This is a genomic window from Sphingobium sp. LB126 (assembly GCF_002795205.1).
In the GTDB taxonomy this organism is placed as follows: domain Bacteria; phylum Pseudomonadota; class Alphaproteobacteria; order Sphingomonadales; family Sphingomonadaceae; genus Sphingobium; species Sphingobium chungbukense.
Map to the genome: position 1 here is coordinate 2,836,940 of NZ_NETV01000001.1, position 111,040 is coordinate 2,947,979.

A 111,040-nucleotide genomic window follows, 5' to 3' on the forward strand; every position below is an offset into this window, starting at 1 on the left:
GGCAGGGCGATCGCCCGGATGGAGGCTTCGGCCCGCATCCTTGCCCTGATCAAGCTCGCCAATGTCGGGTTGACGCTGATCTGGGGTTTTGCCGTCACCTATGTGTTCGTGCGCGCCCTGCCGCTGCGCGAGTTCCAGTCCTTCCTGCTGCTCGTCGCCTTCGGCAATTTCACCATCTCCGCCGAATTCGGCCTGACCAGCATCATCTATGCGCGGTTACGGCGGCATTGGTTAGGAAATTTGGGGCTCGGGCTGGGTAAGGATGAAACGGGCGGTTTCCGGCTGGAGGAAATGGGCGTGCTGTTCCTGTTCCTCGGCCTGCTGATCGTCGGCGGTTTCGCCATATTGCTGGCCGCGCTGGCGCTGGGCGGGCTGCATAGCGGGATGCCGCTGCTGTTCCTGCTCTTCTTCCTTTCCGCCTGCCTCAACCTGCCCGCGTTGCTGGCGAAAAGGGCGCTGGCGGCGGTGGACGGCAATTTCCTGTGGGAAGCGCTCGATTGCCTGCGCCGGGTGATGACGATCGCGCTGCTGCTGTTCATCCTGCAAGGGCTGGACCCGCGCCTGTCCGTCGCCTTGCAGCTTTGCGTGAGCATCGCCGTGATCGGCTATGCCATCGCGCTGGTGCATCGGCGCCTGGACATGAAGATGCACCACTGGCTGTCCTTCCGTGTCGGGGGAGGCCATGTCCGGGCTCATTATCTGCGCGATATCGGCGCTTCGGCGGCCTTCACCATCTCGGAAATACTGGCCTATAACGCACCTTATTTCACCATCGCGGCGGCCACCCATGATGCGCGGCCGATGCTGATCTTCGATTTCTTCTTCAAGATGTCGCGGTCGCTCTCGATGCTGGTGCGGGCGATGGTGGAGGCGGCATTGCCCCGCATCACGCGGGCCTTCCATGCTGGCGACAGGGCGCGGCTGCGCCAGTTGATGGCACGGGCGCTGGGCGTCGCGCTGGTCTTTGCGCTGGGCGCTTCGGCGGCCTTGCTGCTGCTGGGCGAATGGCTGTTCGACAAGCTGTTCGACGGGCGCGCGGCCATCGATCGCATCGACCTGCTGCTGATCGACGGCGCATTACTGGCGCTCGCGGTGATCTGCGTGTCGGTCTATGTACAGGGCGCGCTGGGCCGCTTCACGCTGCTCCTTGGGCGCTCTCTGCCCTTTCTGGCCGGTTCCCTGCTCAGCGTGCCGCTGGCCCACATCTTCGCGCCGGATCGGTTCGATCTGCTGTTCCTCATCCTCTACACACTGACATTGTTCGTGGCGGCGATCATCCATGGCCTTTCGCTGCGCCGCCTGGTGGGCCGGCGCGCATGAAAGTCGCGATGTGCGATCCCTCGCTCTTCACCGGGCGCTATGACGACAGCCTTTGCGTGGCGATGGCGGCGGAGGGCATGGCGGTGACGCTGCTCGGCCGTCCGATGCGGCCGACCGACGCGATCGTGCCGCACGGCTATCGCTACGATGCGCGCTTCTTCCGCCGCAGCGAGGCGCTGCGCGACCGGATCGGGGAGGGGCGGGCCTTCCGTCTGCTCAAGGCGGCCGAATATGGGCTGAGTTGCACCCTGGGCGACCTCGGCACGCTTGCCGATGCGGACGTCGCCCATATGCAATGGCTCCCCCTCGCGCCCGCCGACCGGATCATGCTGCGGCGATTGAAGGGCCGGACGGCGCTGGTCCACACGGTTCACAATGCCGATGCCTATCATGCCGATGCCGGGGTGCAGGGCAGGGGCTATCGCGACCTGCTCGACCTGTTCGACGCGCTGATCGTCCATGGCGAAACCACCCGCGCCGCGCTGGAGAGCCAGGGCGTCGATCCCGCGCGCATCCATGTGACGCCGCATCCGCCGATGCGCCTCGCGCCCGCCGGGCCGGACGATCTGGCGCAGGTGCCCGATGCCGCCATCCCGCGCCTGCTCTTCTTCGGCACGATCCGCCCCTATAAGGGCGTCGACCTGCTGGTGGAGGCGTGCCTGTCGCTCTGGCGGGCTGGGCATCGCTTCGAACTGGCGCTGGCGGGCAAGCCCTTCATGGACATAGCGCCGATCCTCGAAAGCGTGCGCGCCGCGGGCTTCGGGGATCGGCTCATCACCGATCTCGGCTTCCTCACCGAACAGCGGCTGGACGCGCATATGGCGAAGGCGGATATATTGGTCTTCCCCTATCGCCACATCGATTCGAGCGGTGCTTTCCTCTCGGCGCTCCACCATGGCAAGGCGATGGTGACGTCCGACGCGGGCATGTTCGCGGGCCTGCCGGACGAGGTCGCGGCCAGGACAGCGGCGGGAAATGCACCGGCGCTTGCGCAAGCCCTCTTGCCCCTCGTAGAAAGCGCGGCCATCAGGCAGGCTTTGGGAGCGCACGCGCGCACCTATGGAGATTCAATGGGCAGTTGGAAGGACATGGCGCTGGCCACCATCGCGATCTACCGGAGCGTGACCAGGCAATGAGCCGCCATGTCCGTGAACTGCGCGACCGGGCGCTGGCGGCGCGCCTCGCTCTGGCGGGTCGGGTCCATCAATATCCGGAAATCCAGGCGCTGCGTCGGTTCCTGAGCGCCTTCGCCGTCGATTGCGTGTTCGACGTCGGCGCCAATCGCGGCCAATATGCGACGATGCTGCGCAAGGATGCGGGCTTCAAAGGCACGATCCTCTCCTTCGAGCCCAATCCCGATATTTTCGCGGAACTGGAACGCAAGGCCGCCTCCGACCGCCAATGGCATGTGTTCAACATGGCGCTGTCCGATTTCGACGGCACCGCCAGCTTCAACATCATGGCCGCCGACCAGTTCAGTTCCCTGAAGACACCGTCAGGGGAACAGGACGCGATCTTCGCCGACCGCAACAGGGTGACGCGCACGGTCGACATGCAGTGCGCCCGTCTGGAAACCATGCTGCCCGACCTCCAGCGCGCTTATGGCTTTGCCCGGCCGTTCCTCAAGATGGACACACAGGGCCATGACCTTTCCGTCTGCGAGGGCGCGGGCGCCGCATTGGGTCAGATGGCGGGCGTCCAGACCGAACTCGGCGTCCGTCCCATCTATGAGGGCGGCACCGGCTATCGCGCGATGATCGACTGGCTGGCCGATCGCGCGTTCGTGCCTTCGGCTTTCTTCGCCAACAACAAGGGGCATTTCCCGCTGCTGGTCGAGATGGACGGCATTTTCGTCAATCAGGCACTGCTGCCACGGGACCGCTGATGCAGGCCGGCCCGTCCTCGGTCAGCGCCACCCGCCTGTTCCTGGCGGGCGCGATCGGCCTGACGCTCTGGCTGGGCGCGACCTTCCTGTGGCATGTGACCTATCGGCAGGGCATCAGCCTGGCCGTCATCCTGTTCCTCGATCAGGATTTTCCCGCGCTGCTCGGCGCGCTGCTGCTGCTCACGCTGGCCGCACCCTTTGCGGAGGGGCTGGGCTGGCGTCTACCCTTGCCCAGGGCGCGGGTGATGGTGCCGCTGGTCCTGCTGTTCGGCCTTGTCGCCTGGGCGGGCCATTATTGGCTGTTCCAGGATTATTCCATCTCCCGCGATGAGGAGGTGGCGCGCTTCGCCGCCGCCTATATGCGGGAAGGTTTCCTGGCGCGGCCGATCCCGATGGAATGGGAAGCCTATCGCCGGGCGATCATGCCCGAATTCTTCTCCCCCTTCGGCGCGGCGGATTATTGGACGGCGGCCTATCTGCCGGTGAACAGCGCAATCCAGGCGCTGTTCTGGCAATTGGGCGATCCCAATCTGGCGGGTCCCGCGCTGCTGATGGCCGGGCTGTTCGCTTTGTGGCGGGTGGCGCTGCATCTCTTCCCGGACCGGCCCGACGCGGTGTGGGTGACGATGCTGCTGGCGCTGTCCTCGGCGCAGCTCTGGGTCACGGCGATGACGCCCTATGCCATGACCGGCCATTTCGCGCTCAACATGGTCTGGCTGGCGCTGGTGCTGCGCGGAGGCCTTGTCGGGCATCTCAGCGCAGGCGTCGTCGCGCTGGCGGCGGCGGGACTGCATCAGTGGCATTTCCCGCCGATCTTCATCGCGCCCTTCATCCTCTGGATGCTGTTGGGGCGACGGTGGAAGGTCGCGATCTTCCACATATTGGTGCTGGCGGCGATCGTCATCGTCTGGGCCAAGCTGTGGCCTGCCTTCCTGACCCATGTGCTGGGCCAGCCGACCGATGTGCGCCCGTCGGCCGGGGTAGCGGACAAGGTGGGCAGCCTGTTCGAACGGCTGGGCGATCGCTGGCAGCCGCTGGTCAACCTGAGCCGCTTTGCCGCCTGGAACAATATATTGATGGTGCCGCTGGCGACGCTGGGCGTGTTCGCGATGCGCTGGCGCAAGGCGATCCGGGGGCAGGAGATAGCGCTGCCGCTGGCGCTGGGCTGCTTTGCGGGGAGCGCTCTGGCTTTGGCGCAGGGCTATGGCTGGGGCTATCGTTATGCCCATGGCTTCATCGGGCCGTTCTGCCTGCTCGCGGGGCTGGGCTGGGCGCATTTCCGCAGGGGCGCGATGCGGCCGGTCTTTCTGGGGGTGGCGGTCACGCTGCTCAGCAGCGCCTATCTCGTTTGGCGCACGCACAGCTTCGTCGCGCCCTATGCGGCGAGCCACCGGATGATCGACGCGTCGAAGGCCGATGTCGTGCTGGTCGACCCGCGCGGCGGGCTGTACGTCACCGATCTGGTGCGCGGTCGCAATGGCGTGCCGGGCAAGCCGATGGTGATGAACCTGGGCATGCTGACGCTCGATCAGGTCGACAATCTCTGCAAAAATTATGTGGTCGAACTGTTCGACCGGGCGGAGTTCCGCCCCTTGGGCGTGCCTTTGGCGCGCTGGAACCTGGGGCGGATGGACGCCCTGCGCGCGCATATGAAGGAAGAGGACTGCGACAAGCCGGTCCAGCCGCCGCTGCCCGAGACGGAGGAAGAGGCCTTCAACGCGGCGGGGGATGTATTGTAAGGGGCGCCTTACTGCCCCTTCACATAGACCCGTTTGCCGCCGATCCACGTCTCCAGCACCTGCGTCGCGCGAATATCGTTCGCGCTGGCCGAGGAAATATCCCGGTCGATCAGCAGGAAATCCGCCCGCTGGCCGGGGACCAGGCTGCCGAACCGCTTTTCCGCAAAGCCCGCATAGGCCGCCTGCCGCGTAAAGCCGTCCAATGCCGCCTGGAAGCTCACCCGCTGCTCCGGCATCCACCCGCCCGCGGGCTGACCCGAAGCATCCTCGCGGCTCATCGCGGCGGCGATGCCGGGGAAGGGATTGGGGCTTTCCACCGGCACGTCGGACCCGAAGGCCAGGGGCACGCGATTGTCCAGCATCGCCTTCCACGCATAGGCACCCTTCAGCCGGGCGTCGCCCAGCCGCGCCGTCGCCATGCGCCAGTCCGATGTCTGATGCACCGGCTGCATCGAGGCGACGATGCCCCATTGGCCAAAGCGCGGCAGTTCGGCCGGATCGACGATCTGCGCATGTTCGATGCGCCAGCGCCGGTCGCCCTTGTAGGTTTCGCTCAGTTCCTGAACGGCATCCAGTATTTCGCTGTTGGCCGCGTCGCCGATGGCGTGAACCGCGATCTGGAAATTGTCCATCGCCGCCCGGCTCATGATGTTGCGAAGCTGCGTCGAAGGGATGATCGGCAGCCCGCGCTGCCCCGGCGCGTCGGCATAGTCCGCCTTCAACCAAGCCCCGCGCGATCCCAGCGCGCCGTCGAGGATCAGCTTGATTCCGCCCATGCGCAGATGGTCGTCATAAAGCCAGGGCGTCGGCTCCGGCCCGGCGATCAGCACCATATTGTCCAGGCCATAGGCGTAGGACATGATCCGCACCCGCAACGCGCCGCGATCGGCGGAGCGGCGGAAGGCCTGCCAGTCCTCGATGCTGGTGCCCATGTCGGCAATGCCGGTGATGCCCTGCCGCAACAAGGCCTGCTGCGCCTTTTCCAACGCGATGTCGCGATCCTTGGGCGCGGGCGGCGGCACGGCCCGCGTCACCAGCTCCATCGCCTTGTCGACGAATACCCCCGCAGGCTTGCCCCCCGCCATTTCGATGCGGCCGCCGGCAGGGGCCCTGGTCGCGGCGCCGATGGCCGCGGCCTTGATGGCCAGCGTATTGGCCCAGCCCGCATGGCCGTCCACCCGTTCCAGCCAGACCGGAATGTCGCTCACCGCCGCATCCAGTTCTGCGGCGGTGGGGAAGCGGCCAAGACCCCATATCTCCTGGTTCCAGCCCGACCCGATGATCCATTTCCGCCCCGGACTGGCGGCGGCATAGGCCCTGATCTTCGCCTGCGCCTCCGCCAGCGATTTCGTGTCCGACAGGTCCAGCGTGATCAGCGACAGCCCATATCCCATGACATGACCATGCGCATCGATCAGGCCGGGGATCAGCGTCTTGCCGCCCGCGTCCAGCTTGAAGTCAAGGCGCTTGGCTTGAACCGGCTCCGGCTCGTTCTTCCGGCGCTTTTTGGGGCGCACATATTCCGGTTCCTGATAGCGATCGGGCAGCAGCTTCTCGACCTTGCCCTCATCGTCGATGGTCAGCGCCCTGAACCGCACCAGCCGCCCATCGGCGTCCAGCGCGATGCCGTTCACATTGTCGATCACCCCCGAAGCCAGCGCCACGCCGGGCAGGGCAAGCGCGGCAACCGCCGCCAGCAGCGCGGCCCTCATGCCCGCGTGATCCGCCGCACGAGGGCGCTGGTATCCTGCCGATGGCCGCCCATCGCCTGCACATCGGCGTAGAATTGATCGATCAGCGCCGTCACCGGCAGCGTCGCGCCATTGGCCCGCGCTTCCTCCAGCGCCAGCCCCAGATCCTTGCGCATCCAGTCCACCGCGAAACCGAAATCGAAACTGTCCGCCGCCATCGTCTTCCAATAATTGTCCATCTGCCAGCTTTGCGCCGCCCCGCCGGAAATCGCGTCGAAGGTCTTGTCCAGGTCCAGTTCCGCCGCCTGCGCGAACCGCAACGCCTCGGCAAGGCCCTGCACGATTCCGCCGATGCAGATCTGGTTCACCATCTTGGCGGTTTGGCCCGCGCCCGCGCGCCCGACATGGACGATGCGCGGGGCATAGGCCTGCATCACGATGCTGGCTGCCGCCACCGCCGGTTCGCTGCCCCCGCACATGACGGCCAGCCGACCCTTTTCCGCACCCGCCTGTCCGCCCGTCACCGGCGCGTCGACGCAATGCAGCCCCCGGCTTTCGCCTTCGACGAACAATTGCCGCGCGATCCGCGCCGACACCGTGGTATGGTCGATGAACAGCCCGCCCGGCTTCATCGATCGAAAGGCGCCGTCGCGGCCCAGCGTGATCTGGCTGAGGTCATCGTCGGTGCCGACGCAGCTTATGACGATTTCCGCATCCTCGGCCGCCTTGGCCGGGTTGACGGCGACCGCGCCGCCATAGGTTTCCGCCCAGCGCTTCGCCTTGCCCATGGAGCGGTTGTAGACGGTAAGCTGGTGCCCGGCCTTGGCCAGATGCCCCGCAATCGGGCCGCCCATGACGCCCAGGCCGATAAACGCGATTTTAGCCATATGCCTCGATCAGTTGGATGCGCGCGTCAATGCCATAGGCACAGTTTTCCGTCAGTGCCAGTTCCTTCCGCCGCAATTTTAAGGTAGGGCGCCGCCCATGAACACGTTGAGCAAGATAGAGAGCGCCATGCCGCTGCCCATTTCCGTCGACGACATATTGGCGGCGCGGGTGCGAATTTCGGGCTCCGTCGTGCATACGCCGACGCTGGTCAGCCAGACGCTGTCCAACATGTTCGGCTGCAAGGTGTTCCTGAAGTTCGAGAATCTCCAGTTCACGGCCGCCTATAAGGAACGCGGCGCGCTCAACCGCCTGCTGCAACTGGACGAGAAGGCGAAGAAGAAGGGCATCATCGCCGCCTCGGCCGGCAATCATGCGCAGGGTCTTGCCTATCATGGCAAGCGTCTGGGCGTGCCCGTCACCATCGTCATGCCCACCACCACGCCGACGGTGAAGGTGACGCAGACGCAGGGCCACGGCGCCACGGTCGTCCAATATGGCGAGAAGTTCGACGACGCCTATGCCCATGCCCGCAAGCTGGAGGTGGAGCAGGGCCTGACCTTCGTCCATCCCTTTGACGAGCCGGACATCATGGCTGGGCAGGGCACGGTCGCGCTCGAAATGCTGGAGGACGCGCCGGAAATCGACACGCTGATCGTCCCGATCGGCGGCGGTGGCCTGTTTTCGGGCGTGGCGACGGCGGCCAAGGCGATGAAGCCCGATATCAGGATATATGGCGTGCAGGCGGAGCTCTATCCGTCGATGTACGATTATATCAAGGGCGCGAACCTGCCCTGCGACGGCGACACGCTGGCGGAGGGCATTGCCGTCAAGCAGCCGGGTGAACTCACCCGCCGTTTCGTCGAGCGGCTGGCCGACGATGTGCTGCTGGTCAGCGAACGCCATCTGGAGGAAGCGGTCAGCCTGTTGCTCCAGATCGAGAAGACGGTGGTGGAGGGCGCGGGCGCCGCGGGCCTCGCCGCGCTGCTGACGCATGGACAAGAATTTGCCGGGCGCAATGTCGGCCTGATCCTGACGGGCGGCAATATCGACACGCGCCTGCTGGCGAACGTGCTGCTGCGCGATCTGGCGCGTTCGGGCCGATTGGCGCGGCTGCGCATCATCCTTCAGGACCGGCCGGGCGCGCTGTTCCATGTGGCGCGCATCTTCGACCAGGAAGCCGTCAACATCCTCGAACTGTCGCACCAGCGGATTTTCACCAATCTGCCGGCCAAGGGCCTCAGCCTCGATGTCGAGTGCGAGACGCGCGACGGCGCCCATCTGGAGCGCCTGATCGCGGCGCTTCGCGAGGTCGGTTACGAGGTTGCGCCGATCGAAGTGGCCTGATCGACGCGGCCTCTGCCCCTTAACCACTTTTCGTGGTAAATAAACTTTGCACAGCGGCCTGCGGACGGCATAGTCGTCTCATGAATCAGGGGTCGGGCAGCGCTGTGGGGGAGATGCGGTTGTGAGTGCGCCTTTCCGCTTTCCGCGCTTCTTCGTGACCAATCCCAGCCCATGCCCCTATCTGCCGGGCAAAAGCGAGCGGAAGGTGTTCACGGAGCTCAGCGGCGACAATGCGGCGGAGCTGAACGACGCGCTTGGCCGCATCGGTTTCCGCCGCAGCCAGAATGTCGCCTATCGCCCCAGTTGCGCGGATTGTTCCGCCTGCGTGTCGGTGCGCGTCGTCGCGGGCGAATTCGAACCCAATGCGACCCAGCGCAAATTGCTGCGCAAGAATGAAGACCTCGTCATCACCGCCTGCAAGCCATGGTCGACCGAGGAGCAGTTCGCCCTGCTCCAGCGCTATCTGCGCGCGCGCCATCCGGGCGGCGGCATGACCGAGATGGACGAGATGGACTTTGCCGACATGGTCGAACAGACCCCGGTCGAAAGCCATGTCGTCGAATATCGTGAACCCGGTGAGGACGGCCGCCCCGGCAAGCTGATCGGTGCCTGCCTGACCGACCGGCAGGGCGACGGACTGTCGATGATCTACAGCTTCTTCGATACCGAATTGGAGCATCGCAAGGGCCTGGGCAACTTCATCATCATGGACCATATCCTGCGCGCGGCGAAGGCGGGCCTACCCTATGTCTATCTCGGCTATTGGGTCGAAGGGTCGCAGCGTATGGAATATAAGATCCGCTATCGCCCGCTCGAACGGCTGAGCCGCAACGGCTGGACCCGTTTCGATCCGCAGGAACAGGTGCAGGCCGTTCGAGAAGCGGAAAGCCGCGATGAGCCTGCCCTGCCGCGCGAACTGGCGGCGATTTTCCGCAAATAAGGCATATCGCCCCTAGAGGCTGTCTGGAAATGCGCGGAATGACGCATTTCCGAGGCTTGTGCCGCACTATGTCGAATGTCGTGTGTCCAACCGGCTCCCAGCCGCCGTCGCGGCATATCTGTTCATTACGGATATATTTCCGTCACTTGCATGGGAAAGCTTATTTAACTTTTTCCGCTACTGCATGCTGATGAACTGCGGAAACAGTGAAGGATCAGGGCCGGCCCATGGACCGTTTTGCTGATCGCCGATTTGGAGAATTTGACGCAGAACCCGTCCATGACCGGTTGGACTGGGACATTTTCCATTATCGTAACGAACTGTTGTTCTCACCTCTCTTTCACGCTGTCTCGCCGCCGCTGATTCGCTGGATCGCGGATGATCGCGGTCGCGTGCTTTCCCGGGAAATCTGTTCGGACCTGTTCGCGCGGCATTTCTCTGCCGACATGATGGGCCATGGCTGGCGCGCCTTGCTGGAGCCTCCGGATTGGCGCGCCTTGGCCGATGCGGCGAAAGGATCGGAGCGGCCGCATCCCGTCCAGGTCCGGATGCGCTGTCCCTCGGGGAGGGACGGTGGGGCATCGTCCGCATGGCGCTGGTGACGGAGCCGGGCGAGGCGCCGCTCTGGTATGGCACGATCGAGGATATTGACGATCGCCACGATCACGATCGCCGGGCCCTGGCCGACGCGCTGGCGGAAAGCCGGCAGCACTATCGCTGGTCGGTCCAGCTCAGTCCGCAAGTGCCCTGGACGGCGGCCCCCGACGGCGCGATCGAGGAGGTCGGTCCGCGCTGGCGGGACCTGACCGGAAGCTCGCCCGGTTCGGCGCGGGGGACGGGATGGATCGCTTCGCTGCATCCCGAGGATGCCGGGCGCACGCTCGACCTCTGGGCGGAAAGGCTGCGCACCGGCGATCCGATCGATGTCGATTACCGGTTGCGCCTGTCGGACGGCAGCTACCGCTGGATGCGCGCGCGCGCGTCGGCGCGGCGGGACGAAGAAGGCCGGATCGTGCGGTGGTACGGCACGCTGGAGGATGTTCACGCGCAGAAGCTGGTCCAACGCGAACTGGCCGAAAGCGAGGAGCGTTTCCGCCTCGCCATCCAGTCGGCGCGGCTGGGCATATGGGATTTCGACGGCGTCGCCGGCACCCGGACCTGGTCGCGCGAGTTCCGCGCCATGCTGGGTCTGTCCGACACGGAACCGGCAACCAGCGAACTCGCCTTGCGGCTGGTCCATCCGGAGGATCGGCACCAGCTGGCGCAGATGCTGGAGGCGGTGGCGGCCGACCAGTTGCCACCGCATTTCGAGGCGACGCTGCGCGTCTACCGGGCCGACACCGGCGCCCTGCGCTGGATCAAGAGCATCGGCTGGAGCAGCTTTTCCGAATCCGGCCGCCCGCTGCGGGTCATCGTCACCTTCCAGGACGTGACGGAGGAACGAAACAGCGAGGAGCGCATCCGCTGGGCCGCGACCCATGATCCGATGACGAGCATGCCCAATCGCGCATTGTGGCAGGCGACGCTGGAGGAAATGACCGAGCATGCGCGCCAGTCGGGCGAACGCTTCGGCCTGCTGTTGGTCGACATTGACGACCTCAAGCGCACCAACGACATGCTGGGCCATGATGCGGGCGATGCGCTGCTGTGCGGCTTTGCCCGGCGCTTTGCCGCCTGCGCGCCCGCCGACGCTACGGTCGGGCGGCTGGGCGGCGACGAATTCGGCATGATCGCGCCGTCCCTGGCCGACAGCGATGCGCTGGCGGCGTGGAGTGCGGAGCTGCTCGGCGGGGTGCGGGGCCCCTATGTCCATAATGGGCGTTCCCTCGATTGCAGCATCAGCATCGGCGGCGCGGTTTTCGGCGAACATGGCGATCAAGCCACCGAACTGCTCAAGGCGGCCGACCTTGCCCTTTATGCATCCAAGGCTGCTGGTCGCGGACGGCTTACGCTGTTCCATTCGCAATTGCGGGCGGACGCGCAGCAGCGCAGTTCGATGATCAACATGGCGCGGCAGGCGATCGCCGACGATCTGGTCGTGCCCTATTATCAGCCCAAGGTGGACCTGCGGACCGGCCGCATATTGGGCTATGAGGCGCTGCTGCGCTGGGAACATCCGCGCACCGGCGTCCATGCGCCGGACAGCATCGCGGCGGCGTTCGACAATGCCGACATCGCGGTCCAGCTTACCGAGAAGATGATGGCGGCCGTTGTGCGCGACGTCCGCCGCTGGCTGCGCGCGGGGCATGATCCGGGCCGAGTCGCGATCAACGCTTCGGCGGCGGACTTCATGCAACATGATTTCGCGGGCTATGTACTCGCTCATCTCGCGCGATGCGGCATTCCGCCGCGGCATTTCGAGGTGGAGGTCACTGAAACCGTGTTCCTTGGCCGTGGCACGGACCAGGTCGAACAGGCGCTGCACCGGTTGTCGGCGGCGGGCGTGCGGATCGCGCTCGACGATTTCGGGACGGGCTACGCCTCGCTCAGCCATTTGAAGCAATATCCGGTCGACGTGCTGAAGATCGACAAGAGCTTCATCAGCAATATCGAGCAGGATGCGGGCGACGCGGTCATCGTCGATGCCATCGGCAAGCTGGGAGGCAGCCTGGGCATGGAGGTCGTGGCCGAAGGGGTGGAGCAGCTCGGGCAGATCGACATGTTGCTGGCGCGCGGCTGCCTGGTCGGGCAGGGCTATCTGTTCGGCCGGCCGCAAGCCTGGGCGACCATATGCTCGCAGGCCGCCTGAACAGGCTTATTTCGACCGCATCTGGCGACGGCCTGGCCGCGAAGTCACGGTTTCCGTCACATAGGTCCGCGTGGTCTGCATCGCGGGCTGGATCACCACAGTCGTGGTCGTGACGCCGGGATAATAATAGCCGTTCGCGAACCTGCCCGGTGCCTGCGTCGTGGTGACGACAGGCTGGCCCGGAGCGGAGGGCTGGCCAGGAGAGGGAAGCCGACTTGCCCGCAAGGGGGTGGCCGGGCGCGGTGCGGCGGCATAGGGCGGCGCATCATAATCGACGCCGGGCCCGCCCCGGCGTTCGACGGAGCCCTCCTGTCGCGATATTGGCGGTGGAGGAGGCGACGGAGGGGGCGGGGCGCTGCCCATCGTCACATCGTCATCATAGCCCATGGCGGGCGGCGGCGGATCGCCTGCCTGTGCGTCCCGGTTCACGCCGCTGCTTGCCAGGGCAGGTATCGTCATCCCCCATGCGAGGCCTGCGCCCGCCAGGATGATGTTCCGGATACGCATGCTGGATTCCCCGTTTTCGGCCGATTTGTTAACGGCTTGTTTAGCATGGGAAAGCCCGGCGATCCATGGGCCGGCGCCACCTGCTCCGTCCCGAAACGGAGCAGGTCGGTCGGTTCAGCCTGGTTCAGGCGAGGCGCGATCCGATCCGGTCGATCAGCGTCTCCAGCCCGGCCCGGTCGGCTTCGTCGAACCGGGCGGGCAGGGGGCTGTCGAGATCGAGTACGGCCACGACCTTACCGTCCCGGATCACCGGCACGACGATTTCCGAAGCGCTGGCGGCATCGCAAGCGATATGGCCGGGGAAGGCGTGGACATCCTCGACAAGCTGGGTGTCGCCGCTCGCCGCCGCGGCACCGCAGACGCCCTTGCCCAGCGGGATGCGGATGCAGGCGGTCTTGCCCTGAAACGGGCCAAGCACCAGTTCGCCGCCGACCATCCGGTAGAAGCCGGCCCAGTTGAGATCGGGAAGAAATTGCCAGATCAGGGCCGAGATATTGGCCATATTGGCGACGGTGTCGGTTTCGCCCGCCGTCAGCGCATCGGCCGCCGAGAGCAGATCGTCATAGAGGGTGGTCTTGTCGGCATCCGCCGCGGGCGCAAAATCGAACATGACGGAAATATAGGCGGAGCGATCCGCATCGGCCAGCCTTGAGATCGAAGGATTGGGCCGATTGCGGAACCACATCGTCACCACCCCGGACCTGATCCGGGGCGACGAAGCCGGGAAAGTCCGTTTCCCACCACGAATCCCGCCCTTCCCGAAGGAAAAGGGATCACTTGCCTTCCAGCATCTCGATCATCAGCGAAAAGTCGCGCGCCGCTTCGCCCTGGTTGGCGAGCAGTTGGTAAAGCGATTCCGCCGCATTGCCCATCGGCACGCTTGCGCCGACCGAAGCTGCCGCTTCGCTCGCCAGTTTCAGGTCCTTCAGCATCAGTCCCACGGCGAATCCGCCCTGATAGCCGTTATCCGAAGGACTTTGAGGCCCGATGCCCGGCACCGGGCAGTAGCTGGTCATCGACCAGCTCTGTCCCGATGACACGCTGGAAATATCGTAGAAGGTCTGCGGGTCGAGCCCGAGCTTCTTCGCCATGGCGAAAGTCTCGCAGGTCGCGACCATCGTCGCGCCCAGCAGCATATTGTTGCAGATCTTGGCGGCCTGCCCATTGCCCGCGCCCCCGGCATGGATCACCACCTTGCCCATGGCGGACAATATCGGCCTGGCCCGGCCGAAGGCCTGGTCCGAGCCCCCGACCATGAAGGTCAGCGTCCCGCCATTGGCCGCCGCGATGCCGCCCGACACGGGCGCGTCGACCATCTCGAAACCCTTGGCGGCGGCCGCCTCCTCGACCCGGCGCGTGGTCGCGACATCGATGGTCGAACAATCGAGGAACAACGCATCCGCTTTGGCCGCGCCGAAGACTTCGCTCGTATAGACGCCCTCCACATGCTTGCCCGCCGGGAGCATGGTGACGACCGCGTCGGCGCCAGTCGCGGCTTCCGCGGCGCTCGCGCAACGTACGGCCCCGGCCTCGACCGCCTTGGCCAGCGCCTCCTCCGACAGGTCGAAGGCACGCACGGCAAATCCGTTCTTCAGCAGATTGGCGGCCATGCCACCGCCCATATTGCCCAGGCCGATAAAGGCGATGGTCTGGCTCATTTCAGGCACTCCTCTAGAGCGATTTCAAGTCCGATGGATCATCGGGCGACTCGTAAAATCGCGGAAAACAAAGCATCTTTCAGCCGCGCAATTCGGGCAGCGGCGTCCATTCCTTTTCCGGGGGCAGGGGGACGAACAGGCTGTCCACCAGTTCGTCCGTCACATCCTCGGGCCGCGCCGGATTCCATCGCGGCGCATTGTCCTTGTCGAAGATCACGGCGCGCACGCCCTCGACGAAATCGGGGCGGCGGATGACATGATGGCCGATGCGATATTCGTTGCGCATATTGTCGGCGAAATCGGTGAAGGCCGCGCCCTCCACCATCTGGCGCAGCGCGACCTTGATCGTCTGCGGCGACTTGGTGGCGAGGGTGGCGAGCTGCTCCCGCGCCCAGCCGGACCCCTCCGCCTCCAGCGCCGCCAATATGTCCTCGAATCGATCCGAAGCGAACAGCCGGTCGATCTCGTCCCGATGCGCTTCGACGGCAGAGGGCGGCGGGGCGTCGGCCATCTCGTCCAATATCTCGGCCAGCCCGTCCGGATCGGCGATGATCCGCGCCTTCACCGCTTCCAGCTTGTCCGACGCCATATAATGGGTCGCGATGCCGATCGCCGCGCAATCCGCGCCCTTGATCCGCGCGCCCGTCGTCGCCAGCCAGGCCCCGGTCCGTCCCGGCAAGCGCGGCAGGAACCAGCCGCCGCCCACATCGGGAAACAGGCCGATGCCCGTTTCCGGCATGGCGTAGGTGGTCCGCTCGGTCGCCACGCGATAGCGCGCCGGGTCGGAAATGCCCACGCCTCCGCCCATGACGATGCCGTCGATGAAGGCAATAATCGGCTTTTCATAAACGAACAGCAGATGGTTCATCCGATATTCGGTGAAGAAGAATTGCTCCGCCTCCGAACAGTCGCCCCTGGCGCTGTTGGCGATCATGGCGATGTCGCCGCCCGCGCAAAATCCCCGGCCCTCTGCATGGTCGAGCATCACCGCGACGACGCTCTCATCTGTCCGCCACGCCAGCAGCGCGTCGATGATGGCGCTGCACATTTCGGTGGTCAGCGCATGGATCGCCTTGGGCCGGTTCAACCTGATGCGCCCCACGCCATTGTCGATGGAAATCAGAACCTGATCAGTCATACAATCTCCCGCGCTCGTCTCTCTCGGGCTTAGGGCCGCAGCATGTCGCGGGCGATGATCATGCGCATCACCTGATTGGTGCCTTCCAGGATCGAATGCACGCGCAAATCGCGCCAGAAACGCTCGATCGGATAGTCCATCAGATAACCGTAACCGCCATGCAGTTGCAGCGCCCGGTCGACCACCGACGATCCGGTATCTGTCGCCAGCCGCTTGGCCATGGCGGCGAAGCGCGTCTTGTCCGGCGCATTCTCCGTCACCTTGACCGCCGCCGCATAGAGCAGGGTGCGCGCCGCCTGCAATTCCGTCTCCATGTCCGCCAGCACGAACTGCGTGTTCTGGAAATCGGCGATACTCTGTCCAAACTGCTTGCGGTCCTTGGTATAGGCGACCGCCTCGTCGATGCAGCGCTGCGCGCCCCCCAGCGAGCAGGCGCCGATGTTCAGCCGCCCGCCGTCCAGCCCCATCATCGCGATGCGAAAGCCTTCACCCTCGCCGCCGACCAGATTTTCGGCCGGCACCCGCACGCCGTCGAAATTGACCTGCGCCGTCGGCTGCGAATGCCAGCCGAGCTTGCGTTCCTGCGCGCCGAAGCTGACGCCCGCCATGTCCTTTTCGATGACGAGGCAGCTTATGCCCTTCGGCCCGTCGTCGCCGGTGCGGACCATGACGACATAGATTTCATTCTCGCCGCCGCCGGAGATGAACTGCTTGGACCCGGTGACGACATAATGGTCGCCGTCCCGGACCGCCCGCGTCTTGAGCGCAGCCGCATCCGATCCCGATCCCGCTTCGGTCAGGCAATAGCTGCCGATCCGTTCCATCGGTACCATGGAGGGCAGATATTTGTCCTTCACCGCCTGGCTGCCGAAACGGTCGATCATCCAGGCGGCCATATTGTGGATCGAGATGAACGCGCTGGTCGACGGACAGCCATAGGCCATCGCCTCCATGATCAGCGCCGCCTCCAGCCGCCCGAGGCCGATGCCGCCCGCTTCCTCCGACACATAGATGCCGCCGAAGCCCAGCTCCGCCGCGGCGCGGATGGTGTCGCGGGGGAAGATGTGCTTTTCGTCCCATTCCGCCGCATGGGGGGTGATCGCATCGGCGGTGAACCGGCGCGCCATCTCCTGAATGGCCAACTGGTCCTCGGTGAGATCGAACTGGCTCACAAGCTCTCCTGCGACGTGCACTTTAAACTCCCCTCTAGATATAATGCGGAATTGCCCGCAACAACGCAGTTCTGCATAGCATCGCAGCGATTTTGCAGTCGGGTGGGGGCGGATGTTCGATTGGGACGATCTCAGGGTCTTTCTGGCGGTGGCGCGGGCGCGCAAGATCGCCCCGGCGGCGCGTGCCCTGGGGATCGACGCGACAACGATCGCCCGGCGACTCGCCCGGCTGGAAAAGGCGCTGGGGCCTGAACTGTTCGAGGTGGGAGCGGGGGAGCGCACCCTGACCGCCCATGGCCAGGCCCTGCTCAGCCACGCCGAAAACATAGAGAGCGCCGCGCTCGCCGCGATGGAGGAGGCGACTGGCCGGGAACGCCATCTGAGCGGCCAGGTAAGGCTGTCGGTGGCGGAGGGCTTCGGCACCTGGGTGCTGGCGCCCGGTCTTGCCGATTTCAGCCGCCGCCATCCCGGCATCCGGCTGGACCTCATCACCGCCTCGGGCTTCCTCAACCCCTCGAAGCGCGAAGCGGACATGGCGGTCATGCTGGCGCGGCCGCAGCGGGGGCGGTTGTCGGTCCGGCGCATGGGCGACTATCGGCTGCACCTCTATGCGTCCCCCGCCTATCTGGCGCAGGCGGGGACGCCTCGAAACGCCAGCGACCTGCGCGATCATGTGCTGGTCGGCTATGTGCCCGAATTCATCTTCTCGCCCGAACTCGATTATCTGGACGAGGTGGAGGCGGGTCTGGAGGCCAGCCTGCGCGCCACCAGCATCAACATGCAGCATCGGATGATCGCCGAAGGGGCGGGGATCGGCGTGCTCCCGGACTTCATCGCCGGGCGCGATGCGAGGCTGGTGCCGGTGATGGCCGATCGGGTGGAGATCATGCGCAGTTTCTGGCTCGTCACCCATGGCGACCTCAAGAAACTGCCTCGAATCGCGGCGGTCGCGCTGTGGTTGCAGGAACGTATCGAAACCTTGAAGAGCGGGGCTTCTGTCGGTCGAACGACCTGAAAACCCTCCTAAAGCCAATCGACGGCGCCTGTCCGGCCCGCTAAGGGAGTCGTCATGACAGTGAAATGGTCGCAATTCGCTCATGCAGCATAAGTCCAAGCGCAGCCGGGCGATCGCCCTGTCGAACAGCGATTTGCGCGCGCGCGCGACCGAATATCTCGATTTCCTGGCCGCCTGGGTGAAAAAGCCGCGCCAGACCGCCTCGGTCGTGCCCAGCAGCCGCTATCTCGCGCGGCTGATGGTCGAGCATGTCGATCCCGATGGGGGCCGCGTGATCGAACTGGGCGGCGGCACCGGCGTCTTCACCCGCGCGATACTGGGCACCGGCCTGCCTCCGGAAAATCTGGAGGTGGTCGAGATCAATCCCGCCTTCGCGCGCGGGCTGCGACGTCATTTCCCCCATGTGTCGGTGCTCGAAACCCCGGCGCAGGTCGTTTCCACGGCAGCGGCCGGGGAGGCGGGGGAATATCAGGCGGTGATCAGCGGCCTGCCGTTGCTGGCGATGGACCGCCAGATGCACGCGGATATCCTGTCCGAAAGCTTCCGCATGCTGCGGCCGGGCGGGGCCTTCATCCAGTTCACCTATTCCCTGCGCCCGCCGGTCAACCGCGAGATTCTGGACGCACTGGGCCTGGATGTGGTTCGGGCCGGGCAGACCGTTCGCAACTTTCCACCCGCCACGGTTTTCCGCTTTTTCCGCAAGGGCGAATAGGCCACCCGTTGCCTCAGGCCGGCGGCGCCCTATCTTTGCCGCTCAGCACAAAGGGGGCACTGCCGCGCATGGCGTCCATCATCACCGTTTCCGGCCTGACGAAAAGCTATGCTTCGGGTTTTCAGGCGCTGAAAGGCGTCGACCTGGCAATAGAGGAGGGCGAGATTTTCGCGCTGCTGGGGCCGAACGGCGCCGGCAAGACCACCATGATCTCCATCATCTGCGGCAATGTCCGCCCGACCGGCGGCAGCGTCACCGTCGCCGGGCATGACATCATCCGCGACTATCGCGGATCGCGCTCCGCCATCGGGCTGGTGCCGCAGGAGCTTCATACCGACGCGTTCGAGCGGGTGATCGACACCGTCACCTTCTCCCGCGGCCTGTTCGGCAAGCCGCGCAACGACGCTTATATCGAGAAGATTCTGCGCGACCTGTCGCTCTGGGACAAGCGCAACAACAAGATATTGGAACTGTCCGGCGGCATGAAGCGCCGCGTGATGATTGCAAAAGCGCTGTCTCATGAACCGCGCGTGCTGTTCCTGGACGAGCCGACCGCGGGCGTCGACGTCGAACTGCGCCGCGACATGTGGAAACTGATCGGTGAATTGCGCCAGACCGGCGTCACCATCATCCTCACCACTCATTATATCGAGGAGGCGGAGGAGATGGCCGACCGGGTCGGCGTCATCAACAGGGGCGAACTGGTGCTGGTCGAGGAAAAGACCGCGCTCATGAAGAAACTCGGCAAGAAGACGCTGACCATCGTGCTGGCGGAGGCGATGTCCGCCGTTCCGCCGGACCTGGACGAATGGCAGGTCACGCTGAAGGCGGACGGCCATGAGATGGAATATGTGTTCGATACCCAGGCCGAACGTACCGGCGTGTCGTCGCTGCTGCGCAGGCTGGGCGATCTCGGCATCGGATACAAGGACCTTAATACGCAGCAGAGCAGCCTGGAGGACATCTTCGTCAGCCTGGTCCATCGGGAGAAGGCGGCATGAACGGCTTCAACGCGCGCGCGATCTGGTCGATCTACAAGTTCGAACTGCACCGCTTCCGCCGGACCTGGCTGACCGGGCTGCTGGTTCCGGTCATCACCACATCGCTCTATTTCGTGGTGTTCGGCGGGGCGATCGGTTCGCGCATGACGCAGATCGACGGCATTCCCTATGCCGCCTTCATCGTGCCCGGCCTCATCATGATGTCGATGTTCACGGAAAGCATCTTCAACGCCAGCTTCGGCATCTACATGCCCAAATTCACCGGCACCATCTATGAACTGCTGTCGGCCCCGGTATCGGCCATGGAAACGATCATCGCCTATGTCGGGGCGGCGGCCACCAAATCGCTGATCGTCGGCACGATCATCTTCCTGACCGCGCATCTGTTCGTGGACCTGCCGGTCGCCCATCCTCTGGCGATGGCGGTCTTCATGGTCCTGATCGCGGTCAGTTTCTGCCTGTTCGGCTTCATCCTGGGGATCTGGGCGCAGAGTTTCGAGCAGTTGCAGGTGATCCCGCTGCTGATCATCATGCCGATGACCTTCCTGGGCGGCGCCTTCTATTCGATCCACATGCTGGCGGAGCCGTGGCGGACGATCACTTTGTTCAACCCGATCGTCTATCTGATCTCCGGATTCCGCTGGACCTTCTTCGGGCGCGGCGATGTGGGGATAGAATTCAGCCTGCTGTTCATTGCCGGGATGCTGGCCCTGTGCCTGGCGATCATCGGCTGGATGTTCCGCACCGGCTACCGGCTGAAGAAATAGAGGATGACGCCATGGCGGCCGTCCCGGTCGGACGGCCGCCATTTCCTTTATCTCATCCCTTCAGCAAGCCCAGCAGCATCGCCCATATCCCGCGCTGATCGGCAGCCTTTGTCACGCGCGGCGCGCCATAGCCCCGGCACTCCAGGCAATCGGCCCGCACGCCCGCGCCGCTCACCAGCGCGCGCACGTCGGCAATCGCCTGCAAGGCCCAGTTCCGCTGGATCACAGCCTGCCGTCCCAGCAGGTCGCGTCCCACCGCCCCATCGGTCGTCCCGGCATCGTCCTTATCTTCGCGATCCACGATGGACTGGACGAACTGCGCGAACTTGTCCGGTTCCTTCTCGATGCGATAGGGCTTGGCCTTGGCCGGATCGATCTTGGCCAGTTTCGCGGCCTCGGCGATGGCGTCCTCCAGCCCGCCGAAGCGATCCACCAGCCCGATCTGCCGCGCCGTGCCACCGTCCCACACGCGGCCTTGGGCGATCGCATCGATCTGCTGCGGCGTCTTGCGCCGCGATTGCGCGACGAGGCCCACGAAGCGGCCGTAAATATCCTCGACCCCCATCTGCATGATCCGGTCGAATTCGGGCGTCGTGCCGCCCACCACATCGGGCTGCCCCGACAGCGGCGTCGTCTTCACGCCATCGGTGGTCACGCCGATCTTCGCCAGCGTGCCCTCGAAGCTCGGGATGATCCCGAACACGCCGATCGATCCGGTGATCGTGTCCGGCTCGGCAAAGATCACGTCGCCCGGCGTCGACACCCAATAGCCGCCGCTGGCAGCGACATTGCCCATGGAGACCACCACCGGCAGCCCTTCGGATTTGGCCTCCATGATGGCGCCCCGGATCTTCTCCGACGCCATCACCGATCCGCCCGGCGAATCGACGCGTACCACCAGCGCCTTCAGGTCCTTCTCCGCCAGCGCCTTGCGCAGCAGGGCGGAGATGGTGTCACCCGCGGCCGTTCCCGGACCCGCCTCGCCATCGACGATGTCGCCCGCCACCGTCAGCACGCCGATGTCACCGCCATTGGCGGGCTTGTGCGCCTTCATGTAGTTTTTAAGGTCGATGGCCGCGAAGTCGCCTGCCTTGTCGTCGGGCGCATCGCCCGCGATTTCGGCTACACGCTTCCCGAACGCCGCTTCGTCGCCCAGCTTGTCGATCAGGCCCGCACCCAGCGCCGCCTTCGCCAGATTGCCGCCAGCCGCTTCCGCCAGACCCGCCGGATTACTCACATAGGCCGCCAGCTTCGCCTTGGGCCGTGCCTTGGCCACCTCCTGCTGCCAATCCTCCCACAGCGCATCGGCCAGCGCCTGGTTGGCCTGCTTGGCCTCGGGCGACTGGCCGGTGCGGGTGAAAGGCTCGACGAAGCTCTTGTAGGTGCCGACGCGATAGACATGGGTGTTGACCCCCAGCTTGTCGATCAGCCCCTTGTAATAAAGCCCCGATCCGCCGCGCCCGATGATCGCCACCCCGCCCAGCGGGTCGACCCAGCTTTCGCTCGCATGCGCGGCAAGCTGATAGCCGTCGTCGCCATAGATGGTGGCATAGGCCAGGACCGGCTTCTTCGCCGCGCGCACAGCGTCCAGCGCCTTGCCCACGCGCGCCAGCGCGACCTGGCCGCCGCCGGCAAAGCCGTCCAGGTTCAACACCACGGCCTTGACATGCCGATCGTCCTTCGCAGCGTCCAGCGCGGCGACGATCTCGGCCAGCCCATATTCCTTGCTCTTGTCGCGGGAACCGGTGAGCAGCGCCATCGGATCGACCTCCGCGGGCTGTTCGACGATGCTGCCGTCCAGTTTCAGCAGCAACGCGCCGCTGCTCACGCTTTGGGACGGTTTGGGCGACCAGGACAGAGCCGCATAAAGCAGCCCGAAGAACATCAGCAGGAACAACAGCACCAGCCCGTCCTTGATGGCGACCAATATGCGCCACATCCCCTTCACAAATGCCAAGTCGCCGGTTCCTTCCTACAATGCCTGAATGGGCTATCCCATCGACGGACCGACTGCAATGTGGGGGCGGGCGGGGACCGCGCAAGCTTGCGCCGGATGAATCCGGCGCTATGGGAGGCCGCAACTCATGGCTTTTCGTGCAGGAGACACGCCTCATGCCCACGCTCGTCCTTATCCGCCACGGCCAGTCGGCCTGGAACCTCGAAAACCGCTTCACCGGCTGGTGGGATGTCGACGTGACCGAAAAGGGCGCGGAGGAAGCCCGTGCGGCGGGCAAGCTGATGGCGGAGAAAGGGCTGGATTTCGACCAGTGCTACACTTCGGTCCAGACCCGCGCGATCAAGACGCTGAACCTCGTGTTGGAGGAAATGGGCCGCCTGTGGCTCCCGGTCGAAAAGGACTGGCGCCTCAATGAGCGCCATTATGGCGGTCTCACCGGTCTCAACAAGGCGGAGACGGCGGCCAAGCATGGCGACGATCAGGTGAAGATCTGGCGCCGCAGCTTCGACACGCCGCCGCCGCCGCTGGAGGCGGGCAGCGAGTTCGACCTGTCGAAGGACCGCCGCTATGCCGGCATCCCGATCCCCTCGACGGAATCCTTGAAGGACACGATCGCTCGTGTGCTGCCCTATTGGGAAGAGCGCATCGCTCCCGACCTCAAGGCCGGCAAGCGCGTCGTCATCTCCGCCCATGGCAATTCGCTCCGCGCGCTGGTGAAGCACCTCTCGAACATCCCCGACGACGAGATCACCGAACTGGAAATCCCGACCGGCCAGCCGATCGTCTATGAATTGAACGACGATCTGACCGCCAAGGACCGCTACTATCTGTCCGAACGCTGACAGGGTGCTCCCTGCGGGCAAATCCCGCATTGCCCCTTGGCGGTCCTCCCGCTAAGGGGCTTTGCTTTCCGCATGATCAGGGAAAGTGCGAAGCGAAATGAACGGGGCAGTCGAAGCCGTGCAAGTCGGCATCATCATGGGCAGCCGATCCGACTGGGAAACGATGCGCCATGCCTCCGAGACGCTGGAGGCCCTTGGCGTCGCCCATGAGTGCAAGGTCGTCTCCGCCCACCGCACCCCGCAGCGGCTCTACGACTATGCCACCGGCGCCGTAGCCCGCGGCCTGAAAGTCATCATCGCGGGCGCAGGCGGCGCCGCGCACCTCCCCGGCATGACCGCCTCCATGACCCGCCTGCCGGTCCTTGGCGTCCCCGTCGAATCCAAATCGCTCAAGGGCATGGACAGCCTGCTCTCCATCGTCCAGATGCCCGGCGGCATCCCCGTCGGCACGCTCGCCATCGGCAAGCCCGGCGCGATCAATGCCGCGCTGTTCGCCGCCTCGATCCTCGCCACCACCGACGCGGCCCTTGCCGGGCGCCTCGACGCCTGGCGCGCCAGCCAAACCAACGACGTCGCGGAAACCCCCGAATAAGATGACCATCATCCCGCCCGGCTCCACCATCGGCATACTCGGCGGCGGCCAATTGGGCCGCATGATCGCGATCGCCGCCGCGCAGCTTGGCTATCGCACGCATATCTACGCCCCGGAAACGAGCGGTCCCGCCGCCGACGTCTCCCCGCGCTGGACGCAGGGCGCCTATGAAGACGCCGACGCCCTCGCGGCCTTCGCGGACAGCGTCGATGTGGTCACCTACGAGTTCGAGAATATCGACCCCTCGGCGGTCGAAGTCCTCGCCACCCACGGCCTCGTCCGCCCCGGCGCGCAGGCGCTGCGCATTGCGCAGGACCGCCTCGCGGAAAAGCGCTTCGTCTGCGATCTGGGCGGCCTGACCGCCCCCTTCGCCCCGGTCGAAAGCCTTGACGATCTTGAGGAAGCGCTCGATCAGATCGGCAGCAAGGCGATCCTCAAGACCAACCGCATGGGCTATGACGGCAAGGGGCAGGCGCGCCTGTCCGACCCCGGCGACGCGGTCGGCGCGTGGAACGCCATCGGCCGCCAGAGCGCCATCCTCGAAGGTTTCGTCACCTTCGCGCAGGAGTTCTCCGTCATCCTCGTGCGCGGCGCCCATGGCGAAATCCGCTTCTGGGACAGCGCGGCGAACGTCCACACGGACGGCATTCTCGACATCTCGACCGTCCCCGCAGGCCCCCTCATCGAAGGCCAGCTTCCCGAAGCCCGTGCCCTCGCGTCGAAGGTGGCCGACGCCCTCGACTATGTCGGTGTCCTGACGCTCGAATTCTTCGCCAGCGCCGACGGCCCGGTCTTCAACGAAATGGCCCCGCGCGTCCACAATAGCGGCCACTGGACCATCGAAGGCGCGCTCACCAGCCAGTTCGAAAACCATGTCCGCGCCATTTGCGGCCTGCCGCTGGGCGACACCCGCCTCGCCGCCGCTAGGGTGGAGATGCGCAACCTCATCGGCGAACAGGCCAATGACTGGCAGCGGATCTTGTCCGATCCGGCCAACCACCTGCACCTCTACGGCAAGCATGAAGCCCGCCCTGGCCGCAAGATGGGCCACGTCACGCGCCTGACGCTGTGAACGAACCCCCCGAAATCATGCTCATCCTCGCCCGCGCCGATAATGGCGTGATCGGCAGGGATGGCGACCTGCCCTGGCGTCTGCCCGCCGACCTCAAGCATTTCAAGGCGCTGACCCTGGGGCATCCGATGATCATGGGCCGCAAGACCTTCGACAGCCTGCCCGGCCTGCTGCCCGGCCGCCGCCACATCGTCCTGACCCGCGACGCGTGTTGGACAGGGGAGGGTGCCGAAACCGCCGGCAGCCCGCAGGACGCCATGGCTCAGGCCGGTGCCGCCACGATCGCGGTCATCGGCGGCGCCGAAATCTACCGTCTCTTCCAGCCGCTCGCTCACCGCATAGAACTCACCGAAGTCCACATCGACGCGGAAGGCGACACCCACATTCCCTATCCCGATCCCGCGGACTGGCAGGAAATCGCCCGCGAGGATCATCCGGCTGAAAATGGCCGCCCCGCCTACAGCTTCGTCACTTTCCGTCGTACCGCCGCGCATTGCCAGCGGCCGGACGCGCCCCTATAGCGCGCCTCATGGAGCGGCTGCACAGCAGTGACGCGATGCCTGCCCATCTGCGCGGCAGCATCATGGCGCTGGGGAATTTCGACGGACTTCACGCCGGGCATCAGGCCGTCGCCCGCCGCGCGATAGAACGCGCCCGGGCCGAGGGGCGCCCCGCGATCATCGCCACCTTCGACCCGCATCCGATGCGCCTGTTCCGCCCGGACACGCCCTGGTTTCGCCTGACCACGCTCGACCAGCGCGAACGCCTGTTCGCCAGGGCGGGCGCTGACGCGATGCTGCTGTTCGACTTCACCCGTGAACTGGCCGCGCTCGACCCGCTCTCCTTCGTTCGCATGCTGGCCCAGGATTGGGGCGTTGCCGGAGTCGTCACGGGTCAGGATTTCACGTTCGGCAAGGACCGCGCGGGTTCCATCCAAAGCCTCGCGGAACTGGGCGCCTCCATGGGTCTCATTGCCGAGGCCGTGGCCCCGGTCACGGGGGAGGGCGGAGAGATCATCTCCTCCACCCGCATCCGGCAGGCGCTCAAGTCCGGCGACTGCGCCACCGCCACCCGCCTGCTGACCCGCCCGTACACCATCGAAGGCATGGTCCAGCATGGCGACAAGCTCGGCCGCACCATCGGTTTCCCGACGGCCAATGTCGACATGGGCCATTATCTGCGCCCGGCCTATGGCATCTACGCCGTGCGCGGCTTGCTTCCCGACGGCCGCATCCTCGACGGCGCCGCCAATCTGGGCATCCGCCCCAGCTTCGATCCGCCCAAGGAATTGCTGGAGCCGCATTTCTTCGATTTCGCCGAAAGCCTCTACGATCAGGTGATAGAGGTCCAGCTCATCCACTTCCTCCGCCCCGAAGCAAAATTCGACGGCCTCGATGCGCTGATGGCGGCGATCGCGAAGGACTGCGAGGATGCGCGGCAAATCCTTGCGGGAACGCCCCACCTCGCCTAATGCCGCGCGATCAGATCAAAACGCGCGGACCTTCATGACCGACCAGCCCAGCCAAGAAACCAAAGATTACAAGAGCACCGTTTTTCTTCCCGTCACCGACTTCCCGATGAAGGCGGGCCTCGCGCAGAAGGAACCGGCGATCCTTGGCCAATGGGAGGAAATGGACCTCTACGGCAAGCTGCGCGAGCGGCGGAAGGGCCGGACACGCTTCATCCTCCACGACGGCCCGCCCTATGCCAATGGCGACATCCATATGGGCCATGCGATGAACAAGGTGCTCAAGGACATCATCGTCCGCAGCCAGTCCCTGCTCGGCAAGGACGCGCCCTATGTGCCCGGCTGGGACTGCCACGGCTTGCCCATCGAATGGAAGATCGAAGAAGAATATCGCAAGAAGAAGCAGAATAAGGACGAGGTTCCCGCGCAGGAATTCCGCGCCGAATGCCGCGCCTATGCGGACAAATGGGTCGGCGTGCAGAAGGACCAGTTCAAGCGCCTTGGCATCATGGGCGATTGGGACGACCCCTATCTCACCATGAAGTTCGACGCCGAAGCCACCATCGTTGGCGAGTTGCTGAAATTCGCGGAAAGCGGCCAGCTCTATCGCGGCGCCAAGCCCGTCATGTGGTCGCCTGTCGAAAAGACCGCGCTGGCCGAGGCGGAGGTCGAATATGAGGACATCGTCTCGACCCAGATCGACGTGGCGTTCGAGATTGTCGAAGCGCCGAATGCGCCGGAACTGGTCGGCGCCCATGCGGTGATCTGGACGACGACGCCCTGGACGATCCCGGTCAATCAGGCTTTGGCTTACGGGCCAGAGATTACCTACACCGTCTTTGCAGCTAACGGGTTGCGCTATCTTGTCGCTCAAAATCTCGTAGCAGATTTGCTGCGACGTGCTCCCGAGTTGCTTGGTGGTTTGGAACCAAGCGGGCTCTCCGATCTTGAGACATTCAAGAACATGCCTCAGGTGGTAGGCTCCCAACTCGCCGGAGCCATCGCCCGCCACCCAATGCACAATCTCGGCGGCTTCTTCGCCAAACCGCGCCCGTTCCTCGCGGGCGATTTCGTCACCACCGACGCGGGCACGGGCCTTGTCCACATGGCGCCCGACCATGGCGAGGACGACTTCGCGCTCTGCAAGGCGAACGGCATCAACCCGGTCTTCGCGGTCGAGAATGACGGCAAATATCGCGAGGACTGGCTCTGGCTCGGTGGTCAGGGCTCGGTCATCAACCCCAAATTCGTCGGCAAGGACGGCCCGATCTGCACCGACTTGGCGCAGGCGGGCGGGCTGCTGGCGGCCTCCGACGACTTCAAGCACAGCTACCCGCATAGCTGGCGCTCGAAAGCAAAGATCATCTTCCGCTGCACCCCCCAATGGTTCATCCCCATGGACCAGAATCCCTCTCCTGCGGGAGAGGGAAGGGGCCCGCTCGCGCCAGCGAGTGGGAAGGGTGAGGGCGACAACGGCGCCACCCTGCGCGACCTGGCCCTCAATTCCATCGAACACACAAGATGGGTCCCCGAACGCTCGATCAACCGCATCCGCTCGATGGTGGAGGGCCGCCCCGACTGGGTGATCAGCCGCCAGCGCGCCTGGGGCGTGCCCATCGCTCTCTATGTTCATCGCAAGACCGGCGAATATCTGGTTGATAAATCAGTCAACGCCCGCATCGTCGAAGCGTTCAAGGGCGCTGGCGCCGACGCATGGTTCGGCGCCGATCATCAGGCGCTGCTCGGCCCCGATTACGACCTCGATGACTATGAGGTCGTGAACGACATTCTCGACGTCTGGTTCGACAGCGGCTCCACCCACAGCTTCGTGGTCGAGGGCCGCTATGGCGAAGGCGTCCGCGCCGACCTCTATCTGGAAGGCTCCGACCAGCATCGCGGCTGGTTCCAGTCCTCGCTCCTCGAAAGCAGCGGCACCCGCGGCCGCGCGCCCTATGACGCCGTCCTCACCCACGGCTTCGCGCTGGACGGGCAGGGCCGGAAAATGTCGAAGAGCCTCGGCAATGTGGTCGACCCGCTCAAGGTCATCGCCGAAAGCGGCTCCGACATCCTGCGCGTCTGGGTCGCCAGCACCGACTATTTCGATGACGTCCGCATCGGCAAGGAAGTGCTGGCCGGTTCCTCCGACGCCTATCGCAAACTCCGCAACACTTTCCGTTACTTGCTGGGTGCTCTTTCCGATTTCTCCGAAGAGGAAAAACTGCCCGTAGCCGAAATGCCGGAACTGGAGCGCTACATGCTCCATCTGCTGGCGAAACTGGACGCCGACCTCAAGTCTGTGGTCGACAAGGCGGCAGGCAGCGAAAACTGGCTCGAATTCAGCCGCTACACCCGCGCACTGATGGACTTCGCCAATAGCGACCTGTCGGCCTTCTTCTTCGACATTCGCAAGGACTGCCTCTATTGCGACGCGAAGTCGGACCCCAAGCGCCGCGCCTATCGCACCGTGCTGGACACGCTGTTCCACGCGCTGGTCCGCTACGCCGCGCCGATCATCCCCTTCACCGCTGAGGAAGTGTGGCAAAGCCGTTATCCAAACCATGAGGAAAGCGTGCATTTCCTGGAATGGCCGGAGGTCGACGCCGCCTGGGCAAACCAGAATCTGGACGACAAATGGACCGAACTGCGCAACCAGCGCGACCAGGTCAACGAAGCCATTGAACCGCTCCGCCGCGAAAAGATCGTTCGCTCCAGCCTGGAGGCCGACGTCACCATGGGCGAACTGGTCCCCAGCGACGGTGTGAACTTCGCCGAAATCGCCATCGTCGCCCGCGTCGAAATGGGCAAGGGCGAAGGCATAGAGGTGAAGCCGAGCGAATGGCACAAATGCGGCCGCTGCTGGCGCCTGCTGCCGGAGGTCGAGGAAGACGGCACTCTCTGCAACCGCTGCGACGAGGTGCTTGCCGGTTAAAACTCTTCCTGTCCTACAACTGCGTTCCTCGGCTATAGCGCTGAGCGACGCAGGCTGTAGCAAATGAATAATATGGCAATGGCGCTTATCTGGGGTTCTTTCGTGTCACCTATGTCACCCAACTACTCTCGGACGCAATGCTGATGGCGACCCTCAACCATCGCCCCTTGGGGCTCACCGTCGCGATCGTCACCCTCATGTTCGATCAGCTCGTCAAATATACCGTCACCTATCCGCTCGCGCTGAAAAGCCGGATGGACGACGGCATCGAGATATTGCCGATCTTCCGCCTGCGCTGGCTGGAAAATCGCGGCGTTTCCATGGGCTTCTTCCACGCCGACACCAATATGATGCGCTGGATACTGGTCGGCATGACCATGCTGATCGCCGGCTTCGTGGGCGTGTGGATGTGGCGCGAAAAGGCGCGGCAGGACGTCGCGGCACTTGGCCTCGTCCTTGGCGGCGCGATCGGCAACATCGCCGATCGCGTGCGGCTGGGCTATGTGGTCGATTATGCCGACCTGCATTTCGGCGAATGGCGGCCATTCCTGATTTTCAACCTGGCTGACGCGGCCATCACTTTCGGCGTGCTGATCCTCCTTGCGCGAGCGCTTCTGCTGCGCGAGAAGGGCGCAAAGACGGAGACTCTGAACTGATGCGTAAACTGATCCTCGCCGCTGGCCTGATTTCGATGCTGTCCGCCTGCGGCGGCGGTGGCGGCTTGTTCAACCGCGCCCGCCCCGATGAGTTCGCCGTCTCGCGTCAGGCTCCGCTGGTGATCCCGCCCGACTTCGCGCTGGTCCCGCCTGCGCCTGGTACCCCCGCGGCGGCCCAGGTCGATTCGAGCAAGGCCGCGATGGAGGCCATGTTCGGCGGCCCCGCCGCCCGCAGCGCCGCCGAAACCGGCACGCTGAACGCCGCCGGCCGCGTCAACGCCGCAGCGGGCATCCGCTCATCGGCGGGCGACCCGGGCACGGAAGTCGTGGACAAGGGCGCCACGACCCGCGACATCATCGCTGCCCCGGAAGGCGACGGCCAGGACGCCCGCGCCTCCACGCCGCAGCAATAAGAACCGCTCAGGGCTGGTTCTCGACAAAGTCCCTGAACCGGCCCAAAGTCCCGTCCCACTGGCTGTTCACCTGATCCAGCCAGTTGCGGGCATCGGCCAAGACCTCCGGCTGCAAGGTGAACAACACCTCCCGCCCGCTCCTGGTCCGCCGCACCAGCCCCGCGCCCAGCAGCACGTCGAGATGCTTGGCCACCGCCTGCCGACTGATCGGCAGATTCTCGCCCAGTTGGACGATCGACCGCTCCGATCCATCGGAAAGCCGTCCGATCAAACCCAACCGCGTCGCATCCCCCAATGCCGCGAACAGGCGGGCGGGGGAACCCTCAACCCCCGACATAGTCGCGGATATTCTTCACCTGCTCGGCCCAGCCGCCGTCATTGGACCGCATGACATTGGAACGCCGGGGCTCGGGCACCTTGTCGAATCCACTCTCCGTCACCGTGAGCCGCGTGCCGTTTCCCAGCGGCTCCAGTAGGAACTCCACCAGCGTCCACTCCGGCACCGTCGCGCCGCTGTCCATCAATGCCTTGTCACCCCCGGTTGCCGGCCACTCATAGGCAAAGCGGGTCATCGGTTCGATCGCCACGATCCGCGCTTCCCAGCGGTAATCCTCATAACCGGGATAGGTCATATGCCCGGTCGAGGCCCGGCCCACGGCGAAAGGCTGGTCCAGCGCTACGCGGAACCAAGCTCCAAATTTCTCGTGATCGATCAGCGCGTCCCAGACCTTTTCGACAGGCGCGGCGATCTCGATGGTCTTGATGATGGAATCGGTCATATCAGCAACCTCCTGGTTGCCAATATGGGCACGCTGATCCCTTCATGCAACCATATAGTTGCCAATCAGGCGCGTACTTCCGATCCGATGCCCGCGCTGTTGTGGCGCAGGGCCGTCAGCACCGTATCGACAATCGCCTCCGCATCCAGCCGCGCATCGGCATATTGCTTCTCGGGCTTGTCCTGGTCCTGGAATATGTCGGGCAGGCGCATCGTTCGCAGCTTGAGCCCGTTGTCGATGAGGCCCTGATCGCTCGCCATGGTCAGGACATGCGCGCCCAGGCCGCCGATCGCCCCTTCCTCGATGGTGACGGCGACCTCATGGGTCGTCAGCAGCTTGCGGATCATCGCCTCGTCCAGCGGCTTGGCGAAGCGCAGATCGGCCACGCTGGTCGACAGGCCCCTGGCTTCCAGCGCCTCGGCGGCCTTCATTGCCTCCTCCAACCGGGTGCCAAGCGACAGGATCGCGACCTGCCGTCCTTCGCGGACGATCCGGCCCTTGCCGATCTCCAGCCGCTCCGGCGTTTCGGGCAGGGCGATGCCCACGCCGTTGCCACGCGGGTATCGCACCGCGATCGGCCCATCGTCGTGCAGCGCGCAGGTGTGAACCATGTGCACCAGTTCCGCTTCGTCGGCCGCTGCCATCACCACCATATTGGGCAAGGTCGCGAGATAGGTGATGTCGAAGCTGCCCGCATGGGTCGATCCGTCCGCGCCTACCAGGCCTGCGCGGTCGATGGCGAAGCGCACAGGCAGGTTCTGGATCGCCACGTCATGCACGACCTGATCATAGGCCCGTTGCAGGAAGGTCGAGTAGATCGCGCAGAAGGGCCGCATGCCCTGCGCCGCCAGCCCCGCCGCGAAGGTCACGGCATGCTGCTCCGCAATGCCGACGTCGAAGGTCCGGTCCGGAAAGGCGGCGGCGAATTTGTCCAGACCCGTACCGGATGGCATGGCGGCGGTGATCGCGCACACGGTCGAATCGCGCTCCGCCTCGGCGATCAGCGCCTTGGCGAACACGCCGGTATAGCTGGGCGGTCCGGGAGGCGCCTTGGCCTGGGCGCCGGTGATGACGTCGAACTTCTGCACGCCATGATATTTGTCCGCCGCCGCCTCGGCCGGAGCATAGCCCTTGCCCTTCTGCGTCACGACATGGACGAGGCAGGGGCCCTCCGCCGCATCGCGGACATTTTCAAGCACGGGTATCAACTGGTCGAGATTATGCCCGTCGATCGGCCCGACATAATAGAAGCCCAGTTCCTCGAACAGGGTGCCGCCCATCGCCATGCCGCGCGCGAACTCGTCGGTCTTGCGCGCCGCATTGTGGAGCGGGCGGGGCAACTTGCGCGCCAGCCGCTTGGCAAGGTCGCGCAGGCCAAGGAACTCCCGGCTCGACACCAGCCGCGCCAGATAGGCCGAAAGCCCTCCGACGGGAGGAGCGATCGACATGTCATTATCGTTCAATATGACGATCAGCCGATTGCCGGCCTCCCGCGCATTGTTCATCGCCTCATAGGCCATGCCCGCCGACATGGAGCCGTCCCCGATCACCGCGATCGCCTTGCCGGGCTTGCCCTGCATCTTGTTCGCGACCGCGAAGCCCAGCGCCGCACTGATCGAGGTGGAGCTGTGCGCCGCGCCGAAGGGGTCGAACTCGCTCTCCGCCCGCTTGGTGAAGCCGCTGAGCCCGCCACCCTGGCGCAAGGTACGGATGCGGTCGCGCCGTCCGGTCAGGATCTTGTGCGGATAGCATTGATGCCCGACATCCCAGACCAGCTTGTCGTCCGGCGTTTCGAACACATAATGGATGGCCGTGGTCAGTTCCACCACGCCCAGCCCCGACCCCAGATGGCCTCCCGTCACTCCCACGGCGGAAATCACTTCCTGCCGCAGCTCATCGGCGACCTGCCGAAGTTGGTCGGGTTGCAATTTGCGCAGGTCCGCAGGCCAGACGACCTGGTCGAGCAGCGGGGTGGAAGGACGATCGTTCATGAAAGACTATAGACTCCCGAGCGCAGGAGGTTCCCTGTTTGTCGCGTTTTCCGAGTCAGCGGACGGCATCCGCTTCGAAGACCGCTCTGGGCCGTTCCGGGCCGAAGCGCAACGCCTCCTTCATGCCGCGCACTTGGCGCAGGTGCCCAATATCTCGATGATGGGGCGTTCCGGCTGAAAACCCGCCATCCGGGCCACGGCACGCACCTTGTCCGTGACCTTATCGTCGTCGACATGCGTGGCCTGCTTGCACCGGGAGCATACCAGGAAGATGCAGTCATGGTGACAGCCCGGATGCACATTGGCGATGTAGGCGTTGGCGCTTTCCACCCGCATGGCGATATTGTTGCTCACGAACAGGTCGAGGATGCGGTAGACGCTGTTGGGCGCCACCCGCTTGCCCCGCGCCTTCGACACGGTGTCGGCGATGTCATAGGCCGATGCCGGTCTTTCCTCCGCCGCCAGCGCGTCGAAAATGGCCGCGCGCATCGGCGTCCATTGTTCCTGGCTCGCCTCCAGCGTCGCGCGTGCGGCATCCGCCAGATTGTCGCCTGACGGTTCATGATGGTCGTGGTGGTGGTGATCGGCCATAAGTACAATCTAAGCTTGGGTGATGTCCGGGGCAAGGGCGAGCGGTTCAGCTCCGCCAATAGATCCAGGCGGCCCAGAGCCAGCCGGCGATCATCAGGGTTCCTCCGATCGGGGTAATCGCGCCGAACCATTTCGGCGCTCCCAGAGCCATGGCGTAGAGGGTGAGGGCAAAGACCGCCGCCCCGCTCAACAGCAGCGCCGCCGGTCCCCGCGCCACGCCCATGATGGCGAGCGCGCCGACCGCGTGGACGAGTTGGTACAGGCCGCCGGTGCGCAGCCATTCGGCAGCCTGCGGACTGGACGCGCCGTGCGCGCCAAAGGCTCCCGCCGCGATCGCCAATGCCGCCGATAATGCCGCCAGAACCGCAATCATGCCTCGTCCTCTCCTTCGCCGCGCACCATCAGGTGCATCCGCCTGCCGGGGCGGTACATCAATTCCTTGGCGGCGAGCAAATTGCCATGTTCCATCTGCAACGCCATGCGTTGTTCGTCATTCTGGCGATATTGACGCTCCACCTCTTCCACCTCCTCCTGCGGCACGCCCAGCGCCTGCATGGCCTGCACCCCCATGCAAATGGCGGACTCGAACACTTCGCGCACGACTCCCGCCAGATCGAGGTCCTTGAAATCCAGCAACTGCCTCCGGTCGAAGGCACGCACCACGAGCGCGGCTTGGGGGAAGGCCTCGGCAATCGGCGCCAGCACGCGTCTGTCGAGCGAGGGATCGTCGATGCAGAAGGCGATCAACCGCGCCTCGTCGGCGCCCGACCGCCGCAACAGGTCGATCCGGGTGCCGTCGCCATAATAGACCTTCATGTCGAAGCGGCTGGACACTTCGATCTGGGAGGGTTTCTTGTCGATCAGCACGACGCCGAATCCATGGCCCATCAGCATCTGCGCCACCGTCTGGCCGAAACGGCCATAGCCGACGATGATCGCCGTACCGCGCGGCGCGTCTTCAGGCCGTGGCAGGTCCGATGCCTGCTTCGGCTTGGCGAATTCCAGCCGACGGGCGAACAGCATCAGGAACGGCGTCGTCGCCATGGAGAAGGTGACGATGGCGCTGAACAGGCTCGCGGCCTGGGGGGCGATCAGCAGGGCGTTCTGCGCTTGCGCGAACAGGACGAAGCCGAACTCGCCGCCCTGGCTGAGCAGCAGTCCCGCGCCGATGGCTTGGTTCCGTTCCATGCCGAACAGCCGGGCGAGGCCCATGATCAACGCCGCCTTTGTCGCGACCAGCACCGCCGCCATGCCGATGACGAAAACCGGATTGGCCGCCACCGTCCGCAGGTCGAGCACCATGCCGACCGCCAGGAAGAACAGGCCGAGCAGGATCGAGCGAAAGGGTTCGACGTCCGCCTCTATCTCATGCCGATAGGGGGAGTCGGCCAGCATCACGCCCGCGACGAAAGCGCCCAGCGCCGTCGACAGGTGCAATGCGTGCATCAAGGCGGCGGCAGCCAGCACGGTGAACAACCCGACCGCGACGAACAGCTCGCGCTCGCCCAGCCGCCCCACCAGATGCAGCAACGGCCGCAGGATGAAACGCCCCGCCAGCACCAGCCCGGCGATGGCCGCGACGGTATAGCCCGCCATCATCCATCCGGGCGGCCCGCCTGCATCGGCGGGATTGCGCGAAAGGGCCGCGACGATGGTGATCAGCGGTACGATCGACAGGTCCTGGAACAGCAGGATCGAAAACACCTTCTCGCCAAAGGGCGAGTTGATCCGGCCGCTGCTCTTGAGGCCTGGCAGAACCTGCGCCGTGGAGGAGAGGGCCAGCGGCAAGCCCAGCGCGATCGCAGCCCCCCAGCTAAAGCCAGTGCTGTAGAAGATGATCGCCGTGAGCGCGCATCCGCACAGCACGACCTGCGCGGCGCCCAGCGCGAAAATATCGCGCTTCAATCGCCACAACCGCGCCGGATGCAGTTCCAGCCCGACCAGGAACAGCAGCAGGACGATGCCGATCTCGGCAATGGCGAGCTTCGATTCCGCGCCGCCGACCAGATGCAGTCCCTGCGGCCCGACCAGCGCGCCCGCGACCAGATAGCCCAGCACCGCGCCCAGCCCGAACCGGCGGAACAGCATGACGAACAGCACCGCCGCGCCCAACAGGATAACGCCCTCGGAAAGCAATATGTCGGTGGCGGAAACCGGCGAAGCGCCGATCTGAGCGGCCGGTCCCTGCATCAGGCGTCGGCCATGCGCGCGGCCTCGGCAATGGCTTCGAAGCCCAGCCGGATGGAAGCATGCCGCGCCGGATAGCCCCGCGCCGGCGCCAGCACCGCCAGTCCCGGCCAGAAGTCCAGATCGTCGCTTTCCCCCGCCAGATAGGCGGTCAACCGGTCTCGCGCATCGGCCAGTTCAGCGGCGGTCAGGCCGATCGCCTGCGCGGCCATCAGCGCCGCGGAGGCCTGCCCCAGGGCACAGGCTTTCACGTCAAGCCCCATTTCGGCGAGCCGCCCCGCCTCCATCCTGACGTCGGCCGTCACCCGCGATCCGCAGGTGGGCGAGCGCTTCTCCACGCTCGCCTGCGGATCGGGCAGGCGACCATGGTGGGGAATGTTCGCAGCGAGCCGCAGAATGTCTTTATTGTACAGGGGGGCACTCATTCCCACCCATGTAGGGCAGGACGTGTTCGGGAGAAAGGGCGCGAACCCATGTTTTGTCATAGCCGCGCCAGAGCGGCGACCAGCGTGATGACCAGTGGCGGCGCGGCCATCTCCATTCCTGCCCGCCATCGGACGGAACGGGGCAGGGCAGGCATATCGCCCAGCGCGATCACGGCCGCCATGGCCGCCGCCATCATGGTCCAGAGATAGTAGCGCAACTCCGACGCAACGCTGAACACCGCATAGCCAAGGCCATAGAAAAGGGCCGATCCGGCGAGCATGCCGATGGTCCGCGCCGACGGCATCCGCCGCGCCGCCAGCATCAACCCGAAGGCCAGCGCCATCCAGGCGCAGGGCCAGCCGAGCGGCGTATCGGCGCTCCTGATCGCCGCCGCATCGACGAAATCCAGCGCCGGACCAGCCGTTACGTGGAAATTCCAGTCATTGGGCGCCGATTCCCGCTGCACGGGCCGTTCGATCTCGTCATGGACCCAGAAGCGGGCATTGATGTTCCAGTGGGCGAGGCGATGCTGCGCATAGGCGACCGGATGGCGAAATATCTGTCCGATCCAGTAGGGAAGGGCGCTGATGTGCGAAGCATGAAAGTCCCGCCGGACCTGCTCGAAATTCAGCGGGCAAAGCGGATCGACCCACCAGGAGAAGCTGTCCCATTTCACCGGGGTATAGCAATGATGGACCGCCCCGATCGGCTGTTCGACCTTCATCGCGGGAAAGGCGTCCTGCCCGCCATGTTCCGTGATCCCGGCCAGGTCGAAGATCACCAGCGACAGATTGACGTCGCTCGGCGCCGCGCCCAGCGCCTGGTTGGCCAGCGGCATGGCCAGCAGCAGCAGCACGGACATGACGGCTGCGGCCAGGACCATCCGCAACCGGGAAACCAGCACCGCCGGCCCCAGCGCCAGCAGCAGGATCGGCACGCCCGCCAGAAAGGCGTTGAAGCGCAAGGTCGCGGCAAGGAAGACCAGCGCCGCCGCACCCGCCCGCGGCATGACGGACCGGCTTTCCTGCGACAGCAGCATGAGCGCCACGGCCGCCGTCAGCGCACCTGCCATCAGGCAGTCCTTCAGCACCTCGCCCATCAGCGCGACGGACAAAGGCAGCAGCGCGCAAAGCCCTAACCCCATGGCCACGCCCGGCCGTCCCCGGCGCAGCGCCCAGGCGATCAGCCCTGCCATGCCCGCCGCATACAGGCCAAGCTGCAACAGCAGCATCGGTGCCGGTCCCGGCCAGAGCGGCAGGATCAATCGCCAGAGGCCCTCCATCATCGGCGGATGCCAGTCGTCGAACGCGCCGTTCAACGCCTGGTCATATTGGCGGACCGAATCATAGGTGACGAGGCCTGGCCAGTAGCTGAGCGACAGCGCCACCGCCGCGCCCAGCGGCAGGAAAGCCAGAAGGTGCGACGGCCGCGCCGTTCTCATGTCAGGGGCGTTGCTCGCCGGTCGCCGGATCGGCGGGAACGATGATGCGCGGCGGCGGCGTACCCGGTTGCGGTGCGGGCGCGCCCGGTGGAGGCCCCTGCGGCTGGTCGATCGGCAGGCGAAGCTGTCCGTTGCCGATATTGACCGTCACGCCCTGCGTATCCAGCCCGACGCTCATATTGCCCAGGCCCGCCTCGCTCGCGACATTGGCGATGGCGTTGACCAGATCGCTGTCCTTCGTTTCCTCCGGCGCATCCTCGACCGGCTCGTTGATCGCGCTGCCCATGAAATTGCGCCAGATGCGCGCGGGCACGCCGCCGCCCGCCGCGCCGCCGGGAAGCGGCGTGTTGTCGTCATTGCCGATCCATACCGCCGTCACGAGGCCCCCCGCATAGCCGACGAAGATCGCGTCCCGGCTGTCCTGCGTCGTTCCCGTCTTGCCGAAAGTGCTGGTCCGCAGCGCCGCCGCGCTCCCCGTGCCGCGATTGGCGGCGGAGGACAGCAGGTCGCGGATCATCGCCAACTGGTCGTCGCTGAAATGCTTCTGGCGGCTCATCAACCGGCCGAACCAGCTCTGCTCCTCCGGCGGCAGGCCATGGGCCAGCACTGGATAGGCGCCCGCCGCCACCGCCGCATAGGCTTCGGTCAGCTCCACCAGCGGGATTTCCGACGTGCCCAGCGCCAGGCTCAGATCCTCGGTCAGGGGCGCGGTGACGCCCAGGTCGCGCGCCACCTTGATCACATTGTCGACGCCGACCTTCTGCGTCAGCCGCACCGCCGCCACATTGCTGGACGCGGCGAAAGCCTGCCGCAGGGTTATCCGCCCGCGATATTTGCCGCCATGATTGGCCGGACGGTAGGTGCCGGTGGTGATCGGCGTGTCCTCGATGAAATCGTCGGGCGTCATCCCCGCGCGGAAGGCGGCGAGATAGACGAACAGCTTGAACGTCGACCCCGGCTGGCGCTTGGCCTGCACCGCGCGGTTGAAGGCGCTTTCCCCATAATTCCTGCCCCCGACCATCGCGACCACGCTACCGTCGGGCTTCATCGCCACCAGCGCAGCCTGTGCCTTGCCCAGCGGCGCATGACGGATCGCCGCCTCCGCCAGCCGCTGGATGCGCCAGTCGAGCGTCGTCGCCACATTCTGCGCGCCATAGACCGTGCCTGCCCGGTCGCGCGCCTGCGGCAGCACCCAGTCGGCGAAATAGGTGCCGCTGGTCGGATCGGGCGCCTCCTGCACATTGAGCCGGGCGGGCGGCAGGGCATTGCGCTGCGCCTTCGTGATGTAACCCGCCTCGACCATCGCCTGCGTCACCAGCGCCGCCCGTTCCTGCGCGCCCTTCAGGTTGCTGGTCGGCGCCAGGCGGGAAGGGGCCTTCAGCAGCCCCGCCAGCATCGCCGCCTGCGGGATGGTCAGCCGTTCCGGCTGACGGTTGAAATAATGCAGCGAGGCCGCCCGCAGCCCATAGACATTGTCGCCGAAATAGACGTTGGAGAGATACCTCTCCATGATCTGGTCCTTGGTCAGCCACGCCTCCAGCCAGAAGGCGATCAGCGCCTCGCGCGCCTTGCGGCCGAAGGTCCGGTCTGCGGACAGGAACACGCCCTTGGCGAGCTGCTGCGTGATCGTGCTGCCGCCCTGCGACGATCCGTCCGACCAGAGATTGTGCCAGGCCGCCCGGGCGATGCCGCGCGGATCGACCCCCCAATGGCTGTAGAAGCGCCGGTCCTCGATCGCCATGAAGGCCTGCGGCACATGTTTGGGCAGGGCGGCGACGGTGACGGGCTTGTCGATGATCGCGCCGCGCCGCGCGATCAGGTGGCCGTCCGCCGACATCAGGCTGATGCTGGGCGGGGCGATCGGCTTCAGCGAACGGGACAGCGGCGCCGTCACCGCCAGCCAGGCGATGATGATCATCATCAGCGCCAGCAGCGCGGCCACCACCCATCCGCCGATCTGCACCCGGCGCTTCCACGGGCCGGGCTGTGCGAACGCACTGGGTGGTCCTGCGCCGAATTCACGGGGCGACAGGGCATCGGGCTCGGGAGTCGGCAGGGGATCGTTCATCGCTTCGGTCATGCTGTGTTATTTGTCTGATACGGTCAAGCATGTCCCGTCGCGGGACAGCTCCGGATTAACTATGAATCGTGATGTTCCAAATGGTAAAGAATCTCTTAACCTATGGGTCATGAGAACGAGACCTCTAGTCCTGGCGAGCGAGTCGGCCCGACATCCGTTCCGCCAGCGGCTGCCGCGCCATGTCCTGTGCGTTGCGGAGCCGACCGGCGCAGGCGAACGCGCGCCGGCGTCCGACGACAATGACTGGAAGCTGTTCCTGCTGAGCTTCGGCGCCTTCTTCACGGCCTTCTACAGCTTTATCTTTTGAGGGACTGGTCTATCTTTCGATAGGTTGAAACCCGTCAATCGCAGGCCCTGTTTCAATCGCACGCCCTGTTTCAATCGCAAGCTTTGTGCAGCGTCCAGGCAATGGCCGCGCAGGGCAGGCAAAGCGCCGCCACCAGCAGCAACTGGTTGACCACCGACATGCCGGCCAGGCTGAGGCTGATGGTCAGCAGCGAACCCAGCACCATCGCGCCTGAATTGACGATATTGTTCGCCGCCACCGTCCGCGCCGCCTCGCATTTTTCGACCGTGGTGGTGAGGAAGGCATAGAGCGGCACGACGAACATGCCGCCGAACGTCGCCACCAGCAGCAGGCACACCGACAGCGGGATCGCCAGCGGATGCGACAGGAAAGCCGACAGCGACAGCATCTGTCCGGTCGACTGCGCCATCCAGAGGTCGCACACGACATGGAAGGCGACGATGCTGATCCCCATGCCGATCACCGAAGCCGGAGCATATTTGGCCGAGACATGCCCGCCCAGCAGACGGTTGATCGCGACCGACCCGATGGCGATGCCGACGGAGAAAATGCCCAGGAACAGGCTGGCGACCGACTTGTCGGCGCTCAGCACATTCTTGACCAGAGGCGGGAACTGGATGAACAGCACCGTTCCCACTGCCCAGAAGAAGCTGATCGCTATGATGGCGAGGTATAGCCGCCTGATATGCATCGTCCCGCGCACCAGCGTGATCGAGGATCGGATGATGTGGAAATCGATCGGCTGCCGCTCGAGCAAGGAAGGCGCCGGGGGCACCTGCCGTCCCGTCAGCCAGCCGATGACGGCCGTCAGGACGATGCCCACCGCGGCGACCTGCACCGGGATGACCCCGGCCAGGATGGTGCCCGCCAGAATCGCGATATAGGTGCCGGCCTCGACCAGTCCGGTGCCGCCCAGCACTTCCTCGTCATGCAGATGCTGGGGCAGGATCGCATATTTGATCGGGCCGAAGAAGGTCGAATGCACCCCCATGGCGAACAGCGCCACCAGCAACAGCGGAATGGCCAGCACATGCACGGCAATCCCGCTCCAGATCAGCGCGAGACCCGCCGCACCGACGCCCATGATGACGATTTCGGCGGCCTTGACGATACGGATGATCGTCGCCTTGTCCCTCTGGTCCGCCAATTGCCCGGACAGGGCGGATAGCAGGAAGAAGGGCAGGATGAACACGCCGGTCGCCAGCGCGCTGAACCAGGTTTCGGACTTCTCGTCGTTATACACGGTATAGACGACGAACAGCACCATCGCATTCTTGAACAGATTGTCGTTGAAGGCGCCCAGGAGCTGGGTGATGAAAAGCGGCAGAAAACGTCGCTTGGTAAGGAGCCTGAGAGAGGCTTGCATGGGCGATGGGGTCTTCTTCGCTGTGGATGAGCGGGCCGGGGTCTAGCCTTTGATGTCGGGTCTGTCCAACCCTGCAATGTGTCAATCCTGTAACCTTCGGTCTTGCTGCCGCTTGTGCACGGGCTTCGACTGTGGCAGTCCGCCGCCATGCTGACGCTGCCCAATCTGCTGACGCTTTCGCGGATATTGACCGTCCCCCTGCTCGTCGCCCTGCTTTGGCCGGCGGAGGTGGGAGCACGCTGGACCACCGGCTATATGCTGGCCTTCGGGCTTTATTGCCTGATGGGGATCACGGATTATTTCGACGGCTATCTCGCCCGCGCGCAGGGGGCGGTGTCGAAACTGGGCATCTTCCTCGATCCGATCGCGGACAAGATCATGGTCGGCGCGGTGATCCTGATGCTGGCCGCGACACGCGACATATCGGGTATACATATCGTGGCTGCGATGATTATCCTGCTGCGTGAGATCGCCGTATCGGGCCTTCGCGAATTTCTCGCCGGGTTGCAGGTGTCGGTGCCGGTTTCGCGCCTCGCCAAATGGAAGACGACCTTCCAGCTCATCGCGCTCGGCGCGCTGATCCTGGCCGGCGCGGTGCCGCAATTCCCCTTCGTCCAGATGGTGGGCATCGCCACCCTCTGGGCGGCGGCGATCCTGACGCTGATCACGGGCTGGGACTATCTGCGCGTCGGCATCAAGCATATGGATTGAACGATGGCGGATCTTACCCTCGTCTATTTCGCCTGGGTCCGTGAAGCCATCGGCCGGGATGAGGAGCAGGTGGCGCGCCCGGCACCCGACGTCACGATCGGCGCACTGATCGCCACGCTGGCGGCTCGTGGCGGTGGCCATGGCGAAGCCTTCGCCCGTCCGGAAAAACTGCGCGCGGCGCTGGACCAGCGCTTCGTGCCGCTGGACAGCGCAATCGGGGAGGCGAAGGAACTCGCGATCTTCCCGCCGGTGACGGGCGGATAGGAGCGGGCGGATGAGCCGCGTTTCCATCCAGGCGGAGGATTTCGATCCCGCGGCCGAACTGGCGGCGCTGGAAGCGTCCGGCGGCGGCGGCGTCGCCAGCTTCACAGGCATCGTCCGGGGGGAGGGCGGACTGGTCGCGCTCGAACTCGAACATTATCCCGCGATGACGACCGCGCAGGTCGAACGCATCGTGGGGCAAGCGCTCGACCGCTGGCCCCTGCTCGGCGTGCGGGTGATCCATCGTCATGGACGGTTGGAACCGGGTGAGCGGATCGTCTTCGTCGGCACCGCCTCGCGCCATCGCACGGCCGCGCTGGAGGCATGCGCCTTCCTTATCGACTGGCTGAAATCGGAGGCGCCCTTCTGGAAGAAGGAGCATTTCGCGGACCGGACGCAATGGGTGGAGGCCCGCGCCGAGGACGACGCCAAGGCTGAAAGCTGGAAGCGTTAGGCCGCCGCGCTGACCTCCGGCTGTTCCGCCGCCTCGCGCAGCAGTTCCGCCAGCAACCGGAATTCCTTCTCGCGCGGGCTGTTCTTGCGCCACACCAGCGCAATGTCGCGATGCGACCGTTCGGACCGCAACGGCCGCGCCGTGATCTGGGTATGGTCCAATATCCCCCCGGAAATCGCCATTTCCGGCATGATCGTCATGCCCAGCCCATTGTCGACCATCTGCACCAGCGTATGGAGCGACGTGCCCATCATCATCGCGCTCGCACGGATTTCCGGCCGGTTACAGGCCGCCAGCGCATGGTCCTTCAGGCAATGACCGTCCTCCAGCAGCAGCAGCTTGGTCTCGTCGATCATCTCCGGCGCGATCCATTCGGGCGGATCGCGCGGATCGTCGCGCGGAAAGGCGACGTACAGCCGGTCTTGGAACAGGAATTCGCTGTCCAGTTCCCCGGTCGGGAAGGGCAGGGCCAGCAGCACGCAGTCGACATTGCCGTGGCGCAGCGATTCGATCGCCGCCTGCGTCGTCTCCTCGCGCAGATAGAGCTTCAATTCCGGCCGTTCGGCCCGCAATTTGGGCAGCAGATGGGGCAGCAGGAAGGGCGCGATGGTCGGAATGACGCTCATCCGCAGTTCGCCGGTCAGCGGTTTGCCTGAAGCCTCGGCGATCGCGGCCAGTTCCTCCGCCTCGCGCAAGACCCGGTGCGCCTTTTCGACGATCCGGTCGCCCAGCGCCGTGAAGCGGACCACCCGTCGCGTCCGTTCGACCAGGGTGATGCCGACCAGCGACTCCAATTCGCGAATCCCCGCCGACAGGGTCGACTGGGTGACGAAACAGCTGTCCGCCGCCTTGCCGAAATGGCCATGCTCTTTCAGCGCCACCAGATATTGGAGCTGCTTGAGCGTTGGCATGTAACTCGACATTGATCGGCTTCCTCGATTAGAGGAAGGAATATAAGCGACCTAGCCGATATATCCAAGCCATTTGGCAACGCCGAACAGCGATGTCAGCGTCAGGATCGTTCCCACCGCAATGAACAGGGTCCGGGGCGCCACATGCCGGGCCAGCATCGCGCCGAAGGGCGCGGCGACCACGCCGCCGATCAGCAATCCGATCGTATAGGTGGTGAAGGTCTCCCAACCCAGATGGAGAAGGAAGGTGATGCTGATCGACAGGGTCAGGATGAATTCGACGCTGTTGACCGTACCGATGGTGTGGCGCGGGCTGGACCCCTGGATCAGCAGGTTCGACGTCACCACCGGCCCCCAGCCGCCGCCGCCGGTCGCGTCCATGAAGCCGCCGAACAGGCCCAGCGGCGCGACCCATTTGGGATCGCGCGCCTGCGGCGGAAAATGGAAACCGCGCCAGACCAGATACACGCCGATCGTCGTCAGATAGATTTGCACGAAGGGTTTGATGACCGCGCCGTCGACATGGGACAGTACATAGGCGCCCGTGACGCCCCCGATCACGCCGGGAATGATCAGGCGCGCGAACAGCCGCCAGTCGACATTGCGGTGCGCGATATGGCTGATTGCGGAGACGCCGGTGGTGAAGGTTTCCGCCGCATGGACGCTGGCCGATGCCTTGCTGGGCGGCAGGCCGAGCGCGAGCAGTAACGTGCTGGAGATCACGCCATAGGCCATGCCCAGCGCGCCGTCGATCATCTGCGCTCCGAAACCGATGAGAATGAACGGCAGTATTTCGGCGAAATTGGCGATAAAGCTGTCGGTCATTCACGGGTCCCTGTTATGATTGTCTATCGCCTTGGTAGGTATATCATGGCCCGCCAAGAAACTTTCTGTTTTATCGAGCGAAGCCGAAATAGCCGCCCATCTGGAAAATTCATCCTTTTGCGCTTATGTACCGATTGGTCGGTTTCCAAAGGGGCGCTGCATGTTGCGCAATCTTATTGCTTATCTGGACTCGGTCAAATTACGGGACCCTGCGCCGCGTTCGCGCGCGGAGATCCTGCTTTATCCCGGCGTCTGGTCGCTGGCCTTCCATCGCGTGGCCCATCGGCTCTATCTGGCGCGGCTGTTCTTCCTGGCCCGCGCCGTGAACCATTTCTCGCGATTCCTGACCGGCAACGACATCCACCCGGGCGCCCGCATCGGCAAGCGCTTCTTCATCGACCATGGCTTCACCGTCATCGGCGAGACGGCGGAGATCGGCGATGACGTCACCCTCTATCAGAATGTGACGCTCGGCGGCACGGATCCGGCCAACGGGATCGCGGGCAAGCGCCACCCGACGCTGGAAAATGGCGTGATCGTGGGTTCGGGCGCGCAGGTGCTGGGGCCGGTCCGCGTCGGTGCCCGCGCCCGCGTCGGCGCCAATGCCGTCGTCACCAAGGATGTGAAGGAAGGCGCGACCATGGTCGGCATCCCCGCCAAGCCGATGTTGGTGGACGTGACCGCCTATCGGCGCGAATTCCTGCCCTATGGCACGCCCTGCTCGGACTGCTTCGACCCGGACAAGCAGAAGCTGGAAATGCTCCAGTGCGAGGTCGAGCAATTGCAGAAGCGTCTCGCCGAACTGCTGGCTGAGCGGGGGCGCGCGCCGGACGACGACCTGCCCGATGGGGACAGGCCGCTGTTCAAGGAGCGTGGCCGCGCCTGATGAGCAATGTGACGCCGTTCCCGTTGCCGGCAGCCCAGGGCGCGGGGGCTGCAGCCAGCCAGATCGGTTTCGATCGTCTCGAACTCCAGCGGATCATGGATCTCTACGGCCGCATGGTGGCGGCCGGCCACTGGCGCGACTATGCGCTCGATCTCGGCCGTGAAGCCGCCATCTTCTCCGCTTTCCGGCGCTCCGCGGAGCGTCCCGAATTCCGCATCGAAAAGCGGCCCTCGCTGCGCCACCGGCAAGGCATGTGGGCACTGATCGGGGAAGCCGGCAACGTGCTGAAACGCGGTGCGGAGCTTCAGGGCGTGCTGGCCCCGGTTGAACGGCGGCTGCTCAAGATCATAGGCGAATGATTGTCCGCATTTTCCCGAAGCAGCGGATGATGCTCTCCGCTTCGAAAATGCCCTAAAGGGAGACGCTCGTTCATGAGCTTGCCGAAATTTCTGGAAGGCCGCCTGTCCCTGCCGCTGATCGGATCGCCGATGTTCATCGTCTCGCAGCCCGCGCTCGTGATCGCGCAGTGCCGCGCCGGCATCGTCGGTTCCTTTCCTTCGCTCAACGCCCGCCCGTCCGGCATGTTCGAACAATGGCTCCAGCATCTGAACGAAGCGCTGACGGACAGGGATGCGCCCTTCGCCGTCAACCTGATCGTCCACAGGACCAACAACCGGCTGGAGGAGGATCTCGCGCTCTGCGTCAAATATCGGGTGCCGATCGTCATCACCTCGCTCGGCGCGCGGGAGGATGTGAACGAGGCGGTGCACAGCTATGGTGGCATCGTCCTGCATGACGTCATCAACAATGTCTTCGCGCGCAAGGCGATCGAAAAGGGCGCCGACGGCCTGATCGCCGTGGCGGCGGGGGCGGGCGGCCATGCCGGAACCCTGTCGCCCTTCGCACTGGTGGAGGAGATCAGGGCCTGGTTCGACGGTCCACTCGCGCTATCGGGAGCGATCGCGACGGGCCGATCGATCGCCGCGGCGCGGATGATGGGCGCCGACTTCGCCTATATGGGTTCCTCCTTCATCGCGACGGAGGAGGCCAATGCCGAAGCCGCCTACAAGCGGATGATCGTGGACAGCGGCGCGGGCGACATCGTCTATTCGGACGTCTTCACCGGGGTTCTCGGCAATTATCTGCGCCCCAGCATCACCGCCGCCGGTTTCGATCCCGACAAGCTGCCCAAGGCGTCGGACATGGATTTCGCCGATCTGTCGGGGGGAGAGAAGAAGGCGTGGCGCGATGTCTGGGGCGCGGGGCAGGGGATCGGCGCGATTCGCAAGGTCCAGCCTGCCGCCGCCTTCATCGCCCAGCTCAAGGCGGAATATCAGGCCGCCGTCGCCGCCTTCAATTCATAGGGCTTCAATTCAAAGAAATGCGCGCAGTTCCGCGATGAAGCGGTCGAACTGGTCATGGTGCAGCCAATGGCCGGCCTGCGTGAACTCGACCAGCCGGGCGTCCTTGAAATGCGTGGCGCGTCCGTCCTTCACCGGATTGGACGCCCAGCTATCCAGTCCCAGGCACAACAGCGTCGGGCAAGTGATCCGGCTCCAGAATTGGGGCAGTTCGGTGTCGTCCCCCGCCTGCGGCGCCGCATCATGCAGATAGGGATCGAATTTCCAGCGATAGCTGCCATCCTCGTTGCGGTTGACGCCATGGATGGTGAGATGCATCGCCTGCTCGACCGACAGATGGTCGTTACGCTCGCGCATCCGGGCCACCGCCGCCTCGATGGTCGGGTAATGCCGCCTTGTCCGGCGGGCCAGCGTCCGCCGTTTCGCGATCCAGTCCAGCCATTTGTCGGGCGCGGGTTTCTGCGCATCTTCCGCGATGCGGTTGGGCGACAGGCCGAGGCCCTCGATCGCGACGATCTTCGCGACCTTCTCCGGAAACAGCCCGGCATAGCGCAGCGCGATCGATCCACCCAGCGAATGGCCCACCAGGATCACCGGGTCCCGCCCCAGTTGCTCGACCAGTTGCGCCAGGTCATAGACATAATTGGCCGTCATATACGACCCTTCGGCGGACCAGGCACTGTCGCCATGGCCGCGCAGGTCGGGCGCGATGACATGATAGTCCTTCGCCAGGGTCCGTGCCGTCCAGTCCCAGCTTCGCGCATGGTCGAACCCACCATGTATCAGGATCAGCGTCGGCGCGGTGCTGTTGCCCCAGTCCAGATAATGCAGGCGCATCCGCAACGATGTGTAGAAATGCGACGTCGGCGCGGCTGATATACTCATGCGGTCCTGTGGTGAGGAAGGAATGGTGCGGGCGATATTCATGTCTCTTTGGCGAACTCACCTATGGTTGCAAGAGGTGATAGGCAGGAATTGCCTCGTTTTACGCCAGCTTCTTCAAACTTCGGTAAAGATCGGATGATCAGAGGTCGTCCGAATGGGCGGCAAGGCGCACGATACGCTGGCTGCCCTGCGCCGCGCTGATGACGATCCGGGCCAGTTCGGCCTGCTTGAAGGGTTTGTTCAGCCTCGGCCGGGCCGTCATATGCGGCGGCAGTTCGGCAAAACCGGTGATGATGATCACGGGCAGGCCCGGCAATCTTTCCTCGATCGCCTCCGCCAGTTGGGCGCCGGTCATGCCGGGCATCGCATAATCGGTGATGACCAGGTCGACATTGCCTTCTTCCAGCATCCGCAAGGCGTCCACGCCGGACGCCGCCTGGAACACGGTATGCCCCAGCTCCTCCAGCATCCCGGCGGTGTTGGTCAGCACCAGATCATCGTCGTCGACCGCCAATATGACCAGCGGCTCACCGCTGGGTGTCAGGACGTCGCCCGGTTCGGCCATCTCCTTCGCCGCCGGGTCCTGCGGCGCGACCGGCAGCAACAGGGACACGGCGGTCCCGTGCCCGGGCTCGCTGGCGATGGTCAGCGCTCCGCCGCATTGTTCGGCAAAGCCATGGACCATGGATAGCCCCAGGCCCGTGCCCTTGCCGATGCCCTTGGTGGTGAAGAAGGGCTCGCGTGCCCGCTCCAGCGTCTCCGCATCCATGCCCTCGCCTTCGTCTATGACGGACAGGCGCACATAGCGGCCGCTGGAAAGGTCCGGCCGCTGGTCCTTCAGCAGAGCCATTTCGGCTCCCTCGATGATGATGCGTCCGCCCTCGGGCATGGCATCGCGGGCATTCACCGCCAGGTTGAGCAGCGCCAGCTCCAATTGTGCAGGATCGGCATGGGCGGGCGCAAGAAGCAGGGGAAAACGCGTTTCGATCGTGACGCCGCTGCCCAGCGTGGTCTTGAGCAGGTCGGCCATATCCCGCACCAGCGCCACGCAGTCGACGCTTTGCAGCTTCAGTTCCTGCTTGCGTGCGAAGGCCAGCATCCTTTGGGTGAGCGTCGCGCCGCGTTCCGCCGCGGTCATGGCATTGTCGATATAGCGCGACACGTCCGCCCCCGCCGCCAGCCGCTGCCGCGCGAGATCCAGGCTGCCGACGATCACCGCCAGCAGATTGTTGAAATCATGGGCGACGCCGCCGGTCAGCTTGCCGATCGCGTCCATCTTCTGCGCCTGGAAGAACGCTTCGCGCGCCTCCTCCAGCGCCAGTTGGGTCTCGCGCCTTTCGGTGAGGTCGCGGGTGATCTTGGCAAAGCCGATCAGCTCGCCGCCGGGATCGCGAATCGCATCGATGATGACATGCGCCCAGAAACGCGATCCGTCCTTGCGGATGCGCCATCCTTCGGCCTCGAACCGGCCCTCCCGCGCGGCCGTTTCCAGCGCGCGCGTGGGGACGCCGGCGATCCGGTCCTCCTCCGAATAGAAGCGGGCGAAATTCTGCCCCAATATCTCGTCGGTGGTATAGCCCTTGAACCGTTCGGCGCCGGGATTCCAGCTTGTGATCGTACCCACCGGGTCCAGCATGTAGATGGCGTAGTCGGTCACCCCCTGCACCAGCAGGCGGAAACGTTCCTCGCTGCGCCGCAACGCCTCCTGCGCGGCAAGCTGGTCGGTCAGGTCGCGCGTCACCTTGGCGAACCCGATCAGCGTGCCGCCGGCATCCCGGATGGGATCGATGACGACATTCGCCCAGAACCGGGTCCCGTCCTTGCGAACGCGCCAGCCCTCGGCCTCGACCCGGCCCTGCTGCCCGGCCGCCGCAAGCGTGAGGGCGGGGATGCCCGCCGCCTGATCTTCCGGCGTGTAGAAGAGCGAGAAATGCCGGCCGATGATTTCGTCGGACTCATAGCCTTTGAACCGACGCGCGCCCGCATTCCAGCTCATGACGATACCTTCGGTCGACAGCATGGTGATGGCATAGTCGGTGACGCTCTGGACGAGCAATTCAAAGCGGTTTCCAGACCATTCCGGTTCCACCGCGCTCATGGACGATCCTTATGGGATTTATGGGTTTCCTTCCGACAACGCGCTGCGGCCGCGAACGTTCCGCTTGCGAAAGCGATTATTGCGGGCAATGGCGACATTGACTTCACGAAGCCCTCCGCGCCAAGGAGGCGGTTCGCAAGGGAGATGGAAGGCGTTTATGGGTAAGGCCGCAGGGATCACCGTCATCGGCGAAGCGATGCTGGAACTGAGCCGCGCTTCGGCCGCGAGCGGCCCGGAAGACGGCTGGAACCTGCGCTATGGCGGCGACGTCATCAACACCGCCATCCATCTCGCCCGCTCCGGCGACCCGGTGCGCTTCGCCAGCGCGATCGGCGCCGATCCCATGAGTGCGGATCTGCGCGCGTCCTGGGAGGGGGAGGGGATCGACACCTCGCTGCTGCTCGCGGCCGAGGGCTGCCTGCCCGGCCTCTACGCTATAGAAACCGACGCGCAGGGCGAGCGCAGCTTCCATTATTGGCGCGGGGAGGCGGCTGCCAGGCGCATGTTCGACCTGCCCGGAAGCGCCGCAATGGCGGAACGGGCGGCGGAATCGGCACTGCTCTATTTCTCGCTCATCACCCTGGCCATATTACCCGATGCGGCCCGCGAAAAGCTGCTCGCCCTGTGCGAAGCCGTGCGCGCGAACGGCGGCAAGGTGGCCTTCGACGGCAATTACCGCGCCCGCCTCTGGCCGGACGCCGCGACCGCCCGCCACTGGCGCGACCGCGCCATCGCGGTCAGCGACATGGGCCTGCCGACCCTGGCCGATGAGGTCGAGATGGGTGAAGCCGACGATGCCCTGGACGCCGCGAAGCGCTGGGGCGCTGGCCAGGGGCGGGAGGTCGTCGTGAAACTGGGCGCCGAAGGCTGCCTGGTGAATGGAGAGGTCGTCGCACCGCCCGCCAGGCTCACCGTCGTCGATTCCAGCGGCGCGGGCGATGCGTTCAACGGCGGCTATCTCCACGCCCGCCTCTCCGGCCGGGCTCCTCGCGAAGCCGCTCTTTCGGGCCATCGCCTTGCCGGCTGGAATATCGGCCGCCGCGGCGCCATCCCCGCCCGCGACGCGCAGGCGCCCTATGGCGACCTCTGAAATTCTCCGCAGCCATGTCGTTGACGCCATCGGGATCAACGGCTAAGCCGCGTTCACCCGGGCGGGTGTAGCTCAATGGTAGAGCAGAAGCTTCCCAAGCTTACGACGAGGGTTCGATTCCCTTCACCCGCTCCATTTACCTGAAAATCCGGTTCAACCCACCTGCCGCTTGGCCAGCTTCCGCGCCAGCGTCCGCCGGTGCATGCCCAGCCGCCGCGCCGCTTCGGAAATATTGAAGTCGCTATCCTTCAGCACTTCATGGATATGTTCCCATTCCAGCGTCTTGATCGAGGTCGGGCGCGGCGCCAGCGGGGTGGAGGGGTCGCCCGAAGCGTGCGAGAAGGCCGCCTCGATATCGTCGGTATTGGACGGCTTGGCGAGATAGTTGGACGCGCCCAGCTTGATCGCCTCCACCGCCGTCGCGATGCTGGCAAAGCCGGTCAGCACCACGATCAGCATCGCCGGATCATGGGCATGCAGCGTCTGGACGCAGACCAGCCCGGACTCCGCGCCCAGCTTCAGGTCGACCACCGCATGGGTCGGCCTGTGCCCGGCCAGCAGCGCGACCAGCGCCGCATGATTGTCCGCTGTCAGTACCGTATAGCCGCGCCGTTCGAACGACCGTTTCAGCGTCCTGGCGAAGGCCTCGTCATCCTCCACCAGCACCAGCAGGCGTTCATCGCTCATCCGGGCATCTCCTCTTCCAGCCCCACCGTGCCCAGCGGCAGGCGCAGCAGGATTAGCGCCCCGCCGTCCGCGCCGTTGCTCGCGCTGACGCTGCCGCCCAGCTTGCGTACCACATTGACCACCAGGAACAGGCCCAGCCCATGGCCTTCCTTGCCCTTGCTCGACCGGTATGGCTTGCCGAAATCCTCTAGCATCGCCTCGGAAAAGCCGCCGCCATTGTCGCGCACAGCGATGTTGAGCGACGTGCTGTCGCGTCCCACCAGCAGGTCGATATAGGTCGCGCCCGCCTCCCGCGCATTGTCCAGCAGATTGCCGACCGCCTGCCGGATCACCGGATCGGCGATGATGCGCGGATAGTCGTGCGGCCCGAAATCGCAGCGCAGCGGCATGCCGGGATTGGCCTTGCGCCATTCCATGGCGATGCCGTCGATGAAATCGCGCACATTGGTCACTTCCGGCGCCTCGCCCCGCGCCTCGCCGGAGGACAGGAGGATACCGGTCACGATCTCCTTGCAGCGCCGCACCGCCGCCTGCATCTCGTCCACTTCCTCGACCAGCGCGGGATGATCGGTGATCTCCGGCATATGCTTCCAGTCGCCCAGCACCACCGCAAGCTGGGAGAGGGGCGTGCCCAGTTCATGCGCCGCGCCCGAAGCGAGCAGGCCCATGCGGACGATATGCTCCTCCTCCGCCGCCTGCTGCCGCAGCCGGGCGAGATAGGCGTCCCGCACCTGGAGGTTGCGCGTCACCGGCAGCACGAACAGCACCAGCAGCACCGCGATCATGGTGAGGCAGATCCACGCCCCGACGATATGCAGGTCGAACAAATGCCCTTCCAGCGCGCCATTGAGGTCCAGCGGCCGGTAATGCAGCGCCAGCAGCCCCGCGCACAGCGCCGACACGAACACGATCCCCCAGACGCTCCAGCGATCGAGCAGCACCGCGCCCAGCGCCACCTGCACCAGATAGAGCGAGATGAAGGGATTGGTCGCCCCGCCGGAAAGATAGAGCTGCGCCGTCAGCAGCAGCACGTCGAACAGCAGCGAGAGGAAGAGTTCCGCATGGGACACGTCGGTCCGCTTGCGCAGCGCGTGGAAGCTGAGGCCGTTCATCAGTATCGCCATGCCCGCGACCAGCAACATCGGCGCGATCGGCAGATGAATGCCCATGCCGTAATGCACGGCCAGGATCGTCAGCACCTGCCCGGCGATGGCGATCCACCGCAATTGCACCAGCAGCGCCAGATTCTTGCGACCGGCCGCGTCGGCGGGCCACTGGCTGGGCTGCCAGAGGGTGCTGATCGACAGATTGCCGCTCATCCCCGGCGGTCTTTCCACTCCTGGCGCATGACGAACATGTACGCGCCCACGACCATCGCCGCCAGCACGAACCATGTGATGGCATATTGCAGATGGTTGTTGGGGAATTTGATGACGGTCAGCCCGCCGACGGGCAGGCTGTCGGGACCGCAGGCGGCATCGGCATCGATGAAATAACCGGCGAGGGGCCCCTTGATCCCGCGCGCGGCGGCGATCGCGGCCACGTCGCGCGAATACCATCGGTCCCCGTCCGGATCGTTGGAACGCAGGAAGCCGCCGCCCGGCTCGCTCAGCCGCAGCAGGCCGGCCACATGCACCTCGCCCTGCGGCCGCGCATAATCCCTGCGCCTGTCGGGCGGCACGAAACCGCGATTGACGATCAGGGTGAAGCCCTGGTCGGTGACGAGGGGCGTCAGCACCCAGAAACCGGCACCACGCACGGTCACGGCCTGCACCAGCACAGCCTTGTCGTGAAGAAAATGGCCCGAAATGCGCACCCGGCGATATTCATCGGCCCTTGTGGCGGCGCGCGGGGCGGGGATGGGCAGGGCATGGATCCGCGCATCGACGCGGGCGATCAGGTCGCGCTTCCAGCCCAGGCGCTGGACCTGCCATGCGCCGAGCGCGCAGAATCCGGCGAAAAAGAAAAGGGCGATCAGCGTCAGGCCGATCGTAACCGCCGGGGAGCGCCGGCGGCGCTCCCCGTGCTTTGCGGATGTCACGGCATCTCGCTCATATGCTGCATGGCGGACATGTCCGCATGCGGCATCATGTTGTTGTTGAGGTGGTACATGACCCACAGCGATCCCGACAGGACGATGACGACCAGGACGATGGTCAGCATCATCGCCATGAACGACCATCCGCCTTCGACGCGGGTGTTCATGTGCAGGAAGTAGATCATGTGGACGACCACCTGCACCGCGGCAAAGCCCATGATGACCACGCCGGTCAGTTGCGGATCGTTCAGCACGCCCGACATCACCAGCCAGAAGGGGATGGCCGTCAGGATCACCGACAGGCCGAAACCGATCATGTAGCTGCCGAAGCTGCCGTGCGATCCTTCGTCATGATGGTCTTGCGTGTGATCGTGACCATGAGTGTGGACAGCGTCGCTCACCGCAGGACTCCCATCAGATAGACAAAGGTGAAGACGCCGATCCAGATGACGTCCAGGAAGTGCCAGAACATGGACAGGCACATCAGCCGGCGCCTGTTGGCCGGGATCAGGCCCTTTTTCGCGACCTGCACCATCAGCGTGATCAGCCAGATCGAACCGAAGGTGACGTGCAGCCCGTGGGTGCCGACCAGCGTGAAGAAGGACGACAGGAACGCCGAACGCTGCGGACCCGCGCCCTCATGGATGAGGTGCGAGAATTCGTAGAGTTCGATGAACAGGAACGCCCCGCCGAACAGCAGCGTGACGAACAGCCAGCCCTGGGTGGCGCTGACCCGGTTCTTCTCCATCGCCAGCATGGCGAAGCCGTAGGTGATCGAGGAGAACAGCAGCATCGCGGTGTTGAGCGCGATCAGCGGCAGGTCGAACAGGTCCTTGGGCCCCGGCCCGCCGGCATAGCTGCCGCCCAGCACCGCATAGGTGGCGAAGAGGATGGCGAAGATGAGGCAATCGCTCATCAGGTACATCCAGAAGCCCAGATTGGTGCTGTGGCCTTCGTGGAGGTGCGGTTCCTCGGGCAGATGATAGGCCCGAGGTTCCATCGTTGCAGTTGCGCTGCTCATGCGTGTCAGGCTCCCAACGCCGCGAGGGTGCGCGTGCGCTCTTCCTCGGTGCGCGTGACGACATCCGCGGGGATGTAGAAATCGCGCTTGTAGTTGAAGGTGTGGCCGATGGCGACGGCGACGAGGCCGACGAAGCTCAGGCCCGCGAGCCACCAGATGTACCAGATCAGCGCGAAGCCGCAGAGCGTGGCGAGCGCCGCGAGGATCACGCCCGCGCCGGTGCTGCTCGGCATATGGATCGCCTGATAGCCGGAGAGGGGACGCTGATAGCCGTTCTTCTTCATGTCCGCCCAGGTGTCGGTGTCGTAGACGACCGGCGTGAAGGCGAAATTATACTCCGGCGGGGGCGAACTGGTCGCCCATTCCAGGGTACGGCCGTCCCATGGATCGCCCTCCACCTTCAGCTCGTCGCGCTTCCAGATGGAGACCGCGAACTGGACCAGCATGGCGCCGATGCCCGCCGCGATGATGGCGGCGCCGATCCCGGCGATGATGAACCAGATGTGGAGCGACGGATCGTCGAACACGCGCATGCGGCGGGTGACGCCCATCAGGCCCAGGACATAGAGCGGGCCGAAGGCCAGCCAGAAGCCGATGTTCCAGCACCAGAAGCTGACCTTGCCCCAGAACTGGTTGAGCTTGTAGCCGAACGCCTTGGGCCACCAGTAGTTGATCGCCGCGAACAGGCCGAACAGCACGCCGCCGATGATCACATTATGGAAATGCGCGATCAGGAACAGCGAGTTGTGCAGCACGAAGTCCGCAGGCGGGACGGCGAGCAGCACGCCGGTCATGCCGCCGACCGTGAAGGTCAGCATGAAGGCGACGGTCCACATCATCGGCAGCTCGAACCGGATCTTGCCGCGATACATGGTGAACAGCCAGTTGAAGAGCTTGGCTCCCGTCGGGATCGAGATGATCATCGTCGTGATGCCGAAGAAGCTGTTGACGCTGGCGCCCGACCCCATGGTGAAGAAGTGGTGCAGCCACACGAGGTAGGACAGGACCATGATCGTGCAGGTCGCGTAGACCATCGAGGTGTAGCCGAACAGGCGCTTGCCCGAGAAGGTCGAGGTGACTTCGGAGAAGACGCCGAACAGCGGCAGGATGAGGATGTAGACCTCCGGGTGGCCCCAGATCCAGATGAGGTTGACGTACATCATCGGATTGCCGCCGAAATCATTGGTGAAGAAGGCGGTGCCGAGATAGCGGTCCAGCGACAGCAGGACGAGGGTGGCGGTCAGGATGGGGAAGGACGCGACGATCAGGACGTTCGCGCAGAGCGAGGTCCAGGTGAACACCGGCATCTTCATGAGGGACATGCCCGGCGCGCGCATCTTCACGATGGTCGCGATCAGGTTGATGCCCGACAATGTCGTGCCGACGCCTGCCACCTGTAGCGCCCAGATATAATAGTCGACGCCCGTGGCCGGACTGTAGGCGATCCCCGAAAGCGGCGGATAGGCGAGCCAGCCGGTCTGGGCGAATTCGCCTACGAACAGCGAGATCATGACCAGGATCGCGCCGCCCGTCGTCATCCAGAACGAAAAATTGTTCAGGAAGGGGAAGCTGACGTCGCGCGCGCCGATCTGGAGCGGGACGATATAGTTCATCAGGCCCGTGATGAACGGCATCGCCACGAAGAAGATCATGATGACGCCGTGGGCGGTGAATATCTGGTCGTAGTGATGCGCGTTCAGATAGCCTTCGGACCCGTTGAACGCCCAGGCCTGCTGAAGGCGCATCATGATCGCGTCGGCAAAGCCGCGCAGGAACATGATGAGGCCCAGCACCATGTACATGATGCCGATCTTCTTGTGATCGACGCTGGTGAACCATTCCTTCCAGAGATAGCCCCAGAGCTTGAAATAGGTGAGCGCCGCGACGAGCGCCGCGCCGCCCAGCACGACCCCGATGAAGGTCGCGACGACCACGGGTTCATGCCATGGGAAAGCATCCCATGTCAGACGACCGAAGATCATCTGTGTCGTTGTGAGTGTGCCAGTCATGGGCCTTACCGATGCTGCGCGTGCGCGTCAGCGCCGCTATGAGAGGAGTGATCGGCCGGAACGGCATTTGCCGCGCCCGGCGCGTCGGGGGCGGTTTCCTGCCCCTTATTCTCGTCCGACTGCTCGATCACATGGCTATTGGGGAGGTCGTATTTCAGGCCCCTGGTCTCGCGTGCCGATTCCTTGCCCGCGCCGCCCATCATGTTGATGTGCATCAGCTCGCCCATGCAACGCTGGCCATCCTTTGGGCAGAGGTTGACGACCGCTTCGAACAGCTTGGGATCGACGGCGGAATAATAAGCGACCGGCGCCTTTTCGCTCGGCTTGGCCAGCGTCAGATAGACGTTGCGGTCCAGGTTCGCGCCGCCCGCCTTCACCTTCGCCACCCAGGCGTCGAAACCGGCCGGGTCCAGCGCTTTGTAGCCAAAGCGCATGTTGCTGAAGCCCGCGCCCGAATAGTTGGCGGAGAAGCCCACGCCGGCGACCGGCTTGTTGGCGACCGCATGCAACTGCGTCTTCATGCCCGGCATGGCGTAGATCTGCCCGGCCAGTTCGGGAATGTAGAAGCTGTTCATGACGGTCGAGGCGGTGATGTCGAAACGCACCGGCACATTGGTCGGCAGCGCCAGTTCGTTGACCGTCGCGATACCCAGCTCCGGATAGATGAACAGCCATTTCCAGTCGAGCGCCACGACCTCCACCGTCAGGGGCTTCACCTTGGGGTCGATCGCGGTCTTCGCGTCGATCCGGTCCAGCGGCCGATAGGGATCGAGCTTGTGCGTGCTCACCCAGGTCAGCGCGCCCAGGCAGATGATGATCAGCAGCGGTGCCGACCAGATCAGCAGTTCCAGCTTGGTGGAGTGATCCCAATCCGGATCATAATCCTTTTCCACCGCCTTGTTGGCCGAGCGATAGCGCCAGGCGAAGAAGACGACGAGCGCCATGACGGGGACGACGATCAGGAGCATCAACGCGGTCGAGATCAGGATCAGATCGCGCTGCTGCACCGCAATATCGCCCGACGGGTTCATCACGACCCAGTCGCATGCCGTCAGCGGCAGCGCCAGAATCGGAGCGGACCAGCGGAGAATCCGGGTCCAGTTGGGGGAAAGGGGGTGTGACATGATCGCGCGCCTACGCCTTCCGTCCGGAGCCGAACATTGGACAGTTTGTCCCATTGTGCGCAGATGCAAAAAATGCTTGAGCTGTGGGATACTGCTTAGACTCTGCGGGTTTTCTGTTATGTTGCCTTTCCGTGGCCATCGGCAGAACATAAAAGCGTTCCGGTGGCTTAGCCAAGGAGCGGATGCCAATGAGTTCACAGGCCATGACCTTCACCTCCCGATCGCTGGAGGATGATGCGCGCCTGATCAATGCGCGGGACCACAAGATCGCGCCGGGTGATATTTCCATTGGTGTGATCATTGGTCGCACCTCCGAATTCTTCGATTTCTTCGTCTATGCCATCGCTTCGGTGATCGTTTTCCCGAGCCTGGTCTTCCCCTATGTCGATGCGCTGACGGGAACCCTTTATTCCTTCGCGATCTTCGCCGTGGCATTCATCACGCGGCCGATCGGTTCGCTGATCTTCATGGCCATCGACCGCCACTTCGGGCGCGGAACGAAGCTGACAGCGGCCTTGTTCCTGCTGGGCGGATCGACCGCGTCGATCGCCTTCATGCCTGGATATGCGACCATTGGCCACTATGCTGCGGTCGTACTGGTCATTTTGCGCGCCGCGCAGGGGATCGCGCTCGGCGGAACCTGGGACGGCCTCGCTTCGCTGCTGTCGCTCAACGCGCCCCAGCACCAGCGCGGCTGGTACGCCATGGTGCCGCAGCTTGGCGCGCCGCTGGCGCTGCTGGTGGCGAGCGGCCTGTTCGCCTTCTTCCTGATGACCCTGACGAAGGCGGACTTCCTCGACTGGGGCTGGCGCTATCCCTTCTTCGTCGCCTTCGCGATCAACGTCGTGGCGCTGTTCGCCCGCCTGCGGATCGTGGTGACGCATGAGTTCGAGCGCCTGTTCGAACAGAAGGACCTCCAGCCCTCCGAAGTCCTGCCCACCGTCAAGGCGGAGGGGCGCAACATCATCATCGGCGCCTTCGCCCCGCTGGCCAGCTTCGCGCTGTTCCACATGGTGACGGTCTTCCCGCTGAGCTGGGTCGCGCTCTTCACCGATCAGCCGCTGGAACGCTTCCTCATCATCGAGATGATCGGCGCTTCGGTCGGGCTGCTGGCGATCGTCGTCTCGGGCTTCATCGCGGACCAGATCGGCCGCCGCTCGCTGCTCGCCTGGTCGGCGCTCGGCATCGCGATCTTCAGCGTCATGGCGCCGCTGCTGCTCAACGGCGGCGATCTCGGCGAAGTCGCCTTCATGATCCTGGGCTTCATGCTGCTGGGCCTCGCCTTCGGCCAGTCCTCGGGCGTGGTGGCCTCCAACTTCGCGACCGAGGCACGCTATACCGGCTCGGCGCTCACCTCCGACCTCGCATGGCTGGTCGGCGCCGGCTTCGCCCCGCTGGTGGCGCTGCTGCTGTCGGTGAAGTTCGGCCTCGCCGCCTCGGGCATCTACCTGCTCTCCGGCGCGGTGGCGACGATGGTGGCGCTCTACATCAACAAGGAACTGGCGGCCCGCGACCGCTAGGATGGGGGAGGGGGAGGCGCTATCGCTTCCCCCTTGTCCACGCCTCCCTCATTTTCGCCAAAGCCTTCCGGTCGAACCATCCCGTGGGCAGCGGCCTCGACCGAAAACGCGGCAACCATGCGCCATAAAGCGCGTCCATCCGCCCCGGCAGCCCCGACACTCCCTCGCTGGCCATGATGTCGGAAATGATCCGGTTCTGGAAAAAGCGCACCGAATAATTGGTCATGCGCCGATATTGCATGCGCAGCGTCGACGGCCGCCACAGGCTCACCGGCTCGCAACGAAAGCCCGCCTCCTCGCAGGCCAGCACGCGCTCCCGCTCCCAATCCGCGTCACGCCCCAGATCGGTGTGCGCCCATGCCGCCACCAGCCCGTCGTCCCCGACCAGATCCTCGGGCAGCCTCAATCCGCGCGCCCTGATCGCCGCCACGAACCGCCCCGACAGCGCATAGAGATCGCCGAACAATCCGCGCTCTTCCCTCAGGCTGCGGCGATAATGCTCCACCGACCGCCCATTGACCGGCATCCCCGCCGCCGCATGGGCATCCGGCCGCGCCGCAAGATCCGCCGCCAAGGCATCGATCGACCCGGCGACGATTTCCGCATCCCCGTCCATGAAGACGATCATAGCCTCGCCGCCGTCCAGCAGCTCATGGACGAAATGGTTCCAGGTCCGCGCCTTGCCCCCCTCGGCCAGCTCGTGCACCACCACATTCGTCCGTCCGCCAGCCGCCTCCCGCGCCCGCGCGGCAGTCTTGTCCGTCGACCCGTTCACCAGCACATGAAAGACCGTATCCCCGCGGTCGAGCGGAAGGGAGGCAAGGCAGGCCCCGATCCGCCGCTCCTCCTGATGCGCGAAGATGCCGACAGCGACGCCCATCGCCCTTAACGGAAATCCCAGCCCTGCTGCCCATGCTGCGCCAGGTCGAGCCCCTCGGCTTCCGCCCGCGCGCCGATCCGGGCGGGCACCACCACCGACAGGATCAGCGCGATGATCGCCGATCCGATCATGGCCCAGATCGCCACCCCCGCAATGCCGATGATCTGCGCCACCAGGGCGCCGCCCAGGCTGATCCCCGCCGCAAAACCGACCCCGCCCAGCGCGGGCAGGGCAAAGGGCACCAGCAACAACATGCCCGTCAGCCCGCCAATCCCATGGATCAGGAAAATATCCGCCGCGTCGTCGATCCGCGCCCCTAGCAGCCCCTTGCCGATCCGGCAGAGCAGCGCGGCGATCAGCCCGATCGCCATCGCGCCGCCCGTTCCCACCACGCTGGCCGAAGCGGAAATCGCCACCAGCCCGGCCAGGGCTCCCGACACCGGACTTGTCGCCGTCACCCGGCCGGCGTCGATCCGCTCCACCAGCATCCAGCCAAATGCCCCCGCGCAGGCGGCGAAATGGCCGTTGAGGATCGCCGTCGCCGCCTCGTCGCTCGCGCCGAAGGCCCAGCCGCCGACCATGCCTGCCCAGCCGATCCAGAGCAGCACGCCGCCCGCCAGCCCCAGCACCGGGGCATGTCCCGTTGGAACGGCCTGCCGCTTGCCGACGATCAGCACCAGCGTCAGCGCCGAAAACCCCGCGCACAGATGAACGACCAGCGCCCCTGCAAAGTCCATGACGCCCAGATGCGCCAGCCACCCGCCGCCCCAAACCCAATGTACGACAGGGGCATAGACCAGCAGCAGCCAGAGCAGCGCAAAGGCCACCATCCACCCCATCCGCACCCGTTCCGCCACCGCGCCGGGCAACAGGCAGGCGGCGAAGGTCGCCAGCGCCATCTGAAACAGGACGAAGGCGGATTCCGGCACGGTCGATCCGTCCCGCAACGCCCCCAGATCGGCCAGCAGGATATTCGCCCCGCCGCCCAGCCAGCCGCTGCCCGGCGCATAGGCCAGGCTGTACCCGATCAGACCCCAGAGCAGCGAAACCCCCGCCGCCACCACCAGCCCCTGCACGATCACCGACAGGCCGCTGCGCGCATGCACGAGTCCCGCATGACGCAGCGCCAGTCCAGGCAGCGCCGCCAGCAGCACCAGCACGCCGCACAGGATCATCCACGCCGTATCGCCGCTATCGGCGACGGCAACCTGCGCCATGGCCGCTTGCGGCGACAGCAACGCGGAAAGGAAGGAAAGGGCAAGCAAAGCGCGCATCAGGCAATCCGGCAATCCAGAATTCGGCCCTGCCGTAACGCATCCGGAGTAAAGACTTGCCTAACCCTGGTCGTGGCAGCGAGGATATTCCGGGCCGCAAGCGGGGGGCAGGGGGCGGCGCGAACGAAGCGAGATTCCAGTCTCGCCCCGTCAGCGCCTGCCTCCCTGCTCAATAAGCCTCCCCGCCACAATTGATCCGCCCCGTTCCGCGATTGTCGACGCTGCAAGCCGCCTTGCCCGTCACCGTCACGTCGCCGGAACCCGATGCCGTCACCTTGGCGGCCCCTTCGGCAGTCAGCGCGACCGTACCCGGCCCGTCATTGACGACCGTCGCCTGCCGCGCCCGCAGGGCTTCCGCCGCCACCGCGCCCGGCCCCGTCACCCGAATATTGGCAACCCCGGCCCGTCCGGCCAGCGTCGCGCGCCCGGCCCCGGCCACACTGAGGTTGATCTGTTCCAGGTCGACCGCCGCCACGCGGACGTCGCCATTGCCGCCCAGCACGATCTCGCCGCGCAGCCCCTTCATCCGGCTCGCCGATACCGAACCGCCGCCGGTCAGCACGATCCGCCCCAGATCGCCGGTCGACAGCCGGATCACGGCGCGCCCGCCGCTTTTCTCGCCCGGCTGCGCCTTCGCCATGGTCACGGACAGCAAACGGCCGGACACGTCCAGCTTCAGCCTGTCGAGTGCCGCCTGGTCCCCCTCGGCCCGCGCCGAGGCGCCCGTGCCGGTGGTGATGACGACCTCGACCGGCGCGTCCACCCGGATCGCGTCGAAACTGGTGACGGTAAAGCCCCGCGTCGCTGCCTGGGCCGGGCCGGCCAGCCCCAGCGCGATGCCGGGCACGACCGTCATCAGGGCGCGCAATGCGCTTCGCCCGTTCCCATGCGCTTGATCGTACACTGGGCCTTGCCTTTCACGCTGACGTCGCCGGTTCCCATGATGCTGATAGCGACCGGCCCGTCGGAGGCAAGATCGACATCGCCGGTCCCCATCACATGGACATCCGCCTTGCCCGCCTTCAGCCCCGCGGCCTCCACATTGCCCGCCCCGGTGGTGGAGAATGACGCACTTCCCACCGTCCCGGCCAGTTCCACATCGCCCGATCCGGTCAGTTCCGCCCGCAATTCGTCCAGCTTCACCGCCCCGATCCTCAACGCACCCGTGCCGGTCAGCGACAGGTCGATCGCCTTGCCCTCCGCCCGGTCCAGCGTCATCTCGCCCGTGCCGGTCAGGGCCAGCGCCTCTACCGTCGGCATGGTGACGCGGATGGTCGCGCCCTTGCCGCCGTCCCACAGGCTGGACATGCCCGATTTACGCCCGATCTTCAGCCGCCCGTCCTCGACGCGGATGTCGAGCCTGCCGACGGTCTTGGGGTCGCCCTCGGGCTTGACGGAAAAGCCGTTGCCGATGGTGATGACGACATCGTCCGGCCCGGTCGCCTCGACGGCGTTGAAGTCCCTGAACGCCGCCCGGTCGCCGGCGGTCTGCGCCTGTTCGGGGGTCGGTTCAGGACTGCGGCCGCAGGCACCCGTCATCAGGACGAGGGCAGCCGCCAGCATCTGCGAACGGGGCAGGGGCATGGCTATCTCCCAACTGTATTGCTCATATAGTACACAAGGGGCGTGGCGGTTCCAACCCCCCTTGTTCGTCGCACAGGATCGGGCATGATGAACATCCTGCGGCAAAAGGGGGTAAGCGATTGATGCGCAAGTTGGTTTCCGGGCTTTTCCTCCTCCTGTCCCCATGGGTCGGCAGCGCGGCCGCCATGGCCGCTCCGGACGATCGCGCCGCCCTGTGGTGGAGCCATGTCCAGATCCTCGCCAGCGATGCCTATGAAGGGCGGGGCACCGGCAAGCCGGGCTATGACAAGGCGGCGGACTATGTGATCGGCCAATTGCGCGCGCTCGGCCTCCAGCCTGCCGGAACCGACGGATACAGGCAACCGGTCGCCTTCGTCGAACAGGTGATATTGGCGGACGGCAGCAGCGCCCGGCTGGTCGGGCCGCAGGGCGCGACGCCGCTTTCGGTCCCCGGCGACATCATCTTTTCCGGCAGCGGTGGTCCCGTGCCCGAGGCGCTGGACGCGCCCTTGGTCTTTGCCGGCTATGGCCTGCACCTGCCCGAAGCCGGCCATGACGATTTCGCCGGACTGGACCTTAAGGGCAAGATCGTGGTGGTCCTGTCCGGCGGCCCTTCGTCCATTTCCGGCGCGCTCAAATCCCATGCCCGTTCCGAACGGGCGGGCTGGCTGGCGAAGCGGGGCGCGCTGGGGCTGATCCAGCTCGTCACGCCCAGGCAGGTGGAAATCCCGTGGGGCCGCCGCACGGCGCTATCGAGCCAACCGGCGCTGTTCTTCAAGGACGCGGCCCTGCGCGACGCCGCCACGCCCTTCCTCACCGCCCAGTTCGATCCGGCGAAATCGGCGCTGCTCTTTGCCGGGTCGGGCCATGATTTCGCGCAGATCGCCGCCGCCGCCGACCAGTCCGCGCCCGTGCCGTCCTTCGCGCTTGCCCAGCGCCTCGATGCCAGGGTGGCGACCCGGCGCGCCGAACTTTCCTCGCCCAATATCATTGCCGTCATGCCGGGCACGGACCGGCATCTCAAAAAGGACTATGTCGTCCTCTCCGCCCATCTGGACGGCTATGGCATCGGCACGCCGATCGACGGCGACGCGATCTACAACGGCGCGATCGACAATGCCTCGGGCGTCGCCAGCCTGCTGGAAATCGCCCGTGCCCTGCGGCAGGGCAAGGTGAAGCCCAAACGCTCGATCCTCTTCGCCTTCGTCACGGCGGAGGAAAAGGGGCTGCTGGGTTCCACCTATTTCGCCCGCCGCCCGACCGTGCCGCGCAAGGCGATGGTGGCGGACCTCAATTTCGACATGGCACTGCCGATCTTCCCGCTCACCAGCGTGACGCCGATCGGCTACGACCAGAGCAGCCTCGGCCAGGATGCGGCCGCGGTGAGCGCGCAGATGAACCTGCCGATCACGCCCGATCCCTTCCCAGACCGCAACGTCTTCATCCGCTCGGACCAGTACAGCTTCATTCGGGAGGGCATCCCCGCGCTGTTCTTCAAATATGGCTTCAAGGCGGACACGCCGGAGGCGACGGTGGAGAAGGCCTGGCGTGCCAACATCTACCATTCGCCGAAGGACGATGCGAACCAGCCGGTGATGCCCGCCGAATCTGTGAAGCTCAACGATTATGTCGCCGCCGTGACCCTGCGCGTCGCCAATGCGCCGGACCGGCCGCAATGGAATGCGGACAGCTTCTTCCGCCGCTTCGTGAAATAGGGATCAGGCCTCGTACAGTTCCAGCGGCAACCCATCCGGGTCGGCGAAGAAGGTGAAGCGCCGCCCCGTATGGGGATCGATCCGTATATCCTCGCAGGCGACGCCAGCCGCCTCCAGCCGCGCCACTTCCGCGTCCAGATCGTCGACCGTGAAGGAAAGGTGGCGCAGGCCGCAGGCTTCCGGCCGGGTCGGACGGGGCGGCGGCGCGGGAAAGGAAAACAGCTCGATCTGCGCATTGCCCGCGTCCAGATCGCATTTCCACGATTGCCGCTCGTCGCGCCACACCTCCCGGATCACGGCAAGGCCCAGTATCTCGGCATAAAAGGCCCTGGACCGCGCATAGTCGGAACAGATGACCGCGATATGATGGATGGCGCGCATGTCGGTCGCCCTATCACAGCGGCGGCATCGCCGGAACCTTGATCCCCCCGGCCGGGCGGCCTACACCCCCGGCCATGACTCACGCCTCCTATCCGGCGCTTCGCCTGCGCCGCACCCGCGCCTCGGCCTGGAGCCGGGCGATGCACGCCGAAAACCGGCTTTCGCCCAGCGACTTCATCTGGCCGCTTTTCGTCACCGAAGGGAGCCAGGTGGAAGAACCCATCCAGTCGCTCCCCGGCGTCTCCCGCTGGTCGGTGGACCTGATGGTCGAGCGCGCAAGGGAGGCGCAGGCGGCGGGCATTCCCTGCCTCGCCCTCTTCCCCAACACCCAGCCCGAACGCCGCAGCGACGACGGCGAAGAGGCGCTCAATCCCGACAATCTCATGTGCCGCGCCATCCGCGCGATCAAGGACGCGGTGCCCGACATCGGCATCCTGACCGACGTGGCGCTCGACCCCTATACCGCCCATGGCCAGGACGGCCTGCTCGACGAAGCGGGCTATGTCGTCAACGACGCCACGATCGACGTCCTCATCGGCCAGTCGCTCAACCAGGCGGCGGCGGGCGCTGACATCATCGCCCCCAGCGACATGATGGACGGCCGCGTCGGCGCCATCCGCGAGGCGCTGGAGGAGGAAGGCCATGCCAATGTCCAGATCATGGCCTATTCCGCCAAATATGCGAGCGCCTTCTACGGCCCGTTCCGCGATGCGGTCGGCTCCAGCGGACTCCTCAAGGGCAACAAGAAAACCTATCAGATGGACCCCGCCAACAGCGAGGAGGCCCTGCGCGAAGTCGCCCTCGACATCGCGGAAGGCGCCGACAGCGTGATGGTGAAGCCGGGCCTGCCCTATCTCGACATCATCGCCCGGGTGAAGGACCGGTTCGGCGTGCCCGTCTTCGCCTATCAGGTGTCGGGCGAATATGCGATGCTGGAGGCCGCCGCCGCCGTGGGCGCGGGGGACCGCGACGCGCTGGTGCTGGAAACGCTGCTGGCATTCAAGCGCGCGGGCTGCTCGGGCGTCCTGACCTATCATGCGCTCCATGCGGCGCGACTGCTCGGAGCCTGACATGACCGATCACCCGGAAACCACGATCATTCCCTTCAACGGCAAGGCGCCGAAAATCCACCCCAGCGCGTTCATCGCGCCGGGCTGCCGGATCATCGGCGATGTGGAGATCGGCCCCGACGTCAGCATCTGGTATAATTGCGTGATCCGCGCGGACGTGAACTTCATCCATATCGGCGCGCGCACCAATGTTCAGGACGGCACGGTCATCCATTGCGACAGCCCCGGCGACCGCATCGACGGCCGTCCGGAGGAAGGGTGGCCCTGCATCATCGGAGAGGATGTGCTGATCGGCCATATGGCGATGGTCCATGGCTGCGTTCTGAAGGACCGCGCCTTCGTGGGCCTGGGCGCCATCGTCATGAGCGGCGGCACGATCGAGAGCGACGCCATGCTCGCGGCGGGCGCGCTGCTGTCGCCGGGCAAGACCGTGCTGCACCGCCAGCTCTGGGCAGGCCGCCCCGCCAAATATATGCGCGACCTGTCGGACGAAGCGCTGATCGACATGCGCGAGGGCGTCGACCATTATGTCCACAACGGGAAAGCGCATAAGGGCGCGGTGAGGGCAGCGTTCGCTTCGGACTGAACCAGCCCAGGGATTATATGAATCATGCTCCTGCCTTCGCAGGAGCATGAAATGCTCAGATCAGGGTTGCGCCAACCGTCCCTTGAGCACATCCAGCCGGTCATTCTGCCCATCGACGATCGCCAGTACGGTTCCCCGCGCCGCATCGATCATATCGATGCCGCCGCTGACCTTGCCCTCCGAAACCGCATTGCTGCGTTCGACATAGAGCACGTCCAGGCTCGCCAAAGCCGAAACGCTGTCATTGCGCGCCGACTCCAGCGCGCTCAACGCCGTCTGCGCCGCCACCCAGGCCTCGCTCGACACCGCCGACCCGCTGGCCGCCTTCGCCGCCTTGTCCGCCGCGGGCCAGGCCTTGTCGAAGGCCGCGCCGCCCGCCTGCGCCTGCGCGGTCAGCCGGTCCACATTCTGGATCAGCTCCGGCTCCGGCGCGACCGGGGAGGGCTGCGGCGCGGCCTCCGCGATCGGCGCGCCTTCGATGGCCCGCTTGGCGAGGGAGGGATAGCCCTGAAAGGTGCTCGCGCAACCGGACAGGAACAGGGCCAGAGAGGGAAGGAACCGCCGCGGAATCATGATGTGCATCTAGGATGGCACCCGTCCGGACGCAAGCTCAGCGCGGCAGTGACGCCGCCTCGCGTGCCAACGCCTCGATCTTCACAGGATCGACTGGCCCCTTGGGCACGACCCAGCTCCCGCCCACGCATTTGATGAAGGGTTTCGCCAGCCACCTGGGCGCGCTTTCCGCCGTGATCCCGCCGGTCGGGCAGAAACGCGCCGTGTGCAGTGGCGCCGCCAGAGCCTTCAAGGCAGGCAAGCCACCCGAAGTCTCCGCCGGAAAGAATTTGAAATGCGACAGCCCCATGTCCAGCCCACGCATGATATCGCCTGCCGTCGCCGTGCCGGGCAGGAAGGGAATTCCCGCCGCAATCGCTGCCTTGCCCAGCGGTTCGGTCAGGCCGGGACTGACGATGAACCGCGCGCCCGCCTCCATCGCTGCGTCGAGTTGCGCCGGATTGAGCACCGTTCCCGCACCGACCACCGCGCCCTCGACCTTCGCCATTTCCCGGATCACGTCCAGCGCCGCAGGCGTCCGCAGCGTCACCTCCAGTGCAGGCAGCCCGCCCTTCACCAGCGCCTGCGCAATCGGCAACGCGTCCTCGACCCGTTCGACCACCAGCACCGGGATGACCGGCGCCAGTTCCATCACCTGTTCCACGCTCAAGGACATTATTTCTTCTCCCGAAAGGCTGCGGCGGCGCCGTACAGCCCGATTTCGTCATGCATCGCCAGCCGGATCGGCACGGATTTCATCAGGCTCTCGAACCGCCCCTTGGCGGTGAATCGCTGATGGAAACCGCTCTGCGGCAATAACTCCCGCATCCGCTGGGTCAGCCCGCCCGCCAGCACCACACCATGCGGCCCCTGCGCCAGCGCCAGGTCGCCCGCGACCGAGCCGTAGGACAGACAGAACCGCTCGAACGCCGCCCGCGCGAATTCGTCCGTGCCGTCGATCGCCGCCTGCCACAATTCGGCATCCTCCATCAGCACGACCCGGTCATGGCCGATGGTCGCCATCGCCTTGTAGATATTGTTGAGCCCCGGCCCCGACACGATCCGCTCGGTCGACACACGCAGGAACTTGTCCCGCAGATAGGCGAGGATCTTCTCCTCCAGCGGGTCCAGCGGCGCGAAGTCCAGATGTCCGCCCTCGGTCGCGATGACATGCGGCTCGCCATCGTCGAAGGCGATCATGGCGACGCCCAGCCCCGTGCCCGGCCCCAATATCGTCACCCCGCCGTCACGCGGAAAAGGCCTGTCCTCCCCGAACAGCAACGGCAGATTCTCTTCCGGCAGGCGTGCGACGGCATGGGCCACCGCCTCGAAGTCATTGACCAGCCGCAGATGCTTGAGCCCCAGTTCTTGCGTAAGCGTATCGGGCCGGATCACCCAGGCGCTGTTGGTCAGCTTGATCACCTCGCGCCCGATCGCGGTCGCAAAGGCGATGGAGGCGGAAGCCGGCAGATCGCCGCCCTCATCCGCGACGAATGCCGCCCAGCAGGCCTGAAGGCTGGGATAATCGGCGACCTTATATTTGCGCACCTTGCCCAAAGTCGGGACATTGCGCGCATCCAGTCTGGCGCGGGCGAGGCGGGCATTGGTCCCGCCAATATCGGCTGCAATAATCTCGGTCACAAAGACCTCTCCATTTATATCGTCATCCCGGCGAAAGCTGGGATATCCCGCGTGAGCGCACGGCATCGCCTCACAAGATCCCAGCGTTCGCCGGGATGACCGGGGGTGGGCTTTAAACTTCGGTTTCCATCGCCGCGAGGATCGGCGAGGCGCCGCTCTCCGCCAGATCGCTATGCTGCCGGAACAGCGCGAACAGCTCGCGCCCGGTATCATAGGGGGCAGGGGGCGCCGCCGGAACGTCCCGCGCCTCCCACTCGGCCGCATCCACCAGCGCCGTGATCTCGCCCGTCTCCGCGCAGACCCGGACGACATCGCCGTCGCGCAGCCTGCCGATCGGACCGCCGCCCAAAGCCTCGGGCGAAAGATGAATGGCCGCAGGCACCTTGCCCGAAGCCCCCGACATGCGCCCGTCCGTCACCAGCGCGACGCGGAAACCCCGGTCCTGCAACACGCCCAGCGCCGGGGTCAGCTTGTGCAATTCCGGCATCCCGTTCGCCTTCGGGCCCTGGAAACGCACCACGACCACGACATCGCGCTCCAGTTCGCCCGCCTTGAAGGCGCGCAGCACATCGTCCTGATCGTGGAAGACCGCCGCGGGCGCCTCGATGGTCCAGCGCTCCTTGTCGACCGCGCTCACCTTCATGACGCAACGGCCCAGATTGCCCGACAACAGCTTCATGCCGCCATCCGGGCTGAAGGGATCGGATACCGGCCGTAATATGCTTGTGTCCCGCGATTCCGGCACGTCCTTCCAGACCAGCGCCTCGTTCTCCAGCACCGGCTCCTGCCCATAATCGGCCAGGCCCCGGCGCGCGACGGTCGGAATATCGCCGTGCAGCAGGCCATTTTCGAGCAGTTCGCGGATCACGTAGGAAATCCCGCCCGCCGCGTGGAAATTGTTCACATCGCCCGATCCGTTGGGATAGACCCGTGCCAGCAACGGCACGACATCGGAAATCTCGGCGAAATCGGTCCAGTCGATGATGATGCCCGCCGCCCGCGCCATGGCGGGCAGGTGGATGGCATGGTTGGTCGACCCGCCGGTCGCCATCAGGCCGATGATGGCGTTGACGATCGCCTTTTCATCGACGCAATGCCCCAGCGGCCGATAATCGTCGCCGTCCCAGCCGATCCGCGACAATTGATGCACCGCCGCCCGCGTCAATTCCTGCCGCAATTTGGTGCCCGGATGCACGAAGGAGGCGGCGGGCATGTGCAGGCCCATCATCTCCATCATCATCTGGTTCGAATTGGCCGTGCCATAGAAGGTGCAGGTGCCCGCGCCATGATAGCTGGCGCTTTCCGATTCCAGCAGCTCCTCGCGGCCCACCTTGCCCTCGGCATAAAGCTGGCGGATGCGCACCTTCTCCTTGTTGGCAAGGCCCGACGGCATCGGCCCGGCGGGGACGAATATGGTCGGCAGATGCCCGAAACGCAGCGCGCCGATCAGCAGGCCGGGCACGATCTTGTCGCAAATGCCCAGCATCAGCGCGCCTTCGAACATCGCATGGGAGAGGGCGATTGCCGTCGACAGCGCGATGGTGTCGCGGGAAAAGAGCGACAGGTCCATGCCCGCCTGTCCCTGGGTCACGCCGTCGCACATCGCGGGGACGCCGCCCGCGACCTGCGCGGTGCAGCCGATCTCGCGCGCCGCCAGCTTGATCTGCTCAGGGTAACGGCCATAGGGCTGATGCGCCGAAAGCATGTCGTTATAGGCGGTGACGATGCCGAAGTTCATCGCCGCGCCGGTACGGATGACAGCCTTGTCTTCGCCGCTCGCGGCAAAGCCATGGGCCAGGTTCCCGCACGAAAGCTGGGCGCGGTTTGTCCCCGCATCCCGTCCGCGCTCGATCAGGCTCAGATATTTGAGACGCGAAGCGGCACTGCGCTTCGTGATACGCTCGGTGACCTTGGCGATCACCGGATGAAGATCAGTCATTCCAGCTTGCTCCGTCACGTTCGATAAGGGCAATGGCTGAGGAGGGGCCCCAGTTCCCGGAAGAATAGGGCGAAGGCTTCACGCCGGCCTCTTTCCACCCGTCGATGATCGAATCGATCCAGGTCCATTGCGCCTCCACCTCGTCCCGGCGCACGAACAGCGTGGCGTCCCCGGCCAACAGGTCCAGGATCAGCCGCTCATAGGCGATGCGGCGGCGCTGCCCGGCAAAGGCGGCGGTCAGCGACACGTCCAGCGTCACCTCCTCCAGATGCACGTCGCGCTCCAGCCCCGGCCTTTTGCTCATGATCAGCAGCCGGATATATTCTTCCGGCTGCAACCGGATGATGAGCGTGTTCGGCTCCAGACCGGACCCGCCATTGCGCCCGAAGATGGAATGGCGCACCGGCTTGAACTGGATCAGGATTTCCGATTGGCGCGTCGGCATGCGCTTGCCCGTGCGCAGGTAGAAGGGCACGCCCTGCCAGCGCCAATTATCGATATGGGCCTTCAATGCCACGAAGGTTTCGGTGTCGGACGGCCTGCCTAGTTCGTCGGCATAGCCGGTGACGATCTGCCCGCCGACCGCGCCGGGCGTATATTGGCCGCGAACGCTGTGGGTCTTGACCGTTTCGGCGGTCATCGGCCGCAGCGATCGCAGCGCCTTCACCTTTTCGTCGCGCACGGCGGTCGGGTCCATCCGCGCGGGCGGCTCCATGGCGATGATCGACAGGATTTGCAGCACATGGTTCTGCACCATGTCGCGCAGCGCGCCGACCCCGTCATAATAGGAAACCCGGCCCTCAAGGCCCACCGTCTCGCCCACGGTAATCTGCACATGGTCGATGGCGGTCGCGTTCCACAGCGGCTCGAACATCACATTGCCGAAACGCAGGGCCAGCAGGTTCTGGACCGTTTCCTTGCCCAGATAATGGTCGACGCGGAAAATCTGGTCTTCGGCAAAGAGGGCGCCGATACCGTCATTGACCTCCTTCGAAGAGGCCAGGTCCTTGCCGATCGGCTTTTCCATCGCGATCCGCGTCCGGGGCGTGATCAGCCCCGCCTCGGCCAGTCCCTGCGCGGTCGGCGCGAACAGGGAAGGGGGCGTCGAAAGATAGACCGAAACGCCCTTGTCCAGCCGTCCGTCCAGCCGCTCGCCCAGCGCCTTGAACTGGCCGGCATTGCCCGCCTCGACCGACTGATAGACGATCATGCCGCGCAGCCGCTCCGCAATCTCCGCATCATAGCGGTCGGCGGCCAGGAATTTCCGCAAGGCGGCATCGATATCGGCGCGGAACTGCTCGTCGGTGAATTCGGACCGCCCCGATGCGATGATCAGGAAATCATCGGGCAGCAGGCCGTCGGCCAGCAGATTGTAGAGCGAAGGAAAGATCATCCTGTGCGCCAGATCGCCGGTGGCGCCGAACAACAGGAACGTGGCAGACGGTTCGGTCAAAGGATGCCCCTTTTCCGTTGGAGTTTCTATGTCTGCACGAAGCCGCCCTTATACCCTGCGGCGCTCGTTACGCAAGCAGGCTACAGCGGCTCATATCATCTCGCAACCGCAACATGATTTTTGGCTGGACGCTGGCCGCCGATTTTGCCATTGGCGCTCGACCCCAAGCGTTTTCAAGGAAGATGGAATCATCTTCCGGCTCGGAAAACGCGTTCAATGGGCACGCGGGCGTGGTGAAACTGGTAGACGCGCCGGACTCAAAATCCGGTTCCGAAAGGAGTGTCGGTTCGATTCCGACCGCCCGCACCATCATTTTTATTTTGCCTCAAGCGCCGACGCCGACGCCATCTCGGGCCCCATCGAACAGGTTCGATGGGTGGCGTGTCGGCTTGGCTATCCTCGCATAAGCTCGGCGGCCGTTCGGCCTTGCGAACCCTAAAGGGTTCGTTTTTCATAGATGGAAAAAAAGCCCGACAGCCGAAGCTGCCGGGCTAGGGAAAGCTTTCACGATGTAAAAGCTTCGGGTCGCGTCGCCGCGCTTAATGGTAAATCGTTACGATACCAGAAAAATCTCATGTGCCGCCTCAAAAGATTCTCTTCTTGGACGCTACGGCCTGGGCCTTGAACCAGGGAATCATCCGCGCGATGGCATCCTCCACCCGATCGGTCGAAACGGCGAAGCTGAAGCGGATATGCCGATGCCCATCCACCGGATCGAAATCGATCCCCGGCGCCGTCGCCACCCCCGTGTCGCGCAGCAGCTTCTGGCAGAAGGCCAGACTGTCGTCGGTCAGATGCCCCACATCCGCATAAATGTAGAAGGCCCCGTCCGGCGGCGCGATCTCCCGCAACCCCAGCGCGGGCAGCGCGGCCAGCAGCAATTCCCGGTTCCGCCGATAGGTCGCGACATGCCCCTCCAGCTCATCGATGCAGTCGAACGCCTTCAGTCCCGCATGTTGCGCCAGGGAAGGGGGCGTCAGGAACAGATTCCCCATTCGCGCCCGCGCCGTGTCGATCAGGTCGGGCGGAAACACCACCCAGCCCAGCCGCCATCCGGCCATGGAAAAATATTTGGAAAAGCTGTTCACGATCACCGCGTCCGGCGCGAATTCCAGCATCGACCGCGCGGGATCGCCGTAACTCAGGCCGTGGTAGATTTCGTCCGACACGATCCGGATGCCCCGCGCCCGGCAGGTCTCGGCGATTCGCGCCATCTCGTCCGCCGGAATGATGGTCCCGGTCGGATTGGCCGGGCTGGCGATGATCGCCCCGTCCGGCGCCGGTTCCAGAGCCTCCAGCGCCGCCGCGCCGATCTGATAGCGTTCCGCCGGCCCGCAATCGACCTCCAGCGGTTCCAGATACAGCGCCTTCAACGTGTTGCGATAGGCGACATAGCCCGGCCGCGCCGTCGCCACCCTGGCCCCCGGTGCGAACAGACTGGTCAATGCCAGCACCAGCCCCGGCGAAGCCCCGCAGGTCAGCAAAATCTGCTCCGCATCGACGGTAACGCCGTAACGCTCCCGATAATGCAGCGCGATTCGCTCCTTCAGCGCGGGGCTTTCCCAATAACCCATGGGATCGCTGTCCAGCACCGCATGCGCCTGCGCAATCGCGGCGGACGGCGCCCCGGTCGAAGGCTGGCCGAATTCCATATGCAGGATGGATCGCCCCTCGGCCTCCAGCCTGTGGGCTTCCCGGCTGATGGCGATGGCGTGAAAAGGATCGATGTTGGCAACCATGCGCCGCCTCTTACCCGCCCCGCAACCTTGTCACAATTGCCGCGTTGGACATGCGTGAACGAAACCGTCCTCGACGCCCTGCAATATTATGGCGCCGCCACCGCCACCATTGCAGCCCTTATCGTATCGCTCAATCTCGGTCGCCACATCACCGGATGGGCTTTCATATTGTTCGTGACCTCCTCGGTCGCGCTGATCGCCTGGGGTTTCCTGTCGGAGGACAGCGAAGGCATCGGCCTCCAGAATATCGCGCTGCTCGGCATCAACATGGTCGGCGTCTGGCGCTATCTCTTCTCGAAGCACAAGCCGCGCGACTGACGGCTCATTGCGAGATCCACACCTCCACCGACACCCCATGCTGGCACAGCGCCACCCGGATCGGTAACTCCTCCACAGGCCCGCCAGCCAGAGCCCGGTCATAGACCGCCTTCTTCGCCGCCCCACCGATCTGGAGGAAGATATGCCGGCTGGCGAGGATCGCGCTGGCACTCAGCGACATGCGCTGATGCGGCGCGGCAGGCGGCGTCACCGCCAGCACATGCGCCTGCGTCGACAGTCCCTCCGCCAGTTCGCCCGCCTCTGGGAACAGCGAGGCGGTATGCCCATCCTCGCCCATGCCCAGCAATATGATGTCGAGCGGCCAGGGCAGCGCGGCAAAGGTCGCCTCGCATTCGGCTTGCCCCGCATAGGCATCCGCCGCATCGTTCTTCATCGGCACGAAGCGCGCCGCCGCAGCCTTCCCGCGAAGCAGATTTTCCCGGATCAGCCGCTCATTGCTGTCGGCATGATCGGGCGCGACCCAGCGCTCATCGACCAGAGTGACGATCACCTTGTCCCAATCGAGCGCGACTTGCGACAGCGCCTCCAGCACCGGCTTGGGCGATCGTCCGCCCGACAAGGCGATCGTCGCCACGCCGCGCGCCGCGATGGCATCTGCCAACAGGGCGGCAATCCGCTGCGCCATGTTGGCGGCGGCCAGGGCGCCATCGACGAAAAGATGTTCAGTGGGCATGGCAACTCAATTCTCTTCGGCCAAAATCTCGTCAGGGATCGTGCAAATGTCGACCCAGCGCGCCTCGGTCAGTTCCGCCAGCCGCGCAGGCGTCAGTTCCACCGACGTCGTCCGCGATCCCGCGGCCGGAAAGACGGTGTCGAACGCCTGCAAGGATATATCGCAATAAACCGGCAGGGGAGAGGATAATCCAAAGGGGCAGACCCCGCCGACGGGATGTCCGGTCAGCCCCTCGACCTCCTCCAGCCCCAGCATCCGGGGCTTGGCGCCCAGCACCGCCTTCGCCTTGCCATTATGCAGCCGGGCATCGCCGCGCGCGACCACCAGCGCCACTTCGTCCCCGACGCGCAGCGACAGCGTCTTGGCGATGCGCGCCGGAACCACGCCCAGCGCCTGCGCCGCCTCAACGACCGTGGCGGTGCTTGCGCCCTGGTCGATAATGGCGACGTCCGGCGCATGGGTGGAGAAGAAGGCCCGGACCGACTCCGCGCTCATTCCCCGCGAATATCCGTCAGCTTGCGCTCCCAGGCGAGGGCATGGGTCACGATCTGGTCCAGATCGGCATATTGCGGTTTCCAGGGAAAGGCGTCCATGATCGCATGGTTATCGGAAATCAGCGCATCCGGATCGCCCGCGCGCCGTCCTTCCAGCCGCCGGTCGATCCTGAGGTTCGTCACCCGGTCCACCGCGTCCAGCACCTCCAGCACGGAAAAGCCGCGCCCATAGCCGCAGTTGAGCAGATAATTCTGCTCCGGCTTCGCGATCAGCGCCTCCAGCGCCAGCACATGCGCCGCCGCCAGGTCGGTGACATGGATATAGTCTCGCACCCCGGTCCCGTCCGGCGTGTCGAAATCCGTCCCGAACACCGAAACATGGCTCCGCTTGCCCAGCGCCGCCTCGACCGCCACCTTGATCAGATGCGTGGCCCCCGCCGTCGATTGCCCCGTCCGCCCCGCCGGATCGGCCCCGGCGACGTTGAAATAACGCAGTGCGCAGAAATTCATCGGATGCGCCGCGCTGACATCGCGCAGCATATATTCCGTCATCAGCTTCGACATGCCGTAGGGATTGATCGGCCGCTGCGGCGTCGTCTCCCTGACCGGGCTTTCCTCCGGAATGCCATAGGTCGCCGCCGTCGAGGAGAAGATGAAATGCGGCACGCCGACCGTCACCACGCTCTCGATCAGGTCGCGGGTCTTGGCGCTGTTGTTATGATAATATTTGAGCGGGTTCTCGACCGATTCCGGCACCACGACCGATCCGGCGAAATGCATCACCGCCTTCACGCCATGATCGCGCAGGGTCTGCTGCACCAGCGGCTGGTCCGAAATATCGCCTTGAACGAAGGCCACATCTTCCGGCACCGCCCAGCGGAATCCGGTCACCAGATTGTCGATCACCACGACGCCATAGCCCGCGTCGCGCAGCGCCAGCACCGCATGGCTGCCGATATAGCCGGCCCCGCCCGTGACCAGAACCGTCGGCTTTTCGCTCATAGATATTTTGCCCTGCCTGTCTTAGCCGCAACGTGCTCCTGCGAAGGCAGGAGTCCAGTCCATACGCCGGAACTGGGCTCCTGCCTTCGCAGGAGCACGTTACCCTTTTTCGAAAGGCGCTCCTTATAAAAAAAAGGCCTCCCCGGAGATGTTCGGGAAGGCCTAAACCACTAACGCAACGATTTACACCCCCATCACGCCGCCGCGCGAGATGAAGCGGGGTGATGGAAGGTCGCGCCGCTCGCCGCCATGTCCTGCAACTGGACGGTAGGGGCGAAACGATCCCCATGCCGCTCGGCCAGCCGCTCCAGCACGGCCACGACATGGCCGATGCCGGCCGTGTCCATATGGCTGAACGGCCCGCCGGTATAGGGCGCAAAGCCCCAGCCGAAGATCGCGCCGATATCGCCATCCTCCGGCGTTTCCAGCACGCCTTCCTCGAAACAGCGGGCGCATTCGATGAGCTGGCGATAGAGCAGCCGCTCCTTCACCTCCTCGACATCGGGCTGCACGGCGGCGCGGGGGAACATTTCCTCCAGCCCCGGCCAGAGATGCTTCTTCTGCCCTTCCGGATAATCATACCAGCCCTTGGCGCTCTTGCGCCCCAGACGGCCCAGCTCGACCATCTTCGCCATCACCGCGTCGGACGGCTGCGCGACATAGGCGTCGCCCAGCTCCTTCTGCGCGGCGACGACGATCTTGTGGCCCAGTTCGATGGACACCTCGTCGCCCACGGCCAATGGCCCCACCGGCATGCCAAGCTGCTTTCCGGCATTTTCGATCAATGCCGGGTTGATCCCCTCCGCGACCATCTCCACGCCTTCCTGCACATAGGTGCCGAAGCAGCGCGAGGTGTAGAAGCCGCGCGAGTCATTGACGACGATCGGCGTCTTCTTGATCTGGCTGACGAAATCGAGCGCCTTGGCGATCGCCGCAGGCCCGGTTTCCTTGCCAAGGATGATCTCCACCAGCGGCATCTTCTCGACCGGCGAGAAGAAGTGGACGCCGATGAAATTCTCTTGCCTTGTCCATGCCTTGGCCAGCCTGGTGATCGGCAGGGTAGAGGTGTTGGAGCCGAAGATGGTGTCAGCGCCCAGCACTTCCTCGACCTTCTTCGTGACTTCCGCCTTGATCGCGACATCCTCGAACACCGCCTCGATCACGAAGTCCGCCCCTGCGAGCGCGGCATAGTCTGTGGTCGGCGTCACACGGGCGAGGGTTTCCGCCATCTTCTCCGGCGTCATGCCCTTGCCCAGCCGCTTCTTCAGCACCTCCTCGACATGCGCCTTGCCCTTCTCGGCATAGGCCTGATCGCGGTCGAACAGCACGACCTCCATGCCCGCCTGCGCGGCCACGGTGGCGATGCCTGCTCCCATCATGCCCGCGCCCAGCATGGCGAGCTTCCTCGTCGGCGCCTTGGGCTGGTCCTTGGGCCGCCGAGCACCGCGCTCGGCCGCCTGCTTGTTGACGAACAGGCTGCGGACCATGTTGCTGGCCTGCGGGTCGGCGGCGACCTTGGCGAAATATTTGCTCTCGATCCGGATGGCGCGGTCCATGGGCAGGGTGATGCCCTCATAGACGGCCGACAGCAGGGCGATCGGCGCGTTCATGTTCCGCTGCGTCTGCTTCAGCGTCATGGGCAGCGCGCCCGCCATCGTCTGGACGAAGGCGGGGTTGAATCCGCCCGCGCCGCCCGGCACCTTATAGCCCTTGACGTCCCAGGGCTGGGCATTGGCATTGGGATTGGCCTTGACCCACTCGCGCGCGGCCGCGACCGCCGTGCCCTGCGGTACGACCTGGTCCACGACCTTCAGCATCGCGGCCTCGGCCGGGCGGAACAGCTTGCCCTGCAACATGTACATCAGCGACGCCTGCACGCCCATGATGCGCGGCAGGCGCTGCGACCCGCCGCCGCCGGGGAACAGGCCGATCAGGATTTCCGGCAGGCCCAACTGCGTCTTGGGGCTGTCGCCCACGAAGCGGCGATGGCAGGCCAGCGCCAGTTCGAACCCGCCGCCGACGCAGGTGCCCTCGATGGCGCAGGCGACCGGCTTGCCGCAGGTCTCCAGCTTGCGGAACAACTGGTTCAGCACGAAAAGCTGATCGAAGATCGCGGCGGGGGAGGGGCGCTCGCCCGGAGCGGCGGCCAGCATCGACCCGAAATATTTCAGGTCCATGCCCGCCATGAAGCCGCTGTCCTTGCCCGAGGCAATGACCGCGCCCTTGATCGCCTCCTCGGAGGAAATGCGCGTGATCGCGGCGTCCAGATCGGCCAGGAAATCCGGCCCGATGACGTTCATCGACTGGCCGGGCACGTCGATGGTGAGGGTGGCGATGCCGTCGGCGTCGACGGCGAAGTTGATGGTCTGCATAAAATCCTGCCTTCCACTCTCCGTTCGGGCTGAGCCTGTCGAAGCCCTTCACTTCTCTTGAAGAAAGAACGGCCCTTCGACAGGCTCAGCCCGAACGGGAAATAGGGTTCAAACGCGCTCGATGATGATGCCGGTGCCCATGCCCGCGCCGACGCACAGGTTGATGAGCGCGGTGCCCTTGCCGGACCGTTCCAGCTCGTCCAGCGCCGTGCCCAGCACCATCGCCCCGGTCGCGCCCAGCGGATGGCCCATGGCGATCGCGCCGCCATTGACGTTGATCTGGCCGTGGTCGAGGTCCATCGCCTGCATGTAGCGCAGCACGACGCTGGCAAAGGCCTCGTTCAGTTCCCAAAGGTCGATGTCGGACTTGCTCATGCCCGCGCGGTTGAGCAGCTTGCCCGCGACGAATTCCGGTCCGGTCAGCATGATCAGCGGCTCCGACCCGATGGAGGCCATGGCCCTGATCCGGGCGCGGGGCGTGAGGCCATATTTCTCGCCCATCGCCTTGTTGCCGACCAGCACGGCGGCGGCGCCGTCGACGATGCCGCTGCTGTTCCCGGCATGATGGACGTGATTGACCTTCTCCAGTTCGGGATAGCGCAGCAGGGCGACGGTATCGAAGCCCGGCATCTCCTCGCCCAGCGCCGTGAAACTGGGTTTCAGCGCGGCCAGCGACTGCATCGTCGCGTCGGGCCGCATATGCTCGTCATGGTCGAGGACGACCTGGCCGATCACATCCTTCACCGGCACGATCGACCGGGCGAAGCGCTTCTCGTCCCAGGCCGCCTTGGCGCGGCGCTGGCTCTCGACGGCATAGGCGTCGACATCGTCGCGGCTGATCCCGAATTTGGTGGCGATCACGTCGGCGCCGATACCCTGCGGCGCGAAATAGGTCTTGTAGGCGACCGCCGGGTCCATCGCCCAGGCGCCGCCGTCCGAAGCCATGGGCACCCGGCTCATCGACTCGACGCCGCCGCCGATGGCGAGGCCCGCTTCGCCCGAATAGACCTTCGCGGCGGCCATGTTCACGGCCTCCAGCCCCGACGCGCAGAAACGGTTGACCTGCACGCCCGGCACGGTCTGCGCATAATCCGCGTTCAGCACCGCGACGCGGGCGATGTCCGCGCCCTGTTCGCCGACCGGACTGACGCAGCCCAGGATCACGTCGTCGACATCGGCGGTGTCGATCTCCGTCCGGTCGCGCACCGCCTCCAGCATCTGGGTGGCGAGCTGGATGGGGGTGATTTCGTGGAGCGATCCGTCGGCCTTGCCCCGGCCCCGGGGCGTCCTGACGGCGTCGTAAATATAGGCTTCCATGGCTTTCCCTCTGAGACCCGTCCTCTTTGGCCCGCCGCGTGCGAGCGCCGGATGTCGTTCGTAAATGTATTTACGTTTACGTAAAGTGCAAGTCTTATCGTCAAACCCCACCAACCGTAACGTCATCTAAAAACCGCCGTTCAATTGACGATGACATTCATGCTTTTGCCTTCTTTCTCGATTCGCGGATTTGACCCTCCGACCCAATTCCGCTTCATGGCTTGCGTGGCAGACTCAGAACCCCACCAGGCTCCATCGCCTTTTTCGATCCCGATCTTCCGCGCGATCTGGTGGGCCAGCCTCGCCTCGAACTTCGGCGGGCTGATCCAGTCGGTCGGTGCCCAGTGGATGATGACCTCGCTGTCGGCATCGCCCCAGATGGTCGCGCTGGTCCCGGCGGCGACGACCCTGCCGATCATGCTGCTGTCGCTCTGGGCGGGGGCGGTGGCGGACAATCGCGACCGGCGGCTGGTCATGCTCTATTGCCAGCTTTTCATGCTGATCGTCTCGGCATTGCTGGCCCTGTTCGCCTGGGCGGGATGGGTGACGCCCTGGGCCTTGCTGGCCTTCACCTTCCTCGTCGGTTGCGCGACCGCGATCAACGGCCCCGCCTGGCAGGCGTCGGTCGGCGACATGGTGCCGCGCGCCGCCTTGCCCCATGCCGTGTCGCTCAATTCCATGGGCTTCAACATGGCGCGCAGCATCGGCCCGGCGCTGGGTGGCGTCATCGTCGCGGTGGCGGGCGCGGCGAGCGCCTTCCTGATCAACGCGGTCAGCTATATCGGCCTGGTCGCCGTGCTGGCCCGCTGGCGTCCCGAACGCCCGCCTCAACTCCTCCCGCGCGAACGCATGGGCGTCGCCATGCGGGCAGGGGTTCGCTATGTCGCCATGTCGCCCAACATCCAGCTCGTCCTGCTGCGCAGCGCTGCCTTCGGTATCGGGGCCAGCGCCGTATCGGCGATGATGCCGCTGGTCGCGCGGGACATATTGGGCGGCGCGGCGCTAACCTTCGGTGCACTGAGTGGTGCCTTCGGTATCGGTGCGGTGTTGGGCGCGCTGTCGACGGGCAGGTTGCGCCAACGCTATTCGGTGGAAACCATCGTACGGGGGGCCGCGATGGCGCTGGCCGCCGGCACGGCCCTCATGGCGGTCAGCGACTGGCTGTTCCTGGCCTTGTTCGGGCTGCTGCTGGCGGGGGCGGGATGGGTGATCGCCCTGTCCAGCTTCAACGTCTCTGTCCAGATGTCCGCCCCGCGCTGGGTCGTGGCGCGGGCGGTCGCGCTCTACCAGATGATCGCCTTTGGCGGCATGGCCGTGGGGGCTTGGCTGTTCGGCATGCTGGCGGAGGATCATGGTGTCGTCGTCGCGCTTTATGCCGCCGCCGCCGTCCAGTTCGTCTCGGCCGTGATGGGCTATGCCCGACCGCTGCCGCAGGCAGGCGAGGAGAATCTCGATCTCCAGAATCGCTGGCGGGAACCGGAAACGGTGGTCCCGATCGAACCGCGCAGCGGCCCTGTCGTCGTCACCATCGAATATCGCATTTCCGCCGGATCGGTTGTCCCTTTCCTGGTCGCGATGAGTGAACGCCGACGCATTCGCCGCCGCGACGGTGCGCATGGCTGGTCCCTCCTGCGCGATCTGGGCGATCCGGAATTATGGGTGGAACGCTATCATGTGTCGACCTGGCTCGACTATGTCCGGCATAACAGCCGCCGGACGGTGGCGGACATGGCAAATACCGAAGCCATTCACGCCCTGCATGTCGGTCCCAACCCGCCGGTTGTCCACCGGATGCTGGAACGGCAGACCGGTTCCCTCCCGCTTGCCCGCTCCGCCGATCCGCGCGAGATGGGCGATCCGATGACCGATCCCACGCGTTCCAGCTAATCGCCAGCCGGTCCCAGCAGGTCTTCCGGCGTGTCGATGTCGCGCAGGCAGGCCCCCATCGTCTCGATCTGCACGCCATGGCTCAGCAACACGCGAGCGCCCTGGTCGCCACGCAGGGCCAGCAATTCAGGGAAATGCTTGCGCCCGATGAAGGCCGGAGGAGAGGAGGAGAAGCCGTCCGTGCTGGCGACCACCGACCGGACGTCCTCCGCAGCCAGGCAGATGCGGTTGTAATGAGTCTGCGGCACATCGGGCATATCGGCCAGGCAGATCAATATGCCGCGGCATTTGCGCAGCGGCATCACATGCTCGACGGCCCGGACGATACTGCCGGAAATGCCGTCTTCCGGCCGGTCGTTCTCCAGGATCGTATAGCCGCGCCGTTCCAACCTGCGGTGCAGGAACGGCGCCTGGCCGACGGGCCGTGCCACCGCCACCAGTTCGGCGAATATCATGGAGGCGATGGTTTCCAATGCGTGGACGGCCACGGGTTTGCCCCGCCATTCGGCCATCAGCTTGTCATCCTCGCCGAAACGGGAGGATGTGCCTGCTGCAAGGAGGACGGCGGCGATCTGTTCGGTCCGCATGGTTCCGTATTTATGACTGTGGCGACCCGGTTTGTCCGGCTTGATCAGCATGTGCCACCGGGGCGATCTTGTGTCCAGCGCGGCGAAGGGGCTGGTCTTCCCGCGCATCAGCCGCCATATGCCCCCCAAGCAACAGAGGAGTGGTGCCGTCCATGGAATATGATCCCGATGCCGAAGCCGCAGGCGAGTCGGTCAAGATCCCGGTTCCCCAGGACGTTTCGGAAGCGATTCGGACGTTGATCCGCTGGTCGGGCGATACGCCCGGGCGCGAAGGCCTGCTGGAGACGCCCGAACGCGTGGCGCGGGCATGGAAGGAATATTGCCGGGGCTATGAGGACGATCCGGCCTATCATCTTTCCCGCATCTTCCATGAGGTGGGCGGTTATGACGATATCGTGCTGCTGAAGGACATTCCGTTCCAGTCGCATTGCGAACATCATATGGCGCCGATCGTCGGCGTCGCGCATATAGCCTATCTTCCGGGCGAATATGTCGTGGGCATATCGAAGCTGGCGCGCGTTCTCCATGCCTTTGCCCACCGCTTGCAGGTCCAGGAACGGCTCACCTCCGAAGTCGCCAATTGCATCTGGGAGAATCTGAAGCCCCAGGGCGTGGCCGTCGTGATCGAGGCGACCCATGGCTGCATGACCGGCCGCGGCGTGCGCACGCCCAATGTCGTCATGAAGACGAGCCGCATGCTCGGCGTCTTCCGCGAGGATGAGAAGAGCCGCGAAGAAGTGTTGAAGCTGATCGGCTCGTGAGCGAGGAGGAACTTCCCTCTTATCGACCTTTGGGCGGCGCGAAGAAGCGTGCCGAAACCGGCGCTTTGCCGCTCGCGCAAAAGCGTCTGGCGCTGGTCACCGGCGGGCATCGGCGCCTGGGCGGGATCATCTCGGCTGCCTTTGCGCGGGCGGGCTATTCGCTGGCGATCCATGGCAGCCACGACACACGGCTCGATTCCCCTCTGGCGCTGACGTTGGAAGAGCATGCGACCGAATGGGACGGGTTCACCGTCGATTTCGCCGATCCGGAAGGTGCGGAGGAACTGGTCGCGCTGGTCGCGGAGCGTTTCGGCCGCCCACCCGACGTGTTGGTCAACAGCGCGGCGATCTTCGGGCAGGACCGGCTCGACAGCGTGAATGCCGACGATCTGATGCGGCATTATGCAGTCAATTGTGCCGCCCCCGCCCTGTTGACCAAGGCGTTCGCCACCATTCCGGCGGGGACGGGCGACCGTTGCATCGTCAATATACTCGATCAGCGCATCGACCATCCCCATGCCGACCAACTGGCCTATACGCTTTCGAAAATGGCGCTGGCGGGCCTGACGCGGCTGTCAGCCTCAACCCTGGCGCCGCAGATCCGGGTCAATGCCGTCGCGCCGGGCCTGACCATCGCGACCCCCGATTATGATGACGGCCAGATGGAACGGCTGGCCAAGATGATGCCGCTGGAGGACCTGCCCAAGGCCGAGCAGATCGCGGAAGCGGTATTGTATCTGGCGGGGGCTGAAGCGGTCACGGGGCAGACTCTTTATATCGATGGCGGTGCGCATCTGCGCAGTTACGACCGGGACTTCATGCATCTGTGCCGGTAGCGGCTGCGCGGATGCGGCCTGCCGGGGCTGGTCAAGAACCGTTGCTCTGCATAGAGCGGTCGCAAACGCTCTAATGAACGGAGACGGCAATGGCTTATGAAACGATCCTGGTGGAACAGCGCGATGCAGTGACGCTGGTCACGCTCAACCGTCCGCAGGCGCTGAATGCGCTGAATGCCCAGGTGCTGAAGGATCTGAGCGCCGCCTTTGCCGCCTATGACGCTGATCCGTCACAGCGCTGCCTTGTCCTCACCGGCAGCGAAAAGGCCTTTGCCGCGGGTGCCGACATCAAGGAAATGGTGGACAAGGAAGCGGCGGATTTCTTCCTTGAGGATTTCTTTTCCGGCTGGCAGGGCAATGTTGTCGCCACCCGTAAGCCCTGGCTTGCGGCGGTCGCCGGCTTCGCGTTGGGCGGCGGGTGTGAACTGGCGATGATGGCCGACTTCATACTGGCCGCCGACACGGCGAAATTCGGTCAGCCCGAAATCAAGCTGGGCGTGGCGCCCGGCATGGGCGGATCGCAGCGTCTGACCCGCGCCGTCGGCAAGGCGAAGGCGATGGAGATGTGCCTGACCGGCCGCATGATGGGCGCGCAGGAAGCGGAAAGCGCCGGCCTGGTCGCGCGGGTCCTTCCGGCGGCCGAGTTGCTGGACGATGCGCTCAAGACCGCCGCCACCGTCGCCGGAATGCCGCCGATGGCCGCGATGGTGAACAAGGAGATGGTCAATCTGGCGTTCGAAACCGGGCTGGCCCAGGGCATATTGACCGAACGCCGTCTGTTCCAGATCCTGACCGCGACCGAGGACAAGGTGGAAGGCATGACTGCCTTTGTCGAAAAGCGCCCCGGCGTTTGGAAGGGGCGCTGAACTTCGGCAGTCTTTGTTGTTGCTGGTCCGGGAACGCTCGGGTGATTCAGACCGCCACCGGCTGAATCCCCATGTTCCTAATCGAAGCGCACCTTGCCGCGCCCGGCTTTCACCGTGCTGCGCGCTTTCTTGGCATCGACGCGGCGCGCCTTCGCGGCCTTGCCAGGCTTGGTCGCCTTGCGCGCCTTGGGCACCACCGTTGCCTCGCGGATGAGGTCGACCAATCGCGCCAGCACTTCCTGTCGGTTCATCAGTTGCGAGCGTGATCCTTCGGAACGCAGTATCAGCACGCCTTCCGCTGTCATCCGTCGGCCGGCAATCACCGCCAGCCGGCGTTTCACGGCATCGGGTAGCGAAGGGCTGTTAGCCACGTCGAAGCGCAGTTGTACCGCGCTGTCGGTGGTGTTCACATGCTGTCCCCCTGCGCCCGTCGAGCGCACGAACGTTTCCGATAATTCATCGGCGTCGATCGCGATCGAGCGGGTGATGGGGATGCTCGGCAAACCCTATAGTCCCGCCTGCTCCAGCAGGTCCGGCCCAAATCCGGCTGCCGCGAAGGTTTCCGGCATGGGCGCGGTGGCCTCTGCCGGGGCCTTTTCACCGCGTGGGATGCTGAGGAAACGGCTGTGCAGCAGCATCGGTCCCTGGCCCGATCCATAGACCGGATCGCCGGCAATGCCGAAGCCGAGGCCATGGAGCGCATGGGTGCGGATCTGGTGGGTCCTTCCTGTGCGGGGGGTGAAGACGATCAGCGCGCGGCCATCCTTCTCCGCGATCTTGTGCCATTCGGTGAGCGCGGCCTTGCCTGCCTTGGCCGGGATCATCCGCCAGCCCTGCGCCTGCGTGCTGATCTTCTTGAGCGCGAGGTCGATGGTCCCGCTGTCCTCCACCGGAACGCCGTCCACCACCGCGACATAGCGTTTGGCGACGGTTCCTGCCTCGAACGCAGCGGCGAAGCGCTTGTGCGCCTTGGGATTACGGGCAAGCAGCAGGCAACCGCTGGTATCCCGGTCCAGCCGGTGGACAGGCAGCGGCCAGCGCTGGAAGCCGAAAGTCAGCGAGGAGAGGTGGTTTTCCAGCGCGAGAGATCCGTCACGAGGCGCATCGACCGGCAGGCCGGCGGGCTTGTCGAGGATGATGGCCTCGCCATCGATGAACAACACTCGGTCGTGAAGCAGGGACAAGGGGCGTTTTCCGTAAATAGGGGGAGGCGATTGACGCGCGTGCGGCTTCCTATAGGGCGTCAGGTTGATGGAGAACAGGGGGCATGGAGCGCACCCGCCTGGCGGGGGGCGGCTGGAATGGATCGATGTCGCGCGCGGCATCGGCATCATGGCCGTGGTTGTCGGCCATGTGTGGACGCGTGGCAGCCTGCGCGATGCGATGTACAGCTTCCACATGCCGCTGTTCTTCCTGCTGTCGGGCCTGTTGTCGCGCCCGCAGCCGGTGGCGCGCTTCACCCGGCGGCAACTGGTGTCGCAGATGCGGCCCTATGCGGCTTTTCTGGTCATGCTGATCGTGGCGGACCAGATCATCGAGACGATGAAGGGCGGGCGCCCTATCTTCCATGATTGGCCGAAGGATGTGCTGCCGATCCTGCTGGGCGGTTCCTGGCTCCGTGGGCCGTTCACCATCTTCTGGTTCGTGCCCTGCCTGATGATGGCGCGCATCCTGTTCAACCTGGGGCTGGCGCGATGGCCCGATCCGCTCGACCCGCGCTGGGCGTGGGCGATGCTGCCCTGTCTGCTATTCGCTTATGGAGCGGGGGAGTTCGGCACCCTGTCACCGCTTGGCGTGCTGACGGTTCCCATGGCGCTGGTCCTGCTCTGGATCGGAGCGGCGTGGCAGTGCCTGTCCTGGCGAGGCTGGATGTTCGTGCCGCTCGCCTTGCTGTCGCTGGCGGGGCTAATGGCAATGGTGCCGACGCTCAACATGAAGGCGGCGGATTATGGCTGGCCGCTGCTCACCATGGGATCGGCGATCGCCACCAGTTTTCTGCTGTTCCGCTTCTCGGTGCGGATCGCGCCCTTTGGCGGCTGGATCGCCGCGGTCGGCCGTGCGTCATTGGTCATCATGTATCTGCATGTCGCGGTCATTCACTATCTTTCCCCTTATCTCGGCAAGCCCTGGCTGCTGATGCAGGCACTGATCCTGCCGCTCGCCGCTTATTATCTGATCCGATCCGCGCCTGGAGCGAGCCGTATTTTCCTTTGACCTCAATGCAGATGCCGCAGCTTGTCAGGATTGCGCATCACATAGATGCCGGTGATGCGCCCATTCTCTATATCGAGGGCCGTCGTCTGGAACTCCCCATCCGCCTCGCGGGTGACGAAGCCGGGCAGGCCGTTGATCAGTCCCACGCGCACCAGCCTCGATCCATATTTGCCGAATAGCACCGCCAGCGCCTTGTGCACCTGCATCACCTGCCGCAGGCCCAGCACCGGAACCACCGCGGCAGGTCGCTTGCCCCCGCCATCGCTGTGCATGCTGACATCCTGTGCCAGCATTGCGCCCAATGCCGTCATGTCGCCGCTGCGTGAAGCCGCGAAAAAGGCACTGGCTATCTCCAGCCCCCGCTGCTTCCCAAGCCTGTAGCGAGGCCGGGCTTCGCGCACATGCATCCTCGCCCGTGCGGCCAATTGCCGGCAGGCGGCCGGATCGCGATCGATCGTCCCTGCAATCTCCTCAAAGCCCACGCCGAACACGTCATGCAGGAGAAAGGCTGCGCGCTCCAAAGGGGAGAGGCGCTCCAATGCCAGCATCAGCGGCAGCGTCACATCCTCTTCATCCTCGGCATCCTCGACCACCGGATCCGGCAGCCACGGCCCGACATAGGTTTCGCGGCTGTGACGGGCGGATTTGAGTTGGTCGAGGCACAGCCGTGTCACCGTCCGCCGCAAATAGGCCTCCGGTTCCCGAATGGCCTCCCGGTCGACGTCCATCCAGCGGATGAACGCCTCCTGCACCACATCCTCGGCATCGGCGACCGACCCTAGCATGCGATAGGCGACGCGGATCAGGCGGGGGCGTAGCGGGGCGAAGCTCACCACCGCGTCCCGATGCGTCCCCTGCGCCATCACGCAGCCGCCTTGGCCGGGGTTTCATACCAGAGGCCGAAGCCGACGGCGATGCGGTTCCAGCCATTGATCACGTTGATCATCAAGGTCAGCTTCACCTGCTCCTCCCGCGAGAACTCGGCATCCAGTGCTTCGTAGGTCGCCTCATGGCTGTGTCCTTCGGAGAGACGCGTCAAGGCCTCCGTCCATTCCAGCGCCGCTCGCTCGCGGGACGTGTAGCAGGGCGCCTCGCGCCATGCCGACAGGAGGTAAAGGCGCTGTTCGGTTTCACCCTGTGCGCGTGCGTCGGCCGTATGCATGTTGATGCAGTTGGCGCACTGGTTGATCTGCGATGCGCGGATCTTCACCAACTCGACAAGGCTTGGTTCAAGGCTGGTGTTGACGGCATTGGAGGTGGCGAACCAGCTTTTCATGAGCAGGGGAGCGGCAGCGAAGGGATCGAGTTTGGCAGTCATGGGTCAGCACCTTTCTCTCACATGTTGCGCTGACATGACGAGGCAGGACGGGCGGTTGTGACATGAATGGTAAAAAAATGTGGAGGCGAATAGCGGAGGAGGGCAATTCTTGCCGCCAGTCCGTCATCCCCGCTTTCGCGATATGACGGATGGCGTTGACGTCCTCTGCTGACCAAAGCCCGCCGGATCGGGAATTCCATTCTGACCAGACGGAAAGGGAGCCGGCGCGCAGTCCCATGCGCCGGCTCCCCGGTCGTGTTGATGCCCTGCGACCCAAGGCTCTCAACAACTGCACCGTCCGAAGCGATTTGCCTGCAATCGCTTCAGGCAAAAATCAGACGGCGCAGCAATCCGTTATCCGTGCAGCTTCAGTGCCGTTTCCGCGATCCGGCGACCCTGATAGCGCGCGCCTTCCAATTCTTCCTCGCCCGGCTGACGGCTGCCGTCGCCATCCGCGATGGTTGTTGCGCCATAGGGCGCGCCGCCGCGTACCTTGTCGACGCCCATCTGCGCGGTGAAGCCATAGTCGAGGCCCACGATCATCATGCCGAAATGCAGCAGGTTGGTGATGATGGAAAAAAGCGTGGTTTCCTGCCCGCCATGCTGGCTGGCGGTCGAGGTGAAGGCACCACCCACCTTGCCATTGAGCGCGCCGCGAGCCCACAGACCACCAGCCTGGTCGAGGAAAGCCGCCATCTGGCTGGACATCCGCCCAAAGCGCGTGCCGGTGCCGACAATGATCGCGTCATAGCCGGCCAAATCCGCGACGGTCGCGATCGGCGCTTTCTGATCCAGTTTGAAATGCGCGGCCTGTGCGACCTCCAGCGGCGCCGTTTCGGGCACTCGCTTGATGTCGACCTGGGCGCCGGCAGCGGCGGCGCCTTCCGCCACGGCCTTCGCCATCGTTTCGATGTGGCCGTAAGAGGAATAATAGAGAACCAGAACCTTGGCCATAACTGTCTCCAATCTTGTTAATGCGTTGATCGGTAAAAGGTTTCCAAATTCGGCCGCCCGCCCGGGGGGATGGGCGGGCGGCCATAAGGCTCGGAGGGGATGGGGCCTTATTCGCTGTCCACCAGGACGATTTCGGTGTCCTCGATGGCCTTGATGGTGATGGGCGAGCCGCCGATGATCGCCGCGCCGTCCCGCGCCTCGAAGACCTGGCCGTCAATCTCGATCCGTCCGGTCGCCGGGACCAGATAGATGTGACGCCCTTCCCCGCCGTCATAGGTCACGCTCTCGCCCGCCTTGACGGTGCCGCCCAGCAGGCGGGCGTCGGCGCGGATGCGCAGCGCTTCCTTGTCATCGTCATAACCGCTGGCCAGCACCACCAGCTTGCCGGAGCGGTCGCCCCTGGGAAAAGGCTTCGCACCCCAGCTGGGCTGACCGCCCCGGCTGCGCGGGATGACCCAGATTTGGAAGAGCGTCGTCGTCTCGTCCTCCAGATTATATTCGGCGTGGCGGATGCCGGTGCCGGCGCTCATCACCTGAACGTCGCCCGCTTCGGTGCGGCCCTTGTTCCCCAGGCTGTCCTGATGGGTGATCGCGCCCTTGCGGACATAGGTGATGATTTCCATGTCCGCATGGGGATGCGGCGGAAAGCCGGTGCGCGGGCCGATTTCATCGTCGTTCCACACCCGGATCGCGCCCCAGTGCATGCGGGCGGGATCGTGATAGTCCGCGAAGGAAAAATGATGCCGCGCATTCAGCCAGCCATGGTCGGCATGGCCGAGCGAGGCGAAGGGGCGGCGTTCGATGCGGCTTCCGACTGTCGTGCTCATAACTCAAGCCTTTCGAATAGGATGCCGGCCAACGTCCAAATTGCGCTTCCGGCTTGCTTTCCGACAATCTAGCGATCAGGATTGTTTCTTGAATAAGCAGCATTGAAACGGATTGTTTCCTTATGCGTCTCCCCGATTTCGAGGCCTGGGCCATGTTCGCCGCGGTGGTAGAGCATCGCAGCTTCACTGACGCCGCCAAGGCGCTGAGCGTCTCCAAGGCTACCGTGTCCAAGGCGGTGACCCGGTTGGAGCAGCATCTCGATACCAGCTTGTTCAGCCGCACCAGCCGCCGCCTGGCGTTGACCGAAAGCGGCAAGCGGCTGGCCGATCATGCCGCCCGCATCCTGTCCGAAGGGCAGGCCGCCGAGGAGGCGGCGCGGGATGAAACGAAGGAACTTTCCGGAACGGTACGGCTGGGTGCGCCGATGACCTTCGGCCTGCTCCGCATCGCGCCGCTGATCGCGCAGTTCACCAAGGAAAATCCGCAGGGGGATATCGACCTGCATTTGTCGGATGCCCGCATCGACCTTGTCGAGCTGGGCTTGGACGCGACCATTCGCATCGCCGACATGCCCGACAGTTCCTTGCGGGCCCGCCGGCTCGCCGATGTCAACATGCATGCCGTCGCCTCACCGGCCTATCTGGCGGAGCGTGGGCGTCCGATGCATCCCTCCGACCTCGGCGCGCATGACTGCCTGTGCTATTCCAATGTGACCACGCCCGATGTCTGGCGCTTTTCCGGCCCCGGCCAGCAGAATGTCGTGGTGCAGGTCCGCGCCCGCATAACGGTTAACAGCGGGGAGGCGATGTTGCCTGCCTTGCGCGCAGGCGTGGGTATTGCCCGCCTGCCTGATTTCATCGTCGGCGAAGCGCTGGCGTCAGGGGAACTGGAGGAGATTCTCGTCGACTGGCGCCCCCCGCCTTTCGGCATTCATCTGGTGACGCCACCATCTCGTCTGCGGCCTGCCCGCGTCGATGCGGTGCTTGATTTCCTGACCCGTCATCATGGCTGCTGACAGGCTCGTTTCGAAGACGAATCTATATTGACTCTATCTGAATCATTTCGGCTTCAAAATATCCCAAACTGATTCAAAATCGCGCGACTCGTGGATTTCTGCCGGTTAGCGAAAAATTAACCTTTGTCCTTCAGAAGTTTTTTGGTTAATGAATTGGAGCGGAAGCCGTTCTGTGGGGGTGAACGGACCTGCTACGCAAAGGGGCTCACACATGCGCGTGCTGCTAATCGAAGACGAACCGACGACCGCGAAGGCGATCGAGCTGATGCTCACGACCGAGGGGTTCAACGTCTACACGACCGACCTTGGCGAAGAAGGCCTCGATCTCGGCAAGCTCTATGACTATGATATCATCTGCCTGGACCTGAACCTGCCGGACATGCACGGCTATGACGTGCTCAAGAAGCTCCGCGCGGCGAAGGTGCAAACGCCGGTGCTGATCTTGTCCGGCATTGCGGAGATGGACAGCAAGGTCCGCTCCTTCGGCTTCGGCGCTGACGATTATGTGACCAAGCCGTTCCACCGGGAAGAATTGATTGCCCGCATCCACGCCGTGGTGCGCCGGTCGAAGGGCCATTCGCAGTCGGTTATCCGTACCGGCAAGCTGTCGGTCAACCTTGACGCCAAGACCGTCGAAGTCGACGGCAACCGCGTCCACCTGACCGGCAAGGAATATGCCATGCTGGAGCTGCTTTCGCTCCGCAAGGGCACGACGCTGACCAAGGAAATGTTCCTGAACCATCTTTATGGCGGGATGGACGAGCCGGAGCTCAAGATCATCGACGTCTTCATCTGCAAGCTGCGCAAGAAACTGGCGCTGGCCTGCAATGGCGAGAATTATATCGAGACGGTGTGGGGCCGCGGCTATGTGCTGCGCGACCCGGATGAGGTGGAGGAGTTGGCGACCAAGGTCGCCTGACCCGCTTTACCGATCGTCAGAAAGAGAAGGACCGGATGCCTGGGCGGCAGCCGGTCTTTTTCTTTTGGAAGGCTGGCTTTTGCCGCACGATCTGATAACTGCGTCGGGACCTCCGGCTCCGGCTCGATGCTTTAGAGCGTGCTGCGTTGCCAGCGCCTGCCCGATCGCGCCAGCCATAGTTAAGGCGTCAAGAAACACCCGCCCGTCACTGCGAGGACCGCGCTTGCCCTTGCGCCCTCCCGGAACGAACTCGCGCAGCCGCTCCCACTGATCGTCCCGTAGAACCTCGCCTTCCACACCAGCCTCCAAAAACCAGTGTTGAGCCAGTTTTCTACGCTGCCGTGAATCCCTAAATGTCACTACAGCCCAGAGCGATTTCCAAGCGATCGGGATCGATTGCTGGTTGGGAATCGCGGCAAATAAAAGGCGGCGATCTGATTCAATCAGGTCGAAAACAGCTCTAGGCCGTAGTGACATTTTAGGGATTCACGAGGGTTTGGATTTGTGATTCAAGGCTGGCTTTGGGAGGCTGGCGTGGAAGGCGAAGTGCTGCGGGATGATCAGTGGGAGCGGCTGCGCGAGTTCGTTCCGGGAGGGCGCAAGGGCAAGCGCGGTCCTCGCAGTGACGGGCGGTTGTTTCTTGACGCCTTGCTCTGGCTGGCGCGATCGGGCGGGCGCTGGCGCGATCTACCGGAGAAGTTCGGTCCCTATCAGACCGCCAAGCGGCGTTATTATCGCTGGGTCGAGCAAGGCGTGATCGACCGGATCTTCGAGGCTGTGTCGGATGATCCCGACATCGAATGGCTGGCGATCGATGCGACCGTGATCCGCGCCCAGGCCCAGGCGGCTGGGGCACGGGTAAAAAGGGGGGCGCTCAAGCCCAGGCTCTCGGGCGCTCGCGAGGCGGGTTCGGCACCAAGATCCATGCCGTAGTCGATGCCTTGGGCTTGCCGATCCGCTTCATCCTCGGCCCCGGACAGCAAAACGACATGGCGCCCGCCTGCGATCTGATCCGCGGCATCCCGGCTGGCAAGGTGCTGGCTGATCGGGCCTATGACGCCGACAGTTTGCACGATCTCATCTACGAGCAAGGCGGCGAGCCGGTCATCCCACCTCGCCGCCATCGCAAATATCAGCACCGTTACGATCGCATCGCCTACAAACAGCGATGGGGCATCGAGGGCTTCTTCGCCAAGCTCAAGCAGTGGCGCCGTATCGCAACCCGCTATGACAAGCTCGCCGCAAACTTCCTCGGCTTCGTCAAACTCGCCAGCATCATGCTATGGATCAAATGATTAAATCGTCACTACGGCCTAGCTCCATTCGGTCTTGGTGTCGGCGCCCGGGGAGCGGGCGCGGAAACCCGGCCTCTTCGTTTCCACCGAAGGACGAAAGACGGCAGGCACCTGATAGCCTGGCTCAACGGGTCGCTCTGTGGGAGCAGGGCTCTTCACCGTTTCCGGATTGATCGGCGCATCGAGTTGAACACCGAACGCATGCCCCTTGCGCCAGGCAATGCGTCCTTCGGCGGGTGCGCAGTCCGGCAGGATGATGATGACATTGTCCCCCACCGTCAGGTCCAGTTCGCACCGTCCACCCACGCCGCGTTCGGAAACATCGCGGATCAATATGTCTATCTCGCCATAATGCGGGTGACGCATCCGCGCCTTCAACAGCCGACGCTGACGATCATGGAGCCGCTTCGACAGGAAATCGGGGTCGTTATCGGACATGAATGTCCTGCAAACTCTTCATCTGACGGCGCGGTAAGGCACCTATGGCGACCATGGTTCACAACAACTTACCTTTTTTGCCGGGACAGGGGAAGCCGGATGCGCTTAACCTCGTTTTATCAGGCAATTTATTGAGGAGGAAAGGCCGGCGATCCTCATCGGACCACCGGCCTTTCGGGTCAGGCGGTTGGGGCTGGCTGAAAGCCGGCTGCGGGGGTTAGTCGGCCGCCTGATCCGAAGAGGAAGAACTGCTTGTCCCGGAAGCATGACCGTTGCCCGAAAGCTGGCCATTGAGACCCAGCGAAGCGGCACCCCCGGCCGAATTGGCAAGGCCGCTGGCGGTTCCCGCCGCGCTGCCCGATGCATTGCCCGCTGCAGAGCGCGCCCGGCCTGCGGCATCGGCAGTGCGTTCATGAGTGGCACTGGCCGCTGCACCGGCCCGATCGCGGACATTGCCGGCGGCCGTCGTCGCACGATCCCGCACGGCGCCGGTAGTATCGGTCAGCTGTTCGCGCGCGCCGCCCACGGCATTCCGGACGTCGCCGGTGCCCAGCGTATCGGCGGTGAGGCTACCACCGGCGGAGCCGCTCGCGGAGCCGGAGGCGTTGCCGCCATGGCTCTTGCCGTGCCGACTGACCGAACCGGCCGCCGATCCACTGGCATTGCCATGGCCCGAACCGCCAGCGCCGACATGACCGTTTTCAAGGTCGATGCTGCGATCGAGGCCGACGCCACCCGAACCGCCGAGCGTGCCGCCCAGCGAACCGCCGACCCCACCCAGCGTGCCGCCGAGGCCGCCGCCAAGCATGCCGCCGCCGCCACCGCCCAGCAGTTGTGCGGAGGCAGGAGCAGCCGTCAGAGTGGCGAGAGCGGCAGTGGCAAGAAGGAATTGCATTTTCATCGATCGTCTCCTTGTTCGTTGTCGATCCGATGCTGGGACAACGGGAGAGCCGATCGATTTAATCCCGAGAGACCGGAAAAATATTATAAACTTCTGAAAATCAATCTATATTTCTGCACAAGCCGCAAATGATGCCCTTGCCCAACGCCTTGCCGCCAGGCTTCGCTTCGGCTGCCAGGGCGCCAAGGTCGCCCCTCGCAAAGAGACGGCCGGCGACCAGCGGTGCGGCAAAGCTGGTTCCCCGCACAGGCCCCTTGCCCCCGTCAGCTCGCGCTGCATTCATGTCCGCCCCCGGCGCCGCGAAATCGACGTGCCGTGCCCGCCCGGCTTCCGGCAACAGCCGTCCACGCCCGTCTATGCCTGTCACGGCAATGACGTCCGGATAGGAGGCGGGATAGGAAGGAGGGGCCGCGGGTCCGTCATTGCCGACAGCCGCCACCACCCTCACGCCCTTGTCACGCGCCAAGCGGATCGCGCCTGCCAGCAACGGATTGTCCGGCCCCACCAGGCTCACCGTCACCACGCTCGCGTTGCGCGCGGCCATCCAACCCAGGGCCCGGACAATGGCAAAGGCCCCGCCGCCGGCCGGGTCGTCGCCATAGACATCGGCCGCCAGCAAAGGCACGCCGGGGGCCGCGCCACGCACGATTCCGGTGCCGCTGATGAGGGATGCGACCGCCGTTCCATGCGCGCTGGCCCGTGGGGCGCCGCGGGCGAAGCCTTGCTGCTCGACAGGACCGCTCAGTGCCGGGTGCCTGGCCACCCCGCCGTCGATCAGGCCCGCGCTTCTGCCATGCACCGGGCCATTTTCGGCGAGTGCCGCTGTTGATGTCACGATTGACTGGGCCCATGTCGGGCCGCTTGGAACATAAATATTGTCCGCGCTCGCTTCGGCTTCGGGGGCGATGGATCGCACTTGCTTCAAGGCGCGTGACAGGCTTTGTCCCTTCGGTATCGTGAGCCGCGCGACATTCAGATCCAGTCCTTCGACGGTTGCATTGTCCACGCCATATCCGGCGGCCCGCAATGCCTCCATGCTCCGCGCCTTGGCGCCGGTCAGCAGGATAAGGCCGCGCCGCGCCGGTTCATGGCGGTCGTCCAATTCGATCGAATCCCCATGTTGCCGCAGCAGGTTTCCGATCCGCGCGGCCCGAGCCGCAACCAGCCGGTCGGTCAGCCTTGCCGGAGACAGCCGGTCCAGTCCCGCTTGGTCCAGCGTGCCTTCCACCCTGTCCAATATGCCGGGCACGACGCCGCCAACCTGTCCCAGGGAGGTGCCGGGTGAGGGCAATAACTGTGCCTGCGCGCCTGGCGCGCTCAGCAGCAGACCGGCAACGATCCAGGGGCGTGCGAATCTCATCTCGATCTCTTTACCATCGGCGTCTTTTCCGGTCCTTTCGCGTTCAAAATGATTCATCGTGAGAAAATTTCCGATACAAATCGTCCATCAGGGATGAAACGGTCGACCGCCGTCGTTTCATCCCTGGAACAAGACATGGAGACCGGATGTCGTTCGAAAGCGATCTGTTGGCGATTCTGCCCCGGCTGCGACGCTTTGCCGCCAGCCTGTCGCGGGACCGTGCCGATGGCGACGACCTGTGCCAGGCGGCGTTGGAAAAGGCGCTGCGGGCACGCGATCAATGGCAGCCGGGAACGAGACTGGATAGCTGGATGTATCGGATCATGCGCAATCTCTGGATCGACGAGGGCCGTTCGCGGCAGCGCGCCGCCCGGACCTTTGCGCCGGAGGAAGCCGGCGAGCATGTAGGCCATGCCGGCGATCGCGATGTGGAGGCGCATGTCATGCTCTCCGATGTCGATCGCGCGATGCATGCCCTGCCGGATGAGCAGCGCGAAGCCATCGCGCTCGTGCTGGTAGAGGGGCTGTCGTACAAGGAAGCGGCCGAAGTGCTGGGCGTTCCGATGGGGACGCTGACCTCGCGGTTGGTACGCGGGCGCGGCGCCCTGATCGAATTGCTGGGGGAAGCGGCATGACGGATATCGATGAAGCCTTGCTGATCGCCTTGGTTGATGGCGAACTGGACGAAGTGACGCGTCGGCGCGTCGAGCGCGCTGTTGCGGACGATCCGGCACTGGCCGAGCGGGTGGAGATGCATCGGCGTCTGCGCGAGCGATTGTCTGATCATTACGCGCCGATCGAGATGGAACCGGTGCCTGCCGGAATGCGGGCGTTGCTGAACGAAAGTGGGAAGATCGTCCCGCTTGCCCGGCCGGCGGCGTCGCGCTGGCGTCCTTGGAGCATGGGCGGAGCGATCGCGGCAAGCCTGGTGTTCGGGCTGGTGTCGGGGCTGGGCATCGGTCATTTGTCGAACCGTCCTGACGGACCGGTCGCGATCGAAAACGGGGCGATGATGGCCAAGGGCGCGCTCGCTTCTGCGCTCGATACCCAATTGGCTTCCGCGCAAGCGGACGCACCGATCCGTATCGGTCTTAGCTTCCGGCGCAAGGGCGGTGGCTGGTGCCGCAGCTTCCAGGGGCAGGCGGTTTCCGGCGTGGCCTGCCGGGAAGGAGAAGGCTGGCAGGTGCAGCAGCTGGTGCCGGGGGCGGGGCAGGGAACCGCCTATCGTCAGGCTTCGTCCGGCGATGCACAGGTCATGGCGACGATCGATGCCCTGATTATGGGCGATCCCGCCGACGCAGCGCAGGAAAGTGCGGCCAAGAGCGGAGGGTGGCGCTAAATAAGGAAAGGGCGGCCCCATCGGGCCGCCCTCTTTTCGTCCGGCGATCGTCGAGCCCGATCTTGAGGCCCGATCTTCAGGCCGCTGCGCTCTCCGGCTCGATCGCAAAGAGGGTCACGCCCTTATATTTGGTGTCGCTCTGATCGTAGAGGCCATGCATCGCCTCGAACGTTTCATCGATCAGGCTGATATCGTTGAGGCCCGCCAGCTTGAAGGTGCCGAGTTTCAATTCGCGCGGCGGCCGTCCGTCGCGCTCGATCGTCACGGCGTCGATGAACATCTCGTCATGCCGGGTGTAGAGGATATGCGGAGCCAGCTTCACGACCATCTTGTTATAGGTCGCCATCAGGCATTTCTGGAGCGCGATCGCTTCGAAAAAGGTGGTCGGATTGCTCATAACCTGATTTTCATTACTCATTCGGAGCGTGGGTTCAATTGCTTTGTGCGTCGCACCATGAATGTGTGGTGCAACTTGGCCTGTTTTCGGGACGAAGGGCATCAGATGCCTCGCGGTCGCGATAGCAGATGCAGCCTTTCCCGCCAGGTCCAGCGGATGACCAGAGACAACGCCACGGCTCCCAGCCCGCTCGCCAGTCCCAGCCAGATACCAAGGCCCTGTAATTTCAGTGGAAAGGCCAGGATGACGCCAACGCCGATGCCGATCACCCAATAGCCGACCAGCGCGAAGATCATCGGCACGCGGGTATCCTGAATGCCGCGCAGGACGCCAGCGCCGACCGCCTGCGCGGCATCGACCAGCTGGAACAACGCCGCCACGCCCAGGAATCCCACCGCCAGCGATGCGGTGCGCCCATTGGCCGGGTCATCAAGGTCGAGGAAGGCGGAAATCAGCGTCCTTGGCATGGCGATCAAAATCGATGCCGCCATCAGGGCAAAGCCCGTGCCGATCGCCAGCGCCAACCACCCCGCGCGGCCGATGGCTTCGCGATCCTTCTTCCCATAGGCTAGGCCGACGCGCACTGTGGCTGCCTGGCCTATTCCCATGGGGACCATGAACACCAGCGCCGCGATCTGGATCGCCACCGCATGGGCCGCCAGCGAATCGCGGTCGATCAGCCCCATCAGAAAGGCCGAGGCATTGAACACCGTCGTTTCCAGCCCCAGCGTGATCGCGATCGGCAGGCCCAGCGCCCAGACCGCCCGATGCCGTTCGCGATCCCGCGTCCAGAAGCGTCCCAGCAGCCGGTAGCGGCGAAAATGCCGGTCGATCAGGATGACGCCCAGCAATCCCAGGAACAGGAAGGAGGAGGAGAGGGTGCTGGCGATGCCCGCGCCCAGCAGGCCGAGCGCCGGAAAGCCCAGATGGCCGAATATCAGTGTCCAGCCCGCCAGCACGTTGAACGGAATGGCACAGACCATGACGATCAGTCCCCAGACGGGCCGTTCCAGCGCCGAGATGAAGTTTCGCAGCGTCGTGAAGCCCAGAAAGGGCAGCAGAGCCCATTGCAGCCCGCGCATCAGTTCGCCGGCCTGCCGTGCGAGGTCCGCCTCCTGGCCCATCGCCAGCAATATCGCCTCGCTCTCCCACAGCAGGGCCCAGGCCGGCAGCACGAACAGCGCCGCCGCACGCAGCGTCTGGTGTACGGTCCGCCGGACGTCGCGCACCGAATGGCGACGGCGCCCGCGCTCCGTGGCGATCAGTGGCGCCGCCGCCGTGACCAATCCCATGCCGAAGATCAGGAGCGCGTTGAACAGGTTGATCGCCAGCGCGCCTGAGGCGACCGCATTGGCTCCCAGCCGCCCGAGCAGCAGCAGGTCGGTCGCCGCGATCCCGGCCCAGGCGATATTGCCCGCGATCATCGGCAGGGCAAGCGCGGTCAGCGCTCCCGCTTCAAGGCGCCAGGGCGATGCCATCAATGTTTCTTGAAAAGGTGCAGCACCGCCACGACGATGCCACCGACGACCAGCCCGACCAGCGCTCCGCCAATGGCATTCACCAGCCAGTCGGCAAAGGGACCGACAGCCGGAGCCGCATGGGCCGCACCTTCCGCGACATGATGGATCGTGCCGGGGATCGCATCCCAATGGAACTCGTGCAGGCCATGGACGATCAGCCCGCCGCCGACCCACAGCATCGCCGCGGTGCCGACCGCGCCCAATATCGTCATCAGCACGGGCATCGCCTTCACCATCGCGCGGCCCAGCGCTTTCACGCCTGCCGAATGGCGCTCGGCGAGATGCAGGCCGATATCGTCCATTTTCACGATGAAGCCCACCACGCCATAGACGCCCGCCGTGATCAGGATGGCGACGACCACCAGGATGATCGCCTGTTCCCAGATCGGTTCGCTGGCCACCGTGCCCAGTGCGATCGCCATGATCTCGCCCGACAGGATGAAGTCGGTGCGGATCGCGCCCGATACCTTCTGATCTTCCAGGTCCCGCGAGCTATGCGTGGTCAGCGCATCTTCCGCCACGTCATGGCCGCCCTGCACCGCCTCCAGCAGTTTCTCGACCGCTTCGAAGCAGAGGAAGGCACCGCCCAGCATCAGCAGCGGCGGCAGCAGCCATGGTGCGAAGGCGCTGAGCACCAGCGCCGCGGGCAACAGGAACAGCAGCTTGTTGCGCAGAGATCCCTTGGCGATCTTCCAGATGATCGGCAGTTCGCGGTCGGGCGTCAGGCCCATGACATAGCGCGGCGTGACGGCTGTATCGTCGATCACCACGCCCGCAGCCTTCGTCCCCGCCTTACCTGCGGCGGCGGCGACATCGTCCAGTGAACTGGCGGCAAGCTTTGCAATTCCCGCTACGTCATCCAGTAGCGCGATCAGACCCGAAGGCATTGAATCCGTTCCCCTGTTGGCACCGAAATGGTGCCGGAAGCCGTCTCATAGAGAGGGGGGCGGGGAGGGGCAATGCTCCAGCCCCGATCCATCGGAAGCGCAAAGCCCGGATATGGCTCAATGCAATCCGCGGTAATTGCCCGGCGGATCGCTGGCGGGGAAGCTCTCATCGACTTGCTCGTCGACAAGGTCCCAATCCTTGGCGCTGATATGCTGCTCGGCCGGTCCCGCATCCCGCACCGGACCCGAGGAAAGAACGGGTGCCCAATCCTCTTCCCCGCGCCTGGCCTGCCATTCCTTCCAGCCTTTCCACGCAGCCGCGCCCAATCCCGTCAGGAAGGCGAGTTTCAGTAGCCCCTTCATTTCGGTTTCTCCTCTGATCGATGTAGATGAACCCAATCCGCGTGATTGCCGCCGACGCTGTCGGGCGGCAGGGCGATTTCTCCTTCTTCGTCGGTTCCCGCAGGCGGTTCGCCCGCCTGCGATCCGGGGGCGACCGCCCATCGCTCGCGCAGGACGGCGTCGATCATCGCGTCCCATATGCGCGCGTTGCCGACCTCCCGCATGGTGTCGTCCGGGCTTTTCAGTAGGGCAAGCAGGCTGGCGGCATCTTCGACATGATCCTGCCAGCTATCTGAATCGCCGGCGGCCAGGTGACGGGCCAGCCGTTCGATGAGGGGACGCTGTTCCATGCGCCATTGAACGCTGCTCGGGTCGCTCTGTTCCGCAATTCATAACGCCTGCGCAGCGGTATGAACGCCGCGGCATTCTGGTCGTTGTGGAGACGGAAGAAAGGAGAAGCCATCATGCCCCAAGGCGACAAGAGCAGCTATTCCGCCAAGCAGAAGCGCAAGGCTGAACATGTAGAGGAAGGCTATGAGGATCGCGGCGTTTCGCACAAGGAAGCAGAACGGCGGGCCTGGGCGACCGTCAACAAGGAATCGGGCGGCGGCAACAAATCCGGTTCCGGACGCGGCAAGCCCGACACCCATGTCTCCTCGCACAAGGGCGGGCGAAAGGGCGGCGCGGCTTCAGCCCGCAGACCGGCGGCGGATCGGTCGGCTGCGGCGAAGAAGGGATGGGAAACCCGCCGGAAAAAGGCGCATGGCTGACGGGATCAGTGCACGACCCTGATCTCGAACAGCTTTGCCCAGTTCTTGCCGGTCACGAACAGGCGGTCGGCCTTGGCATCATAGGCGATGCCATTGGCCACCGCCTCGCTGTCGCTCGTGCCGCTGGCCTTGATGAGCTGCGCGATATCAAGCCAGTCGATCACGGCGCCCGTGCGCGGATCGATCCGGGCGATGTGGCTGTCGTACCAGATATTGGCCCATATCTCGCCCTTCACATATTCCAGTTCGTTGAGCCGCTCGACCGGACGGCCATTCCAGGTCACGGTGATGCGCCTCTGCTCGGTGAGCTTTTCGGGATCGAGGAAACGCAATTGCGCGGAACCGTCGCTCATGATGAGGCTGCGGCCATCCTGCGTCAGGCCCCAGCCTTCCCCCTCATAGCGGAAGTCGGAAACGGGTGAGAAATCGTCGAGTTTCCAGACGAAGCCCTGCCGATGCCGCCATGTGAGGCTGATCAACCGGTCCTTCCAGTTGACGATGCCCTCGCCGAAATAGGGACGGGGGATGATGCGTCGCGCGATCGTCCTGCCGGTCTTGAGATCGACCTTGCGGATGTCCGATTGCCCCTCCAGCCCGGTACTCTCATAGAGCGCGCCGTCGTGGAAGAAGAGGCCCTCGGTAAAGGCGCCCGGATCGTGGGGGTAGCTCTTGACCAGCTTCCACCGCGTCTCGGCTTGCGCGGGACCGGCCAGCAGCAACGCGCCCAGAAGCGCGACGGCGAGGCGCTTCATTCGGCGGCCTGCTCCGCGATCGCGCCGGCAAGCCAGCCGGGGAGGGTGGCGGGGGCCATATCCTCGACCCGGCGCAACTCGATGGACAGGCCGAGATCCGGCAATGCGGCCTTCTGGCGCTTTTCATCGGCCTCGGCCAAGGGCACCGCGACCAGTCGCCGGTTCACCTTGTTGCGATAATGCATGCGGGCGGTGTTTTCCTGCCCGATATAGCAGCCCTTGTCATAATCGACGCCGCACAATTCCGCGGCATTGGTTTCCAGCCACAAAATCTGGTCCTGCCCCAATTCGCCCATGCCCTCGAATACGCCCAGCGCCAGCCGGTGTGCGCGGAAAGCCGTCGACGCATCGCCATCGTCGGCTGGCGCGATCCACCGATGGCCGAGGGCGTCGAGGCGCGGATCGAGGGGTTTGTCCTCCGCGTCCAGGGCCCAATGCACGGCCAGACCTTCCTCCTTCACTATGGCGACCTTCCGCCGCAACCGGTAGATCGTCAGCCTTTTGGCCAGGGCCTCGGCCTGCGCGCCCTCGCAATCGATCAATATATCTTCGCCATCGGCCCAGAGGATGAAATCGAACAGCGCCTTGCCCTGCGGCGTCAGCAAGGCCGTCCAGCGGGATTCATCCGCTTTCAACCCCAACACGTCGCGGGTCAGCAAGCCCTGGAGGAAGGGTTTTGCATCGTCGCCGGAAATTCTGAGGATCGCGCGGTCGCTGAGGGTGGTGCCAGTCATCGGCTTTAGGTAGGACACTCCCCAACCATATCCAAGCGGTGAACTGACATGACCTTCGACCTCATCCTCAAGAACGGCACGGTCCACACTCCCGGCGGCGCGGAAAGCGTCGATGTCGGCGTGCGCGGCGGCAGGATCGCCGCCATCGGCACGGTTCTGGGCGATGCGGGGACCGTGATCGACTGCACGGGACTCGACGTGCTGCCGGGCTGTATCGACAGCCAGGTTCATTTCCGCGAACCGGGACTGGAGCATAAGGAAGACCTCGAATCGGGCAGCCGTGCGGCGGTGCTGGGCGGAGTGACGGCGGTGTTCGAAATGCCCAACACCAACCCCAATACCGACACGGCCGAACGCGTTCACGACAAGCTTGCCCGCGCCCATCATCGCATGTGGTGCGACCATGCCTTCTATGTCGGCGCCACCGCCGACAATGCCGAGCAACTCAGGGAGCTGGAACGCATCCCCGGCACATCGGGCGTCAAGATCTTCATGGGTGCCTCGACCGGAAGCCTGCTGGTGGACGATGACGGGGCGCTGTCCCGCGTCCTTGCAAGCGGCACCCGCCGCGTCGCCATCCATGCGGAGGACGAGGTGCGCATGAACGCCCGCAAGGATCTGCGGGTGGAGGGTGATCCATCCTCCCATCCCGTCTGGCGCGACGATGAAAGCGCCATGATCGCGACGAAGCGCATCATCGACCTTGCCCGCAAGGCTCGCCGCCGTATCCACATCCTGCACGTCACCACGCCCGCCGAACTGCAATATATCGGCCAGCACAAGGACATCGCGACCTGCGAGGTGACGCCGCAGCATTTGACCCTCGCAGCCGAGGACGCCTATCCGCGCCTTGGCACCTATGCGCAGATGAACCCGCCGATCCGCTCTCAGGCGCATCGCGACGGCCTGTGGCATTGGCTGAATCAGGGCGTGCCCGATGTGCTGGGCAGCGATCATGCACCGCATACGATCGAGGAAAAGGCGAAGGCCTATCCCGCATCGCCCAGCGGCATGCCCGGCGTCCAGACGCTGGTGCCGCTGTTGCTCAACCATGTGGCGGAAGGGCGCCTGTCGTTGCGCCGTTTCATCGAACTGACCTCTTCCGGGCCGCAGCGCGTGTTCGGGCTGACGGGCAAGGGCCGCATCGCGCTCGGCTATGACGCCGATTTCACCGTGGTCGACCTCAAGAAGCGCTGGACGGTCGGGCGCGACTGGCTCGCCTCCCGCTGCGACTGGTCGCCCTTCGAGGGGATGGACCTCACCGGCAAGGCGGTCGGCACCATCATTCGCGGCCATCGCGTGATGTGGGAAGACACGCTCGCCAATGAAGCGATCGGCGAACCTGTCCGCTTCGAGGCCACCGAGTTCGCTTAAGCCGTCGCCAGCCGATTGCGGCGGGCGGCGTTCAGGCTGTCCGCCGCGAACAGGATCAGGCCCAGCCAGATCAGCCCGAAGCTCATCATCTGCCCCTGCGACAGCTTTTCCCCGAACAGCAGGATGCCCGACAGGAATTGGAGCGTCGGCGCGACATATTGGATCAGCCCCAGCGTCGTCATCGGCAACCGCTGGGCCGCCGTCGCGAAGAGGATCAGCGGCACGGTCGTGACGGCGCCGCTGAGGATCAGCAGGATCGTCGTTCCATCGTCGCTACCTAATGCCGACCCGCCATGGCCCGACAGCCAGAGGAAATAGGCGAGGGCGAACGGCGCCAGCAGCAGCGTTTCCGCGCCCAGGCCCGTCATCGGCGGCACCGGGGTCAGCTTCCGGATCAGACCATATATCGCGAAGGTCAACGCCAATGCCGCGCTGATCCACAAGGTCGTAAGCGCCGATGCCGCCATGATCGTGACCCCTGCGGCGGCGATCGCGATGGCCGCGACCTGTCCGCGCCGCAGCCTTTCCTTGAGGACGATCACGCCCAGCCCGACATTGACCAACGGGTTGAGGAAATAGCCCAGGCTCGCCGCGATGACATGGCCGTTGTTCACCGCCCAGATATAGGTCAGCCAGTTCGCGCCGATCAGCATGGCCGAAGTGCTGAGCGGCAGCATCAGACGGGGATTGCGCAACAGGGCGAACAGCGCGGGCAGCCCGCTCCTCATGCCGAGCAGGCTCAGGATCAGGATCAGCGACCAAAGCACCCGCTGTGCGACGATTTCGACTGGCGCGACATGGTGCAGCAGCCGGAAGAAGATCGGCAACAGTCCCCAAAGGCTATAGGCGCCCAGTGCGGTCAGCAGGCCGGTGCGCATCCAGGCAGCATCCTCGGTCAGAATATCCCTCCTCCCAGGAACAGCCGTAGCGCGCCGAAACCCGCAACGATCAGGCAGAAATTGCGTCCGCCGGTCTTGGCAGAGAAGAGGCCGACAAAGGCCCCAAACAGCGCTACTGGCATCAGCAGCCAGTTCAGCGCGCCCAGCAAGGGGAACACCGCCGGGATCATGCAGATCAGCGTGGCAAGTCCGATCAGGGCCGACAAAATGTTGAACATGCCGCACAAATGGCGTTTTCATGTCGTTGCGGCAAGCGGAGGGGCGATGCCAGTTGACGGAGAATGGCCCCCGCCCCAAAAAAGGCGGGGATTCACCAAAATCCCTAACGGAAAATTAACCTCTGTTCTTCATCCCTTGTTTACGAAGGAGTGAAGCCATGGCGTCCGTTCGATCTTTCTGCATGCTCGCGTTCGCTCTCGCCCTGCCGCTCGGTGGTTGTGGCAAGGGGGAAAAGGACGCCGACCTGAATGCGCTGGACAATGCGCTGACCGGCAATGTGGCGGAAGGGACAGTGATCGGGGAGCCGGAAGCCAGGCTGCCCCTGTTGAAGGGCGATGCGGCAAAGGCGCTGGCGCAATCGGTGAAGCTCGCCGGCGGCAAGCTGCTCGCCACGCCGGCCGCGAAGCAAAGCGAAGCGCCCGAGCCGGCGGACGGCCTGGCCGCCGTCGCCCGTGAGCAGCACAAGCCGGGCGGCAACGCGTTTTGCCGTGAACAATTGGTCTATGGCGCACAATGGGCCAGCCGTCTGCCCGAACCCTTCACCCTCTATCCGGGCGCGCAGCTCACCGAAGCGGCGGGCGCGGAGAAAAACGGCTGCACCCTGCGCGCCGCGACCTTCGTGACGCCGGTGCCGCGCCAGAGCGTGATGGACTTCTACTATACCCAGGCCCGCCGTGCCGGCTTCGATGCCGAGCATAAGGTCATGGGCGCCGACCATGTGCTGGGCGGCACGCGCAAGGATGACGGGAGTGCCTATCTGCTGCTCTTCTCGGACGCACCGGGTGGCAAGACCAGCGTGGATGTGTTCGCCGATAACGGGCGCTGAATTCCCTTTTGTCGCCGAACCGGCGGCATTGGCTGAAGTACCACGTTCCTCCTTAGAGCGCGCTGCGCCAAATCGTACGCGAGCCGCACGCTCTAAGCTTTTGTTGTCGCATCGCTTTAAGCGCAAAACCGGTTCCCACTTTTGCGCACGATGCTCTAGACATGCGCCACGGCATGTCCCGCGCAACAGGCTGCACGGCTGGATTCCACATATTCCGCCTCATGCCACCAGAAATGTTGATGCGCATGGGCGAGGGGAGGCAGTATCGGCGTCATGTCCGCTTGAGGCTTTGCGCTCACGAAGGGCGCCATCAGTTGCTCCGGCGTATGGACGACGCCGTTGGCGATGACCTTCCTCACGTTCGCGACCGCGTTCACATCCTTCAGCGGGTCGCCGTCGACCAGGATCATGTCGGCCAGCATGCCGCGTTCGATCCGCCCGACCGGCTCGCCCAGAAACTCGCCCGACCAGCGCGTCGTCATCATCAGCGCCTCATACGGTGAAATCCCATACCGCACCATGCCCCGCAGGTTGAGATGCAGGCTGATCGCGGTCAGGTCGATAGGCGCGTCAGTGCCCGAAATCGGATGCCAGCCGGCCGCCAGCATCAGTTTGATCTGTTGCACCTGCCGTTCCAGTGAGGCAAGCATCGGCTTGCCACCGTCGCCCGTCATGGCCTTTATCCGCGCCAGCAGCTTTTCATATTCCCAGGCGGGATACAGCGTCCTGATCCGCTCATCCTGCGCGAAACCGCTATCTTCGCCCAGCAAGGCGGTCGCCGCGAACAGCGTCGGTGTCCGTCCGGCCCGGGCCGCCGCGAATAGATCGGCGACGTCATGATAGCCGCCACCCAGCGAGGTGATGGTGCGCGAATAGCCATAGCGGTTGGTGGCGCCGGTATGTTCCATGCAGTCCATGCCGCTATGCAGGGCGGGATAGTGATAATGGGACGAAAGATGCATCCCCATGCGATGGGCCTCGTCCACGACCTGCTTCTGCACGTCATGGCGAAGGCGCACATAGGTCTTCACCATGTCGTAATCGAGCGCGCGTGCCCGTTCCAGTTCCAGCGCCATCTGCCCCGGTTCGGTGACGGGCCGCATGAAATTGTAGAAGATGCGCCCGCCGTCGATCGCCTCTCCAGTGGCATAGTGCCGCGCCGCAATCCGCTTGCCGCTCTGGATCGCTTCCCTGTCCTCGACCATATGATAGGCCGGGCAGCCCGGCGAACGGGTCGCCGTCACGCCCATCGCCAGCCACAGTCGGCCCATGCGGTCGCCATAGCCATAGCCCGCCATCTGGCGGTGTGTGTGCATGTCGATCAGGCCGGGCATGAGCGTCAGGGCGCCATCGTCCACCAGTTTCGCATTGGCGTCCGACGGCGCCCGGCCGTCATGGGGCGTGATCGCGGCAATCTGGTTGCCGTCGATCACCACGTCCACGCCCGTCCGGTAATCGGCGGACATGGCGTCCCAGACTTTGCCAGCCCTGATGATGGTGCGACCCGAAGGCTTGGCATTGGACCAGTGGAGACGGCACGGCACAGTCTGCGCCACACCTCCCGAAATCGATACCAGCCGCAATTTTCCGTTGCTGAGGTAGAGCAGTTTTCGCGAATCCCCGCTCCAACTGGGGGCGTCGGTGACTTCGGTCGTGATCTGGCGCGGCGCTCCGGCAAAGCTGCCGTCTTCCTTCACCGGCACGACCCAGAGCGTGCTGGCGAAGACATAGGCCATCCACTGGCCGTCGGGCGACCAGACCGGCCCGTCATGCCCGCGCACGCCCATCGACTTGCCTTCCGCTACCGCCTGGTAACGTCCGTTGCCCGTCGTCAGATCGACGGTCAGGATCTGGCTCGCGCCCTCGCGGTAGCGGCCCGTCACCGGTTTGAAGGCTGCGTAGGCGATGGTCTTGCCGCCCGGTCCGAAGCTCGGCCGTCCCGGCTCCCACAGAGCGTCGAAGACCTTGCGCACCGTCCCGCTCGCCACGTCGACGCTGTGGAGCGCTCCCTCCTGATCGAGAAAGGCGATCAGCTTTGCGTCCTGCGACCAACTGCCCCAGGCGATCGCCTTGCCCGGGATGTTGGTGAGTTGCCGTTCCCTGCCCGTCGCCAGATCGTGCAGCCACAGGTCCAGCGTCCCGCCCCGGTCGGAAGAATAAGCGATGGTCCTGCCATCGGGCGACCAGGCCGGATCGCATTTATGATAGGGATCGCCGATCAGCTTCTTCGGCGATCCGCCGATGGGCATGACGTAGATATCATTGAGCGCGGCGAAGACGATGCTCTTCCCATCGGGCGACAGCATCGGCGCGGCGATGCCCACGACCGGCCGAGACGCTGTCGAGGTGAAATCGCGCGTCTTCTTCCGGTAATCGGGCGTCGTCACCGGTACGCTGGTCTTGAAGGGCAGGACGGTCGCCTGGCCATCCTTCAGCTTGCGGATCTTGCCGTTCGATCCGTAGAGGATCGCGCCATCGCTGGTGAAAGCGGGACGGAAGGGATAGAGGTCCTCGCCCGTGACGATATCCTGGCCGCCCCGGACCAGCGTCAGCGAACCGGGCAACTGCCGGGTATAGAGGATCGTCCCGTTGGGTGCGAAAGCGGGTGCCATAATCGCGGCGGCGTTGAAACGGTCGGTGGAGAGCGGAACGGAAGCGATTTCCGTTGTCGCCCCGCTTGCCACATCGGCCTTGATCAGCTTCGTGCCGCCAGCGACATAGGCGATCGCCTTGCCGTCAGGCGACCATGTAGGTTCACTGTCGTTGGTGGTGCCTTTCGAAAAAGGCGTTACCTCACCGCTCGCCACATCCAGCAGATAGATGGCGTATCGGCCCCCCGCCCGGTCGCTGGAGAAGGCGATGGTCCTGCCGTCGGGTGACCAGCGCGGCTCCCGGTCGTCGAGCAATCCGTCCGTATGCTGGCGCAGGTCGCCCCCTTCGGCTGCCACCGACCAGATATGGAAATTGCCCGACCGATAGGATTGGAAGGCGATCCGCTTGCCGTCGGGCGACCAGTCGGGCTGGGCGAGGTCGTCGAAGTCGCCGGTCAACCGGGTGAGCGTGCCGCCCTCGACCGGCAGCGTCCACAATATGCCGAGCAGGTCGAAGGCGATGCGGCTGCCGTCGGGCGAGAGGGCCAGGGCGACATTGGTGCAATCCTCGACGGTCACCATCGTCTCCTTGCCCGCCGCCGGAGCGCCATTCGCCTTGCCTTGCGCCAGCGATCCGGCACTGCCGGCCGCAAGCAGTCCGATCCCGCCCGCCGCGAGAGCTTCGCGGCGGTTCACCTTCAATCGACCCGTCATGCGCTTGCGTTCCTTGTCAGAATTCCAGATTGAGCCGGCCGTAATAATAGCCGCCGCTGATGCCGTAGGGCGCATAGGCGTTGTAGAGGCTGCCCACGACACGGTTCACGGGATTGAGCTTGGTCGGATAGATGTTGAACAGATTATTGGCGCCGACCGACAGCTTGACGCCCTGGGTCAGCTTATATCCCATCTCCAGGTCGAAGATGACCTTGGGCTTCACCTCCTCGTCGACATAGCCCAGCGTGCAGCCGGCGCTCCCGGCGGTGCAGGCGGTGTTGGTGGCGTCATGAAGCACCATGCCCGATGCGACCTGCGTGATCTTGCCGTATCGGGTGGCGCGCAGATTGGCGGAGAAGGCGCCCCAGTCCCACAGCAGGTTGCCGATGAACTTGTTGCGCGGCGTTCCCTTGGTGAAGTCGCCCTGCTTGGCGCGGCCCACCAGCACCAGCCCGGATCCCGCCAGCACATTGGGAATGGGGTCGATATGGGTGAAGATGGTCTTGTTGAAATTGGCGGACAGGCTGGCGGTCAGCGACCCCATGTCGCCAAGCCCGGTGCGATAGGTGCTGACGATATCCAACCCGCGCGTCCGCGTATCCGCCGCGTTCACGAAGTAGAAGCCGCCCGCTACCCCCGGGATGCCCGCCGCCGCGAGCACGTTGCGCACCATGGTCCCGCTCAGCGTCTCGCTCAGCATGATGCGGTCGCGAATCTTGATCTGGTAGGCGTCGACCGTGATGTTGAGATTATGCACGGGGGTCAGCACGACGCCCGCCGAGAAGTTGGTCGATTTTTCCGGCTTCAGCGGCACCGCGCCCAGCGCCACCGCTGCTGGGGAACCCACCGGCAGGGCCTGTACCGGCAGCAGCACGTTCACCCCGTTCACCGGCACGCCGATGGTGGAGGAGGAGGCATAATGCTGTTGCTGGAGCGTCGGCGCGCGGAAACCGGTGCTTGCCGTGCCGCGCAGGGCAAAGCC

110 protein-coding genes, 2 tRNA genes and 2 pseudogenes (1 of these 114 only partly in view) are annotated in these 111,040 nt (G+C 64.8%); 47 read left to right on the forward strand and 67 right to left on the reverse strand.

The annotated features are described in order from the left end of the window. Nucleotides 1–18 precede the first annotated feature (18 nt). The 4 genes from CAF53_RS13915 to CAF53_RS13930 are packed head-to-tail and all read left to right on the forward strand — an operon-like array spanning nt 19 to nt 4,944. Nucleotides 19–1,320: a hypothetical protein gene (locus CAF53_RS13915; protein ID WP_100238822.1), complete on the forward strand. Its 1,302-nt coding sequence runs from the start codon at nt 19–21 to the stop codon at nt 1,318–1,320. Further along, on the forward strand, nt 1,317–2,456 hold the full coding sequence (locus CAF53_RS13920; RefSeq protein WP_100238368.1) for a glycosyltransferase family 4 protein: 1,140 nt from the start codon (nt 1,317–1,319) through the stop codon (nt 2,454–2,456). Before CAF53_RS13915 ends, CAF53_RS13920 begins: the two co-directional genes overlap by 4 nt. Further along, entirely contained in the window at nt 2,453–3,205 is a 753-nt protein-coding gene (locus CAF53_RS13925) for an FkbM family methyltransferase (protein ID WP_100238369.1), read from the forward strand. The genes CAF53_RS13920 and CAF53_RS13925 overlap by 4 nt, the downstream gene beginning before the upstream one ends. Continuing rightward, complete coding sequence (locus tag CAF53_RS13930) at nt 3,205–4,944, forward strand: MFS transporter (RefSeq protein WP_100238370.1); 1,740 nt, start codon at nt 3,205–3,207, stop codon at nt 4,942–4,944. The genes CAF53_RS13925 and CAF53_RS13930 overlap by 1 nt, the downstream gene beginning before the upstream one ends. A gap of 8 nt (nt 4,945–4,952) precedes the next feature. On the opposite strand, the gene CAF53_RS13935 is transcribed toward CAF53_RS13930, so the two are convergent. Further along, nucleotides 4,953–6,656 (reverse strand): amidohydrolase, encoded by a 1,704-nt coding sequence (locus tag CAF53_RS13935; protein ID WP_197707418.1) that lies wholly within the window; start codon nt 6,654–6,656, stop codon nt 4,953–4,955. Further along, complete coding sequence (locus tag CAF53_RS13940; protein ID WP_046766022.1) at nt 6,653–7,522, reverse strand: NAD(P)-dependent oxidoreductase; 870 nt, start codon at nt 7,520–7,522, stop codon at nt 6,653–6,655. Before CAF53_RS13940 ends, CAF53_RS13935 begins: the two co-directional genes overlap by 4 nt. 97 nt (nt 7,523–7,619) lie before the next feature. On the opposite strand from CAF53_RS13940, the gene CAF53_RS13945 reads away from it, so the two are divergent. From CAF53_RS13945 to CAF53_RS13955, 3 genes and pseudogenes are all read left to right on the forward strand, one after another. Then, complete coding sequence (locus CAF53_RS13945) at nt 7,620–8,867, forward strand: threonine ammonia-lyase (RefSeq protein ID WP_046766021.1); 1,248 nt, start codon at nt 7,620–7,622, stop codon at nt 8,865–8,867. A 121-nt stretch (nt 8,868–8,988) separates the two neighbouring features. Beyond that, entirely contained in the window at nt 8,989–9,807 is an 819-nt protein-coding gene (locus tag CAF53_RS13950) for an arginyltransferase (protein ID WP_046766020.1), read from the forward strand. A gap of 227 nt (nt 9,808–10,034) precedes the next feature. Continuing rightward, a pseudogene (locus CAF53_RS13955) lies at nt 10,035–12,556 on the forward strand (EAL domain-containing protein). A gap of 6 nt (nt 12,557–12,562) precedes the next feature. On the opposite strand, the gene CAF53_RS13960 reads toward CAF53_RS13955, so the two are convergent. The 5 genes from CAF53_RS13960 to CAF53_RS13980 form a co-directional block, all read right to left on the reverse strand. After that, the gene (locus CAF53_RS13960) at nt 12,563–13,063 is read right to left on the reverse strand and encodes a hypothetical protein (protein ID WP_100238371.1); all 501 of its coding nucleotides are present in this window, start codon (nt 13,061–13,063) and stop codon (nt 12,563–12,565) included. A gap of 124 nt (nt 13,064–13,187) precedes the next feature. Next, nucleotides 13,188–13,673 (reverse strand): GAF domain-containing protein, encoded by a 486-nt coding sequence (locus tag CAF53_RS13965; RefSeq protein ID WP_100238824.1) that lies wholly within the window; start codon nt 13,671–13,673, stop codon nt 13,188–13,190. 163 nt (nt 13,674–13,836) lie between these two features. After that, nucleotides 13,837–14,721, reverse strand: coding sequence for a 3-hydroxyisobutyrate dehydrogenase (gene mmsB, locus CAF53_RS13970; protein WP_100238372.1), 885 nt, complete (start codon nt 14,719–14,721; stop codon nt 13,837–13,839). A gap of 79 nt (nt 14,722–14,800) precedes the next feature. After that, entirely contained in the window at nt 14,801–15,859 is a 1,059-nt protein-coding gene (locus CAF53_RS13975; RefSeq protein WP_100238373.1) for an enoyl-CoA hydratase/isomerase family protein, read from the reverse strand. A 29-nt stretch (nt 15,860–15,888) separates the two neighbouring features. Further along, nucleotides 15,889–17,031 (reverse strand): acyl-CoA dehydrogenase family protein, encoded by a 1,143-nt coding sequence (locus CAF53_RS13980; RefSeq protein ID WP_100238374.1) that lies wholly within the window; start codon nt 17,029–17,031, stop codon nt 15,889–15,891. 112 nt (nt 17,032–17,143) lie between these two features. Between CAF53_RS13980 and CAF53_RS13985 the strand changes: the two genes are divergently transcribed. From CAF53_RS13985 to CAF53_RS14000, 4 genes are all read left to right on the forward strand, one after another. Continuing rightward, a complete protein-coding gene (locus tag CAF53_RS13985; RefSeq protein WP_100238375.1) occupies nt 17,144–18,046 on the forward strand; it encodes a LysR family transcriptional regulator in 903 nt (300 codons plus the stop codon). Between the two features lie 82 nt (nt 18,047–18,128). Further along, nucleotides 18,129–18,758 carry a methyltransferase domain-containing protein gene (locus CAF53_RS13990; RefSeq protein ID WP_046766015.1) on the forward strand — a complete coding sequence of 210 codons (630 nt, stop codon included), beginning with the start codon at nt 18,129–18,131 and terminating at the stop codon, nt 18,756–18,758. A gap of 68 nt (nt 18,759–18,826) precedes the next feature. After that, nucleotides 18,827–19,759: an ABC transporter ATP-binding protein gene (locus CAF53_RS13995; RefSeq protein WP_100238376.1), complete on the forward strand. Its 933-nt coding sequence runs from the start codon at nt 18,827–18,829 to the stop codon at nt 19,757–19,759. Beyond that, nucleotides 19,756–20,526, forward strand: coding sequence for an ABC transporter permease (locus CAF53_RS14000; protein WP_046766013.1), 771 nt, complete (start codon nt 19,756–19,758; stop codon nt 20,524–20,526). Before CAF53_RS13995 ends, CAF53_RS14000 begins: the two co-directional genes overlap by 4 nt. A gap of 52 nt (nt 20,527–20,578) precedes the next feature. Here the strand turns inward: CAF53_RS14000 and sppA are convergent, their stop codons facing one another. Beyond that, nucleotides 20,579–22,483, reverse strand: coding sequence for a signal peptide peptidase SppA (sppA, locus tag CAF53_RS14005; RefSeq protein ID WP_100238377.1), 1,905 nt, complete (start codon nt 22,481–22,483; stop codon nt 20,579–20,581). A gap of 155 nt (nt 22,484–22,638) precedes the next feature. Here sppA and gpmA point away from each other — a divergent pair, with 155 nt between their 5' ends. The 8 genes from gpmA to CAF53_RS14045 all read left to right on the forward strand — a co-directional run bounded on the left by gpmA (nt 22,639) and on the right by CAF53_RS14045 (nt 30,455). Next, nucleotides 22,639–23,325, forward strand: coding sequence for a 2,3-diphosphoglycerate-dependent phosphoglycerate mutase (gpmA, locus tag CAF53_RS14010; protein ID WP_046766060.1), 687 nt, complete (start codon nt 22,639–22,641; stop codon nt 23,323–23,325). A gap of 97 nt (nt 23,326–23,422) precedes the next feature. Beyond that, a complete protein-coding gene (gene purE / locus CAF53_RS14015; RefSeq protein WP_100238378.1) occupies nt 23,423–23,917 on the forward strand; it encodes a 5-(carboxyamino)imidazole ribonucleotide mutase in 495 nt (164 codons plus the stop codon). 1 nt (nt 23,918) lies between these two features. After that, nucleotides 23,919–24,989, forward strand: a complete 1,071-nt coding sequence (locus tag CAF53_RS14020) for a 5-(carboxyamino)imidazole ribonucleotide synthase (RefSeq protein ID WP_100238379.1) — start codon at nt 23,919–23,921, stop codon at nt 24,987–24,989. Continuing rightward, a complete protein-coding gene (locus CAF53_RS14025; RefSeq protein WP_100238380.1) occupies nt 24,986–25,510 on the forward strand; it encodes a dihydrofolate reductase in 525 nt (174 codons plus the stop codon). The genes CAF53_RS14020 and CAF53_RS14025 overlap by 4 nt, the downstream gene beginning before the upstream one ends. Nucleotides 25,511–25,518: 8 nt before the next feature. Next, on the forward strand, nt 25,519–26,460 hold the full coding sequence (locus CAF53_RS14030; RefSeq protein WP_100238381.1) for a bifunctional riboflavin kinase/FAD synthetase: 942 nt from the start codon (nt 25,519–25,521) through the stop codon (nt 26,458–26,460). A 34-nt stretch (nt 26,461–26,494) separates the two neighbouring features. Beyond that, on the forward strand, nt 26,495–29,386 hold the full coding sequence (gene ileS, locus CAF53_RS14035; protein WP_100238825.1) for an isoleucine--tRNA ligase: 2,892 nt from the start codon (nt 26,495–26,497) through the stop codon (nt 29,384–29,386). A 143-nt stretch (nt 29,387–29,529) separates the two neighbouring features. Beyond that, on the forward strand, nt 29,530–30,042 hold the full coding sequence (gene lspA, locus CAF53_RS14040; RefSeq protein WP_197707419.1) for a signal peptidase II: 513 nt from the start codon (nt 29,530–29,532) through the stop codon (nt 30,040–30,042). Next, the gene (locus CAF53_RS14045) at nt 30,042–30,455 is read left to right on the forward strand and encodes a DUF3035 domain-containing protein (RefSeq protein ID WP_100238382.1); all 414 of its coding nucleotides are present in this window, start codon (nt 30,042–30,044) and stop codon (nt 30,453–30,455) included. Before lspA ends, CAF53_RS14045 begins: the two co-directional genes overlap by 1 nt. Before the next feature lie 7 nt (nt 30,456–30,462). Here CAF53_RS14045 and CAF53_RS14050 read toward each other — a convergent pair whose 3' ends face one another. The 9 genes from CAF53_RS14050 to CAF53_RS14090 all read right to left on the reverse strand — a co-directional run bounded on the left by CAF53_RS14050 (nt 30,463) and on the right by CAF53_RS14090 (nt 39,950). Next, a complete protein-coding gene (locus CAF53_RS14050; RefSeq protein ID WP_100238383.1) occupies nt 30,463–30,792 on the reverse strand; it encodes a metalloregulator ArsR/SmtB family transcription factor in 330 nt (109 codons plus the stop codon). Beyond that, nucleotides 30,779–31,234 carry an SRPBCC family protein gene (locus CAF53_RS14055; protein WP_100238384.1) on the reverse strand — a complete coding sequence of 152 codons (456 nt, stop codon included), beginning with the start codon at nt 31,232–31,234 and terminating at the stop codon, nt 30,779–30,781. The genes CAF53_RS14050 and CAF53_RS14055 overlap by 14 nt, the downstream gene beginning before the upstream one ends. Before the next feature lie 65 nt (nt 31,235–31,299). Continuing rightward, on the reverse strand, nt 31,300–33,225 hold the full coding sequence (dxs, locus tag CAF53_RS14060; protein ID WP_100238385.1) for a 1-deoxy-D-xylulose-5-phosphate synthase: 1,926 nt from the start codon (nt 33,223–33,225) through the stop codon (nt 31,300–31,302). A gap of 120 nt (nt 33,226–33,345) precedes the next feature. Then, a complete protein-coding gene (locus CAF53_RS14065) occupies nt 33,346–33,816 on the reverse strand; it encodes a transcriptional repressor (RefSeq protein ID WP_046766001.1) in 471 nt (156 codons plus the stop codon). 46 nt (nt 33,817–33,862) lie between these two features. Next, the gene (locus CAF53_RS14070; protein ID WP_046766000.1) at nt 33,863–34,189 is read right to left on the reverse strand and encodes a DUF423 domain-containing protein; all 327 of its coding nucleotides are present in this window, start codon (nt 34,187–34,189) and stop codon (nt 33,863–33,865) included. Further along, a complete protein-coding gene (locus CAF53_RS14075) occupies nt 34,186–36,006 on the reverse strand; it encodes a cation:proton antiporter (RefSeq protein WP_046765999.1) in 1,821 nt (606 codons plus the stop codon). Before CAF53_RS14075 ends, CAF53_RS14070 begins: the two co-directional genes overlap by 4 nt. Further along, nucleotides 36,006–36,428 carry an iron-sulfur cluster assembly scaffold protein gene (locus tag CAF53_RS14080; protein WP_100238386.1) on the reverse strand — a complete coding sequence of 141 codons (423 nt, stop codon included), beginning with the start codon at nt 36,426–36,428 and terminating at the stop codon, nt 36,006–36,008. The genes CAF53_RS14075 and CAF53_RS14080 overlap by 1 nt, the downstream gene beginning before the upstream one ends. A 56-nt stretch (nt 36,429–36,484) precedes the next feature. Then, a complete protein-coding gene (locus CAF53_RS14085; RefSeq protein WP_100238387.1) occupies nt 36,485–37,870 on the reverse strand; it encodes a hypothetical protein in 1,386 nt (461 codons plus the stop codon). 1 nt (nt 37,871) lies between these two features. After that, complete coding sequence (locus tag CAF53_RS14090; RefSeq protein ID WP_100238388.1) at nt 37,872–39,950, reverse strand: PBP1A family penicillin-binding protein; 2,079 nt, start codon at nt 39,948–39,950, stop codon at nt 37,872–37,874. Between the two features lie 109 nt (nt 39,951–40,059). On the opposite strand from CAF53_RS14090, the gene CAF53_RS14095 reads away from it, so the two are divergent. Next, nucleotides 40,060–40,257 carry a hypothetical protein gene (locus tag CAF53_RS14095; RefSeq protein ID WP_046765995.1) on the forward strand — a complete coding sequence of 66 codons (198 nt, stop codon included), beginning with the start codon at nt 40,060–40,062 and terminating at the stop codon, nt 40,255–40,257. A 70-nt stretch (nt 40,258–40,327) separates the two neighbouring features. Here CAF53_RS14095 and CAF53_RS14100 read toward each other — a convergent pair whose 3' ends face one another. Continuing rightward, entirely contained in the window at nt 40,328–41,623 is a 1,296-nt protein-coding gene (locus CAF53_RS14100; protein ID WP_100238389.1) for an MFS transporter, read from the reverse strand. A 147-nt stretch (nt 41,624–41,770) separates the two neighbouring features. On the opposite strand from CAF53_RS14100, the gene pgsA reads away from it, so the two are divergent. From pgsA to CAF53_RS14115, 3 genes are read left to right on the forward strand one after another with little or no spacing between them, the layout of a single operon-like run. Further along, complete coding sequence (pgsA, locus tag CAF53_RS14105) at nt 41,771–42,334, forward strand: CDP-diacylglycerol--glycerol-3-phosphate 3-phosphatidyltransferase (protein WP_046765993.1); 564 nt, start codon at nt 41,771–41,773, stop codon at nt 42,332–42,334. A 3-nt stretch (nt 42,335–42,337) separates the two neighbouring features. Beyond that, nucleotides 42,338–42,598: a MoaD/ThiS family protein gene (locus CAF53_RS14110; RefSeq protein WP_046765992.1), complete on the forward strand. Its 261-nt coding sequence runs from the start codon at nt 42,338–42,340 to the stop codon at nt 42,596–42,598. Between the two features lie 10 nt (nt 42,599–42,608). Next, nucleotides 42,609–43,049: a molybdenum cofactor biosynthesis protein MoaE gene (locus CAF53_RS14115; protein WP_046765991.1), complete on the forward strand. Its 441-nt coding sequence runs from the start codon at nt 42,609–42,611 to the stop codon at nt 43,047–43,049. Here CAF53_RS14115 and CAF53_RS14120 read toward each other — a convergent pair. Then, nucleotides 43,046–43,972, reverse strand: a complete 927-nt coding sequence (locus CAF53_RS14120) for a hydrogen peroxide-inducible genes activator (RefSeq protein ID WP_046765990.1) — start codon at nt 43,970–43,972, stop codon at nt 43,046–43,048. The genes CAF53_RS14115 and CAF53_RS14120 overlap by 4 nt on opposite strands. Before the next feature lie 39 nt (nt 43,973–44,011). Next, complete coding sequence (locus CAF53_RS14125) at nt 44,012–44,785, reverse strand: sulfite exporter TauE/SafE family protein (protein WP_046765989.1); 774 nt, start codon at nt 44,783–44,785, stop codon at nt 44,012–44,014. Nucleotides 44,786–44,945: 160 nt separating this feature from the next. Here CAF53_RS14125 and epsC point away from each other — a divergent pair, with 160 nt between their 5' ends. The 3 genes from epsC (at nt 44,946) to CAF53_RS14140 (ending at nt 47,035) form a co-directional block, all read left to right on the forward strand. Continuing rightward, complete coding sequence (gene epsC / locus CAF53_RS14130) at nt 44,946–45,671, forward strand: serine O-acetyltransferase EpsC (protein WP_100238390.1); 726 nt, start codon at nt 44,946–44,948, stop codon at nt 45,669–45,671. Continuing rightward, complete coding sequence (locus tag CAF53_RS14135; protein ID WP_046765988.1) at nt 45,671–46,030, forward strand: DUF2794 domain-containing protein; 360 nt, start codon at nt 45,671–45,673, stop codon at nt 46,028–46,030. The genes epsC and CAF53_RS14135 overlap by 1 nt, the downstream gene beginning before the upstream one ends. 72 nt (nt 46,031–46,102) lie before the next feature. Continuing rightward, entirely contained in the window at nt 46,103–47,035 is a 933-nt protein-coding gene (locus CAF53_RS14140) for a nitronate monooxygenase family protein (protein WP_100238391.1), read from the forward strand. Nucleotides 47,036–47,044: 9 nt separating this feature from the next. On the opposite strand, the gene CAF53_RS14145 is transcribed toward CAF53_RS14140, so the two are convergent. Beyond that, nucleotides 47,045–47,917 (reverse strand): alpha/beta hydrolase, encoded by an 873-nt coding sequence (locus CAF53_RS14145; protein WP_100238827.1) that lies wholly within the window; start codon nt 47,915–47,917, stop codon nt 47,045–47,047. A gap of 139 nt (nt 47,918–48,056) precedes the next feature. Beyond that, complete coding sequence (locus tag CAF53_RS14150) at nt 48,057–50,015, reverse strand: PAS domain-containing sensor histidine kinase (RefSeq protein WP_100238392.1); 1,959 nt, start codon at nt 50,013–50,015, stop codon at nt 48,057–48,059. Nucleotides 50,016–50,172: 157 nt separating this feature from the next. On the opposite strand from CAF53_RS14150, the gene CAF53_RS14155 reads away from it, so the two are divergent. Together CAF53_RS14155 and CAF53_RS14160 are read left to right on the forward strand one after the other, a co-directional pair. Further along, on the forward strand, nt 50,173–51,105 hold the full coding sequence (locus tag CAF53_RS14155) for a sugar kinase (protein ID WP_100238393.1): 933 nt from the start codon (nt 50,173–50,175) through the stop codon (nt 51,103–51,105). Nucleotides 51,106–51,166: 61 nt separating this feature from the next. Next, nucleotides 51,167–51,240 (forward strand) — tRNA-Gly (locus tag CAF53_RS14160). Between the two features lie 18 nt (nt 51,241–51,258). Here the strand turns inward: CAF53_RS14160 and CAF53_RS14165 are convergent. From CAF53_RS14165 to cyoA, 7 genes are read right to left on the reverse strand one after another with little or no spacing between them, the layout of a single operon-like run. Then, nucleotides 51,259–51,792 carry a response regulator transcription factor gene (locus CAF53_RS14165; protein WP_046765984.1) on the reverse strand — a complete coding sequence of 178 codons (534 nt, stop codon included), beginning with the start codon at nt 51,790–51,792 and terminating at the stop codon, nt 51,259–51,261. After that, nucleotides 51,789–53,111, reverse strand: a complete 1,323-nt coding sequence (locus tag CAF53_RS14170) for an ATP-binding protein (protein ID WP_046765983.1) — start codon at nt 53,109–53,111, stop codon at nt 51,789–51,791. Before CAF53_RS14170 ends, CAF53_RS14165 begins: the two co-directional genes overlap by 4 nt. Further along, nucleotides 53,108–53,833, reverse strand: coding sequence for an SURF1 family protein (locus CAF53_RS14175; protein WP_100238394.1), 726 nt, complete (start codon nt 53,831–53,833; stop codon nt 53,108–53,110). Before CAF53_RS14175 ends, CAF53_RS14170 begins: the two co-directional genes overlap by 4 nt. Then, nucleotides 53,830–54,231: a cytochrome o ubiquinol oxidase subunit IV gene (cyoD, locus tag CAF53_RS14180; RefSeq protein WP_046765981.1), complete on the reverse strand. Its 402-nt coding sequence runs from the start codon at nt 54,229–54,231 to the stop codon at nt 53,830–53,832. Before cyoD ends, CAF53_RS14175 begins: the two co-directional genes overlap by 4 nt. Beyond that, nucleotides 54,228–54,851, reverse strand: a complete 624-nt coding sequence (gene cyoC / locus CAF53_RS14185; protein WP_046765980.1) for a cytochrome o ubiquinol oxidase subunit III — start codon at nt 54,849–54,851, stop codon at nt 54,228–54,230. The genes cyoD and cyoC overlap by 4 nt, the downstream gene beginning before the upstream one ends. A 5-nt stretch (nt 54,852–54,856) precedes the next feature. After that, the gene (gene cyoB, locus CAF53_RS14190) at nt 54,857–56,860 is read right to left on the reverse strand and encodes a cytochrome o ubiquinol oxidase subunit I (protein ID WP_100238395.1); all 2,004 of its coding nucleotides are present in this window, start codon (nt 56,858–56,860) and stop codon (nt 54,857–54,859) included. Between the two features lie 5 nt (nt 56,861–56,865). After that, nucleotides 56,866–57,984, reverse strand: coding sequence for a ubiquinol oxidase subunit II (gene cyoA, locus CAF53_RS14195; protein WP_100238396.1), 1,119 nt, complete (start codon nt 57,982–57,984; stop codon nt 56,866–56,868). A 188-nt stretch (nt 57,985–58,172) separates the two neighbouring features. Here cyoA and CAF53_RS14200 point away from each other — a divergent pair, with 188 nt between their 5' ends. Then, complete coding sequence (locus tag CAF53_RS14200; RefSeq protein ID WP_046765977.1) at nt 58,173–59,504, forward strand: MFS transporter; 1,332 nt, start codon at nt 58,173–58,175, stop codon at nt 59,502–59,504. A 19-nt stretch (nt 59,505–59,523) separates the two neighbouring features. Here the strand turns inward: CAF53_RS14200 and CAF53_RS14205 are convergent, their stop codons facing one another. The 4 genes from CAF53_RS14205 to CAF53_RS14220 all read right to left on the reverse strand — a co-directional run bounded on the left by CAF53_RS14205 (nt 59,524) and on the right by CAF53_RS14220 (nt 63,242). Further along, a complete protein-coding gene (locus tag CAF53_RS14205; RefSeq protein WP_046765976.1) occupies nt 59,524–60,384 on the reverse strand; it encodes a glycosyltransferase family A protein in 861 nt (286 codons plus the stop codon). A gap of 5 nt (nt 60,385–60,389) precedes the next feature. Beyond that, nucleotides 60,390–61,658, reverse strand: coding sequence for an ammonium transporter (locus tag CAF53_RS14210; protein ID WP_100238397.1), 1,269 nt, complete (start codon nt 61,656–61,658; stop codon nt 60,390–60,392). Between the two features lie 169 nt (nt 61,659–61,827). Beyond that, nucleotides 61,828–62,514 carry a DUF2807 domain-containing protein gene (locus CAF53_RS14215; protein ID WP_100238828.1) on the reverse strand — a complete coding sequence of 229 codons (687 nt, stop codon included), beginning with the start codon at nt 62,512–62,514 and terminating at the stop codon, nt 61,828–61,830. Beyond that, the gene (locus tag CAF53_RS14220) at nt 62,514–63,242 is read right to left on the reverse strand and encodes a head GIN domain-containing protein (protein ID WP_100238398.1); all 729 of its coding nucleotides are present in this window, start codon (nt 63,240–63,242) and stop codon (nt 62,514–62,516) included. Before CAF53_RS14220 ends, CAF53_RS14215 begins: the two co-directional genes overlap by 1 nt. A 122-nt stretch (nt 63,243–63,364) precedes the next feature. On the opposite strand from CAF53_RS14220, the gene CAF53_RS14225 reads away from it, so the two are divergent. Then, nucleotides 63,365–64,957, forward strand: a complete 1,593-nt coding sequence (locus tag CAF53_RS14225) for a M28 family metallopeptidase (RefSeq protein ID WP_100238399.1) — start codon at nt 63,365–63,367, stop codon at nt 64,955–64,957. A 3-nt stretch (nt 64,958–64,960) separates the two neighbouring features. Here the strand turns inward: CAF53_RS14225 and CAF53_RS14230 are convergent, their stop codons facing one another. Further along, a complete protein-coding gene (locus tag CAF53_RS14230) occupies nt 64,961–65,338 on the reverse strand; it encodes a VOC family protein (protein WP_100238400.1) in 378 nt (125 codons plus the stop codon). Nucleotides 65,339–65,412: 74 nt separating this feature from the next. Between CAF53_RS14230 and hemB the strand changes: the two genes are divergently transcribed. Then, nucleotides 65,413–66,408: a porphobilinogen synthase gene (hemB, locus tag CAF53_RS14235; protein ID WP_100238401.1), complete on the forward strand. Its 996-nt coding sequence runs from the start codon at nt 65,413–65,415 to the stop codon at nt 66,406–66,408. A gap of 1 nt (nt 66,409) precedes the next feature. After that, nucleotides 66,410–66,994 carry a gamma carbonic anhydrase family protein gene (locus CAF53_RS14240; RefSeq protein WP_100238402.1) on the forward strand — a complete coding sequence of 195 codons (585 nt, stop codon included), beginning with the start codon at nt 66,410–66,412 and terminating at the stop codon, nt 66,992–66,994. Nucleotides 66,995–67,054: 60 nt separating this feature from the next. Here CAF53_RS14240 and CAF53_RS14245 read toward each other — a convergent pair whose 3' ends face one another. The 5 genes from CAF53_RS14245 to zwf all read right to left on the reverse strand — a co-directional run bounded on the left by CAF53_RS14245 (nt 67,055) and on the right by zwf (nt 72,579). After that, entirely contained in the window at nt 67,055–67,567 is a 513-nt protein-coding gene (locus tag CAF53_RS14245; protein WP_100238829.1) for a hypothetical protein, read from the reverse strand. 37 nt (nt 67,568–67,604) lie between these two features. Beyond that, nucleotides 67,605–68,222 carry a bifunctional 4-hydroxy-2-oxoglutarate aldolase/2-dehydro-3-deoxy-phosphogluconate aldolase gene (gene eda, locus CAF53_RS14250; RefSeq protein ID WP_100238403.1) on the reverse strand — a complete coding sequence of 206 codons (618 nt, stop codon included), beginning with the start codon at nt 68,220–68,222 and terminating at the stop codon, nt 67,605–67,607. Beyond that, on the reverse strand, nt 68,222–69,187 hold the full coding sequence (gene glk, locus CAF53_RS14255; RefSeq protein WP_100238404.1) for a glucokinase: 966 nt from the start codon (nt 69,185–69,187) through the stop codon (nt 68,222–68,224). Before glk ends, eda begins: the two co-directional genes overlap by 1 nt. Nucleotides 69,188–69,299: 112 nt before the next feature. Next, nucleotides 69,300–71,126, reverse strand: a complete 1,827-nt coding sequence (edd, locus tag CAF53_RS14260; RefSeq protein ID WP_100238405.1) for a phosphogluconate dehydratase — start codon at nt 71,124–71,126, stop codon at nt 69,300–69,302. Continuing rightward, the gene (gene zwf, locus CAF53_RS14265) at nt 71,119–72,579 is read right to left on the reverse strand and encodes a glucose-6-phosphate dehydrogenase (protein WP_100238406.1); all 1,461 of its coding nucleotides are present in this window, start codon (nt 72,577–72,579) and stop codon (nt 71,119–71,121) included. The genes edd and zwf overlap by 8 nt, the downstream gene beginning before the upstream one ends. A gap of 224 nt (nt 72,580–72,803) precedes the next feature. Between zwf and CAF53_RS14270 the strand changes: the two genes are divergently transcribed. Next, a tRNA-Leu gene (locus CAF53_RS14270) sits at nt 72,804–72,888 on the forward strand. Nucleotides 72,889–73,163: 275 nt separating this feature from the next. On the opposite strand, the gene CAF53_RS14275 is transcribed toward CAF53_RS14270, so the two are convergent. Continuing rightward, a complete protein-coding gene (locus CAF53_RS14275; RefSeq protein WP_100238407.1) occupies nt 73,164–74,318 on the reverse strand; it encodes an aminotransferase class I/II-fold pyridoxal phosphate-dependent enzyme in 1,155 nt (384 codons plus the stop codon). Nucleotides 74,319–74,372: 54 nt separating this feature from the next. Between CAF53_RS14275 and CAF53_RS14280 the strand changes: the two genes are divergently transcribed. Then, nucleotides 74,373–74,636 (forward strand): hypothetical protein, encoded by a 264-nt coding sequence (locus tag CAF53_RS14280; RefSeq protein WP_100238408.1) that lies wholly within the window; start codon nt 74,373–74,375, stop codon nt 74,634–74,636. A gap of 4 nt (nt 74,637–74,640) precedes the next feature. Here CAF53_RS14280 and pgl read toward each other — a convergent pair whose 3' ends face one another. The 5 genes from pgl to CAF53_RS14305 all read right to left on the reverse strand — a co-directional run bounded on the left by pgl (nt 74,641) and on the right by CAF53_RS14305 (nt 80,515). Continuing rightward, nucleotides 74,641–75,330 (reverse strand): 6-phosphogluconolactonase, encoded by a 690-nt coding sequence (pgl, locus tag CAF53_RS14285; RefSeq protein ID WP_100238409.1) that lies wholly within the window; start codon nt 75,328–75,330, stop codon nt 74,641–74,643. A 6-nt stretch (nt 75,331–75,336) separates the two neighbouring features. Beyond that, nucleotides 75,337–75,825 (reverse strand): YbaK/EbsC family protein, encoded by a 489-nt coding sequence (locus CAF53_RS14290; RefSeq protein WP_046765966.1) that lies wholly within the window; start codon nt 75,823–75,825, stop codon nt 75,337–75,339. Next, nucleotides 75,822–76,826, reverse strand: a complete 1,005-nt coding sequence (galE, locus tag CAF53_RS14295; RefSeq protein ID WP_100238410.1) for a UDP-glucose 4-epimerase GalE — start codon at nt 76,824–76,826, stop codon at nt 75,822–75,824. Before galE ends, CAF53_RS14290 begins: the two co-directional genes overlap by 4 nt. A 194-nt stretch (nt 76,827–77,020) precedes the next feature. Further along, a complete protein-coding gene (locus CAF53_RS14300; RefSeq protein WP_100238411.1) occupies nt 77,021–79,198 on the reverse strand; it encodes a 3-hydroxyacyl-CoA dehydrogenase NAD-binding domain-containing protein in 2,178 nt (725 codons plus the stop codon). A 108-nt stretch (nt 79,199–79,306) separates the two neighbouring features. After that, nucleotides 79,307–80,515, reverse strand: coding sequence for an acetyl-CoA C-acetyltransferase (locus CAF53_RS14305; protein ID WP_100238412.1), 1,209 nt, complete (start codon nt 80,513–80,515; stop codon nt 79,307–79,309). 216 nt (nt 80,516–80,731) lie between these two features. Between CAF53_RS14305 and CAF53_RS14310 the strand changes: the two genes are divergently transcribed. Further along, a complete protein-coding gene (locus CAF53_RS14310) occupies nt 80,732–82,402 on the forward strand; it encodes an MFS transporter (protein WP_100238830.1) in 1,671 nt (556 codons plus the stop codon). On the opposite strand, the gene CAF53_RS14315 is transcribed toward CAF53_RS14310, so the two are convergent. Further along, nucleotides 82,399–82,989 (reverse strand): nucleotidyltransferase family protein, encoded by a 591-nt coding sequence (locus tag CAF53_RS14315; RefSeq protein ID WP_046766056.1) that lies wholly within the window; start codon nt 82,987–82,989, stop codon nt 82,399–82,401. The two genes, CAF53_RS14310 and CAF53_RS14315, sit on opposite strands and share 4 nt — an antisense overlap. A gap of 152 nt (nt 82,990–83,141) precedes the next feature. On the opposite strand from CAF53_RS14315, the gene folE reads away from it, so the two are divergent. The 3 genes from folE (at nt 83,142) to CAF53_RS14330 (ending at nt 85,452) form a co-directional block, all read left to right on the forward strand. Then, the gene (gene folE / locus CAF53_RS14320) at nt 83,142–83,750 is read left to right on the forward strand and encodes a GTP cyclohydrolase I FolE (protein ID WP_046765962.1); all 609 of its coding nucleotides are present in this window, start codon (nt 83,142–83,144) and stop codon (nt 83,748–83,750) included. Then, nucleotides 83,747–84,586, forward strand: coding sequence for an SDR family oxidoreductase (locus CAF53_RS14325; RefSeq protein WP_046765961.1), 840 nt, complete (start codon nt 83,747–83,749; stop codon nt 84,584–84,586). Before folE ends, CAF53_RS14325 begins: the two co-directional genes overlap by 4 nt. Before the next feature lie 89 nt (nt 84,587–84,675). Continuing rightward, the gene (locus CAF53_RS14330) at nt 84,676–85,452 is read left to right on the forward strand and encodes an enoyl-CoA hydratase-related protein (RefSeq protein WP_100238413.1); all 777 of its coding nucleotides are present in this window, start codon (nt 84,676–84,678) and stop codon (nt 85,450–85,452) included. A gap of 77 nt (nt 85,453–85,529) precedes the next feature. Here CAF53_RS14330 and arfB read toward each other — a convergent pair whose 3' ends face one another. Beyond that, nucleotides 85,530–85,955: an alternative ribosome rescue aminoacyl-tRNA hydrolase ArfB gene (arfB, locus tag CAF53_RS14335; RefSeq protein ID WP_100238414.1), complete on the reverse strand. Its 426-nt coding sequence runs from the start codon at nt 85,953–85,955 to the stop codon at nt 85,530–85,532. A 3-nt stretch (nt 85,956–85,958) separates the two neighbouring features. Further along, the gene (locus CAF53_RS14340; RefSeq protein WP_100238415.1) at nt 85,959–86,636 is read right to left on the reverse strand and encodes an RNA pseudouridine synthase; all 678 of its coding nucleotides are present in this window, start codon (nt 86,634–86,636) and stop codon (nt 85,959–85,961) included. A gap of 67 nt (nt 86,637–86,703) precedes the next feature. On the opposite strand from CAF53_RS14340, the gene CAF53_RS14345 reads away from it, so the two are divergent. After that, nucleotides 86,704–87,666, forward strand: coding sequence for an acyltransferase family protein (locus CAF53_RS14345; RefSeq protein ID WP_100238416.1), 963 nt, complete (start codon nt 86,704–86,706; stop codon nt 87,664–87,666). A gap of 2 nt (nt 87,667–87,668) precedes the next feature. Here the strand turns inward: CAF53_RS14345 and CAF53_RS14350 are convergent, their stop codons facing one another. From CAF53_RS14350 to CAF53_RS14365, 4 genes are all read right to left on the reverse strand, one after another. Continuing rightward, nucleotides 87,669–88,529, reverse strand: a complete 861-nt coding sequence (locus tag CAF53_RS14350; RefSeq protein WP_100238417.1) for a sigma-70 family RNA polymerase sigma factor — start codon at nt 88,527–88,529, stop codon at nt 87,669–87,671. Beyond that, on the reverse strand, nt 88,529–88,984 hold the full coding sequence (locus CAF53_RS14355) for a carboxymuconolactone decarboxylase family protein (RefSeq protein ID WP_046765955.1): 456 nt from the start codon (nt 88,982–88,984) through the stop codon (nt 88,529–88,531). The genes CAF53_RS14350 and CAF53_RS14355 overlap by 1 nt, the downstream gene beginning before the upstream one ends. 354 nt (nt 88,985–89,338) lie before the next feature. Continuing rightward, complete coding sequence (gene wrbA, locus CAF53_RS14360) at nt 89,339–89,938, reverse strand: NAD(P)H:quinone oxidoreductase (RefSeq protein ID WP_100238418.1); 600 nt, start codon at nt 89,936–89,938, stop codon at nt 89,339–89,341. A gap of 107 nt (nt 89,939–90,045) precedes the next feature. Continuing rightward, nucleotides 90,046–90,765, reverse strand: a complete 720-nt coding sequence (locus CAF53_RS14365; RefSeq protein WP_100238419.1) for a pirin family protein — start codon at nt 90,763–90,765, stop codon at nt 90,046–90,048. A 122-nt stretch (nt 90,766–90,887) separates the two neighbouring features. Between CAF53_RS14365 and CAF53_RS14370 the strand changes: the two genes are divergently transcribed. Then, complete coding sequence (locus CAF53_RS14370) at nt 90,888–91,781, forward strand: LysR family transcriptional regulator (protein ID WP_100238420.1); 894 nt, start codon at nt 90,888–90,890, stop codon at nt 91,779–91,781. 211 nt (nt 91,782–91,992) lie between these two features. Next, nucleotides 91,993–92,700, forward strand: coding sequence for a response regulator transcription factor (locus tag CAF53_RS14375; protein WP_046765951.1), 708 nt, complete (start codon nt 91,993–91,995; stop codon nt 92,698–92,700). A 146-nt stretch (nt 92,701–92,846) separates the two neighbouring features. Here the strand turns inward: CAF53_RS14375 and CAF53_RS14380 are convergent. Continuing rightward, nucleotides 92,847–92,997: pseudogene (locus tag CAF53_RS14380) on the reverse strand (transposase); the annotation flags it as partial. Nucleotides 92,998–93,234: 237 nt separating this feature from the next. On the opposite strand from CAF53_RS14380, the gene CAF53_RS14385 reads away from it, so the two are divergent. Further along, nucleotides 93,235–93,995 (forward strand): IS5 family transposase gene (locus CAF53_RS14385; RefSeq protein ID WP_100238421.1). Its coding sequence is split into 2 segments (ribosomal slippage): nt 93,235–93,559 and nt 93,559–93,995, totalling 762 coding nucleotides; the frame shifts between segments, so codons are not numbered across the junction. Nucleotides 93,996–94,013: 18 nt separating this feature from the next. Here the strand turns inward: CAF53_RS14385 and CAF53_RS14390 are convergent. The 3 genes from CAF53_RS14390 to CAF53_RS14400 all read right to left on the reverse strand — a co-directional run bounded on the left by CAF53_RS14390 (nt 94,014) and on the right by CAF53_RS14400 (nt 96,751). Beyond that, nucleotides 94,014–94,433 carry a hypothetical protein gene (locus CAF53_RS14390; RefSeq protein WP_100238422.1) on the reverse strand — a complete coding sequence of 140 codons (420 nt, stop codon included), beginning with the start codon at nt 94,431–94,433 and terminating at the stop codon, nt 94,014–94,016. Nucleotides 94,434–94,650: 217 nt separating this feature from the next. Beyond that, nucleotides 94,651–95,334 carry a hypothetical protein gene (locus tag CAF53_RS14395; protein ID WP_100238423.1) on the reverse strand — a complete coding sequence of 228 codons (684 nt, stop codon included), beginning with the start codon at nt 95,332–95,334 and terminating at the stop codon, nt 94,651–94,653. 100 nt (nt 95,335–95,434) lie between these two features. Beyond that, nucleotides 95,435–96,751, reverse strand: a complete 1,317-nt coding sequence (locus CAF53_RS14400; RefSeq protein WP_100238424.1) for a S8 family serine peptidase — start codon at nt 96,749–96,751, stop codon at nt 95,435–95,437. 89 nt (nt 96,752–96,840) lie between these two features. On the opposite strand from CAF53_RS14400, the gene CAF53_RS14405 reads away from it, so the two are divergent. Then, nucleotides 96,841–97,329 carry a sigma-70 family RNA polymerase sigma factor gene (locus CAF53_RS14405; protein WP_100238425.1) on the forward strand — a complete coding sequence of 163 codons (489 nt, stop codon included), beginning with the start codon at nt 96,841–96,843 and terminating at the stop codon, nt 97,327–97,329. Next, nucleotides 97,326–98,033: an anti-sigma factor gene (locus CAF53_RS14410; protein ID WP_100238426.1), complete on the forward strand. Its 708-nt coding sequence runs from the start codon at nt 97,326–97,328 to the stop codon at nt 98,031–98,033. The genes CAF53_RS14405 and CAF53_RS14410 overlap by 4 nt, the downstream gene beginning before the upstream one ends. 76 nt (nt 98,034–98,109) lie before the next feature. Here the strand turns inward: CAF53_RS14410 and CAF53_RS14415 are convergent, their stop codons facing one another. The 5 genes from CAF53_RS14415 to CAF53_RS14435 form a co-directional block, all read right to left on the reverse strand. Next, entirely contained in the window at nt 98,110–98,430 is a 321-nt protein-coding gene (locus CAF53_RS14415) for a hypothetical protein (protein WP_046765628.1), read from the reverse strand. A gap of 101 nt (nt 98,431–98,531) precedes the next feature. Then, complete coding sequence (locus tag CAF53_RS14420; RefSeq protein ID WP_100238427.1) at nt 98,532–99,908, reverse strand: MATE family efflux transporter; 1,377 nt, start codon at nt 99,906–99,908, stop codon at nt 98,532–98,534. After that, nucleotides 99,908–100,837, reverse strand: a complete 930-nt coding sequence (locus CAF53_RS14425; RefSeq protein ID WP_100238428.1) for a DUF808 domain-containing protein — start codon at nt 100,835–100,837, stop codon at nt 99,908–99,910. The genes CAF53_RS14420 and CAF53_RS14425 overlap by 1 nt, the downstream gene beginning before the upstream one ends. 117 nt (nt 100,838–100,954) lie before the next feature. Then, the gene (locus tag CAF53_RS14430; protein WP_100238429.1) at nt 100,955–101,200 is read right to left on the reverse strand and encodes a hypothetical protein; all 246 of its coding nucleotides are present in this window, start codon (nt 101,198–101,200) and stop codon (nt 100,955–100,957) included. Then, entirely contained in the window at nt 101,197–101,529 is a 333-nt protein-coding gene (locus CAF53_RS14435; protein WP_100238430.1) for a hypothetical protein, read from the reverse strand. Before CAF53_RS14435 ends, CAF53_RS14430 begins: the two co-directional genes overlap by 4 nt. 114 nt (nt 101,530–101,643) lie before the next feature. On the opposite strand from CAF53_RS14435, the gene CAF53_RS14440 reads away from it, so the two are divergent. After that, entirely contained in the window at nt 101,644–101,949 is a 306-nt protein-coding gene (locus tag CAF53_RS14440; protein WP_100238431.1) for a plasmid stabilization protein, read from the forward strand. A gap of 5 nt (nt 101,950–101,954) precedes the next feature. Here the strand turns inward: CAF53_RS14440 and CAF53_RS14445 are convergent, their stop codons facing one another. Next, nucleotides 101,955–102,701, reverse strand: a complete 747-nt coding sequence (locus CAF53_RS14445; RefSeq protein WP_100238432.1) for a glutaminyl-peptide cyclotransferase — start codon at nt 102,699–102,701, stop codon at nt 101,955–101,957. Then, the gene (locus tag CAF53_RS14450; protein ID WP_100238433.1) at nt 102,698–103,435 is read right to left on the reverse strand and encodes a folate-binding protein YgfZ; all 738 of its coding nucleotides are present in this window, start codon (nt 103,433–103,435) and stop codon (nt 102,698–102,700) included. Before CAF53_RS14450 ends, CAF53_RS14445 begins: the two co-directional genes overlap by 4 nt. A gap of 48 nt (nt 103,436–103,483) precedes the next feature. Here CAF53_RS14450 and CAF53_RS14455 point away from each other — a divergent pair, with 48 nt between their 5' ends. Further along, entirely contained in the window at nt 103,484–104,809 is a 1,326-nt protein-coding gene (locus tag CAF53_RS14455; protein WP_100238434.1) for a dihydroorotase, read from the forward strand. Here CAF53_RS14455 and rarD read toward each other — a convergent pair. Next, nucleotides 104,806–105,687: an EamA family transporter RarD gene (rarD, locus tag CAF53_RS14460; RefSeq protein ID WP_100238435.1), complete on the reverse strand. Its 882-nt coding sequence runs from the start codon at nt 105,685–105,687 to the stop codon at nt 104,806–104,808. The genes CAF53_RS14455 and rarD overlap by 4 nt on opposite strands. A gap of 17 nt (nt 105,688–105,704) precedes the next feature. Further along, on the reverse strand, nt 105,705–105,926 hold the full coding sequence (locus CAF53_RS14465; RefSeq protein ID WP_100238436.1) for a hypothetical protein: 222 nt from the start codon (nt 105,924–105,926) through the stop codon (nt 105,705–105,707). A 158-nt stretch (nt 105,927–106,084) separates the two neighbouring features. Between CAF53_RS14465 and CAF53_RS14470 the strand changes: the two genes are divergently transcribed. Next, entirely contained in the window at nt 106,085–106,753 is a 669-nt protein-coding gene (locus tag CAF53_RS14470; protein ID WP_100238437.1) for a hypothetical protein, read from the forward strand. 155 nt (nt 106,754–106,908) lie between these two features. Here the strand turns inward: CAF53_RS14470 and CAF53_RS14475 are convergent, their stop codons facing one another. Both CAF53_RS14475 and CAF53_RS14480 read right to left on the reverse strand, forming a co-directional pair. Continuing rightward, nucleotides 106,909–110,058: an amidohydrolase family protein gene (locus CAF53_RS14475; protein WP_100238438.1), complete on the reverse strand. Its 3,150-nt coding sequence runs from the start codon at nt 110,056–110,058 to the stop codon at nt 106,909–106,911. 16 nt (nt 110,059–110,074) lie between these two features. After that, a protein-coding gene (locus tag CAF53_RS14480; protein WP_100238439.1) for a TonB-dependent receptor crosses the window boundary here: on the reverse strand, nt 110,075–111,040 show its final stretch. Its footprint extends 1,863 nt past the window's final position; the window shows 966 of its 2,829 coding nt (coding positions 1,864–2,829); its start codon lies beyond the right edge, outside the window — the gene reads right to left on this strand; the stop codon is at nt 110,075–110,077.

What these genes read in the sequence shown, in the direction of transcription:
- CAF53_RS14150 (WP_100238392.1), bottom strand. Translation starts at nt 50,015, where the DNA reads ATGAGCGCGGTGGAACCGGAATGGTCTGGAAACCGCTTTGAATTGCTC.
- CAF53_RS14115 (WP_046765991.1), top strand. Translation starts at nt 42,609, where the DNA reads ATGAGCCGCGTTTCCATCCAGGCGGAGGATTTCGATCCCGCGGCCGAA.
- CAF53_RS14425 (WP_100238428.1), bottom strand. Translation starts at nt 100,837, where the DNA reads ATGCCTTCGGGTCTGATCGCGCTACTGGATGACGTAGCGGGAATTGCA.
- CAF53_RS13965 (WP_100238824.1), bottom strand. Translation starts at nt 13,673, where the DNA reads ATGTTCGATTTTGCGCCCGCGGCGGATGCCGACAAGACCACCCTCTAT.
- CAF53_RS14200 (WP_046765977.1), top strand. Translation starts at nt 58,173, where the DNA reads ATGAGTTCACAGGCCATGACCTTCACCTCCCGATCGCTGGAGGATGAT.
- CAF53_RS14225 (WP_100238399.1), top strand. Translation starts at nt 63,365, where the DNA reads ATGCGCAAGTTGGTTTCCGGGCTTTTCCTCCTCCTGTCCCCATGGGTC.
- CAF53_RS14475 (WP_100238438.1), bottom strand. Translation starts at nt 110,058, where the DNA reads ATGACGGGTCGATTGAAGGTGAACCGCCGCGAAGCTCTCGCGGCGGGC.
- cyoC (WP_046765980.1), bottom strand. Translation starts at nt 54,851, where the DNA reads ATGAGCAGCGCAACTGCAACGATGGAACCTCGGGCCTATCATCTGCCC.
- CAF53_RS14050 (WP_100238383.1), bottom strand. Translation starts at nt 30,792, where the DNA reads ATGTCGGGGGTTGAGGGTTCCCCCGCCCGCCTGTTCGCGGCATTGGGG.
- CAF53_RS14430 (WP_100238429.1), bottom strand. Translation starts at nt 101,200, where the DNA reads ATGAAGGGGCTACTGAAACTCGCCTTCCTGACGGGATTGGGCGCGGCT.
- CAF53_RS14390 (WP_100238422.1), bottom strand. Translation starts at nt 94,433, where the DNA reads ATGTCCGATAACGACCCCGATTTCCTGTCGAAGCGGCTCCATGATCGT.
- CAF53_RS13925 (WP_100238369.1), top strand. Translation starts at nt 2,453, where the DNA reads ATGAGCCGCCATGTCCGTGAACTGCGCGACCGGGCGCTGGCGGCGCGC.
- CAF53_RS14170 (WP_046765983.1), bottom strand. Translation starts at nt 53,111, where the DNA reads ATGAGCGGCAATCTGTCGATCAGCACCCTCTGGCAGCCCAGCCAGTGG.
- CAF53_RS14045 (WP_100238382.1), top strand. Translation starts at nt 30,042, where the DNA reads ATGCGTAAACTGATCCTCGCCGCTGGCCTGATTTCGATGCTGTCCGCC.
- CAF53_RS14090 (WP_100238388.1), bottom strand. Translation starts at nt 39,950, where the DNA reads ATGACCGAAGCGATGAACGATCCCCTGCCGACTCCCGAGCCCGATGCC.
- CAF53_RS13935 (WP_197707418.1), bottom strand. Translation starts at nt 6,656, where the DNA reads ATGAGGGCCGCGCTGCTGGCGGCGGTTGCCGCGCTTGCCCTGCCCGGC.
- CAF53_RS14420 (WP_100238427.1), bottom strand. Translation starts at nt 99,908, where the DNA reads ATGGCATCGCCCTGGCGCCTTGAAGCGGGAGCGCTGACCGCGCTTGCC.
- eda (WP_100238403.1), bottom strand. Translation starts at nt 68,222, where the DNA reads ATGTCCTTGAGCGTGGAACAGGTGATGGAACTGGCGCCGGTCATCCCG.
- CAF53_RS14465 (WP_100238436.1), bottom strand. Translation starts at nt 105,926, where the DNA reads ATGTTCAACATTTTGTCGGCCCTGATCGGACTTGCCACGCTGATCTGC.
- CAF53_RS14020 (WP_100238379.1), top strand. Translation starts at nt 23,919, where the DNA reads ATGACCATCATCCCGCCCGGCTCCACCATCGGCATACTCGGCGGCGGC.
- CAF53_RS14400 (WP_100238424.1), bottom strand. Translation starts at nt 96,751, where the DNA reads ATGAATCATTTTGAACGCGAAAGGACCGGAAAAGACGCCGATGGTAAA.
- CAF53_RS14155 (WP_100238393.1), top strand. Translation starts at nt 50,173, where the DNA reads ATGGGTAAGGCCGCAGGGATCACCGTCATCGGCGAAGCGATGCTGGAA.
- CAF53_RS14405 (WP_100238425.1), top strand. Translation starts at nt 96,841, where the DNA reads ATGTCGTTCGAAAGCGATCTGTTGGCGATTCTGCCCCGGCTGCGACGC.
- pgsA (WP_046765993.1), top strand. Translation starts at nt 41,771, where the DNA reads ATGCTGACGCTGCCCAATCTGCTGACGCTTTCGCGGATATTGACCGTC.
- cyoA (WP_100238396.1), bottom strand. Translation starts at nt 57,984, where the DNA reads ATGTCACACCCCCTTTCCCCCAACTGGACCCGGATTCTCCGCTGGTCC.
- CAF53_RS14435 (WP_100238430.1), bottom strand. Translation starts at nt 101,529, where the DNA reads ATGGAACAGCGTCCCCTCATCGAACGGCTGGCCCGTCACCTGGCCGCC.
- CAF53_RS14145 (WP_100238827.1), bottom strand. Translation starts at nt 47,917, where the DNA reads ATGAGTATATCAGCCGCGCCGACGTCGCATTTCTACACATCGTTGCGG.
- CAF53_RS14125 (WP_046765989.1), bottom strand. Translation starts at nt 44,785, where the DNA reads ATGACCGACAGCTTTATCGCCAATTTCGCCGAAATACTGCCGTTCATT.
- CAF53_RS14305 (WP_100238412.1), bottom strand. Translation starts at nt 80,515, where the DNA reads ATGGAAGCCTATATTTACGACGCCGTCAGGACGCCCCGGGGCCGGGGC.
- galE (WP_100238410.1), bottom strand. Translation starts at nt 76,826, where the DNA reads ATGAGCGAAAAGCCGACGGTTCTGGTCACGGGCGGGGCCGGCTATATC.
- CAF53_RS14450 (WP_100238433.1), bottom strand. Translation starts at nt 103,435, where the DNA reads ATGACTGGCACCACCCTCAGCGACCGCGCGATCCTCAGAATTTCCGGC.
- CAF53_RS14375 (WP_046765951.1), top strand. Translation starts at nt 91,993, where the DNA reads ATGCGCGTGCTGCTAATCGAAGACGAACCGACGACCGCGAAGGCGATC.
- edd (WP_100238405.1), bottom strand. Translation starts at nt 71,126, where the DNA reads ATGACTGATCTTCATCCGGTGATCGCCAAGGTCACCGAGCGTATCACG.
- CAF53_RS13995 (WP_100238376.1), top strand. Translation starts at nt 18,827, where the DNA reads ATGGCGTCCATCATCACCGTTTCCGGCCTGACGAAAAGCTATGCTTCG.
- CAF53_RS14410 (WP_100238426.1), top strand. Translation starts at nt 97,326, where the DNA reads ATGACGGATATCGATGAAGCCTTGCTGATCGCCTTGGTTGATGGCGAA.
- CAF53_RS13960 (WP_100238371.1), bottom strand. Translation starts at nt 13,063, where the DNA reads ATGCGTATCCGGAACATCATCCTGGCGGGCGCAGGCCTCGCATGGGGG.
- CAF53_RS14445 (WP_100238432.1), bottom strand. Translation starts at nt 102,701, where the DNA reads ATGAAGCGCCTCGCCGTCGCGCTTCTGGGCGCGTTGCTGCTGGCCGGT.
- CAF53_RS13930 (WP_100238370.1), top strand. Translation starts at nt 3,205, where the DNA reads ATGCAGGCCGGCCCGTCCTCGGTCAGCGCCACCCGCCTGTTCCTGGCG.
- CAF53_RS14470 (WP_100238437.1), top strand. Translation starts at nt 106,085, where the DNA reads ATGGCGTCCGTTCGATCTTTCTGCATGCTCGCGTTCGCTCTCGCCCTG.
- CAF53_RS14135 (WP_046765988.1), top strand. Translation starts at nt 45,671, where the DNA reads ATGAGCAATGTGACGCCGTTCCCGTTGCCGGCAGCCCAGGGCGCGGGG.
- ileS (WP_100238825.1), top strand. Translation starts at nt 26,495, where the DNA reads ATGACCGACCAGCCCAGCCAAGAAACCAAAGATTACAAGAGCACCGTT.
- CAF53_RS13975 (WP_100238373.1), bottom strand. Translation starts at nt 15,859, where the DNA reads ATGACTGATCAGGTTCTGATTTCCATCGACAATGGCGTGGGGCGCATC.
- CAF53_RS14205 (WP_046765976.1), bottom strand. Translation starts at nt 60,384, where the DNA reads ATGGGCGTCGCTGTCGGCATCTTCGCGCATCAGGAGGAGCGGCGGATC.
- CAF53_RS13915 (WP_100238822.1), top strand. Translation starts at nt 19, where the DNA reads ATGGAGGCTTCGGCCCGCATCCTTGCCCTGATCAAGCTCGCCAATGTC.
- CAF53_RS14030 (WP_100238381.1), top strand. Translation starts at nt 25,519, where the DNA reads ATGGAGCGGCTGCACAGCAGTGACGCGATGCCTGCCCATCTGCGCGGC.
- CAF53_RS14315 (WP_046766056.1), bottom strand. Translation starts at nt 82,989, where the DNA reads ATGCGGACCGAACAGATCGCCGCCGTCCTCCTTGCAGCAGGCACATCC.
- epsC (WP_100238390.1), top strand. Translation starts at nt 44,946, where the DNA reads ATGTTGCGCAATCTTATTGCTTATCTGGACTCGGTCAAATTACGGGAC.
- CAF53_RS13990 (WP_046766015.1), top strand. Translation starts at nt 18,129, where the DNA reads ATGCAGCATAAGTCCAAGCGCAGCCGGGCGATCGCCCTGTCGAACAGC.
- CAF53_RS14300 (WP_100238411.1), bottom strand. Translation starts at nt 79,198, where the DNA reads ATGCAGACCATCAACTTCGCCGTCGACGCCGACGGCATCGCCACCCTC.
- pgl (WP_100238409.1), bottom strand. Translation starts at nt 75,330, where the DNA reads ATGCCCACTGAACATCTTTTCGTCGATGGCGCCCTGGCCGCCGCCAAC.
- CAF53_RS14065 (WP_046766001.1), bottom strand. Translation starts at nt 33,816, where the DNA reads ATGGCCGATCACCACCACCACGACCATCATGAACCGTCAGGCGACAAT.
- CAF53_RS14395 (WP_100238423.1), bottom strand. Translation starts at nt 95,334, where the DNA reads ATGAAAATGCAATTCCTTCTTGCCACTGCCGCTCTCGCCACTCTGACG.
- CAF53_RS14120 (WP_046765990.1), bottom strand. Translation starts at nt 43,972, where the DNA reads ATGTCGAGTTACATGCCAACGCTCAAGCAGCTCCAATATCTGGTGGCG.
- lspA (WP_197707419.1), top strand. Translation starts at nt 29,530, where the DNA reads ATGGCGACCCTCAACCATCGCCCCTTGGGGCTCACCGTCGCGATCGTC.
- mmsB (WP_100238372.1), bottom strand. Translation starts at nt 14,721, where the DNA reads ATGAGCCAGACCATCGCCTTTATCGGCCTGGGCAATATGGGCGGTGGC.
- CAF53_RS13940 (WP_046766022.1), bottom strand. Translation starts at nt 7,522, where the DNA reads ATGGCTAAAATCGCGTTTATCGGCCTGGGCGTCATGGGCGGCCCGATT.
- CAF53_RS14000 (WP_046766013.1), top strand. Translation starts at nt 19,756, where the DNA reads ATGAACGGCTTCAACGCGCGCGCGATCTGGTCGATCTACAAGTTCGAA.
- CAF53_RS14330 (WP_100238413.1), top strand. Translation starts at nt 84,676, where the DNA reads ATGGCTTATGAAACGATCCTGGTGGAACAGCGCGATGCAGTGACGCTG.
- CAF53_RS14055 (WP_100238384.1), bottom strand. Translation starts at nt 31,234, where the DNA reads ATGACCGATTCCATCATCAAGACCATCGAGATCGCCGCGCCTGTCGAA.
- dxs (WP_100238385.1), bottom strand. Translation starts at nt 33,225, where the DNA reads ATGAACGATCGTCCTTCCACCCCGCTGCTCGACCAGGTCGTCTGGCCT.
- CAF53_RS14110 (WP_046765992.1), top strand. Translation starts at nt 42,338, where the DNA reads ATGGCGGATCTTACCCTCGTCTATTTCGCCTGGGTCCGTGAAGCCATC.
- CAF53_RS14275 (WP_100238407.1), bottom strand. Translation starts at nt 74,318, where the DNA reads ATGGTTGCCAACATCGATCCTTTTCACGCCATCGCCATCAGCCGGGAA.
- CAF53_RS14215 (WP_100238828.1), bottom strand. Translation starts at nt 62,514, where the DNA reads ATGACGGTCGTGCCCGGCATCGCGCTGGGGCTGGCCGGCCCGGCCCAG.
- CAF53_RS13920 (WP_100238368.1), top strand. Translation starts at nt 1,317, where the DNA reads ATGAAAGTCGCGATGTGCGATCCCTCGCTCTTCACCGGGCGCTATGAC.
- CAF53_RS14240 (WP_100238402.1), top strand. Translation starts at nt 66,410, where the DNA reads ATGACCGATCACCCGGAAACCACGATCATTCCCTTCAACGGCAAGGCG.
- hemB (WP_100238401.1), top strand. Translation starts at nt 65,413, where the DNA reads ATGACTCACGCCTCCTATCCGGCGCTTCGCCTGCGCCGCACCCGCGCC.
- CAF53_RS14075 (WP_046765999.1), bottom strand. Translation starts at nt 36,006, where the DNA reads ATGCAGGGACCGGCCGCTCAGATCGGCGCTTCGCCGGTTTCCGCCACC.
- CAF53_RS14310 (WP_100238830.1), top strand. Translation starts at nt 80,732, where the DNA reads ATGGCTTGCGTGGCAGACTCAGAACCCCACCAGGCTCCATCGCCTTTT.
- CAF53_RS14415 (WP_046765628.1), bottom strand. Translation starts at nt 98,430, where the DNA reads ATGAGCAATCCGACCACCTTTTTCGAAGCGATCGCGCTCCAGAAATGC.
- CAF53_RS13945 (WP_046766021.1), top strand. Translation starts at nt 7,620, where the DNA reads ATGAACACGTTGAGCAAGATAGAGAGCGCCATGCCGCTGCCCATTTCC.
- rarD (WP_100238435.1), bottom strand. Translation starts at nt 105,687, where the DNA reads ATGCGCACCGGCCTGCTGACCGCACTGGGCGCCTATAGCCTTTGGGGA.
- CAF53_RS14245 (WP_100238829.1), bottom strand. Translation starts at nt 67,567, where the DNA reads ATGATTCCGCGGCGGTTCCTTCCCTCTCTGGCCCTGTTCCTGTCCGGT.
- CAF53_RS14290 (WP_046765966.1), bottom strand. Translation starts at nt 75,825, where the DNA reads ATGAGCGCGGAGTCGGTCCGGGCCTTCTTCTCCACCCATGCGCCGGAC.
- CAF53_RS14095 (WP_046765995.1), top strand. Translation starts at nt 40,060, where the DNA reads ATGAGAACGAGACCTCTAGTCCTGGCGAGCGAGTCGGCCCGACATCCG.
- CAF53_RS14080 (WP_100238386.1), bottom strand. Translation starts at nt 36,428, where the DNA reads ATGAGTGCCCCCCTGTACAATAAAGACATTCTGCGGCTCGCTGCGAAC.
- CAF53_RS14210 (WP_100238397.1), bottom strand. Translation starts at nt 61,658, where the DNA reads ATGCGCGCTTTGCTTGCCCTTTCCTTCCTTTCCGCGTTGCTGTCGCCG.
- CAF53_RS14455 (WP_100238434.1), top strand. Translation starts at nt 103,484, where the DNA reads ATGACCTTCGACCTCATCCTCAAGAACGGCACGGTCCACACTCCCGGC.
- gpmA (WP_046766060.1), top strand. Translation starts at nt 22,639, where the DNA reads ATGCCCACGCTCGTCCTTATCCGCCACGGCCAGTCGGCCTGGAACCTC.
- CAF53_RS14100 (WP_100238389.1), bottom strand. Translation starts at nt 41,623, where the DNA reads ATGCAAGCCTCTCTCAGGCTCCTTACCAAGCGACGTTTTCTGCCGCTT.
- folE (WP_046765962.1), top strand. Translation starts at nt 83,142, where the DNA reads ATGGAATATGATCCCGATGCCGAAGCCGCAGGCGAGTCGGTCAAGATC.
- CAF53_RS13985 (WP_100238375.1), top strand. Translation starts at nt 17,144, where the DNA reads ATGTTCGATTGGGACGATCTCAGGGTCTTTCTGGCGGTGGCGCGGGCG.
- CAF53_RS14345 (WP_100238416.1), top strand. Translation starts at nt 86,704, where the DNA reads ATGGAGAACAGGGGGCATGGAGCGCACCCGCCTGGCGGGGGGCGGCTG.
- CAF53_RS14350 (WP_100238417.1), bottom strand. Translation starts at nt 88,529, where the DNA reads ATGGCGCAGGGGACGCATCGGGACGCGGTGGTGAGCTTCGCCCCGCTA.
- CAF53_RS14370 (WP_100238420.1), top strand. Translation starts at nt 90,888, where the DNA reads ATGCGTCTCCCCGATTTCGAGGCCTGGGCCATGTTCGCCGCGGTGGTA.
- CAF53_RS14230 (WP_100238400.1), bottom strand. Translation starts at nt 65,338, where the DNA reads ATGCGCGCCATCCATCATATCGCGGTCATCTGTTCCGACTATGCGCGG.
- CAF53_RS14070 (WP_046766000.1), bottom strand. Translation starts at nt 34,189, where the DNA reads ATGATTGCGGTTCTGGCGGCATTATCGGCGGCATTGGCGATCGCGGCG.
- CAF53_RS14165 (WP_046765984.1), bottom strand. Translation starts at nt 51,792, where the DNA reads ATGAGCGATGAACGCCTGCTGGTGCTGGTGGAGGATGACGAGGCCTTC.
- CAF53_RS14085 (WP_100238387.1), bottom strand. Translation starts at nt 37,870, where the DNA reads ATGAGAACGGCGCGGCCGTCGCACCTTCTGGCTTTCCTGCCGCTGGGC.
- CAF53_RS14440 (WP_100238431.1), top strand. Translation starts at nt 101,644, where the DNA reads ATGCCCCAAGGCGACAAGAGCAGCTATTCCGCCAAGCAGAAGCGCAAG.
- CAF53_RS14220 (WP_100238398.1), bottom strand. Translation starts at nt 63,242, where the DNA reads ATGCCCCTGCCCCGTTCGCAGATGCTGGCGGCTGCCCTCGTCCTGATG.
- purE (WP_100238378.1), top strand. Translation starts at nt 23,423, where the DNA reads ATGAACGGGGCAGTCGAAGCCGTGCAAGTCGGCATCATCATGGGCAGC.
- wrbA (WP_100238418.1), bottom strand. Translation starts at nt 89,938, where the DNA reads ATGGCCAAGGTTCTGGTTCTCTATTATTCCTCTTACGGCCACATCGAA.
- CAF53_RS14140 (WP_100238391.1), top strand. Translation starts at nt 46,103, where the DNA reads ATGAGCTTGCCGAAATTTCTGGAAGGCCGCCTGTCCCTGCCGCTGATC.
- CAF53_RS14355 (WP_046765955.1), bottom strand. Translation starts at nt 88,984, where the DNA reads ATGACTGCCAAACTCGATCCCTTCGCTGCCGCTCCCCTGCTCATGAAA.
- CAF53_RS14365 (WP_100238419.1), bottom strand. Translation starts at nt 90,765, where the DNA reads ATGAGCACGACAGTCGGAAGCCGCATCGAACGCCGCCCCTTCGCCTCG.
- cyoB (WP_100238395.1), bottom strand. Translation starts at nt 56,860, where the DNA reads ATGACTGGCACACTCACAACGACACAGATGATCTTCGGTCGTCTGACA.